Origin of the sequence: Pigmentiphaga litoralis, from assembly GCF_013408655.1 — a bacterium.
Lineage (GTDB): Bacteria > Pseudomonadota > Gammaproteobacteria > Burkholderiales > Burkholderiaceae_B > Pigmentiphaga > Pigmentiphaga litoralis_A.
This window is the reverse complement of sequence record NZ_JACCBP010000001.1, coordinates 2,170,658-2,284,866: the sequence shown is the minus strand read 5'-3', so window position 1 is coordinate 2,284,866 and position 114,209 is coordinate 2,170,658. Positions and strand designations below refer to the sequence as shown.

Genomic DNA, 114,209 nt, shown 5'->3' with positions numbered 1-114,209 from the left:
CGTCACCTTGCGCCACACCATCCGCAATGCGGCAGGCGTCGCGGTGATCGAAGAGCAGGACGTGGTGTACCGCACGGCGGCGTCCGCCGTGGGCAAGGAAGGCGCGCCGGCGGCTGCGGCCAAGGCGTCTGCACCGGCCTTCACTGCCGACAAGACGTCGCCGGTCATTACCGCCGATCCGGTCATGATCTTTCGCTACAGCGCGTTGTGCTTCAACGGTCATCGCATCCATTACGACCAGCCGTATGCCACCGGCGTGGAAGGCTACCCCGGGCTCGTGGTCAACGGCGGCCTGTCGACCCTGTGCGCGATCGAACACCTGCACGACGCCTGGGGCATGCCGTTCGCAACCCTCAGTACACGGAACACCTCGCCCCTGTTCGAAGGCCAGCCCTTCCATATCGAAAGTGCGCAGGAAGGGGATGGCGCGATCGGCTTTCGGGTCGTGAGCGAAGCCGGCAAGACCATTGTGATGGGTCAGGCCACGCTGGCTGACGGGAGCAAGGCATGAGCACCGACACGAGCACCAACATGAACATTGCCGCAGCGCCTGGGAACGGTCAGCGCGCGCCGCTGGAAGGCATGCGGATTGTCGACCTGACGCAAGTCGTGGTCGGCCCCCTGGCCACGCAGATCCTGGCCGACTTTGGCGCCGAAGTGATCAAGATCGAACACCCGACGGGCGACCTGTCGCGCTGGATTGGCGGCCGTTCGCCCACCACGCCGGGCATGTCGGGCAAGTATCTGCACCTGAACCGCAACAAGAAAAGCCTGGCGCTGGACCTGAAGAAACCCGGCGCGCTGGATTCGTTGAAAAAGCTGATCGCCACCGCCGATGCCGTCGTGCACAACATGCGTCCGCAAGCCGCGGCACGCCTGGGCCTGGCGCCGGAAGACCTGCAGAAGCTGAAGCCCGACCTGATCTATTGCAGCGTGGTCGGCTTCGGCCAGGAAGGCCGCTACAAAGACAAGCCTGCCTACGATTCCATCATCCAGGGCGCATCGGGCCTGGCGTCGATCAACGATGGCACCGACGGCGTGCCGCGCTATGTGCCCATGGTGATTGCCGACCGTACGGTCGGCGTCATGCTGGCCAACTGCCTGCTGCTGGCCGTGGTGCAACGCCTGCGCTACGGCGGCCCGCAAACGGTCGAGCTGCCCATGTTCGAAAGCATGGCCGCCTTTGTGCTGGCCGAGCACATGTTCCTGAAGACGTTTGATCCGCCATTGGGGGGCGCGGGCGACAGCCGTCTGCTCAATCCGAACTCGCGCCCGATCAAGACGCTGGATGGCTACATCTGCATGACGGCCAACACCGACCCGCAGGTGCACGCCATGTTCCGAGCGATCGGCCGGCCGGAACTGAGCGTGGATCCGCGCTTTGCCGACAAGAAGGATCGCTTCGAAAACATTGGCGAAATGTTCCGCATCCGCAACGAGATCTTTGCGACCAGGACAACGGCCGAATGGCTGGCCATTCTGGAAGCCGAAGACCTGCCCGCCATGCCCATGCACACCCTGGACTCGGTGCTGGAAGATCCGCACCTGGCGGACACCGGCCTGTTTCAGAAGGTCGAGCATCCGACCGAAGGGACGCTGACCAACCTGCGCAACCCGGTGCGCTTCGCGACCTACACGCCGGCCCTGCGGAACATCGCGCCGCACATCGGCGAGAACAGCCGCGAGGTATTGCAAGAGGTGGGCTACACCGATGCGCAGATCGAAGACATGATTGCAGCGGGCGCGGTGGCGCAATACGCGCCCAAGGCGAAAAAGACCGCGGCGGCCGAACCCGCAAAGGCGCAGGCATGAACGCACACATCGTGAAGCGCGAACTGCCTGTGTGGCGGTCCTTGCTCTATGTGCCGGCCAACGTGACCAAGTTCGTCGACAAGGCCCATACCCGCGGCGCCGACGCCATCATCCTGGACCTGGAAGACAGCGTGCCCGTGTCCGAAAAGGCCACGGCCCGCCTTGGCTTGCAAGCCGCTGCGCAGACCGTGCGCCAGGGCGGCGCGGATGTCGTTGTGCGGATCAACCGTCCACTGTCGCTGGCCGTGCGCGACATCGAAGCCTGCGTGCTGCCCGAGGTCGATGGCATTGCCATCACCAAGGTCGACGGCGCATCGCATGTGCGCCTGATCGACGAACTTGTCAGTGAACTGGAGATTCGCCAGGGGCTGCCGCTGGGCCATACGCGGCTGATGGCCATGATCGAAACACCCGATGCCTTCGAGGTCATGACCGAGATCGCGCGCGCGTCCGCACGCATGGTGGCCATCAACATCGGCGGCGAAGACTTCGCGCTGAATGGCGGCTTCGAGCCCACCGATGAAGCCCTGTTGATGCCCAAACAACGCATGATCCTGGCGGCCCGCGCGGCCGGTGTCATGCCCCTGGGTTTCATTGCGTCGGTGGCCGACTTTTCGGACATGGAACATTTTCGCGCCATGGTGCGCCGCTCACGCCAATTCGGGTTTGATGGCGCGAGCTGCGTGCATCCCGGACAAGTTGCGGTCGTCAACGAAGAATATGGTCCCAATGCCGACGCGGTCGCGTATGCGCGCCGCCTGCTGGATGCGAACACCCAGGCCGAAGCCGAGGGCAGGGCATCCTTCCAGATCGACGGCAAGATGATCGACGTGCCGGTAGTCGAACGCGCGCGGCGGCTGCTGGCAAGGCATGCCAGCATCGAAGCCCGCCACCGCAGCCAGGCCAGATAAGTTTTTGTTGTGTTGAAAGGCGGCGCGCGAACCGCCTCATTCCGAGTATCAGAACGACGAGGAGACGTCATGTTCAAGAAGCACCCCGTAGCAGTTTCAATGTTGGCCGCCCTGTGCATCGTGGGCTCCGCCCAGGCCGCCGACAGCTACCCGACCCGCCCGATCACGCTGATCGTGCCCTTCACCCCCGGTGGCAGCACCGACATCATCGCGCGCGTGATGAGCAAGCAGCTGGGCGCCGCGCTGAACCAGACGATCATCGTCGAAAACAAGCCAGGCGCGGGCGGCATCATCGGCACGCAAGCCGCCAAGGCTGCCGCCCCCGATGGCTACACCATCATCATGGGCGCCATCGGCACCTTTGGCGCCAACGCCACCATGTACCGCAAGCTGCCCTACGACCCGGTCAAGGACTTTGCACCGTTGTCGCTGGTGGCCGCCGTGCCGAACGTGCTCGCCGTGAACCCGTCGCGCCTTGACGTCAAGAATGTGGACGAACTGGTCAAGGCCGCCAAGGCCAAGCCCAACGGCTACGACTACGCGTCGGGCGGCAACGGCAGCGCGGCCCACCTGGCCATGGAGTACTTCAAGCTCAAGGCCGGCATCCAGCTGCAACACGTGCCCTACAAAGGCACCGCGCCTGCACTGAACGACCTGATCGGAGGCGTGACGTCAGTGGTGCTGACGGGCTTGCCGCCGCTCTACCCGCACATCCAGGGCGGCCGTCTGCGCGCCATTGCCGTTGCGACCCCCAAGCGCCTGCCCCTGCTGCCCGACGTTCCAACCATTGCCGAAACCAAGGGCATGGAAGGTTTCGAAGCCAGCCAGTGGTATGGCCTGCTGACTGTGGCCGGCACCCCCAAGCCCATCGTGGATCGCCTGAACCGCGAGATCATCAAGGTGCTGAACAGCCCCGAAACGATCGAGATCTTCAAGAAGGAAGGGCTGGAACCGATGCACAACACGCCTGAAGAATTCGCCAAGTACATCAAGGACCAGATCGCCCTGTGGCGTCCGGTGATCCAGCAGGCGAACATCATCATCGACTGATCGCTTATTGCGCTGTGGTTATCCATGAACCGCGTCCCTTGGGGCGCGGTTTTTCCATTCAGCGTGCGTCGCTGGACGGCCCGCCGATCGTGATGACCACCTTGCCGAACGCACCGCGCGCCAGGTGCTCGTACGCTTCGCGCGCCTGGTCAAACGTATACACGTGGTCAATGACCGGCCGGATCCGGTTCTGGCCAAGGAACGCATTCATGCGGTCGAACGACGACCGAGGCGCGACCGCAATACCGCGGATCGTTGTCTGGCGGAAGATCAATGGCATCAGATTCAATGACGTCGTCTGACCTGTCAGGAAACCGATCTGGGCAATGCGGCCCGCCGCCCGGGTGGCTGCCACGGATTGATTGATCCCGTCGCCGCCTGCCACGTCGAGCAGCAGGTCCACGCCGTGTCCGCCGGTCAGCTTCAGCACTTCGGTTGCCCACTCCGGATGGGTGCGATAGTTGACACCTGCAACGGCGCCGAGCGCCTTCAAGGCATCGATATTGGCATCCCGGCTGGACGTCACGATCACCTTTGCGCCGAGTGCCGTAGCGATCTGCGCAGCGAATACCGACACGCCGCCCGACCCTTGCACCAGCACCGTCTGCCCCGGCTGGATCTGGCCGAAATCGACCAGCGCGTACCAGGCCGTCAAGGCCGCGATGGGCAGCGTGGATGCCTCTTCATCCGTCATGTTCTCGGGCGCGCCGACCGCACTGTCTTCATGGATGATCATGTACTCGGCCAAGCCGCCGGGCAGCGGTGACCCGAAGCAATATTCCGGTTCATCCGGGCCCGGTGCGCCGTCCAGCCAGTGCGAATACAGATGGGAATTGACGCGGTCACCCACCGCAAACCGGGTGACGCCTTCGCCCAACGGAGCGACATGGAACTGCTGCAATCCCTGCAGGTGTTTGCGCGGCTTGCCGAGCTGGGCAGCTTCACCAAAGTGGCCGAGGCCATGCAGCTCGGCCGTCCTTTTGTCACGCGATGCATTCAGGACCTGGAAGCATCGGTGGGCGTCAGGCTCGTCCATCGGACGACACGCACCGTAAAGTTGACCGTGGAGGGGGAACGTTTCTATGAACGGGTGAAGGACATCCTGGGTGACATCGCGCGCACCACGTCGATGTTCGATCCGCGCCGTTCGACGCTTCAAGGCCGCTTGCGGGTCGATATTCCCTCGGCATTCGCGCAACGCAGCCTGATGGAAAGTCTGAAAGCGTTTACCGAAACGTTTCCCGATATCGAGCTTGTGGTCGGGGTCACGGATCGGACCGTGGATCTCATTGCTGAGGGGGTCGACTGCGTGCTCCGGCTTGGCGAGCTGCCCGATTCCAGCATGGTGGCGCGACCCATCGGGTCCGTGGTCATGGTGACCTGCGCGTCGCCGCAGTACCTGGCGACGTGGGGCGAACCGCGATCGTTGAGCGATCTGGCCCGGCACCAGGGCGTCAATTTTCTGTCGGGGGAAAGCCATCGTCCGATGCCGTGGCTGTTTTCGGAAGACGGGCAGGACCGTGCCTTTCCCAGCCGCGGCGCCATCACGGTCAACGAGTCGCATGCCTATGTGCAGTGCGGACTGGCCGGGTTCGGCATCATCCAGGCGCCAGGCATCACGTTGGACGCCCACCTTGCCAGCGGCGACCTGATCGAGGTGCTGCCCTTTGCGCGGCCCAGCCTGCGGCGCGTCTCCGTGCTGTATCCGAGCCGCACGCATCTGGCACCGCAAGTACACGCCTTTGCGGACTGGCTGGCGGAGCACATCCCGCCCATGCATCCGGCGTGGTTCAAGGCGAGCTGAGCCGCAGCGCCGGACCTCCTGCACCTTTCACTTCGCGTCTTTCGACTCAGGGAAAACACGCCCCGAGCGACGCGTCACGCCCATTGACGCCCCAGTTCGCCATCCGTATGATGTTTCTATCAAAGAAAAGACGTTCTACTGAAAGAAACGATATAAGCATTGAGCCGGAGGCAAGACATGACGCAAGCCCATCTCTACAACTGGAATTCCCTGCCCAGGGAAACGGTCCGCAAGGGCGTTGAACGGGTCGGGTTCCGGGGTGACGACACGATCTGTGTCATGAACTGGCTTACGCCAGGCATGGACACCAACCCCCATCAGCATGACTTCGAACAACTGGTGGTGATTGTGCAAGGACGCGTGCGATTCCACGTGGGGGACGACGTCGTTGAAGGCGGGCCGGGCAGCATGATCCGCATCCCGCCACACGTCATGCATTACGCCGAACCGGTGGGCGACGAAGTGGTGCTGAACCTCGATATCTTTTCGCCCTTGCGTGCGGACTATCAGCATCTGGTCGCGCATCAGGCACACGAATTCCCATGACCTCGCCCTTCAGGCAGCGGCTGCGCGATCGCGACGTCCTGAGCGCGTGCTTCATCAAGACGCCGGCGTTTCAGCATGTCGAAATCGCGGGCACGAGCGGGCTGGATGCGGTCGTGCTGGACACCGAGCATGCGTCGTTCGATCCCTCACAACTGGACGTCTGCCTGCTGTCGGCGCGGGCGGCAGGCACGGCAGGCCTGGTGCGGCTGGCCGATCAGCGTCCCGAAACAGCGTTGCATGCGCTGGATCTGGGTGCTGCGGGCGTGGTGGTGCCGCATGTCAAAGACGCTGCAACGGCGCGTGCGGTGGTGGCCATGTGCCGCTATCGCAATGGCGAACGGGGCTTCAGCAACTCGCCGCGTGCTGGCGGTTATGGCGCCATCGGCATGGCTGACCACGTCACGGCGTCCGATAACGCGATCAGCGTGATTTGCCAGATCGAAGACGCTTCGGCGATCGACCACGTGGCCGACATCGCCGCCGTGCCCGGCGTGGACTGCCTGTTCATCGGCCGCGCGGATCTGGCCCTGTCATATGGCGTGACACAACTCGATCACCCGCGGGTCGATGCCGCGATCGCCACCATCATCGACGCCGGGCAGGCAAGGGGGACCGCGGTCGGCATCTTCCTGGCCGACGCCACGGCCGTCGACAGTTACGCACAACGCGGGGTCAGCTTCTTTGTGATCGGGTCCGATCAAAGCTGGCTGCGCAGCGCGGCCACGCAACTGGCCGCGTCCATGAACCCCCGGAGACAACCAACATGAATGCCGTTCCCAAACCCGTTCCAGCCCCCATCGGCCGCGATCGTGACGCGACCATCGACCAGCTTGTGAAGGGTGCCATTGACCTGCACTGTCACAGCGGACCGTCGGTCATGGCGCGCTACCTCGACCATATCGAAGCGATGAAGGAAGCGTCCGAAGCGGGCCTGCGCGCCTTGCTGCTGAAGGACCACTACTACTCGGCCACGCCGGTGACCGCGCTGCTGAACAAACACTTCAGTGAGCTGGGTGTGCTGATGCTGTCGGGCGTGCCGCTCAACAACGCGGTCGGCGGACTCAATGTGCATGCGGTGGAGCATGGCATCAAGCTGGGCGCGCGCCTGGTGTGGATGCCGACCTTTTCGTCAAAGAACCACATCGATCATCACAAGGCGGATGCGCACTTCACCGATAAATTTCCGCAGACCAAACGCAAGATGATCGAGCCCGAGCCCCTGACGGTACTGGATGCGCAGGGTCGCCTCAAGCCCGAGGTCAAAGACATCCTGGACCTGATTGCGGAAGCGGACGTGGTGCTATCGGGCGGCCATCTTCACATCAGCGAGATGTGGCCCTTGTTCGATGAAGCGCGCGCGCGCGGCGTAAAGCGCATCCTGGTGAACCATCCGACCTATGTGGTGGACGCGACGCTGGACGACATGCGGGAACTGGCGCGGCAGGGCGTGTACATGGAGCACTCCATGTGCATGTGGGTGCCGGGTTCCAAGTTCAAGTTCTATGACCCGGAATTCCTGCAGCAGGTGATCGATGCCGGCACGGTCGACCTGACCATTCTCGGCTCGGATCTGGGGCAGGTCGGCAACCCGCGCATCGTTGACGGATTCCGCAGCGTGATCGGCACCTGCCTGGACCTGGGGCACAGCGAAGAGGACATCCGTAAAATGACCTCGACCAATGCCGCCACCCTGATGGGACTCGAGGACTGACCGTGACACCACGCAATGACGATACGCTGCCGACCCTGCCTGCCGGCTTGCCTGCCGACCCGCCGGATGAACCGGCGAAGGCCGGGCCGGCGCTGCTTGAATCGGTAGCGATCGTCTTCGCGCTGCTCGACCAGCTGACCCTGGCCCGCCGGCCGATGGGCGTGACCGAACTGGCCGCGGCCATGGACGAGCCCAAGCCGCGCGTGTATCGGCATCTGGCGTCGCTGCGGCAACTGGGCATCGTCGAACAGGACCCGGCCAGCGAGAAGTATCGCCTGGGCGCCAAACTGGTGGGCTACGGCATCGCGGCAGGGGAACAGTTCGACCTGCGGCTGATTGCCGATCCCTACCTGACGCGCCTGCGCGACCAGACCGGGCAGACCGCGTTGTTGTCGGCGGCCACGCACGATTCGGCGCTGGTGATTTCCGCGGTGGACTCGACGCGGCAGGTCTGCATCACGGTCAAGCCAGGCAACCGCGTGCCGGCGCATTGTTCGGCGCAGGGGCGCATCGTGCTGGCCTGGTGCGACGAACTGACCCAGCGCAAGTTGTTGAAGCGGCAGTTCGAAGCCTTCACGCCCGCGTCGATGGTCGATCCGGTGCGCCTGGCCGAACGCCTGCAGAAGATCCGCCGCGACCTGTACGAGGACGCGTGCGGCGAAGTGCTGGAAGGCGTGAATGTGCTGGCCGCGCCAATCTTTCGCGGCACCGATAAAGGCGATGAACTGGTCGGCACCATTGGCGTGATCGGCCCGACAAAAGACGTTCCGTCGCCTCCGCAGGCCGGCCTGATTGCCCAGGTGCAGGAAGCGGCGGCCGAAGTCAGCGCGCGCCTGAATAGCGGCGCGTACGAACACCTATTTGCGGCGCTGTCGCGCCATCGCGGCTGACGGTGTCGGCGCGCGAACAAGGAAGACCATGACACGATCCAGCACCACGGTTGGCACCCTCAGACTCAAGAACCCCGTGATCTGCGGGTCAGGCGAACACACCATGACGGGCGACGCGATCCATGCGGCGCTGGCGTGCGGCGCGGGCGCCGTCGTGGCCAAGTCGATCAACGAATCCGTGGCGGCCAAACGCCAGCTGGATCGCACGGACTACCAGTTGCTGGACGGCCAGTGGAACCGCCTGCCGTGGGACTTTGCCCCGCCTGCCGATGCGCAGGTGTTTTGCCGCTCGGGCCTCATCCAGCAGCCGTTTGCGCAATGGATGGAAACCTTGATCCGTGCCGACCGGCATGCGGCCACGCTGGATGCCTATGTGATCCCGAGCCTGATCCTGAGCGACCTGGCGCAATGCGCGGCATACGCCACCGCGATCCAGGACATGGGGTTTCGGGTGCTTGAAGTGAACATCGGCGCGCCCCATGGCGATGAAGCCGCGAAGGGCGCCATCGTCCTTGAACGTGACGCCGCCCGTATCGAGACCATCGTGTCCACACTGCGCCGCGCGACCACCCTGCCGTTGTGGATCAAGCTGACGGGGCAGAGCGAAGACGTCACCGGCCTGGCCGATGCCGCCCGCCGCGGCGGGGCCGATGCCGTGGTGATGATGGGGCGCTTCATGGGATTCCTGCCGGATCTGGAAACCGAAAAGCCGATGCTCGACACGTCGGCTGCGTTGGGCGGCGGGTGGGCCTTGCCGCTGACCGCACGGTGGATTGCGTTGACCCGCCGCCGGCTGGGCAAGGATTTCCCGCTGGTCGCCACCAATGGCGCGCGGTCCGGCCTGGATGTGGCGCGCTTTCTTCTGGCGGGCGCCTCGGCCACCGAGATGACGTCGGCCGTCATGGCGGGCGGCTATCAGGTGCTGACCGACAGTGTGGCGGAACTGGATCGTTACCTGCATCGGCGCGGCCGCACGGCCGAGGCCCTGATTGGCGCCGCGGCCGACCGCCTGCAGTCGTATGGCGAGCAGCCTGAACGGCCGGGGTACTGGCAGTCATTCGTGCCCGCGGCGGCATCCACCGAGCCCATGGCCGCACGAACGTGACCCAGTTTCCGCAGTAACTGCGATGCCTGTGTGGCCCAGGCACCGGTCTGTCGCCGTACCCGGCTGGCGGCGCCCGCCACGCATGACCCGCTAAGCCCCCTTTTTTGAGCACCACCCAAAAAAACAATGCCTTGACCGGCAGGGGCGACCTTTGCCCGCGATAACCACGGAGACACCCATGACCCTTGCTTCTTCACCCGCAGCGCGCACCCGGCGCCGCACGCTGCTTGCCCTGTCTGCCGCCCTTGGCCTGACCACGGTGGCCGCGCTCGTATCGACTGCCCATGGGGCAGACGCCTACCCGGCCAAACCGGTACGGCTGATCGTGCCATTCGCGCCGGGTGGCGCTGTCGATATCGTGGGCCGCCTGATGGCCCAGTCCCTGACCGAAAGCCTGGGCCAGGCCTTCATCGTCGAAAATCGCCCCGGCGCCGGGGGGCTGCTGGCCATGGAAGAAGTCGCCCGCGCCGCGCCCGACGGCTACACCCTGGCCGTGGGAGGCGCCGGCCCGCTCACCGTCAGCCCGTCGCTGTACCGCGATCGCAAGTTCGACCCGATCGCGCGCTTCGATCCGGTCATCTGGTACGCCAGCACCCCGGGGCTGCTGGTGACGAATCTGTCGCTCAAGGCCGACTCGGTCAAGGCCCTGGTCGCGCTGTCGGGCACGGTCGCGCAGCCCCTGGCGATGGGGTCGGCCGGCAGCGGCAGCATCAACCACCTCATGGGCGAATACTTCCAGCAAGTGGCGGGCGTGCGCTGGATGCACGTGCCGTATCGCGGCAGTTCGCCCGCACTGACCGACCTGATCGCTGGCAACGTGCAAGTCATGATGGACATCGTTCCCACCGCGGCGCCCCTGGTCAAAGCCGGCAAGCTGCGCGCCCTGGCCGTGACCACGCCCCAGCGGTCCGCCACCTTGCCCGACGTGCCAACCCTGGCCGAGCTGGGCTATACCGGCTTCGACGTCAGTTCCTGGCTGTCGCTCAACGCGCCCAAAGGCACCCCGCCGGCGGTCATCGCGCGGCTCAACCAGGCCTTGAACGAGGGCCTCAAGCAGCCCGAGGTCCGCAAGCGCATCACCGACATCGGCGCCGAACCCGAAGGCGGGCCACCCGACCGCGTCGCCGCCCGCCTCAAGCTCGACCTGCCACGGTGGAGCCAGCTCATCGACAAGGCGAAGATCGCCGTGGAGTAGGGCGCCGGATGGTGACCGCTGAATGGCGGCCACTGTGTCGCCAGCATTGTCACCGGTTCGACTTCCACGATAAGCTGACCCTTGCCTCACGCCTGGAGGCGAAACGCATGCATTCGTCTATCGGGGAAACTATGAACTACGCTGTGGTGCTATGCCGTGTGGCAACAATCGCCGCCACCGGCCTGCTGTTGGCCCAACCTGCCTTTGCCGATGAACGCAAAGACGAGGCATTCAGGATCATCGATCGCAACGCCGACACCGTCGCGCAGATCGGTGACGCCGTCTACGCCTATGCTGAACTCGGCATGCAGGAAGTCAAGAGCACCCAGCTGCTCAAAGACACGCTGGAAGCCGCCGGCTTTTCGGTCGAGATGGGCGGGGCAGGCATGCCGACCAACCTGTGGGCCAAGTGGGGAAGCGGCAAGCCGGTCATCGCGATCAGCACCGAGATCGACGCCTTGCCCGAAGGGTCGCAAACGCCCGGGTCCATCGCGCGCAAGCCGGTGGTGCCAGGCGCGCCTGGCCACATGGAAGGCCACAACACACATGCCGGCGTGGCCACCGCGGCCGCCTTCGCGGTCAAGACCATCATGGAACGGGACAAACTTCCGGGCACGCTCATCATCTCGTTCGGACCGGCCGAAGAGCAACTGATCAGCCGTCCCTTCCTGGTCCGCGCAGGCTACTTCAAGGACGTCGACGCGGCCTTCATCCTGCACATCGGCGACAACCTGTCCACGGGATACGGCCTGCAGAATTATGCGGCGATCAGCGCCAAGTTCACCTTCCACGGCAAGACCGCGCATGGCGCGAACAACCCCTGGGACGGCCGCGATGCGGTCGACGCCGTCGAACTGATGGACATCGGATTCGACAAGCTGCGCGAACACATGCGGCCCACCTACCGCGCCCATCGCACCATCACCATGGGCGGCATCCAGCCCAACATCATTGCCGACCTCGGACAGATCTGGTGGTACGTGCGCGACGCCAACGCCCCCGCCGCCAAGGAAAACTTCGACAGGTTGGTCAACGTCGGCAAAGGCGCCGCGATGATGACCGGCACCACCATGGACCCGCCCGAATTTGTGGCGTCGGCATGGCCCCAGCTCGGCAACAAGGTGCTGAGCGAACAGATCCGCAAGAACATGGAAATGGTCGGCCTGCCCACCTGGAGCGCCGAAGAAGTCGCGTTTGCGAAAGAACTTCAGAAGGCCAACAACAAGCCCGAGGTCGGCCTGGCCACGGCACTGCCCACCGTCACGGCACGGCCGCAAGGCACCGCGTCCAACGACAACGGCGACGTCACGTGGGTCGTGCCCACGGGCATGATGAACTTCCCGTCGAGCGTGCCGGGCATCGGCTACCACGCCTGGCCCGCGGCCATCACGCCCACCAGCACGATGGCGCACAAGGGCATGGTGACCGGCGCGAAGGTGCTGGCCGCCTCGTTGCTGGACGCCGTGACCACGCCCGCCCTGTTGCAGAACGCGCGCAAGGAGTTCACGGAGGCCACCAAGGAATCGCCTTACTTCACGCTGCTGCCCGCCGAAGCCAAGCCCCCGGTCGACATGAACAAGGCAACGATGGACCAGTTCGCGCCTGCGCTGAGCAAGACCTATCTGAGCGTGTCGCCGCGGTTCAAGTGAGGCGGGAAGGGAGGGCGGCGCCGTGCACAGCATCAGCCGCTTTCCAAAATGCGTCTGCAGGTGTAGCGTCTGGACGGTCGGACTTCAGCGATTCCGCGTGACGGCCGATTCGCCTTTGCCGGAGGCCGACGCCATGCGCATCTTCAAGCAATTGCTCATCGCCCTGACCGCACTGTTCGCATCGACTGCGATGGCGCAGATGCCGCAGGGCGAATACCTTGACGGGAAGAACGCCAAGGTCGCCGTGGTTCTGGCGCATGGCCAGGGCCTGGATGCCGATTCGCATGTGGTCGGTCCATTGCGTAAGGCCATACATAGCGAACTTGGGTATCACACCCTGTCGTTGCAGATGCCAACCCTCGCGGGCAACCGGTCGCCTGACACTTTCCAGCAGTACGCGTCGACCTTTCCAGATGCGTACACACGCATCCAGGCCGCGCTGGATTTCCTCAAGAACGAGAAAGGCGTGGAACGCATTTACCTGATGGGCTACAGCATGGGCGGGCGGATGACGTCGGCCTTCCTGGCGAACCATCCGGACTCGGGGGTGGTGGGATACCTCGGTGTCGGCCTTCTGGCCGGTGGCCCGGAGCCGCTGAACACCAACCTCAATTTGCGCAAGATCCGGATGCCCGTGCTCGATATTTATGCCGAGAACGATCGCGATGCCCAGTTTGCTGAGAACCGCAAGGCGATGGTGTCCGATCGGTTCGTTCAGGTTCCAATCGTTGGCGCGAAGCATGACTATCGCGGGTACGACCAGCAGATCGCCCAGGCCGTAAATACTTGGCTGACGAAACAGGAAACGAAATAACGTTGACCAGCGTCAGCCCGGCGCCCTGTGTGATCCCCCATTCATTACCTGACGTATCCCTCCTTGCCCCGCACTCGCCCGGGCACGACACTTGCGCTATCTCTCGTGATTTACCGAAGCAACTGGTTGACGATCCATGATCTTCCAACGCGCCGTTTCATTCGTGCTCGTACCCGCTGGTGTCGTCGTGGCCGCCTTTGCGCTGGCCCATTGGGACGCTGGCCGTACCCGCGACGTGGCGAATGACGACGACGCACGGCGGTCAGCTGGCCCATCCGTGGTGACCGTCAGGCCACCGCGGACAGACGCCCAGGACAGGGATCGCCGTGATCGGTCGCACAGCCAGTTGTCCCGGAATCGGGATCGGTCGGACCCTCCGAAGGTGGAGGACTGACCGCATCCCATTTTTACAAAACCACGAAGAACCACGGGAGCTATCTACCATGCTGACCAAGAAAGATGTCGATGCCATCGACGATATCCAGGCAGGCCGTAAAGAGGTTGACGACACCCATCTGGCCGACGCGGCCGAGCCGACGCCGGAAGAGCGACGGGCCGCGCAAGAGGTTGCTGCCGGCGACGACGGCAAGATGCATTTGGGGAAGAACTTCGGGGAAGCGCTGGTGGACATTCTGGTGCCGGGAGCAGGTAGCCATACAGGCGATTTCGCGCGTCCGACGGATCCGGCGGCGCCGACCGTGGTGACGCCGATCACGAGCGACACGGACAAGAAGTAAGGGCAGGGGGCCGGCCGTCAGGTTGGCGAATTCACGTGTGTAGTCTGGCGGGTCGGTCTCAAGCGGGCCCGTCGCGGGGGAAATTATGGTGTTACGTCAGATTGGCCGTTTCAAGTCGATCGCCCAGTTTGTCGGGGGGCGTGTCGGCCCTTACGGCGAGCTGCTCAAACTGGAACTGGCCTTGTATCGCCAGTCGTTGATCACCACCATCCTGGGTTATGTCGGGTTGGTGCTGTGTGCGCTGTTTGCCGCCACGTTCATTTCAGTCGCCATTCTGGTCACCTACTGGGACAGTACGTCCCGCACGGCGGTGGCCTGGTACCTGGCCGGTGGCTGGGTGCTGCTGGGGCTGGCGTCCTATCTGGTGGGCCGCATGACCTCGCCCAAGGGTGAGCCTTTCAACGAACTGCTCGAGCAGGTCCGCCTCGACGTAGATGCAATCCGGAGTTCCGATGAGCAAAATCAAGACCGAATCACGAAAAAATGAGCTCCTGCGGGAGATGAACGTCGAACGCACCCGCTTTGTTCGTGCGGGCGTGGTGAGGACGGAACATAGCCATCGGGCGCGCGGCGTCAGCTCGGCTGAAGGGGCGTTGCTCAACGCCTTGTTCTCGGTGGCGACGGGTGGCCGGTTTCCGGCCTTCCTGCGCAAACCGGTGCAGGGCTTTGCGCTGGCCTGGCTGAAGGGCCGCTTCGACAAGATCGTAGCGGGCAGCCTGCATCCGGCGCCGGCTCGTCCAAAGGCCGCGCTGTTCGGGGAAGCTCCGCCGCAGCCGGATGCTTCTGGCGCGCCCGTGCCGACGCAGGTGCAGTCCGTCAATGAATTGCGCAAGGCCAGCAATGCGCTGAACCTTGCCATTCAGGAAGGCACGACGGAAGAGATCCAGAAGTGCTCGGACGCCCTGAAGGCGCAGATCGCCATGACGCGCATCGCGCTCGACAACGCGAACGCCGGTATGACGACGCCGCCTGACCGGGCCGTCAGCTGGATGCTGCGGGCCGCGAATCAGCAGCCCTGGCTGGCCATTGGCGTGAGCCTGGTAGCGGGCTTTGGCGCTGCCACGGCGTGGTCGCAACTGAGCCGCTGGCAGAACGCTCAGCAGGCCAAGAAGGCTGAAGTGGCCTACCTGGAACTGGAGCGCGCGCACGCCAAGGTGCTGGAACAGCAACGCCGTTACCGCGGCAAGCTGCGTCGGCCCTTGTATTCCTGATGTGACCTGACCTGACGTGACCTGACCCGGTCACTATGGCCATAATGGCCCCGATCGTTGCACCGTGCTGGTGCCCCGATCGGGGCCGTTGCGCTATGATCGTCGGCTGCCAGTGCCATCTGGCGCCTGAATGTCGATCACCGTCCCATGCCGCACTCGTCTGCTTCCGGTTCGTCCGGCGCGTCATCCACCACCTCCCTTGTTCTGTGTGCCTCGCTGGTGCTGTTGCTGGCGATGGGCGTTCGCGCGACCTTCGGCCTCTTCATGCAGCCGATGGGGCTGGCGCATGGCTGGGGGCGCGACGTGTTTTCGCTGGCCTTTGCCATCCAGAACCTGATGTGGGGCGTGGCGGCGATCGGGGTCGGCATGGCGGCCGACAAATATGGCGCCGGCCGCACGATCGCGCTGTCGGCTGCCTTGTACTTCCTGGGTCTGCTCGGCACCCGCTATGCCGGCACCGAGCTGTCGCTGTATGCCAGCGCCGGGATATTGATGGGTCTTGGACAGGCGGGCACCACCTTTGCCGTGCTGTTGCCGGTGGTGGGGCGCGCCGTGCCGGCGTCCCAGCGCAGCGCGGCGCTCGGCCTGGTCAGTGCCGGCGGGTCGATGGGGCAGTTCGTCCTGGTGCCCGCCGGGCAATGGCTGATCGACACCCTGGACTGGACAGGCGCCTTATGGGTGATGGCGGCGTTGATGCTGCTTGCGATTCCGCTGGCGACGCGGCTGACCGGCCGGCCCGAGGCCACCGCGTCCGGCTTGTCGCTCGGCGGCGCCATCCGGCAGGCCGTCCGCCACCCATCCTTTCATCTGCTGTTCTGGAGCTACGCCGTGTGCGGGTTCCATACGGCGTTCCTGACGCTGCACTTGCCTGCCTACGCGGTCGACAGCGGCCTCAAGGCGTCGGATGGGGCGATGGCCCTGGCGCTGATCGGTCTGTTCAACATTCTGGGTTCCTACGGCGCGGGACGGCTGGGCGGCCACTTCAGCAAGAAGACCTTGCTGGCCGGCATGTACGGCGTCCGCGCGGCAGCCATTGCCTTGCTGCTCATCTTCCCGCTGACGCCGTGGCTGCTGGCGGTGTTCTCGTCGGTGATCGGCCTGGTCTGGCTGGGCACGGTGCCCTTGACGGTCGGGCTGGTCGGCCACATCTACGGCATGCGTTATGCCGCCACACTGAGCGGCATCGTGTTCCTGGGCCACCAGATCGGCAGTTTCGTCGGGGTGTGGCTGGGCGGCAAACTGTATGTCGCCACCGGCAGTTATGATGTCGTCTGGTGGATGGCGCTCGGGCTGGGTGTCATGGCTGCAGCGCTGTCCCTGCCCATCCGCGAACGCCCCCTGGCGGCCGCATGAGCACGGGGCGCATCCTTGCCTGGATGCTGCTGGCCGCCGTGCTGGCCCTGGCGTTCGCGGGCTATCAGCGCGCCGGACTCGTCATGAATTGGGAAACCCTGATGGCCCTGTGTGGGGTCCGGTAGTCCCGCGGCGTGTCCGTCTTGCCAGGACCGATTTGTCAAGCCGAATATGCGCCTTTTGGGCTGCCTAAAAACTGGGCGTCCCAGCAAGAGCCGCGTAAATAGGCGCTTCATCCTTAAAATAAACCGCATTTTCCACAGTAGCTGGGGATAACTTGGCGACTCGCTATAACGAAGCTTCAATCCGGGTGCTGAAGGGTCTTGAACCCGTCAAGCAGCGTCCGGGGATGTACACCCGAACCGAAAATCCCCTGCACATCGTGCAGGAGGTGATCGACAACTCCGCCGACGAAGCCCTGGGGGGCAACGGCAAACATATCCAGGTCACGGTCCACACCGATGGCAGCGTCACCGTCGAGGACGACGGCCGCGGCATTCCGGTCGGCATGCACCCCGACGAGGGCGCCCCGGTGGTCGAGATCGTGTTCACACGCCTGCACGCCGGCGGCAAGTTCGACAAGGCCGCGGGCGGCGCGTACGCGTTCTCGGGCGGCCTGCACGGCGTGGGCGTGTCCGTCACGAACGCCTTGTCCACCCGGCTCGAAGTGCTGGTGTGGCGCGATGGTGGCGCGCACCAATTGGTCTTCAGCGGCGGCGACGTGGTCGAACCGCTCGCCAAGATTCCCGATACCCGCAAAAAGACGGGCACGCGGGTGCGCTGCTGGCCGGATCCCAAGTACTTCGACAGCGCGGCCATTCCGATGGGCGAGCTGTCGCGTCTGCTGCGCAGCAAGGCCGTTCTGCTGCCGGGCGTCAAGGTCACGCTCAAGATCGAAAAGACCGGCGAATCGCAGACCTGGCTGTACGAGCAGGGCCTGCGCGGCTACCTGACCGAAACGCTGGGCGGCGCCGAATTGCTGATCCCGCTGTTCGAAGGCCAGCAGTACGCCAACCGCGACCACGAAACCTTTGCCGAAGGCGAGGGCGCGCAGTGGGTGGTGGCCTGGTCCGAAGATGGCAACGTGGTGCGCGAATCGTATGTGAACCTGATCCCGACGTCGGCCGGCGGCACGCACGAAGCCGGCCTGCGTGAAGGCCTGTTCACCGCGGTCAAGAGCTTTGTCGAGCTGCACAACCTGAGCCCGAAGGGCGTCAAGCTGTTGCCTGAAGACGTGTTCGCCCGCGCCAGCTTCGTGCTGTCGGCCAAGGTGCTGGACCCGCAGTTCCAGGGGCAGATCAAGGAACGGCTGAACAGCCGCGATGCGGTGCGTCTGGTGGCGGGCTTCTGCCGTCCGGCGCTCGAGCTTTGGCTGAACTCGCATGTCGACTACGGCAAGAAGCTGGCCGAACTGGTGATCCGCCAGGCTCAGACCCGCGTGAAGTCGGCGCAGAAGGTGGAAAAGCGCAAGAGCTCGGGCGTGGCGGTGTTGCCGGGCAAATTGACCGACTGCGAAAGCAGCGACGTCAGCCGCACCGAAGTCTTCCTGGTCGAGGGCGACTCCGCCGGTGGGTCGGCCAAGATGGGCCGCGACAAGGAATTCCAGGCGATCCTGCCCTTGCGCGGCAAGGTGCTGAACGCCTGGGAAGTGGACCGCGATCGTCTGTTCGCCAACAACGAAATTCACGACATTGCCGTGGCGATCGGTGTCGATCCGCATGGCGTGAATGACGATCCCGATGTATCGGGCCTGCGCTACGGCCGCATCTGCATCCTGTCGGACGCCGATGTGGACGGCTCGCACATCCAGGTGCTGCTGCTGACGCTGTTCTTCCGTCACTTTCCGAAGCTGGTCGAACGCGGCAACGTGTACATCGCGCGGCCGCCGCTGTTCCGGGTCGATGTGCCCGCCGCGGGCAAACGCCCCGCGCGCAAGATCTATTGCCTGGACGCGGGCGAGCTGACCGCGACCGAAGACAAGCTGCGCAAGGAAGGCGTGCGTGAAAACGCGTGGAGCATCAGCCGCTTCAAGGGCCTGGGCGAAATGAATCCCGAGCAGCTTTGGGAGACCACCATGAACCCCGACACGCGGCGCCTGTTGCCGGTCAGTGTCGGATCATCGGGCATGGAGGCCACGATCCAGATGTTCGATATGTTGATGGGCAAGACCGAAGCCGCGCAGCGTCGCTCCTGGCTGGAAGAAAAAGGCGATCTGGCCGAGGTGGATATTTAAGAATGACGGACACTCAGTTACCCCTGATCCCGACCCCGGGCGAGCCCGAGGTGCCGGGCGGTGAACATATTTCCCTGGCCTTGTATGCCGAGCAGGCTTACCTGGACTACGCGGTATCGGTCGTCAAAGGGCGCGCTCTGCCCGACGTCAGCGATGGCCAGAAGCCCGTGCAGCGGCGCATTCTGTACGCGATGGACGCGATGGGCCTCGGCCCGACGGCCAAGCCCGTCAAGTCGGCCCGCGTGGTCGGCGACGTGCTGGGCAAGTACCATCCGCATGGCGACCAGGCCGCGTACGACGCCATGGTCCGCATGGCGCAGGGCTTTTCGCTGCGCTATCCGCTGATCGATGGCCAGGGCAACTTCGGGTCACGCGACGGCGACGGCGCGGCGGCCATGCGATACACCGAAGCGCGGCTGACGCCGATCGCGCGTCTGCTGCTCGATGAACTCGACGAAGGCACGGTCGACTTCATTCCGAACTACGACGGGTCCTATCAGGAACCGAAGAACCTGCCGGCGCGGCTGCCGATGGTGCTGCTCAATGGCGCCTCGGGCATCGCGGTGGGCATGGCGACCGAAGTCCCGCCGCACAACCTGCGCGAGGTCGCGGCGGCTGCCGTTGCGCTGCTGAAAGATCCGAAGCTGTCCGACGAGGCGCTGTATACGCTGTTGCCGGGCCCCGATTTTCCCGGTGGCGGGCAGATCATCACGCCCGCGGCCGACATTGCGCAGATCTTCCGCACGGGCCGCGGCTCGCTGAAGGTGCGCGCACGCTGGACATTTGAAGAGATGGCGCGCGGCCAGTGGCAATTGGTCGTGACCGAATTGCCGCCGTCCACGTCGGGTCAGAAGGTATTGGAAGAGATCGAAGAACTCACCAATCCCAAGATCAAGGCCGGCAAGAAAACGCTGAGCCCCGAACAGCAGCAGACCAAGGCCACGATGCTGGGCCTGCTCGACGCCGTGCGCGACGAGTCGGGCAAGGAAGCCTCGGTGCGGCTGGTGTTCGAACCCAAGACGTCCAAGGTGGACCGCGACGACTTCGTGAACACGCTGCTGGCGAACACGTCGATGGAAAGCGGATCGTCGGTCAACCTGGTCATGGTCGGATCCGACGGACGGCCCCGCCAGAAGTCGATGCGCGAGATCCTGACCGAGTGGCTGGCGTTCCGCACGCATACGGTCACGCGGCGCACGCGCCATCGCCTCGACAAGGTGAAGGACCGCATCCATGTGCTCGAAGGGCGCATGGTGGTCTACCTGAACGTGGACGAAGTGATCCGCACGATCCGCGAATCCGATGAACCGCGTCCGGCGCTGATGGCGGCGTTTTCGCTGTCGGAACGCCAGGCCGAAGACATCCTGGAAATGCGCTTGCGTCAGCTGGCGCGCCTGGAAGGCTTCAAGATCGAACAGGAACTGAAGACGCTCAAGACCGATCAGGTCAAGCTCGAAGACCTGCTCGAAAACGCCGGCGCCATGAAGCGCCTGATCGTCAAGGAAATCGAAGCCGACGCGAAGCAGTATGGCGATGATCGCCGCACGCTGATCGAAGCCGCCGAACGTGCATCGGTTGAAGCGCGGGTGGTGGATGAACCCGTGACGGTGATCGTGTCGCAAAAGGGCTGGCTGCGGTCCCGCCAGGGCCATGGCCATGATTCGAGCCTGTACACCTTCAAGGCAGGTGACGCCTTGTATGGCGCCTTCGAATGCCGCACCACCGATTCGTTGATCGCGATTTCCAGCAGTGGCCGCGTGTATTCGGTGCCCGTGCTGGGCTTGCCGTCGGCACGTGGCGACGGCGTGCCGGTCACGACCATGATCGACCTGGAACCCGGGTCGCGCATCCTGCACATGATCGCGTCGGCGCCGTCCAGCCGCTGGCTGCTGGCGACCCGCAACGGCCTGGGCTTCATGACGCGCCTGTCTGATATGTCGACGCGTCAACGCGGCGGCAAGCAGTTCATGTCGCTGGACGAAGGCGACGAGCCGCAGCGTCCGGTGCCGGTGTTCGACGGCGCCACCCATGTCGCGTTGTTGACGGCCAAGGAACGCTTCCTGGTGTTTGGCCTGGAAGAAGTCAAGGTGCTGTCGTCGGGCGGTCGGGGCACGACCCTGATGGATCTGGACGCCAAGGATCCGCTGGCGCAGGTGGTGCCGATCGGTCCCGCCGGCCTGCGTATCGCGGGCGTCTACCGCAACAAGCCGTTCGAAGAAATCCTTAACGGAGCCGCCTTGGCGATCTACATCGGTAAACGTGCCCGCAAGGGCAAGGCGCTGTCGGGCCGCGCCAAGCAACCCGTGCTGTCACCGGTGCTGTAAGCCATGGCGTCCTTCCGATGGTGGGTGGTGGGCGCGGCGATCCTTGCGATCGCCGGATGTGCCAGGGACAATCCGTACTACGACGCGAACCTTGCGCATCACACGCCGTCGGGCTTCAAGAACAACTACCCGCATCGCACGCCCGGCACCACGGACCTGTGGCGCTGGCGCTTCGATCAGTGGCGCGACAATCTGCCGGCCGAGCCGAACGATCCCGCGTCGCTGGCCACCGTGCCGACGGATCCCGCCTGGATACGGCAGGCGTCCGACGACGTGCGTGCGACGTGGGTAGGCCATTCGACACTGCTGGTGCAGATCGGGCGGTTCAACCTGCTGACCGACCCGCAGTTTTCGGAACGTGCGTCGCCGGTGTCGTTTGCCGGCCCCAAACGCTTCCAGCTGCCCGGCGTCGCGCTGGCCGACCTGCCGCATATCGACGCGGTGGTGATCTCGCACAGCCATTACGATCACCTGGACCTGCCGACCGTGCGCGCGCTCGCCTTGCAGCCTGGCGGATCGCCCGTGTTCATGGTGCCGCTGGGCATTGATCTCTGGTTCCGCGACAACGTGCCGGCCGCCACCGACGTGCGGCCGCTGGACTGGTGGGGCAAGACCACCCTGGGTGACAAGACACTGACGCTGCTGCCCGTGCAGCACTGGGGCGCGCGGACCTTGTCCGATCGCAACCAGACGCTGTGGGGGGCGTGGTCCATCGACAGCGCGGCGCCGAAGTTCCGCTTCCTGTTCGGGGGCGACTTCGGTTATTCACGCGACCTGGCCGACATCGGACAGCGCGAAGCGCCGTTCGATCTGGCGGCGATTCCGGTCGGTGCGTATGCGCCGCGGTGGTTCATGACGCCGCAGCACGTCAATCCGGCCGAGGCAGTACAGGCGGCCCGCGACGTGCATGCACGCTCGTCCGTCGCGATCCATTGGGGTACGTTCAGCCTGACCGACGAACCGCTGGACCAGCCGCCCAAGGATCTTGCGCTGGCGCGTGATGCGGCGGGCATGCCGGCCGATGACTTCTTTGTGATGCGGCATGGCGAGTCGCGCGTGTGGAAGGATGGCAAGTGGGTGGTGCGCGCGCCGGGGTCCTGACCACACCCCTGTCATCCCTTACAGGCTGGCCGGTTTACGCCTCAAGTCGCGCAGGGCAACACCGTTACGAAGGCCATCGCTTCCGATGTCCTTCGAGACCTTATGCCCCCCTCGCGCCCGCCTGCCGGCACTGCCCGTTCTGCTCACGTTCATCGTCACGCTTCTGCTCACGTTCACCCTCACGTTTGTGCCCACGCTGACCTCGCCACGCCGGACCGGCCGGCATGACCCGAGCCGCCGGCGACGCCGAGCGCATCCAGATCGTTGGCGACCTGACGCTGGCCAACGCCATCGACTGGGTGGCCCGCCTTCAGCATGCGATGCATCGTGTCAACGTACTGACGGTCGACCTGTCCGGCATCACCTGCATCGATGCGGCCGGCATCCAGGTGCTGGCCGTGGCGCGGCGTGAAGCCACGGCGCGGGGGCGCAGCCTGATTTTCGATGCGCACAGCCCGGCAGTGCTTGAAGCATTCCGGCTGCTTGGCGTGGACCCGCAGCTGCAGGGCGCCGTGTTCGCCCGGGTGCGCCGGGACGCCGGATAAGCGGCAGCCCGCGCTGTGCCTTTCCCGCCACCCGTGCTGTCTTGTTTCCGTCACGAATGTGCTGTATAAAAATCCAGTGACGTCGCGCGATTACGGCCGGCCCATGCGATCCCGTGCCTCTGGCCCACGCCCGCCTGCCGCCCCAGCGCTGCGCCATGTGTTCCGTACGTTGCTTTGCCGTGCGCCGGATCCCCGCCACGCCAAGTTCGCTCAGGAGACATCTCGTGGCTCACCTCGTCCTCGCGCTCGATATCGCCGGTACCCCGGTGCGCTGGATAGACATCGAAAAGGCCATCTGCCTTCACGTCGCAGGCCGCGTGGCCTGGGAACTGGGCGCCACCAGCGTCACGTTCCGGGGCGGCACGAACCGCTGCACCGGCCTGCCGTCGGTCGCCAGCACCACCAGCATCATTGCCGTGCGCGGCCGCGAATTCCGCGGCGACCGCAGTGCGTCCATCAGCCTGAGCCGCGACCGCCTGTTCTCCCGTGACCACAATGTGTGCGCCTACTGCGGCGGCCACTTCGTGGATACCGACCTGACCATCGAACACGTCACGCCAGAATCGCGCGGCGGCGGCAACCAGTGGGAAAACATCGTCACCGCCTGCCGGTCGTGCAATCAGCGCAAGGCCAACCGCACGCCCGAAGAAGCCAACATGCCGCTGCTGTACCTGCCTTACCGGCCCAACCGGTGGGAAGGCATGATCCTGCGCAATCGCCGCATCCTGGCCGACCAGATGGACTTCCTGCTCACGGGCGTCCCGAAAACCAGCCGGCTGGTGGGGTTGTAAGCCGGCATCCGCCGTATCATGTCGGGCGTCGCGCCTGAACAGATCAGGCTGCGCCGCGTCCCATTCTGCGTCCGCTCCGGTCGACGTCCTGCCTGCGCTTGAATTCGCGGCAGGCGTCCCCATCTCCGAGCGAACCCATTTTTTCCACCCGTCGACACGACACCACTCCCCGTTTTACAGAAGGGAAAAGTTGCCATGAGTCAAACCGCAAACACGACCGAAACGCTGGGCTTTCAGACCGAAGTCAAGCAACTGCTGCAGCTGATGATCCACTCGCTGTACAGCAACAAGGAAATCTTCCTCCGCGAATTGGTATCGAATGCGTCAGACGCCTGCGACAAGTTGCGCTTCGAGGCGATCGATCATCCTGAACTGCTGGAAGGCGCCGGTGAACTGGCCATCCGCATCGGCTTCGACAAGGAAGCCCGCACCATCACGATCGCCGACAACGGCATCGGCATGAGCCGCGACGAAGCCATTGCCAACCTGGGCACGATCGCCCGGTCGGGCACGCGCGAGTTCTTCCAGAACCTGACCGGCGACAAGCAGAAAGACGCCCAGTTGATCGGCCAGTTCGGCGTCGGCTTCTATTCGTCGTTCATCGTGGCCGACCGCGTGTCGGTGGTCAGCCGCCGTGCGGGCGCCGCGGCCGACGAAGCCATCCGCTGGGAATCGGCGGGCGATGGCGAGTTCACGATTTCGCCGGCCGAGAAGGCCCAGCGCGGTACCGAGATCACGCTGCACCTGCGCGACGATGCCGACGAATTCCTGTCGTCGTGGAAGCTGCGCGAAGTGCTGCGCCGCTATTCGGACCACATCTCGCTTCCGATCATCATGAAGAAGGAAGAGTGGGACGCCGAAAAGTCCGAGACCGTGCAGAAGGACGAGGACGAGACGGTGAACCAGGCCAGTGCGCTCTGGACCCGCAGCAAGTCGGACATTACCGACGAGCAGTACACCGAGTTCTACAAGCACGTGGCGCACGACTTTGAAGGCCCGCTGGCCTGGACGCATAACCGTGTCGAAGGCCGCAGCGAATACACGCAACTGCTGTTCGTGCCGAAGCGCGCTCCGTTCGACATGTGGGACCGCAATAAAAAGCATGGCGTGAACCTGTACGTGAAGCGCGTCTTCATCATGGAAGATGCCGAGCAATTGCTGCCGGGCTACCTGCGCTTCGTGCGCGGGATCATCGATTCGGCCGACCTGCCGCTGAACGTGTCGCGCGAAATCCTGCAGGAAAGCCGCGATGTGAAGGCCATCCGCGAAGGCAGCACCAAACGGGTGTTGAGCCTGCTCGAAGACCTGGCTGAAAACAAGCCGGAAGACTACGCCACCTTCTGGACCGCCTTTGGCCAGGTGCTGAAGGAAGGCGTGGGCGAAGACGCGGCGAACATCGAACGTGTCGTCAAGCTGCTGCGCTTTGCATCCACGCATGGCGGGTCCGACGCGCAGACCGTGTCGCTGGCCGACTACGTGGGCCGCTTCAAGGAAGGCCAGGACAAGATCTACTACGTGACGGCCGAAACCTATGCCGCCGCGGCCAACAGCCCGCACCTTGAAATCTTCCGCAAGAAGGGCATCGAAGTGCTGCTGCTGACGGACCGCGTCGACGAATGGATGGTGTCGTTCGTGCGCGAATTCGAAGGCAAGCAACTGGTGTCGATCGCCAAGGGCGGCTTGGACCTGGGCGCGTTGGCCGACGAAGACGACAAGAAGCGCCAGGACGACGTGTCGGAAGAATTCAAGCCGGTGGTCGAACGCCTGAAGACGGCGCTGGGCGAGCAGGTCAAGGACGTGCGCGTCACCTTCCGTTTGGTGGATTCGCCAGCGTGCGTGGTGGTCGATGACCAGGACATGAGCCAGCACCTGCAGCGGCTGCTCAAGGCCGCCGGCCAGCCCGCGCCCGAGTCGCGCCCCATCCTTGAAATCAACCCGGAGCACGCGTTGATCGCGCGCATCCAGAACGCGGCCGACGGCCAGTTCGATGAGTGGGCGCATGTGCTGCTCGATCAGGCCCTGCTTGCCGAAGGCGCATCGCTGGAAGACCCGGCAGCGTTCGTCCGGCGTCTGAACGGTCTGTTGCTGGGCCAGGCTTGAGCCGCGACCGCGCGCCTGCTGCAAGCCGGACGCTCGCCGCCCGACCGGGGCGTCTGGACGTCCCGAACTTTTCGGAAGAAGGCGGCGTGCGCTTCCTTCACTTCGGCACGCCCTGGGTCCAGGGCGCCATGAAAGTGCAGAAGCCGGCGGACCTGGTCCTGGAATACACCCGGCAGATGATGGCCTGGCTGCTGTTCCTGGAACCGCCGGTGGGCGCCGATTCGATCGGCACACTGGGCCTGGGCGCGGGGTCGCTGGTGCGGTACTGCCTGAAGCACACGCCCAGCTCGGTTCACGCCGTTGAATGGAACCCGCAAGTGACCGCGGCATGCCGCGCGTACTTTCGCCTGCCGGCGGAAGGTGACCGTTTCCGGATCACGCATGCCGATGCGGGCGCCTGGGTGGAAGACATCGCCAACCGGGGCACCTGCCCGGTGCTGATGGTGGACTTGTACGACGCCGAGGCGCGCGGCCCGGTCCGGGATTCGGTGGCCTTTTACCAGGCCTGCCGGCGCGTGATCAGCGGGCATAGCCACCAGGCAGGCGTGATGACCGTCAACCTGTTCGGGGCGCATGAAAGCTTTTCGCGCAATCTCGACAACCTGTATGAGGCCTTTGAAGGCCGCATCGTGGTGCTGCCCGAGATGGATGCGGGCAACCGCGTGATGGTGGCGTTTGCCGGGCCGCCCCTCGAAATCACGACCGAAATGCTGCTGGCCCGGGCCGACGTGGTCGAAGCGCAGTACGGCTTGCCGGCCCGCAAGTGGGCGCGGTTCCTGTTGCCGGTGCTGTGCTGACGTCAGGAATGTGATGGTGTCCCTGACCGGCGGCCTTCCTCCGATCATTCCTTCGACGACCCGATTGCTGCTGCTAGGCAGCTTTCCGGGCGTCATCTCTCTCGATCATGCGCGCTACTACGCGCATCCGCGCAACCAGTTCTGGCGGCTGGTCGGCGCCTGCATCGACCAACCCTTGCATGACATGCCGTATGCCGATCGCCTGGCCACGCTGGCCCGGCACGACATCGGCCTGTGGGACATGATTGCGCAGTGCCGCCGCGTCGGCAGCCTGGACGCCGCCGTGAAGGATGCCAGCCTGCATCCGCTGGCTGACTACCTGAAAACGGCTGCGCCGCACTTGCAGAAGATCGGGTTTAACGGCGCCTTGTCGTGGAAGTTGGGGCACCCTTTGGCCGACCATGGCTATGCGGTGTTCAAGCTGCCGTCGTCGTCACCTGCCGCGGCGTCGGTCCGGTTCGACGACAAGCTTGCCGTCTGGAAAGCGATGTTCGCGTCCTGATCCGGCGCGCCCTTCCTTGACGCCCTCGTCGCTGCCGCGCAACGCCAGTCGTCCCACAATCGCGTAAAAGTAAGTCAAAGTGTTGCAAAGCTCGCCTACACTTGCTCGCGGCGCAAAGGCGCGCCTGTCACCGGCGGTCTGATCGCAACGAAGCGAGGGAGGGCAATGGATAGCAAACTGACGTTCAGCGTCCCACGCTGGCGATTGACACGATGGCTTGTGGGCGTCGGCCATGACGTCCCGCACGACGTGCGCGTGGCGTTGATCGGCAGCCTGTTCGGCACCTTGCCGATCTTTGCCGGCGGGGTGCTCAACACGTTGATCGTCTCGACGCTCGGCATGCTGCGGCATCCGTCGCCCTGGTTCGTCGGGTGGCTGGTCCTTGAAATCCTCATTTGCGGAACGCGGCTGGTGGTCTTGCTCCGGGCGCACCGCGCCGCGGCGCAGGGCAAGCCGACGCCCACCGACTTCTACCTGGTGCTGGCCCTGGCCTGGGCGTTCAGCGTCGGGTACGGCGTCTTCATGAGCATGACCAGCGGCGACTGGGTGATCGCCACCATGGCCTGCCTGTCATCGGCCGCCATGGTGGGTGGCATCTGCTTTCGCAACTTCGCGGCGCCCCGGCTGGTCGGCGTCATGATTTTTCTGAGTCTGGGACCGTGCTGCCTGGCGGCCCTGTTCGCGGGCGAGCCGCTGATCCTGGTGACCCTGCTGCAAATTCCCTTCTACCTGTTCAGCATGACCACGGCGTCATACCGGCTCAATTCCATGCTGGTGTCCACCATGCGGGCGGAACGCGAGAATAGCTACCAGGCGCGGCATGACGAACTGACGGGGGTATCGAACCGCGCCGGGCTGCTGGCCGTCATGGCGCACCGCGTGTCGAGCCACGAGCATCATGCTGTCTTCTATCTGGATCTGGATGGCTTCAAGCAGGTGAACGACAGCCGCGGCCACGCCGCCGGTGACCGCCTGCTGCGGATGGTGGCGGATCGGCTGAAGGGGCTGCTCAAGCCCGAAGAGGTGGTCGCCCGGATCGGTGGCGACGAATTCGTGGTAATGACGCGCAGCCCCGATCGTAAAAGCAGTGTGCACTTTGGCGACAGCATCATCGCCGCGGTGTCCTTGCCCTATGACCTGGGCGATGGCGTGCCCGTGGCCATCAGCGGCAGCGTGGGGATCGCGCTGATCCCGGAACATGGCACCGCGACGGAAGAGGTGCTGGCCGCCGCCGACGCCGCGCTGTATGTCGCGAAGTCGCTGGGGAAGGGGCGGTGCGCCGTGGCGGTCGAGAAAGTCGATGCCGGCACGCGGTGGGCGTTGCGCAGCGCGTGAGGCGGCGCGACGGGCGCGGCAGGGCCGATCGAAGCACGGTGTAGCGCGCAGGGGGATGCCGGTGGGCGCTGCGCGTTGCGCAGCGCGTGAGGCGGAGCGACGGGCGCGGCAGGGCCAATCGACGCACGGTGTAGCGCGCAGGGCGCTGTTCCGTGGCGGGCGGCGCCGCCGGGCTGGTCAACGCGCTGCTATTTCGCCTTCGCCGCCAATTGCTTGTCCAGCGCTTCCCGGGTGCGTCGCGCCGGGTCATCACCCACCCGGTCCTGCAGCACGCCGGCCAGCTGGGTCAGCTGCGCGGCGGTGATCCCCACATTCATGCTGATCGCCAGATGCGACTGCAATTGCGATTCCGCGCCTGGCAGGGCGGATAGCATGCCCACGGTCGCCAGTTCCCGGCTCTGCCAGTCCAGGTTGTCCCGGGCGAAGATGTCGCCGAACAGATGGGTTTTCAAGTACTGGTCGATGGCGGGGGCAAAGTCGAACAGCGGACCTTTGACCGGCTGGCCGACCAGGGAGGTCTGGTTCGCCGTGCCTGCCGCGAGCAACGCGTCGCCGGTCGGAATCGGCGCACCCGGCGAGTGGCCCGGCGCGTCGTGGATGCCCCGTTTCTGGCGGCCGTCGACCACCTTCATCAATTCGCCCAACGCATTCAGGCTGCGCGGAAAGCCTGCATAGGCATACACCTGCACCAGGATTTCCTTGGCGTCGCTGATCGTCAGGCCGGCATCCAGCCCCTGGTTCAACGCGTCGTTAAGCCGGGCAATGTCGCCGGCCGCGGCAAATGCGCCGATCGGGACGATGGCCTGCTGGCGGGCGGACAGCGTGTCGGACGGGTCGGGACGGGTGGCCGGGCGGGAGGGGGAGGGGGCGTGGGACGCTGGGGCGGACGTAGCGGGCGTGGACATGGCGTGTGGCGCCGGTTGGGTGGCGTGGGCGGCGGCCAGCGTTGCCAGGGTCAGGCCAAGGCTGACCGCGGCGCGTGTTACGGCGGTGCGGTTTACGGCGGTGCGGACAGCGCTGGGGCGGGGGGTGGGCGGGCACATCGCAGGGGCGCGTAGCGAGCTGCTGCCTGTAGATTCCGTGTCCCCTGCCGCCGCAAGGTCGGTGCTTGTGTCACGCCAGGCGGCGGCAGGGCGGATCGAGGGGGCACGCGTCGCATCCCAGCCGCCCCCGCCCAGGCCGGGCCGGCCGGGCAGGCGTCGTTCAATGGCCATGGTATTGGGCATCGCTGACCTTCTCCATCCAGTTCACATTCTTGCCGTCCCGCGTGCCGGTGACCGCAATGTGGGTCATGCCCGTCGTCGGCGCGGCGCCGTGCCAATGCCGGACGCCCGGCGGGCACCAGACGACGTCGCCGGCGCGGATTTCCTGCACGGGCTTGCCTTCCTCCTGGGTGCGTCCCACCCCCGCCGTCACGACCAGATATTGCCCGGCAGGGTGCGTATGCCAGGCCGAGCGCGCGCCGGGCTCGAACGTGACGTAGCCGCCGCTGGTGTTGATGTCCGCATTGGCGGTCCACTTCGGGTCATAACGCGACCGGCCGGTAAAGAAGTCGGCGGAACCCGGAACGGACGCCTGTGCGCCCGCCCGTGTGATGGTCTGGCCGGTGGACCCTGCCGGGGCGGCGGCAGTGGAAGCACCGGAGCCCCCGATAGCAGCGGAGCCCGTCCGGGCCGCCGGCGCGTTTTCCGCGGGGGTTGCCAGGGCGGCGGGCAGGGCAAGGGTGCAGGCGGCGAGTCGCCAGCCGGCCGTCGTTAACAATGGGAATCGCACGATTAGGCTCCCCTTGCCGAGTCCGCGTTCCGCGGCGGGTTGGACAGATACTGTTCGTCGGTCACCTGTTCCATCCACTCGACATTCTTGCCGTCCAGCGCTTCCTGGATCGCGATATGCGTCATGGCGGTGGTGGGGGATGCGCCATGCCAATGCCGATGCCCGGGCGGGCACCAGATCACGTCGCCCGCGCGGATTTCCACCGTGGCTTCGCCTTCGCATTGCGTCCAGCCGCAGCCGGACGTGACGATCAACGTCTGGCCGAGCGGATGGGTGTGCCAGGCCGACCGGGCGCCCGGCTCGAAGGTGACTGCGGCGCACGACGCGCGAGCCGGCTCGGGCGGACTGTTCAAGGGATCGATGCGGACGGTGCCAGTGAACCACTCGGCCGGCCCCTTCATCGAGGGCTGCGAGCCTGCGCGTTTGAGTTCCATGACTGCTCCTTGCTTGGGGATGCAGTCACTGTATGTGCGCAGGCATTGGTTGATAAGATGGCAAAATCCGCATGCGCTGGTGCATGGCATTCACCAATGCCGCCGGCAAGGATGCCCCTGCACCACCAACCACCACCACTTTCCTCACCCAAGGCCCGCGCCATGAAAGAAAACCTGAACGACCTGCAGGCCTTTGTCATGGTGGCGCGCGAACGCAGCTTTACGCGCGCCGCCGCGCAGCTCGGCATGTCGCGATCCGCGCTTAGCCATGCCATGCTCGCGCTGGAAGCCCGCCTGGGCGTGCGCCTGCTGACGCGCACCACCCGCAGCGTGTCGACGACCGAGGCCGGCGCGCGGCTGCTGGCAACGCTGGTGCCGCGCCTGGATGACATTGAACAGGCGCTGGGGTCGCTCAGCGCGCTGCGCGACAAGCCGGCGGGTACCGTACGCATCACCGCGCATGACCACGCGATCGTCAATTTCCTGTGGCCGCGTTTGCGGCCGCTGCTGCGTCAGTACCCCGACATCCAGATCGAGTTCAGTGTGGACTACGCGTTTACCGACATTGCCGCGGAGCGCTTCGACGCGGGCGTGCGGGTGGGCGACCGGGTGGACAAGGACATGATCGCAGTCCGCATTGCGCCGGAACTGCGCATGGCGGTAGCCGGGTCACCGGGCTATCTGGAGGGCAGGGCGCATCCCACCCTGCCGCAAGACCTGACCGACCACTGCTGCATCAACTTGCGGCTGCCAACCCATGGCGGCCTGTATGCCTGGGACTTTGAAAAAGACGGCCAGGAACTGAATGTACGGGTGACCGGGCAGACCGTGTTCAACAACACCTTCCTGATGTTGCAGGCGGCGCTGGACGGCATGGGCCTGGCCTTCGTGCCCTACGACCTGGTGCGGCCGCACGTGGAAACGGGCCGCCTGGTGTCCTTGCTGGAAGATTGGTGCCCGGTGTTTCCGGGCTATCACCTGTACTACGCCAACCGGCGGCAGATCTCGCCGGCGCTGGCGCTGGTGATCGACGCATTGCGATATCAAGAAGGGCAGGACAAGGAGCGCACGTCCGGGTCGCCCTACGCGGTGCCGTAAGCGCCCGCATGGGCCGGCAAGCCCCGTCTGCAATGCGATCAGATCGCCTCGACGTCCTGCGCGGCGCACTGCCGCAGCAAACTCGCCACGTCGCCTTGCGGCAGACGCAAGGCCGGATCCAGATCGGTTAAGGGGGCCAAGACGAAGGCACGTTCATGCATGCGCGGATGCGGGATCACCAGCCGTGGCGTGTCCAGGACGACGTCATCGAACAGCAGCAGGTCCAGGTCCAGCGTGCGGGGCGCGTTGCGATAGGGACGTTCGCGGCCGTGGGTGTTCTCGATGCGTTGCAGGGTATCCAGCAAAGCCAGCGGCGACAGCGTGGTGATCACGCGAGCCGCGGCATTGATGTACGGCGGCCCGCTGGAGTCGATCGGTGCGGTGCGAAAAAAGCGTGACACCGTCACCGCCGACACGCCGTCGGCCTGGGTCAGGTCCCGCACGGCGGCCTGCAAGGTGGCGATGGCATCGCCCAGGTTCGCCCCAAGGCCTATCCAGGCCATGTGCGCACCCTCGGGTGTCTGCTGGCCGCCAGCCGCGATCGCTTCATCCAGGCCGGGGTCGCCAGGCGTTTTGGCTTGGCCTGCCTGGCCAGCCGGGCCAGCCTCGTCAGCCATCGACTTGCCTTACTCCGCAGCCGGTGCGGCGCCGCCCGAGTCCGGGCCGGCCGATTCGGCGCGGGGCTTGTTGTTGCTGCGGCGCTTGCGGCGCGGCTTGGTCGACGCTTCGCCAGCCGGGCGCGGCTGGCGGGCGGCGTCGTCCAGCATGGCCGCGCGGGTCGAATCATCGGCGTCGGCCAGGTCCATCCACCACTGCGCCAGGTCGCTGTCGACTTCGCCGGCGGCGGCGCGCAGGTGCAGGAAATCACACGCGGCGCGAAAGCGCGGTTGTTCGATCATGCGCCAGGCGGTCTTGCCCAGGCGCCGTTCGAAGCGCGGCTGCATGAACCAGATCTCGCGCATGTCGGACACGAAGCGCCGCTGGATCGCCAGCTTTTCGGTCTGGTCATCCAGCACGGAATCCACGGCCAGGCCCAGTGCCTGCATCGGCACTTCACCCTGTTCGCGGAACTGCATCCAGCGCACATGCACCTGCTGCCAGAGCAAGGCGGCAAACAGGAAGCTGGGGCTGACGGACTTGCCGGCGCGCACGCGCTGGTCGGTGCGTTCCAGCGCCAGCTCGACAAACCGCTCGCCGCCCGGCTGGTCCAGCACGACGTCCAGCAGCGGCAGCATGCCCTTGTGCAGGCCTTGCTTTTGCAGCTGGCGCAGACAGTTCATGGCATGACCGCAGGTCAGCATCTTCAGCATTTCGTCGAACAGACGCGATGCCGGCACGTTTTCGATCAGGCCCGCCATCTCGCGGATCGGCGCCAGCGTGGCCGGTGCGATCGTGCATTCAAGCTTGGCGGCGAAGCGCATGCCGCGCAGCATGCGGACCGGGTCTTCGCGATAGCGCTTGGCCGCGTCGCCAATGATGCTGACGGTGCGGTTCTTCAGATCCGCCACGCCGTTGTGGTAGTCGATGACGATCTCGGTGGCCGGATCGTAGTACAGCGCGTTCAACGTGAAGTCGCGCCGCGCGGCATCTTCTTCCAGCGTGCCGAACACGTTGTCACGCAGGATGCGGCCGTGTTCGTCGGTGGTCTGTTCCACGGAGCTGGCCGCGCGGAAGGTCGACGTTTCGATGATTTCCTGGCCGAACACCACGTGGACCAGCCTGAAGCGGCGGCCGATGATGCGAGCGCGGCGAAACAGCGGCTGGATCTGTTCGGGCGTCGCGTTGGTCGCGATGTCGAAGTCCTTGGGCTGCGCGCCGGCGATCAGGTCACGCACCGCGCCGCCGACGATATAGGCTTCGAAGCCGGCTTCGTGCAACGTGTCGCAGACCTTGATGGCGTGGCGCGACACCAGGCGGCGGTCGATGCCGTGCTGGCTTTGCGGGACACGCAAGGGGGCGTGCCGCTTGACGCCCAGGATCGGACGCGCGGCGCGCGGCGAAAACAGCTTGCTGATGAGTTTTCTGATCATGCGAACAAATCCGTGATGCGCCAGTTCCGTTCTTGCGCCAGCGCGCGCAGGGTGGCCGAGGGGTTGGTGGCGACCGGGGTGGTCACGACCTCAAGCAGCGGGACGTCGTTCATGGAATCGCTGTAGAAGATCGACTCGTCGAACGAGGCGAGGTCTCGACCCAGGGTCTTCAGCCAGGCGTCGACCCGGGTGACCTTGCCCTCGCGGAAGCAGGCGGTGCCGACGAAACGTCCAGTGTAGCGGCCGTTCACATATTCGGGGTCGGTGGCGAGCAGATGTGTGATGCCAAACGCACGCACGATGGGGCCGACCACGAAGGAATTGGTCGACGTGGCCACCACGCACAGGTCGCCGGCTTCAAGGTGACTGCGCACCAGGTCGATCGCCTGCGGTGTGATCGCCGGACGAATCACCTCGGCCATGAACGTTTCATGCCACTTCGCCAGGTCATAAGGGGTGTTGCGCGCCAGCATCCCGAGCATGAACTCGGCCGACTCGGTGGCGGACAGCTTGCCTTCGTCATACCGCTGCATGATGGCGTCGTTGGTGGCGCGGGCCGTGGCGGGGTCGCCATTGTGACCATTGCGGGCCAGGAAATCAGCCCAGTGATAGTCGCTGTCCAGCGGCAACAGGGTGTGGTCCAGATCGAACAGCGCGAGCCGGGTGGGCGCTTGGGTAGGAGTCATGACAACGTCGGTGGAGGAGAATCGGGGTTGGAGGGTTCGGGCTGCTCTGCCAGCATGGCGCGCAGCAGCGGAACGGTGATGGGGCGCTTGGCCGCCAGGGAATAGCGATCGAGCGCGTCGACCAATGCCGACAGCCGCCGCATGTCGCGATCGACGTGGGTGATGACCCAGTTCAGCACATCCGGGGCCAGCTGCATGCCCCGGCTGGCGGCCTGCCGGCCCAGCGCCGCCATCTTGTCGGCGTCCGACAGGGCATCGAGGCGGAACACCAGGTCCCAGCCCAGTCGCGTGCGCAGGTCTTCGCGCAACTGCATCTGGTGGGGCGCCGTATCGCCGGCCACGACCAGCGACAGGGCATGTTCGGTGGCGGCCGATTCGCGCCACCGGTTGTACAGCGCGAACACGCAGGCCTGGCGGGCGTCGTCCATGGCGTGCAGATCGTCGATCGCCACGCGCCGCAGCAGGGCATGGCCGGCATCGCCATCGGCCACCGCCTGGAAGGTGTTGATGGGCGCGTCGTTGTCCAGATAGATGGCGTCGGCCGAGTCCGCCACCATGGCGCGCAGCAGATGCGTGCGCCCCGACGCCGCCGGTCCCCACAGGTACACCGCCCGCCCCGACGGCAGCGCGCGCAGCGCCGCCAGCGCCTCGGCATTCGGGCCGGGCACGTAGTTCTCGAGCGATGGCGCCTGCGCGGGCAGGACGTCGAGTAAGAGCTGCTTCATCGGGCTCTGCAAGGGGGACGTCGGGAAAAGCAAGGCAGCGTCATGGCGTCAGGGCGTCTGCCGGTAGAAATCGCTGCTCAGGTAGCTGCGACGCACGCGCCGCAACGCCACCAGCAAGATCGCGCTGGCCGGCAGCGCCAGCAGCACGCCAAAGAATCCAAAGACTTCACCAAACACCAGCAAGGCCAGCAACACGGCCAGCGGATGCAGGCCGATCCGCTCGCCCACCAGGCGCGGTGTCAGGTAGAAACTTTCCACGGTCTGGCCAATGCCATAGACCACGGCCACCGCCACCACACCGTAGGCGCCGTCGAACTGCAGCATGGCGGACACCATGGCAAGGAACAGGCCCAGCGCGAACCCCAGATAGGGAATGAACACCAGCAGGCCGGTCAGCGTGCCGACCGGCAGGGCGCTGTCGAAGCCGGCAATGGCCAGCCCGGCGCTGTACAGCACGGCCAGGATCAGCATAACCAGCAACTGGCCGCGCAGGAACTGCGACATCAGTTCATCGATTTCGGCCACCATGACGCGGATGCGCAGGTGCCAGCGGCGGGGCACGACGCGGTCCAGGCGGTCCAGCAGCTGATGCCAGTCCAGCAGCAGGTAGAACAGCACGAAGGGCGTCAGGAACATGTTGGTGACGAAGTTCAGCATCGCGCCGCCGCCCAGCTTGACATAACTGAGGGCCACCGCGGCCATGTCCTGATGGCCGGCCAGCACGTCCTGCGTCAGCTTGCCCAGGCTGTTGGCCGTGACCTTGAGTTCCAGGCCGAACCAGCGCTTGAGCTGCGGTCCGTACGATTCGCGCAGGCGATCCAGCCAGACCGGCAATTGCGCAATGACCTGGGTGACCTCGTGCTGAACGAGCGGCACCAGAATCAGCACTAGAATGATCACGGTCAGGAACAGGCCGGTCATCATGACCAGCACCGCCGCCCAGCGCGGAAAACGGTGCTGTTCCAGCAAATCGACACCCGGCGCCAGCAGATAGCCAAGAATCCCGGCCAGCAGGAAGGGGGTAAGCACCGGCGACAGGAAGTACATCATCAGCAAAAGGGCCAGACCCAACAAAGTCCAGCCCAATGCCTGCAAACGCCGCGTCGGAGTATCGATCATCGTAAAATTATAGCTTTGGGGCGCGTAATAACCGGTATTTTTCGTTTTTCACGCCCCCGGTCGCCACTCCCGCTTAAACTCGCAGGCGTTCCTTTTCACTTCTTCTGGTTATTCCATGTCCGAACAGCAACCTAGCGCTTCTTCCTTAACCTACCGCGACGCCGGAGTCGATATCGATGCCGGCGACGCCCTGGTCGAGCGCATCAAGCCACTGGCCAAGCGCACGATGCGCGAAGGCGTGCTGGCGGGCATTGGCGGTTTCGGCGCCCTGTTCGAAGTCCCGAAGAAGTATCGCGAACCCGTGCTGGTGTCCGGCACCGACGGCGTGGGTACCAAGCTGCGCCTGGCGTTTTCGTGGAACAAGCACGACACGGTCGGCATCGATCTGGTCGCCATGAGCGTGAACGACATTCTGGTGCAAGGCGCCGAACCGTTGTTTTTCCTCGACTATTTTGCGTGCGGCCGCCTGTCGGTCGACACGGCCGCCACCGTGATCGGCGGTATTGCCCAAGGTTGCGAGCTGGCCGGTTGCGCCCTGATCGGCGGTGAAACGGCCGAAATGCCCGGCATGTACCCCGACGGCGAATACGACCTGGCCGGCTTTGCCGTTGGCGCGGTCGAAAAGTCGCTGGCCATCGACGGCAGCAAGATCCAGCCCGGCGACGTGGTGCTGGGCCTGGCTTCCAGCGGCGCGCATTCGAACGGCTATTCGCTGGTCCGCAAGATCATCGACCGTGCGGGCGCCACGCCCGATACCGACTTCCACGGCCAGGCGCTGCGTGACGTCGTGATGGCGCCGACCCGCATTTACGTCAAGCCGGTGCTGCAGGCGATCGCCAAGCACGAGATCAAGGGCCTGGCCCACATTACCGGCGGCGGCCTGCTGGACAACGTGCCGCGCATTCTGCGCCCCGGCCTGAGCGCCACCCTGCACCGCGACGCCTGGAAGATGCCCGACCTGTTCACCTGGCTGCAGGCCCAGGGCGGCGTGGCCGACAACGAAATGCACCGCGTCTTCAACTGCGGCATCGGCATGGTGATCGTGGTCGGCGCGCAAGAAGCCGACGCCGTGATCGCTACGCTGCGCGCGGCCGGTGAAACCGTGGACCGGATTGGCGAGATCGTTGATCAAGCTGCCGACGCGCCGCAGACGACCGTGGTGTAAAGGCCCCGGCCTGTCGGCCATGTAGACAAAAACCCGCCACCTGAATCAGGGGCGGGTTTTTTGTTGTTGGCGCGCCTCGGGAATGCTGTCCAGATGCGCGTGCAGCGCATCCGCCAGCGGCGATCTTGGCGACCCCCGCACCCACACCATGCCCACCTGGCGCGACGGGCAGGGCGCGGGCAGTGGCCACCGGCGCACCCGGGGATCGGGCGACCCCAGTCCCGGCCAATCCGGCAACACGGACACGCCGAAGCCTTCCGCCACCAACTGGGCGATGTGCTCGATGCCATCCAGCTCGAACTGCACTTTGGTGCGGATGCCCTGGCGCCGCAGATAGTCATCCGCCATCTTGCCCGCCACGACCTTGCGGTCGTACTGGATGAAGGGGTGGCGCGCGATCGTCAGCAGAGGGTCGGTAACGCGCATCCGGGCTGGCGTCAGCAGGATCAGCGGTTCGTCACGGATCGGTGTCCAGCCGCAAGTCTTGGGCAACTCGAAAGCCGGATGCACCAGGATCGCCGCATCCAGACTGCCGTCCTGCACCCGTCCCAGCAGCAGCGACGACGTGCCCGGCTCGACATAAATCTGGATGTCCGGGTAGACGTGCATCCATCGCCGCATCAACGGCGGCAGCAATCCCGTCAATGCGGTCGGCGTCGCGCCCAGCCGGAGCGGACCCGCGGGCAGTCCCGTGTCGGACGCGGCGGACCGCAGGGTCTGCACGCCTTCCAGCAACTGCTTTGCGTGATCCACGATCCGCGCACCGGCTACGGTGGGCTTGACCGTTCGCCCTGCCCGCATCAACAGCCGCGAGCCCAGGTCGGCTTCCAGCGCACGGATCTGCTGGGCCACCGTCGTGGGGGCCAGATCCAGCCGGCGCGCCGCGTCCGCAATCGAACCCGACTCGACCACCGTCACGAAGCTTTCAAGAAAACGCATGTCCATGAACACGGATTTTACGTGTTCTGAAACCGCGATCGAGAGGTTTTTTTGCGGGGTGAAGCGTCGCATAGTGGCGTCATTGCAGGCATTCATCCACAGGAGACCCCATGGCGATTATCCAATCCATCGACGTATGCGTGGCGCGCGTCCCGCTCGACAAAGTGACCTATCTGGCCAACCGGACCGTGACGGACCGCCACTATGGCCTGGTCAAGGTGCGCAGTTCCGACGGCGTGGAAGGCATCGGCTTCTGCTACGTGGGCAACCAGGCGGGCGAGATCTTTCGTGTCGCCGTCGAACAGTTGCTGGCCCCCGTCCTGATAGGCCGTGATTCATTGGCCGTGGAAGGGCTGTGGAAGGACATGTACCAGGAATCCCTGCTGCAAGGGCGGATGGGCACCGTCATGCGGGCACTCAGCGCACTCGACATTGCGCTATGGGACCTGAACGCCCGCACCGCCAACCTGCCCCTGCACAAGTACCTGGGCGCCGTCGAACTCGACACCGTGCCGGCCTACGCGAGCGGCGGCTATTACGTCGATGGCAAGACCGCGGAACAGCTCGGTGAAGAGATGGCCGGCTTCGTGGAACTCGGCTTCAAGGCCGTCAAGATGAAGACGGGGCGTTTGTCACCCTCGGGCGAAGAAGCACGCGTGCGGGCAGCACGCGACGCCGTGGGGGACGATGTCGAACTGATGCTCGATTGCAATAACGGCTGGGTCGACACGGTGCAAGCCATGGAATACCTGCGCCGCATGGAGCCGTTCAATCCGTACTTCATAGAAGAACCCTTCAGCCCCGACGACGTGGAAAGCCACGCCCGCCTGGCCAAGCTGACCCGCATCCCGGTTGCCACCGCCGAGATCGGCTACGGCCGCTGGTATCACAAGCAACTGCTGGACATGGGCGCCGCCGCGATCCTGCAGACGGATGCGGCAGTGTGCGGCGGGATCACCGAATTCAAGCGCATCGCCGCCATGGCCGCGGGGTATGGCGTCCAGATGTGCCCGCACTGGTTCCACGACATCCACGCGCCCCTGGTGGCCGCGACGCCCAACGCCCGTTATGTCGAGTTCTTCTGGGACGACCAGGTGCTGAATTTCCGCCGCCTGGTCGATCGCCAGCTGGAACACAAGGACGGCCGCGTGATCCTGCACCAGACGCCAGGCCTGGGCTTCAACTTTGACGACACGCAGATCGGGAAATACGGCCGCTGGACGACGGTGGCGTGACGGCCGCGGCTTGAGGTCGGCGGCTTGAGGTCGGCGGCTTGAAGCCGCCTGCCGGAAACGGTCTACAGGATCTGCTTCAACGCCGCGATCAACGCGCCGCATTCTTCATCCGTACCCACCGTGATGCGCAGGTATTTGTCGATACGCGGATGCTTGAAGTGGCGCACGATCACCTTGTGTTCGCGCAGGGCGGCCAGCAGGTCGGCGCCGGCGTGGGCCGGGTGCTTGGCGAAGACGAAATTCGCTGCGGACGGCACGACCTCGAAGCCCAGCGTCTGCAGGTCTTTCGTCAACTGGTCGCGCGTCGTGATGATGGCCTGGCAGGTCTGGTCGAAGTAGGCCTTGTCGTCCATCGCCGCACTCGCGCCAGCAATGGCCAGGCGGTCCAGCGGGTAGGAATTGAAGCTGCTCTTGACGCGTTCCAGGCCGGCAATCAGATGTGCCTGGCCGATCGCATAACCGACGCGCAGGCCGGCCAGCGAACGGGATTTGGACAGGGTCTGCACCACCAGCAGATTCGGGAATTCGGCCACCAGCGGAATCGCGGTCTCGCCACCAAAGTCGACGTAGGCTTCGTCGACCACAACCACCTGGTCCGGGTGAGCCGCAAGCAGTGTGCGAATCGCGTCCAGACCCAGCGCAAGACCGGTCGGGGCGTTCGGGTTGGGGAAGATGATGGCCCCGGCGTCCTGCCCGTAGTCTTCGACGCGGATGGCAAAGTCGTCGGCCAGCGGAATGGTCCGGTAGTCGATGCCATACAGGCCGCAATAGACCGGGTAGAAACTGTAGGTGATGTCCGGGAAGAACAGGGGCCTGTCGTGCTTGAGCAAGCCGACGAAGGTATGCGCCAGGACTTCATCCGAACTGTTGCCCACGAAGACCTGGTCCACCGGCACGCCATGGAACCGGCCGACGGCGGCCTTCAGGTCGGTCGCGTCGGGGTCGGGATAGCGGCGCAGCGCGCCATCTGCCGCGGCGCGGATGGCCTCGATCGCGCGCGGTGACGGCGGGTAGGGGTTCTCGTTGGTATTGAGCTTGACCAGCCCGTCGATGCGCGGCTGTTCGCCCGGCACATAGGGGGTCAGTTGACGGGTGACGTCGCTCCAGAATTTGTCCATGGTGTCTTGGCGGTGTGGCTTGAGTGTGTTCGGGTGTTCAGGTGTTCGTGATCGGGCGGCGTCTGGCGTCCGGTATGCGGCATCCGGCATCCGGCATCCGGCATCCAGCATCCGGCATCCGGCATCCGGCGTACTCGCGTGCCCATCAAGGAGCATAGCAGGCGGAAGGAGCGCACAAGGCAGGCTGGACGCAGCCGAGGTGGCTGCCATGCGGTCGCGTCCAGGCAGAGCCGTCGCGTCCATGCAGGCGCGGTCGCGTTCAGGCAAAAGGAGTCACGTTGACGCAAACACACGTGCCTGCCGCCGTTGTGATCAAGGCGTCTTCATCCACGGGGCCGCCAGGTCGATCACGCGATCCACGGCATCGGGCGCCAGGCAGTCCACGATATGCCGGTCGGGCAGGGCGCGCAGCCAGGTGATCTGGCGCTTGGCCAGTTGCCGGGTGGCGGCAATCGACTGGCCGCGCATCTCGGCGCCGTGGATCGCGCCTTCCAGGTAGGACCACACCTGCCGGTAGCCCACGCAGCGGATCGACGGCAGGTCGGGGTGCAATTCCGGCCGCGCGCGCAGCTTGCGCACTTCGTCAACCAGGCCCTGTTCCAGCATCGCATCAAAGCGTTGTTCGATCCGGGCGTGCAGGCCGGCGCGGTCGGCGGGCTCCAGGCTCAGGTTCACATAACGCCAGGGCGCCGGGTCCGCCTGCGCCTTGCCCTGGGTCAGCAGCGACGACATGGGCTGCCCGGTCAATGCGTGGATTTCCAGCGCACGCTGCACGCGCTGGCTATCGTTGGGCGACAGGCGCGCCGCGGTGATCGGATCAATGTCGGCCAGTTCAGCGTGCATCGCCGGCCAGCCGATCTGTGCGGCTCGGGCGTCCAGTTGGGCGCGGACGACGGCATCACCTTGCGGCAAGGTGTCCAGGCCGTCGCGCAGCGCCTTGAAGTACATCATGGTGCCGCCCGCCAGCAGCGGAATGCGCCCACGCGCGCGGATAGCGTCGATCAGCGCCAGCGTATCGCTGCGGAATTGGCCGGCCGAATAACTGTCCGACGGGTCGCGGATATCCAGCAGATGCTGGGGTACCTGGGCGCGTTCGTCCGGGCTGGGCTTGGCTGTTCCGATGTCCATGCCGCGATAGATCGTGGCCGAATCGACGTTGATGATCTCGATCGGCCAGCGCGCGGCCAGCGCCAGGGTCGCCGCGCTTTTGCCAGCGGCGGTCGGGCCCATCAGGCAGAGGATGGCGGGCATCGCGTGCGCCGCATCGGGGTCCATGACCTTCGTGTTGTCCACCCGATCACCGCCCACGCAAGAACAGCCTGTCCAGATCCGCCACGCTCAGTTGCACCCAGGTCGGCCGGCCGTGATTGCACTGGTCGGCGCGTTCAGTGGCTTCCATCTGGCGCAGCAGGGCGTTCATCTCGTCGTGGGTCAAACGGCGGTTGGCCCGGACGGCGCCGTGGCAGGCCATGGTCGCCAGCAGTTCGTTGCGCTGTTCGGTCAGCAGGCGGGACGCGCCGACGTCGGCAAAGTCACGCAGCACGTCCCGCGCCAACGTTTCGATATCGGCCTGCGCCAGCACGGCGGGCACGGCGCGCACGGCGATCGATGCCGGGCCGGCGGGACGCAGTTCGAAGCCCAGCGCGGCCAGCGGCTCGGCATGTTCTTCGACGATCGCCACGTCTTTTTCCGACGCCCGGAACACGACCGGCACCAGCAACTGCTGCTGCGGAATCATCTGGCCATCCAGGGCGTTCTTGAGCTGTTCATACACGATGCGTTCGTGCGCGGCGTGCATGTCCACGACCACCATGCCGCGATCGTTCTGCGCCAGCACGTAGATGCCGTGCAATTGCGCCACGGCCATGCCCAGCGGATGCTCGACGCCTTCGGGCAAGGTGCGCGACTGCGCGGCGATGCGGTCCAGCGCCGACGTGGCTGCGGGCACGCCCAGGGGCATGGCATACGGGGCAACCGGGCCGCCGGCCAGCGCGGCATCATTGCCGTACGCCACCGGCCCCGCCAGGTCTTGCCTGCCGTCGAACGCCTGCGCGCCATCGGCCGGCTGCCCGCCGTCGCCGTAGCCAGGACCGGTTGGGGCGCCGGTCAACGGCTCATGCAGGGCCATCAGGCGGTCGCCTAGGGCGGAAGGGTAGCCAGGGGCACGATAGGCAGGGCGAAAGCCCGCCGCGGCGCCATCATGCAGACGGAAAGGCAGTTGAGATGCCGTGGCGGCGGGGGCCGGCACGGTCGTTCCCGACAGCGCGAAGCCGGCCGCATCACGGCCTCCCGATACCGCCCCATCACTACCCCCCGTGCCGCCCCCGGCCGCGCCCTGCAGGCTGCCGCTACCCGACGTTGCCGCAGCACCCCCAGCATCGGAAGCCACCGCCGACCCCGCCGCATGCGCCAGCGTCTGCCCGATCGCATGCGAGACGAAGCGGTAGACCGCGCCACTTTCGCGGAACCGCACTTCATGCTTGGCCGGGTGCACGTTCACATCCACCGCCGATGGCTCGATATCCAGGAACAGCACATAGGCGGGCTGCCGGTCGCCATGCAGCACGTCGGCATAGGCGGTGCGCAGCGCGTGGCTGACCGTGCGATCCCGGACGAAACGCCCGTTCACATACAGGTATTGCTTGTCGGCCCGCGCCCGCGACGCGGTGGGCCGGCAGATCACGCCGTGCAGCTGGATCGCGCCCGATTCCACGCTGACTGGCAACCCGGTCTGGGCAAATTCAGGCCCAAGCACGTCGTACACACGCGTCACCGGCCGCGCCGGCAGCCGCTGCTGGTGCGCCCGATCGTGGTGGAACAGCCGGAAGGCAATACCGCTGTGCGCCAGCGCAATCCGTTCAAAGGCCTCCACACAATGGCCGAACTCGGTGCCTTCGGACTTCAGGAACTTGCGGCGCGCCGGGACCGAATCGAACAGCTGGCGCACGTCGATCGTGGTGCCCGGGGGGCCGGACGCGGGCGACACCTCGCCGTCCTCCCACTGCCAGGCATGCGGGCTGTCTGGCGTACGCGAAATCAAGGACAGCCGCGATACCGACGCAATCGACGCCAGCGCCTCGCCGCGAAATCCCATTGACGCCACCGACTCGAGCTCGTGCAGCGACGCGACCTTGCTGGTGGCGTGCCGCGCGACCGCCAGGGGCAGTTCGTCGGGCGGGATCCCGCTGCCGTCATCCGTGACCGCGATCCGGCGGATGCCGCCGCCTTCCAGCCGCACGTCAATCGCCCGCGCGCCGGCGTCGATGGCGTTCTCCATCAGCTCTTTCAGGACGGAGGCGGGACGCTCGATCACCTCGCCGGCGGCGATCTGGCTGACGAGGAGGTCGGGGAGGGGGGCGATGGCGCGGCGGAGAGACATAAGGCGGATTATAAGTGGTCGTACTGTCGGCTATAGTGCCCTGTTCCTGCGTGGTCCCTCCCGTATCTGCGCGCCGTCCCACCGTTCGTTCTTACCTGCCGAGACCTATGCTTGAATTTTTGAACATGCTGCTCCACATCGACAAGTCCCTGGGCATCTGGATCGCCGAGTACGGCGCCTGGATCTACCTGGTGCTCTTCCTGATCATTTTCGGGGAGACGGGCTTCGTGGTGCTGCCCTTCCTGCCAGGCGACTCGCTGCTGTTCATTGCCGGGGCGTTTGCCGCCACGGGCGCGATGGACTTGTGGCTGTTGATCGCGCTGCTGCTGGTGGCCGCCATCGGGGGCAACACGCTCAACTACATGATCGGGCGGATGATCGGGCCCAAGGTGTTCTCTCAGAACATACGTTTCCTGGACCGCAAGGCGCTGACCAAGACCCACGCCTTCTACGAGAAACACGGCGGCAAGACGCTGGTCCTGGCGCGCTTCCTGCCAGTGGTGCGCACCTTCGCCCCCTTCGTGGCGGGCGTCGGCTACATGAACTTTGCGCGCTTCCAGTTCTTTAACGTCGTCGGCGCGCTGACCTGGGTGCTGCTGCTGGTGTTCGGTGGCTACTTCTTCGGCAACCTGCCCCTGGTGCGTGAACACCTGAACACCATCGTGCTGATCGGCATGGCCGCCGCCATCGTGCCGGTCGTGCTGGGTGGCATCTGGAAGCTGACGTCGGGCATGCGCAACAAGGGCGACGCGCCCACGCCGTGATCCCGTGCAGGCCGCCTCCGGGCAGTCTGTGCCGGCAATAAAAAAGCCCCTCGGCCTAGGCCAGAGGGGCTTTTTTTCGGGCATCGCCCGCCGCATGGACCCGATCAGGTCAGCTTGTTCTTTGCCAGCGGAGGATTCTTGGCAAAGTAGCGCTGGATCCCCTGCATGATGGCCGTGGCCATCGTGTCCTGGTAGTCGCCGTCCTTCAGCCGTTTTTCCTCTTCCGGATTGCTGATAAAGGCGGTCTCGATCAAGATGGACGGGATATCCGGCGCCTTCAGCACCGCAAACCCCGCCTGTTCGACCTTGGCTTTGTGCAGCTTGTTGATGTTGGACAGTTCGTCCAGCACCGCGCTGCCCAGCTTGAGCGAGTCGTTGATCTGCGCCGTGGTCGACAGGTCCAGCAGCACGCGGGCGATCTGCTTGTCTTGCGTGCCGATGTTGATCCCGCCGATCAGGTCGGCAGAGTTTTCCTTGTTGGCCAGCCACCGCGCCGCGCTGCTGCTGGCGCCGCCTTCCGACAGCGCAAACACCGATGATCCGCGGGCATCGGGCTTGATCCACGCGTCGGCATGCACCGAGACGAACAGGTCGGCCTGGACCCGGCGCGCCTTTTCAACCCGCACATGCAGCGGCACGAAAAAGTCGCCGTCACGGGTCAGCATGGCGCGCATATTGGGTTGCTGGTCGATGCGGGCCTTGAGCATGCGCGCGATCTTCAACACGACATCTTTTTCGCGCGTGCCGCCCGCGCCCACGGCGCCCGGATCTTCACCGCCATGGCCGGGGTCCAGCGCCACGGTGATCATGCGGGACACGTTGGGCGAGTACGGCCGCGTGTTGCGCCCACCTTGCGAGCGCGAAGGCAGCGTCGCCGTCGGCATGTTGTCGGCCGCCTGCGGGGGATTGACCACGGGGCCATTGGCCATGGCGCTGCCGGACCTGCCGGATCCGCCATCGCCCATGCCGCCTGGCGCATTGGCCATGGCGTTGCCACTGGCGCCGCCGCCCGTGCCCGGGGCCTGGATGCCGTCGTCGCCGGGTACCCTGACACCATCGCTGCCCGGCACTTTCATGCCGTCGCCGTCGGGGTCCTTGCCAATGTTCTTCAGGATCCGGGCCATCGGATCGTCGGTTTCCTTGTCGGCCAGGGCCAGCAAGGGGTCGCGTTCAATCTTGGGGTACAGGTCCAGCACCAGCCGATGGTGATAATCACCCACGGGCTTGAGCGTGAACACCTGCGGCGCGGTTTCCTGCTTCAGGTCCATGACCAGTCGCACGACGTTCGGCCGGTTCTGGCCGGCGCGCAAGGCCGAGATGAACGGATCATCCGGACGCACCTTGGACACCAGTTCCCGCAGGGTGGCGTTCATGCCGACGCCTTCGATATCCACCACCAGCCGATGCGGGTTGGCGAGCACGAAGTGTTCGGTCTTGAGTTCGGTGTCGAGTTCGAGCGTGACGCGCGTGTAGTCAGGCGCGGGCCACAGCCGGACGGCCAGCAGCGTCGCGGCGCGCGCCGCCGTCGGAATCAGGGGCACGAACAAGGTGGCCGCCAGACCGGCGACCAGCCGCCGCCGCGACATGCCGCGGGTCGGAATCGCCTGCGCATCGTCGTAGCACGGCACATCGCCGCCCGAAAGCGGCACGGTGTCATCCGCGATGCTCAAGGCGCCGCGGCGTCGGGAAATAGGTGTCTCAGCCATGCCTGCCCTCGTGCGGTGTACGCCGTCAGCGTCACACCGCGTCCTGCGCCTTCATACGCCAACGCGACATTCAGGTCCGGGACCGGAAGTGCGTTGCCCGCACGCTCTGCCCATTCGATGAGCACTAGGGCGTCATCGCGCAGGGCATCGCGGAATCCGGCGTCGAGCCACTCGCGTGGGTCGGTAAATCGATAAAAATCAAAGTGATAGCAGTATAAGTTCGAAACTTTGTAAGGTTCAACTAGCGTGAAGGTGGGACTTTTGATTCGACCTGTAACGCCCACTTTGCGCAACAGTGCCCGGGCAAACGCCGTCTTGCCCGCCCCCAGGTCGCCTTCCAGGTGAATCCGGCCGCCGGTCATGACCTGTGGGGCCAGCGTTTCGGCCAGCGTGTCGGTGTCGGTTTCGTCGGGCAGATAGCCCGTGTGAACGAGCGGCGTCATGGTGCGCCGTCCCGCTCGGGCCGCGCTCGGCTACCATCGCAATATGTCATCGTTTTCTCCTTCTACCCCGGCGTCCACCGGGCCGCTCGATCCGGCCGCGCTGGTCGAACAGGTCCGCACATGGGGGCGGGAACTGGGTTTTGGCGCCGTCGGCATCGCGGATCTGGACCTGCAGGATGCCGGTGCCCGGCTGCGCCAGTGGGTCGAAGCCGGCATGCACGGCGAAATGGATTATATGGAGCGCCACCTGCCCGTGCGGCTGGCGCCCCAGGAACTCGTCCCCGGCGCCCGGTCGGCCATCATGGTCAGGCTGGACTATGCGCCGGCCCCGGGCGCCGACCTGGCGCGCCGTCAGCAGCAAGCGCTTGCTGACGGCGAAACCGCTGTCATGGCCAGTTACGCGCTGGGGCGGGATTACCACAAGGTGTTGCGTCAAAAGCTACAGAAACTGGCCGACCGCATCACCGACGCCATTGGGCCGTTCGGGTATCGGGCGTTTACGGACTCGGCCCCGCTGATGGAAGTCGAACTGGCCCGCAAGGCCGGCATCGGGTGGCGAGGCAAGCACACCCTGCTGTTGTCGCGCGAAGGCAGCTGGTTCTTTCTGGGGGAAATCCTGACGGATCTTCCCCTGCCTGCCGATGACGCCCGCGAGCCCCATTGCGGCAGTTGCCGGCGCTGCATCACCGCCTGTCCGACGCAGGCCATCGTGGCGCCGTATGTGCTGGACGCGCGGCGCTGCATTTCCTACCTGACCATCGAACTGAAGGGCAGCATTCCCGAAGACCTGCGGCCGCTGATCGGCACCCGGGTCTATGGCTGCGATGACTGCCAGACCGCCTGTCCGTGGAACAAGTACGCGCAAGTGTCGGCCGAACCGGACTTTGCGCCTCGTCACGGGCTGGAGGCCTCGTCGTTGATCGACCTGTTTGCGTGGACCGAAGCCGAGTTCGACCAGCGCACGCAAGGCAGCGCGATCCGGCGTGTCGGGCACGAACGGTGGCTACGTAATATTGCGGTCGGGCTGGGGAACGCACGGCCGTCGCCCAAAGTGCGCGAGGCACTGTTGACCCGCACGGATCACCCCAGCGCATTGGTGCGCGAACACGTGCAGTGGGCGCTTGCTGCGCTGGACCGGCGCGAACGGGCGGATAAGCCAGTGCTTGCTACAGCAGCACCTGCATCCACAGCGGAATAGTCACGACAGACAGCACCGTGCTGGCGGAAATCAGCAACGCCACGATTTCGCCCTGGCCGCCCATTCTTGCGGCCAGCACGTAGGCACTGGACGCCGTCGGCAGGGCGCCGAACAGCAGCAGCATCTGGCGTTCGACCAGCGTCAGCGGTAGCAGCAATCCCAAGGCCAACGCGACCAGCGGCAGCAGCAGCAGGCGCACCACCAATATCCAGTTGATCAGCTTGAGGTTGTCGCGCGCGCCGCCCAGCGCCAGCGCCGCGCCCACACACAGAATGCCCAGCGTGATGGCCGTCGATCCCAGGCGCGACATCAGCGCATCCAGCGGCCCGGGCAGCGTAAAGCCCGCCAGGTTGTACAGCACCCCCGCCACGGTCGACAGCAGCAGCGGGTTGCGGATCAGTTCGCCGAACAGATTGGTCTTGGCGTGCCGCGCCAAGGCGTACACCGCCATCGCGTTGGCCAATGGCACCGAAAAGCCGATCAGCAGCGCCATGGCGCTCAGGCCCGCCTCGCCGGCCAACCGTGTGGCCAGCGCCAGCGCAATATAGGAATTGAACCGGAAGCCGCACTGCACCGCCGATGCAAAGGCCTGGCCATCGGGCTTGAGCACCGGCCAGGCCAGCCACGAGAGCAGGGCGCCGATCAGCATCATGGCGGCCGCCGCCCAGATCATGGTCGCCGCCGTTTCCAGCTGGATCGGCGTGCGCACGATCGACTGGAACAGCAGCGCCGGGAATAGCACGTAGTAAACGAGGCGTTCGGTCCCGGCAAAGAATTCGGCACTGAAATGTAGCTTTCTACGCAGTAACCAGCCGATCGCAATCAGGAGAAAGTCCGGGAAAACCAGAAGGGCAATGTGCACAGCGGGGGCAACCTGTTTGTTATTCTCGACCGCATCCCCCCGGAGTCAAAAGCTCAGCATCATCCGGTGTCGTGATTACCGGAGCTGCCGGACGGGGAAATCTCGCAGGGGACGTCCGTATGCCATATCCGCGCATGTCGGCACCAACTATCCATAATAAACAGGAGAGTGCATGAAAACCAATTTGTTCAAGCTTGGCCTTGGCACAGCCGCTGCGGCGGTGATGGCCGTGACGCTTGCCCCGGGCCTGGCCCAGGCACAGGCGAATTTCCCGAACAAACCGGTGCGCGTGATTGTTCCGTTTGCACCGGGTGGCACGACCGATATCGTTGCGCGCCTGGTCAGTGACAAGATGGGCCGCGAGCTGGGCCAGCCCTTCGTGGTGGAAAACCGCGGCGGTGGCGGCGGTGCCATTGGCGCCAGCGAAGCCGCGCGCGCCACGGCCGACGGCTACACGCTCAGCATTGCCACGGTGTCCACCATGGCCATCAACCCGGCGTGCAACCCCAAGCTGGGCTACGACCCGATCAAAGACTTCCAGCCCATTACCAACCTGGCATACACCGCAAACGTCGTGGCCGTGAACCCGAAGTTTCCGGCGCAGGACTACAAGGGCTTTCTTGAAGAACTGAAGAAGAATCCGGGCAAGTATTCGTACGGCAGCTCGGGCACCTGCGGCATTCTCCATTTCCTGGGCGAGCTGTTCCAGGTCGAGACCGGCGCCCAGATCGTGCATATTCCTTACCGCGGATCGGGTCCGGCCATTGCCGACGCCATGGGCGGCCAGGTGCAGATCCTGTTCGACAACCTGCCGTCGTCGATGCCGCACATCCAGAGCGGCAAGCTGCGCGCGATCGCCGTGTCGTGGAAGGACCGCGTCGATGGCCTGCCGAATGTGCCGACTTTCAAGGAACTGGGCCTGACGGCCATGAACGATCCGGCCTGGTATGGTCTGCTCGCCCCGGCCGGCACGCCGGCGGATGTCGTCAAGAAGCTGCGTGACGCCGCCGTCAAGGTGCTGAACGATCCGGCCGTGAAGGAAACGCTGGCCAAGCAGGGTGCGGCCCCCGCCGGCAACACGCCTGAAGAATTCCGCGGCGAAATCCAGAAGGAATTCGACAAGGCCAAGAACATCGTGAAGGCCCGCAACATCAAGCTGGAATGATGAGGCAGGTGGCGGGCTAAGGCCTGGCCGCTGGCAGAAGTCGGAAACCCGCAAGCCCGCTTGCGGGTTTTTTATCTGCGAGGCAGGCCAGGATGTTTTCGTCCACGGGCCGCGTTGACAAGGCGCGGCCGCATCGCCACCATCGCTGAATGCCTGCTGCTCCTTCCCTGAATGACGCTTCGGCGCTCGCGTCGGCCGACGTGGCGTCCGACGCCCCGTCCGCCGATCCCACGACTGTTGCGGCATCTGCTGATGCATCCGCTGCTGCGTCCGCTGATGCTTCCGCCCCGGTCCCGACTGGCCGCTACGACCCCGTTATCGACGTATTCATCGACGCCCTGTGGCTTGAAGACGGCCTGTCGGCCAACACCTTGGCGGCCTATCGCCGGGACATGCAGGCCTTCGACGGCTGGCTGCGCCAGGCGCGCAAAGGCAACCTGGGCGAGGCCAGCGCCGGCGATATCGAATCCTGGTTTGCCGCCGTGCATGCCGACACCAAAGCCACCACCGCCAATCGCCGGCTGGCCACGCTGCGGCGCTTCTACCAATGGGCGCTGCGCACGCACCACGCGGCAGCGGACCCCTGCCTGACGCTGCGGTCGGCCAAGCAGGCGCCACGCATGCCCAAGACCCTGTCCGAAGCGCAGGTCGAAGCGCTGCTGACCGCGCCGCAGACGGCCACGGCGCTGGGCCAGCGCGATCGCGCCATGCTTGAAACCTTGTACGCAACAGGCCTGCGCGTGTCCGAACTGGTGGGCTTGAAGTCGCTGGATGTCGGCCTGAACGACGGTGTGGTGCGCGTGGTGCTGGGCAAGGGTGGCAAGGACCGGCTGGTGCCCCTGGGGGCCGAAGCCGCGCACTGGATCACCCTGTACCTGGCCGACGCACGGCCGGCCTTGCTGAACGGGCAGGTCAGCGACGCCCTGTTCGTGACGGCACGGGGCGGGCCCATGACCCGCCAGGGCTTCTGGCTGATCGTGAAGAAATACGCCCGCGCGGCCGGCATTGCGGCGGCCTTGTCGCCCCACGTGCTGCGCCACGCGTTCGCCACCCACCTGCTGAACCACGGCGCCGATTTGCGGGTCGTGCAGATGCTGCTGGGGCACGCCGACATATCCACCACCCAGATCTATACCCACGTTGCGCGGGAGCGGCTCAAGTCGCTGCACGCCCAACATCACCCGCGCGGCTGATGCGGCCGTCTTGCCCGCCCATCCAGTCCACGCCGCCTGTCCCCGTCATGAGCAAAGCCAAACACGTTTCCGAAACCCTTGCGACCCAGTTCCTGCGCCAGCACAAGGTCGCGTTTACCGAACACCCCTACGATTACGTCGATCACGGCGGCACGTCAGAATCGTCGCGCCAGATCGGTGTGGATGAGCACATCGTCATCAAGACGCTGATCATGGAAGACGAGAACGCCAAGCCGTTGATCGTGCTGCAGCATGGCGACCGCGAAGTGTCGACCAAGAACCTGGCTCGCCAGATCAACGTCAAGAAAGTCGCGCCCTGCAAGCCTGATGTGGCCCAGCGTCATTCGGGATACCTGGTGGGCGGCACGTCGCCGTTCGGCACCCGCAAGGCCATGCCGGTGTATGTGGAAGCGTCCGTGCTCGACCTGCCCAACATCCTGATCAACGGCGGCAAACGGGGGTATCTGGTCGGCATCGATCCGCAGGAACTGGTGCGCCTGCTGAAGGCGACGCCGGTGTCGGCGGCGCTGGAGTAGGCGCAAGCCAAAAAAAAAGCGCCAGCCTTGCCGGCGGGCCTGTCCCGGGATGGGTAGAATTCCCGCCTGTCGTTGCAGCCCGTCGCTGCCCAAGGATTTCTTCGCATGCTTACCGTCGCCGCCGTCGTGCTTGCCTACCTGATCGGGTCGATCTCTTTCGCGGTGGTCGTCAGCCGCGTCATGGGCCTGACCGATCCCCGCACCTACGGGTCGAAAAACCCCGGTGCGACCAATGTGCTGCGATCGGGCAACAAGGCCGCCGCCATCCTGACCCTGCTGGGCGATGGCGCGAAGGGCTACGTGGCGGTCTGGCTGGTGCAGAAGTTCGGTCCGGCCTACAACGTCGGCAACGGCGCCGTCGCCCTGGCGGCGCTGGCCGTCTTCATCGGCCACCTGTATCCGGTGTTCTTCCGTTTCAAGGGCGGCAAGGGCGTGGCCACGGCGCTGGGCGTGCTGCTGGCGATCGAACCGGGATTGGGCCTGGCGGTGCTGGCCAGCTGGCTGCTGGTGGCCGTGTTCTTCCGCTACTCGTCGCTGGCGGCGCTGGTCGCCGCCATCGTGGCGCCGTTGTTCTATGTGTTCGGCCATGACGTGGCCTGGGACGCCGACCCCCGCATCGGCACGGCCATCGCGCTGATGAGCCTGCTGCTGATCTACCGCCACCGCGAAAACATCGCCAAGCTGATGGCCGGCAAGGAAAGCAAGATCGGGTCGAAAAAGAAGGCCTGACAGCGGGCGACCGGCGACGGCCAACAGCAAGGTCGATGCGTCGGCCGCGGCGTGTGGGCCTGTGCCTGTGCCTGTGCCTGTGCCGCGTCAGGCCGTTTCAGCGTCTGGGCGTTTCAGCGTCTGGGCGTTTCAGCGTCAGGCCATCTCAGCGTCAGTCCCGTCCCAAGTCAGTCCCGTCCCAAGTCAGTCCCGGTCCGCATAGAACAAGTTGCGCGTCAGGCCACTTCCGGCCGCTTGCCGGCGTCTTCCAGGTTCCACCTGGGCTTGACCGTGAACGCCGTATTGCGGCTGTCCACATCCACCATGCCGGCCTTCAGGCGCATGGCGGCGGCAAAGGCGATCATTGCGCCGTTGTCCGTGCACAACTCCAGCGGCGGAAAGTAGGCTTGGCCGCGCAGCCTGGTCAGGCGCTCCGCCAGCCGCTCGCGCAGCAGCCGGTTGGCCCCCACGCCGCCGGCGATCACCAGGCGTTTCAGCCCGGTCTGCTGCAGCGCCTTGACCGACTTGGCCACCAGCACTTCCACGATTGCGTTCTGCGTCGCCGCGGCCAGATCTGCTTTGGCCTGCTCATCGCCTTCCGGCAGCGATTTCATTTTGATCAGCACCGCCGTCTTCAAGCCGCTGAAGCTGAAGTCCAGGTCGGGGCTGTGCAGCTTGGGGCGGGGCAGGTCAAAGCGACTGGCGTCGCCTTGTTCGGCCAGGCGCGAGAGCGCCGGTCCGCCCGGGTAGCCCAGTCCCATCAGCTTGGCGGATTTGTCGAACGCTTCGCCCGCCGCGTCATCCAGCGTTTCGCCCAGCAAGGTGTAATCACCCACGCCGTCTACTCGCATCAACTGGGTGTGTCCGCCGGATACCAGCAGCGCTACGAATGGAAAATCGGGGCGGGGCGTGGCCAGCAGGGGGGAAAGCAGGTGCCCTTCAAGGTGGTGGATGGCGATGGACGGCAGGTCGCGCGACCAGGCGATGGCCTGGGCCACGCTGGCCCCCACCAACAGCGCGCCAGCCAGCCCGGGACCCGCCGTGTAGGCCACCGCGCCCACGTCGTCGAGCGTCAGTCCGGCGTCCGTCAGGGCCTGCCGGGTCAAAGGCAGAATGCGCCGCACGTGGTCGCGAGACGCCAGTTCGGGCACGACCCCGCCGTATTCCTGATGCATCTCGATCTGGGAGTACAGGGCATGAGCCAGCAGGCCGCGGTCGGCATCGACAACGGCAACGCCGGTCTCGTCGCAGGAGCTTTCGAATCCGAGAACAATCATGATGAGGCCACAAGTAGACAGGGCGGGTGCAGGAACGGCGCGCGACACCGTGTGGCCGTTTGCAGGGCAGGGCTTACCCTGAGCAGACAGAAAGTGTAGCACTGGGCCGCGAGTGGGCTGGCATTCCTCGTCCAGACCTGCTATATTGGCAGGCTAATTCATCCAACCCCAAGGCAATTGCTACATGCCCACGATTCGCGTTAAAGAAAATGAGCCGTTTGAGGTCGCACTGCGTCGTTTCAAGCGCACCATCGAAAAGACGGGACTGCTGACCGAACTGCGCTCGCGCGAGTTCTATGAAAAGCCCACCGCAGAGCGCAAGCGCAAGCACGCTGCTGCCGTCAAGCGTCACTACAAGCGTATTCGCAGCCAGCAGCTGCCCAAGCGCCTGTTCTGATTGGCTTGCGGCAAACTGATGTCGCTTGTGCGGCATTGGTTTGCAGCGCCAGGAATTCGCTGTCGACATTAGCCGCTATGGTGCAAGCCTGGCGGCTTTTGTTGTTGGCATTCTTTTGTTGTTGCCATTGTATCCGCCGGATCGCCGGCCTGCGGCATAGGCCCACGGTTTCCCCCTGTCTGTTCGACTTCTAGCGCTGAGTATTCCATGAGCGACGCCTCTCTCAAGACCCGCCTGTCCGACGAAATGAAAAACGCCATGCGCGCAAAGGCTGCCGAACGTCTGGGCACCGTGCGTTTCCTGCTGGCCGCCATCAAGCAGAAGGAAGTGGATGAGCGTCGCGAATTGTCCGACGCCGAAATCACCGCCATCATCGAAAAGCAGGTCAAGCAGCGTCGTGAGTCGATCCTGGCGTACGACCAGGCTGGCCGTACCGAAACGGCGGACGCCGAACGGGCCGAGATCGCCGTGCTGCAGGAATTCCTGCCCCAGGCCGCAAGCGAAGACGAAGTCAACGCCGTCGTGGCCGAAGCCGTGGCTGCCGTTGCAGCCCAGGGCGTGACGGGTGCTCCCGCCATGGGCAAGGTCATGGGTCTGGTCAAGCCGAAGCTGGCGGGCCGCGCCGACATGTCGGAAGTCTCGAAGCTGATCAAGGCGCAACTGGGCTGAGCCCACGCGCTTTTCCTGAAGGCCGACCCTTGCGGGGCCACCACGCATGATCCCGGATTCATTCATTCAGGATTTGCTTGCCCGCGTCGACATTGTCGACGTGGTGGGTCAGTACGTGCCCCTGCGCAAGGGCGGCGCCAATCTGCTCGGGCTGTGCCCGTTCCACAACGAAAAGTCGCCGTCGTTCACGGTCAGCCCCACCAAGCAGTTCTATCACTGCTTCGGCTGCGGCGCCCACGGCACGGCGATCCGGTTCCTGATGGAGCACACCGGCGCGAGCTTTCCCGATGCCGTGCGCAGCCTGGCTGGCAACGCCGGCATGAAGGTGCCGGAAGAGGAACGCAGCCCCCGGCAGCGCGCCGCACGCGCGCAGCGTGAAGCGGTTGTCTCGCGGCACAGCGAAGTCCTTGAAACCGCAAATACTCACTACCGCCAACAGCTGCGTACGGCGCGGCCAGCGATCGAATACCTGAAGTCGCGGGGCCTGTCGGGCGAAATTGCCGCCCGGTTCGGCCTGGGCTGGGCTGGCAACGACCGCCAGGGCCTGAAAGCGGTCCTGCCCAATTACGACGATCCGCTGCTGGTCGAATCCGGCCTGGTCATCCTGAACGAGGAAGGCCGCCGCTACGACCGGTTCCGCGAACGCGTGACCTTCCCGATCCGCAATGCGCGGGGCCACCTGATCGGCTTTGGCGGACGGATCATCGGCAAGGGCGAGCCCAAGTATCTGAATTCGCCCGAGACGCCCATTTTTTCCAAGGGCTCCGAGCTGTACGGCATGTGGGAAGGACGCACCGCGATCCGCAGCAATGGCATGGTGATCGTGGTCGAAGGCTACATGGACGTGGTTGCGCTGGCGCAGCTGGGGATCGAGTGCGCCGTGGCGACCCTCGGCACTGCGACCACGCCGGTGCATGTGCAAAAGCTGCTGCGCGCCAGCGACCTGGTGATCTTCAGCTTCGACGGTGACAAAGCCGGGCGCAAGGCCGCCTGGCGGGCCCTGGAAGCCTGTCTGCCCTTGTTGCGCGACGATGCCAGCATCCGCTTCCTGTTTTTGCCCGAAGGGCATGACCCGGATTCGTATGTCCGCGAATTCGGCCCGGACGGCTTTCGCACGGCACTGAAAGAAGCGATGTCGCTGTCGCAATTCATGCTGAGCGAGCTGGTGGGCCGCCATCCGATGGAAGAAGCCGAAGGCCGCGCGCGCTGCATTCATGACGCACGGCCGCTGCTGCAGGCGATGCCGGCGGGTGCGCTGCGGATGCAGGTGCAGCGTGAACTGGCCCAACTGACGCGCCTGACACCCGAAGAATTGACGCAGCTGATTCATCTGGAAGACGTACCCAGTGGCCCGCTTGTGCACGCTGCGTCGGGTCAGCGGGGAACTGTCATGCCGGTTGTACGCTCTGAGTCTAATAGTGGTCAGGCAGGTGGTGCGCATGCCCCGGGCGGGCAAGGCGACGGTCCGCAGGATGATGGCCACTTTCCGGACTACGAGCCCGACATGGACGGGCAGTACGAACCGTATTACGACGACGCCGCGGGTGGCTACGACCCCAGCGGTGGCCAAGGCGGCCAGGGCCAGCAGGGCGGCTACGGGCAAGGTGGCTACGGCCAGGGCGGTGGAAAATATGGCGGCCAGGGTGGCGGCAACGGCGGTGGCAACGGAAATTGGAAAGGCGGCTCCGGCAAATCGTGGGGCAAGTTCGACAAGAATTTCCGCGGCCAGCGTGAAGTGCCTGGAGCGCCCCCACCCGCAAGGCGGGTGGTGACGCCCATTGCCCAGCGCCTGCTGCAACTGCTGCTGACGCACCCGGCGTCGGTCAATGAGCTCGACGACGCGTCCGAAACCATGCTGGCAAGCACGGCGGGGTTTGAAACCGTACGCGAACTGGTGGCCCTGGTGCGCACCACCGGGGCGTCCCATACCGGGGCGCTCATCCAGGCAGCCGAGGGAACTTCGCTGGCGCAACCCCTTGTAATGGCCGCCACAGCAACCATCTATGAAGACGAACTGCCTGATCCCGCAGGAGAATTGTTCGATGCGCTCAGGACGATCGAATTCGACGCCGCGGCGCGCGAACAGCAGGCGTTGATCGCCGGTGGACTGACCGGCGATGACGCAAAAGCGCGATATTTGGCGTTGAAAGAAAGAATGGCCGAGCTAAAAAAGCCCAGAGTGATAGAATAGAGGGTTACCTCGTACACTCTGCATCGCTTTTACCGGCTGGACGTTATTTGCTGGACGCTTGCATTGGCAGGCTGAGTGAACACCGGACGGCGAAAAACGTCTGACGATAGCGACGACAGAACACCGAACGCAAAACAGCACGACCCAAGCAGCACCCAATTTCACGCCCCGATCCCGAACGCCAGACCGACTCCGCATCCAGCACGCAACCGCACGGCACGCCCGCCGATTTGCAACCGCAAGCACTCGTCGCGCTGTCAGGTCATCGTTCCATCGGGGCGCAGTACCCGCACTACACGCACTATCCGCACTACCAGAACGCGCAGCAGCACTAGAGGAAACGTGACCGCATTCGCAGCAGGCGCAACGCAAAAAGCGTACACCCTGATTATTGAATACGGTCCACGAAAACCGCAACACGCAGACTGAAACACATTACCCGTGCCGTTGAAACAGCGGCTACCGCAATGCCAGCCCCGAGAGGGGCCGTCGTTGCACGCGGCGTGCGACGCATGCACAACCGCACAGGTACACGGGTGGCGGACCTGCTCAAGGCAGGTCGAACGACAATAGGAGTGGTTGACCGACCATGGCGAAGACGACTGGCAAGACGCTGACTGTAAACAAATCCAAAGCCGAAGGGCAAGACATGGCAAAGGACACGGCGATTGCGTCGACGACGATGGCGAAGCCCGCAGTGACCGCGGTTTTGCCCAAGGACGGCCCGAAGGGCGTGACCGTGACGGTCAAGTCCGCGGGAAGGGCCACGACGAAGATCCTGACCACAACCAAAGCCGCCGCTATGGCTGGCGAACTGGTGGATATGCCTTTGGAACCTATCGATAAACCCGCCGCCGTGGCCAAGCCTGTACTCAAGGCCGCCGCCGCCACCAAGACCACCACCGCCAAGGCATCGACCAAGGCCCCCAAGGCCGATGCCAAGACGGCAACGGCCAAGGTGGCGCCTGCGAAAGCGCTGACCGCCGCGGAAAAGAAAACGGCTGAAAAGAAGCTGGCCGAACTGCTGGCCAAGCCGGCCGGCCGCCGTCCGGGCCGTCCGCCAAAGGACGCCAAGCCTGCCGAAGGCACGCCGGGCGCCGACTTTGACGACGTGGTCGACGGTGATGCCGAGCCGATTCCCGAAATCAAGATCCCGAAGGGTCGTGGCAAGCGCGGCAAGGCCGATCCCAAAGACCTGATCGCCCGTGGCCCCGTGTCGCCCGAAGAATACGAAGCGCGCCGCAACCGCCTGAAGCTGCTGATCAAGCTCGGCAAGGACCGCGGCTACCTGACGTACGGCGAAATCAACGACCACCTGCCCGATGACCTCGTCGACGCCGAAGCGATCGACGGCATCATCAGCACGTTCAACGACATGGGCATCTCGGTCTACGACCAGGCGCCCGATGCCGAAACGCTGCTGCTGAACGAGAACGCGCCGGTGGCTTCGTCCGACGACGACGCCGAAGAAGAAGCCGAAGCCGCGCTGTCCACGGTGGATTCGGACTTTGGCCGTACGACTGACCCGGTCCGCATGTACATGCGTGAAATGGGTTCGGTCGAACTGCTGACGCGCGAAGGCGAAATCGAGATCGCGAAGCGGATCGAAGACGGCCTGAAGCACATGGTCATGGCGATTTCGGCCTGCCCGTCGACGATCAACGAGATCCTGGCCCACGCCGAACGCGTGCGCTCGGCCGAAGCGCAGATCGACGAAGTGGTGGACGGACTGATCGACCCGAATGACGGCGAAGAGTACGCCGGCTCGGGCGTGACCGCGGCCGACGACGAAGACGACGAAAGCGAAGACGCACCGGCTGGCGGCATGAGCAGCAAGCAGGTCGAAGAGCTGCGCGTCAAGTCGCTGGAAAAGTTCACCAGCGTCAAGACGTGGTTCGAGAAGATGCGCCACGCGTACGAGCACGACGGCTACAAGTCGGCGGCGTATACCGAAGCGCAGGAGACCATCCTGAATGAACTGATGGGCATCCGCTTCACGGCCAAGATGGTGGAACGCCTGGCGGACACGCTGCGCGCCCAGGTCGAAGAAGTGCGCAAGCTCGAACGCGCCGTCATGCAGACGTGTATCGACCGTGCCGGCATGCCGCGCACGCACTTCATCAAGACCTTCCCGGGTCATGAAACCGACCTGAACTGGGTGCTGGCCGAAGTCGACGCCAACCATTCGTATTCGGAAACGCTCAAGCGCCAGATCCCGGCCATCCAGGAACTGCAGCAAAAGCTGATCGACCTGCAGTCCCGTGTCGTGCTGCCTTTGAAGGACCTGAAGGACGTCAACAAGCAAATGGCCACCGGCGAGGCGAAAGCCCGCAAGGCCAAGCGCGAAATGACCGAGGCCAACCTGCGTCTGGTGATCTCGATCGCCAAGAAGTACACGAACCGTGGCCTGCAGTTCCTGGATCTGATCCAGGAAGGCAACATCGGCCTGATGAAGGCGGTGGACAAGTTCGAATATCGTCGCGGCTACAAGTTTTCGACGTACGCCACGTGGTGGATCCGTCAGGCCATCACGCGGTCGATCGCCGACCAGGCACGTACCATCCGGATTCCGGTCCACATGATCGAAACGATCAACAAGATGAACCGGATCAGCCGTCAGATCCTGCAGGAAACGGGTGCCGAACCCGATCCCGCAACGCTGGCGCAAAAGATGGACATGCCGGAAGACAAGATCCGCAAGATCCTGAAGATCGCGAAAGAGCCGATCTCGATGGAAACGCCGATCGGCGACGACGACGATTCGCATCTGGGCGACTTCATCGAAGATACGACGACGCTGGCGCCGTCCGACGCCGCGCTGCATGGTTCCATGCGCAACGTGGTCAAGGAAGTGCTGGATTCGCTGACGCCGCGTGAAGCCAAGGTGCTGCGCATGCGTTTCGGTATCGAAATGAGCACCGACCAGACGCTGGAAGAAGTCGGCAAGCAGTTCGACGTGACCCGCGAGCGCATTCGACAAATAGAAGCCAAGGCATTGCGCAAGCTGCGTCACCCCAGCCGCGCAGACAAGCTGAAGAGCTTCCTCGAAGGGCAGTAATCACTGGCGTTGCTTCTGACGCCGGGCAGAAACCGGACTCCATGGAGTCCGGTTTTTTTTCGTGTGAAGGAAGCGTTTGATCGTTTGCTATCCCGGGTCGGGGCAGGCCCAGTGCACTGCGGTTCCGCTGCGACCCCGGCTTGTCAGCTTCAGATCTCAATAAGCTGCTCGTTCCGATAGGGCTCGGCCTCTTCCCGCAGCCATTCCGCAAAGGTCCGCAGCAGCGGGTTTTCGGCCTTCCATTCCGGCAGGACCAGGTAGTAGCTCTTGTCCACGCCCGACGCCAGCGGCGACGCGGCGATCAGCTTGCCCGACGCCAGCTCTTCTTCGACCAGCAGCGCCGGGACCAGGGCAATACCCAATCCGTGCACGGCGGCCTGGATCAACATGGAAAACAGTTCGTAGCGGGGGCCCGCCACGTCGTGGTCATGCCGGACGCCCTGAATATCGAACCAGGCGCGCCATGCGTAGGGGCGGGTAGTCTGCTGCAGCAGCCGGTAGCGGCGGAACTGGCCGGGGGTCAGCGCGCCGTGCGGGGCGATCAAGGACGGCGCGCAGACGGGCACCAGGCGCTCGGGCATCAGCGCAATGGCTTCCGTGCCGGGCCAGTGGCCGTCGCCCGCGTAGATGGCCGCGTCGAAGGGGGTGCCTTCAAACAGGAACGGCCGGCTCTGCGGCATGATGTTGACGATGACCCGGGGTGCGCGAGCCTCGAAACGCTTCAAGCGCGGCAGCAGCCACCGGGTGGCGAAGGTCGGCACCGCGGCCAGTTCCAGCACGCCGCCTTCGCCCCGGGTTGCCATCAGATCGAGGGTGTCACGTTCCATTTCCTCAAGCCTGCCCGCCACGGCGACGCTATAGCTGGCGCCTGCCTGGGTGAGCGTGACCCCCCGGCGAGACCGCCGGAACAGTTTCAACCCGACAAAGGTTTCCAGGTTGGCGATCTGGCGACATACTGCGCTTTGCGTCAGCGCCAGTTCTTCTGCGGCCTTGGTAAAGCTCTGGTGCCGCGCGGCGGCATCGAAGGCCGCCAAGGCGGCCGTGCTGGGAAGTTTGCGACGCATGACACGGGGGCCGTAAGAAGAAGAGGGGCGTGTGCGGCTGCGGCGAACGCGCCGCCGATGCCTTCACGTGTCGCCCAGCATACTCCGGCCGGAGTGCAAGAAACGCACAGGTCGGTGCAAAGAACTCGTTTGGCGGTTCACCGCCCATCCGGTATCGTGCTTGTCATCCGACCGCGTGTCGTAGGCAAGCGCAGTCGTCGGGCGCATCACACGACGCCTGGCACCTAAAACATCGAGACATGACACTTATGCACAAACCCGCACAATTTCACTGGAACGATCCCCTCTTGCTGGACCAGCAGCTGACCGACGACGAGCGGATGATCCGCGACGCGGCCGCCGCCTACTGCCAGGACAAGCTGATGCCGCGTGTGCTGGAATCGTTCCGCCACGAACGCACTGATCCGGAAATCTTCCGCGAGATGGGCGAACTGGGCCTGCTCGGACCGACGATCCCGGAACAATACGGTGGATCGGGCCTGAACTACGTCAGCTACGGCCTGATCGCGCGTGAAGTCGAACGCGTGGATTCGGGATACCGGTCGATGATGAGCGTGCAGTCGTCGCTGGTCATGGTGCCGATCAACGAATTTGGCAGCGAAGAGCAAAAGCAGAAGTACCTGCCCAAGCTGGCCAGCGGGGAGTGGATTGGCTGCTTCGGCCTGACCGAACCCAATCACGGCTCGGATCCGGGTTCGATGGAAACGCGCGCCAAGCCGGTGGACGGCGGCTACTCGCTGTCGGGTTCCAAGATGTGGATCACGAATTCGCCCATCGCCGACGTATTCGTGGTGTGGGGCAAGCTCAAGGGTGAGGATGGCAAGGACGCGATTCGCGGTTTCATCCTGGAAAAGGGCTGGAAGGGCCTGACCGCGCCGGCCGTGCATGGCAAGGTGGGCTTGCGTACGTCGGTCACCGGCGAAATCGTGATGGACGAAGTGTTCGTGCCGCAGGAAAACCTGCTGCCGAACGTGTCGGGCCTGAAGGGTCCGTTCACCTGCCTGAACTCGGCGCGTTTCGGTATTGCCTGGGGCGCCCTGGGCGCGGCCGAGTACTGCTGGCACACCGCCCGCCAGTACACGCTGGACCGCAAGCAGTTTGGCCGTCCGCTTGCCGCCAATCAGCTGGTGCAGAAAAAGCTGGCCGACATGCAGACCGAAATCACGATGGCCCTGCAAGGCTGCCTGCAACTGGGCCGCATGAAAGACAACGGCACGGCCGCGGTCGAAATCACGTCGATGATGAAGCGCAATTCCTGCGGCAAGTCGCTGGATATCGCACGCGTCGCACGCGACATGCTGGGCGGCAACGGGATCTCGGACGAATTCGGCGTGATCCGCCACGTGGTCAACCTGGAAGTCGTGAACACCTATGAAGGCACGCATGACATCCACGCGTTGATTCTGGGCCGCGCCCAGACGGGCATCCAGGCGTTCAGCTGATCGCCTGATCTCCTGATCGCCTGCGGGCACGCAGCAATAAAAAACCCGGCCTGTGCCGGGTTTTTTATGGATCGCCGCCTGATGACGGTATCAGAGCTGCTTGCGGAACAGCACACGGTGCTGCCCGGGGCCGGCGTAGTCGAGCTTGACCGGAATGCCGTCCACGGCATCGCCGGTGTCGACGATTTCAAAGCCGAGCTGGGTATGGAAGGCGATCGACCCGGCATTGACCGGTGTGGTGATGCAATGCACTTCCGAGCAGCCATGCACGGCCGCCAGATCAAAGAAACGTTCGTAGAGCAGACCGCCGTAGCCCTGCTTGCGCTTGTCGGGCGACACGCCGACCAGATGGATGTACGCGATGGTCGGCAGGGATTGCGACACGAAGCCCACCAGGAAGCCCTTGATCGCGCCGTCTTCTTCGAGCACGCAGCTGGTCGACCCGAAATGCTCGAAGAATAGGCGCGGCAGCAGCCCGCCAACGGGGCGGCCGCCCCACCAATCATCAAGGACCGGAGACAGCAAGGCGTAGTCGGAGGGGTGCAGCGCGCGAATGTGCATAGGGCGAATCTTTGCGAATACCTGAACGGGGTGCGGATGCGTACGCGGCGCCTGACGCTCTGCGTTGCGCGAACCTTGATGGGCCTGCGGCCCTGCAACTGTTTAGCATCTTTTCAAAAAGATGACGCGGATTTTAGCGTGCATGCGGTGGGCCCGCCCGAGCCTGAGCCCACGGGTCGAGCCCAAGGGTCGAGCCCTAGCCCGGAGACGGCGCCGGCATGGCGTCCGCCTCCAGGCGTCCGGTGCGCACGGACGCCTCGCCGCCCCGCCTGGTGTCATAGCGCAGATAGCGGTCGTGCCAGCGCGCCACCGTGCTGCGATGGGCGATGCTGATCAGCGCGGCATCCGGCAGGCGTTCGCGGATCAAGCTGTACATCGCGGCTTCGGTTTCTTCATCCAGGGCGGAGGTCGCCTCGTCCAGGAACAGGAAATCGGGGGCCTGCAACAGCGCGCGTGCAAACGCCATGCGCTGCTGCTCGCCGGGCGACAGGGTGGTCGACCAGTTGGCGACTTCGTCCAGGCGCTCGATCAGTCCATCCAGCCGACAGGCCCGCAGCACCTCCCGCAGCGCGGTGGCTTCGTAGGCGTCGGAACGGGAGGGATAGCACAGCGCGTCGGCCGGGGTGCCGGCGGGCAGATAGCTTTTCTGCGGCAGGAACAGCACGCGGGCGTCGCCAGGGCGGTCCACCGTGCCCCGGCCATAGGGCCAGATGCCGGCCATGGCCCGGAAAAAGACGCTCTTGCCGCTGCCGGAAGGCCCGGTCACCAGCCAGCGTTGACCACGCTCGATAGAAAGCGAGAACGGCAACGTCAGCTCGCGGATATGCTGGGCGGCGGTGGGCACCGCCAGGACCAGACCGTCGGCGGCGATAGCGGGCACGGCTGGCGCACCGCCGCGAGCCATTGCCCCGATAGGGCTGCGTGGCGCCCCCGCCTCGCCCCCGAGTGGCAGCCCTTGCGTGACGCGAATGCCATGCTCGCCATCCGCATTGGCGGCATCCCTGTTGGTGGCGCGGATGGCGGCTTCAAAATCCAGAACCCGGTTGGACGCCGCCTGCCAGCTGACCAGCGACGCGTAGCTGTCCACCAGCCACGACAGCGCGCCCTGCACCTGGCCGAATGCCGAGCTGATCTGCATCAGGCCACCCAGCGTCAGTTCCCTGGCGAAATAGCGGGGCGCCGCGACGATCAACGGAAAGACGATGGCGATCTGCCCATAGCCCGCGCTGACCAGCACCAGCCGGCGCGAATAGCGCATGAGCCACCCCCAGTTGTCGCGGATATTGCCGAAGCGCGCCAGCAGGCCCGCGCGTTCGGTGTTCTCGCCGCGATACAGGGCGACACCCTCGGCGTTTTCGCGCAGGCGCATCAGTGCATAGCGGAAGTCGGCTTCACGCTGTTCCTGCTGGAAGCTCAAGCCGATCAGCGGCTTGCCGACCTTGTGCGTGAGCCACGAGCCGGCCACGGCATACAGCACGGCAAACCACACCATGTAGCCGGGAATGGTGATGGGTGTTCCGCCAAGGTGAAAGGTCAGGGCGCCTGACACCGACCACAGAATGGTGATGAACGACGCCAGGGTCACGACGGAATTCAGCAGGCCCAATGACAGGGTCAGGCTGTCGCTGGCCAGGGTGCGCAGGTCGTCGGCGATCCGTTGGTCAGGGTTGTCGGTCGCGTGCGCCTGCTCGATCCGGTAGTAGGCCTGGCCATCCAGCCATCGTGACAGGAAGTCAGTCGTGAGCCAGGTGCGCCAGCGCATCTGCAGCATCATCGTGTAGTACTGCTTGAAAATGCTGACGACGATGAAGACGGCGGCGATGGCACAGAAGGCCAGCAACTGCTGCTTGAAGGCAGGAAAGTCGTGGGCTTCCAGGGCGTTGTAGAACACGCGGTTCCAGTTGGTCAGCCAGACGTTCACGCCGACCAGGGCCAGGTTCAGGGCAATGACCCCTGCAAGCAGGGCCAGGCCCGCCCGGCCGTCGCGCGACACCCAGTAGGGCTTGAGCAATCGCCACGTGTCGGCCAGCCGCAGCCGGCTGCGCGCATCGTCTCGGGTCACCCTGGCCGCAGGGTCGGGCGTGGAAGAAAATTCAGGGGCGGGGCTGTCGGGAACAGGATTGCGGGAGGTCATGGCGCCTCGGGTCATCGTCAGTCGGATGCGTCAGGTGGATGAATCCATCAGACGCGTCGGAATGCGCGAGGAACCGGTTCAGCCCGATGTCAGCAAAAACCACCGGCCCGCCCGGATATGACTGCGGAAACGACCCAGGGTTTCATGACAGGCATGCGGCTTGCGTTGATGTGAATATTCACAATCGCCGGAGACCCCTATGCCACGCACACCATCCCCGCTCAAGCCCTTGTTCAGTGCCTTCCTGCTGGGCGCCGCCACCGTAGGCATCCTGAAACTGCTGGCCCGCACGCCAGAGACGGGATCGTCGTCCCCTGCAAATCCTGCCGATGCCGGTAATCGCCGCTCCAGTCTGCGCTCGCGGCCGGGCAGCCGCGGTGCGGCACGCGGCGCCAAGGCGCCGTACGCGCAGGCCCTGTCCGACACCGGCAACGGCCCAGACGAGCGTCCGGCAGGCACCCCGGCGCCACCGGAAGAGGCCAAGCGCACCTCCGCCATTGGCGATACGTTCAGCGCGGGCACGGCTGGAGAAGTCACGCCCAGCGCCGACACCAAGGGCGGCCTGGGGCAGGGCGGCCGCTAAGTAACAGATCGATCGGCAGGCGCCAGGCGCCGACCGTCAGGACGCCGCCTGCTCGGGCAGCCGGTTCGAACAGTGCTTGCAGAAGGTGGCGTCTGCGTCGTGATCCGACGTGTTGCAGACGCCACATTTGCGTTCGGACTTGAGCTTGCGCGCATGCTGCGCGTGCGCCATCGACATTTCCACCGTGAAGATGCCGGTCGGCACGGCCAGCACGCCCCATCCCAGCAGCATCATCAACGAGGCAATCAGGCGGCCCAGGGGCGTTTGCGGGGTAATGTCGCCGAACCCGACCGTCGTGATCGTGCTGATCGCCCAGTAGATGGCGGTAGGGATGCTGGTGAAACCATGTTCGGGGCCTTCCACCACGTACATGATCGTTCCCATGCTCAAGACGATCAGCGATACCACGGACAGGAACACCATGATCTTGCGGAAGCTCGCCTTCAGGGCGCGCCCGAGCATCAGGTATTCGTCCATGAAGCGCGGCAGCTTGAACACCCGGAAAATGCGCAGCAGACGCAGCACGCGCACACCCGTCAGAAAGTGCAGGCCGGGCACGAACAAGGACAGATAGCTGGGAAGGATCGCGAGCAGATCGACGATGCCGAAGAAGCTGGTGGCGTAGCGCAGCGGCCGCTGCACGCTTAGCAGCCGCCCGACATATTCGATCGTGAAGATCACCGTGAAGATCCATTCCAGGACCTGCAGGATGGGGCCATAGCGGTTGACGATGGACTCGACACTGTCGGCCATGACGACCAGCACACTGAGCAGGATCGTCCAGATCAGGGCCTGGTCGAAGCGCCGTCCGCCGGGCGTGTCGGCTTCGAAGATGACGGTGTAGACACTGCGGCGCCAACCGCTGTCGGGCTTGCCATGCAGCGGGGCATCGGCGGAAGATTTGGGCGATGCGGGGGCCACGGCAGGTCCTTTCAAGTGCGACCCATGATGCTAACGCACCTGCGCGGCTTCGCGCCTGGATCGCATCCGCATCGAACCCGCATGGCATCGCAACTGCAGTCGTGATGCGCATGCACGAGTCCGCTAAACTTGTGCCTCCGTCCCCTCCCAACGTATCCCCCTGCAATGACACTTTCAGCCCTGCTGTCCGGCGTGATGGCCGCCATCGGTATCCTGGCCACGGCCGGCGCGCTGGCGCAGTCGCCGTCGATGAACGACGTGCAACAGCGTGACGCGCAGCAGCGCGATCAGGCGCTGGCCAGCACGCGGCAGCACTATGCCGACCGCAAGGCCGGCTTTGCGCAGGACATGGCCCGCCGCGACGTGGTCATGCTGGGCGACAGCCTGACCGAAGGGGGCGACTGGAACGCGTTCTTTCCGGGCGTTGGCATTGCCAACCGCGGGATCGGCGGTGACAGCACGGAAGGCATGGTGCAGCGGCTGGACTCGGTGCTGGGCGTGTCCCCGCGCAAGGTGTTTGTCATGGCCGGCATCAACGACATTGCCGTCTACAAGAAGCCCGTGACCGAGGTGTTCGAGCACTACAAGCGCATCATCGATACGCTTACGCGCGCCAAGATCCAGGTCATCGTGCAATCCACGCTGTTCACGGGGCCGGCGTTTCCACCTGCAGTGAATGCGTCGGTCAAGGACCTGAACGGCCGTCTGCATGCACTGTGCGCACGCGGCCCCTGCGTGTACGTCAACGTGAATCCGGCTCTGGCGCCGACCGGCACGCTGGACCTGCGCTATACCAGCGATCACCTGCACCTGAACGCAGCCGGCTATCAGGCCTGGGTGCAGGCGATCACGCCGGCCATGCGCCGCCGCTAAGCCACGCGGTCAGTGCCGGGCCAGGCGGACTTCAAAGTAGGCTTCCTGCGCTTCGCCCAGGCCATTGAAGCCTTCCTGCTGCGCGCGCGCCGCGGCCTTTTGCCAGCGCACGGCCAAGGCCTTTTCATGGTCGGACAGATCGCCTTCAGACGAATCTTCGGCGGTCATCCACGCCTTGAGCGCCGGGCCGATTTCGTCCACGCCACCCATGGCGCGTTCCAGGGTCTTGGCATACCGCCGTTCGGCCTGTTCGCGAACGTTGGCGGGAATGTCGGGAAAGTCTTGCAGGGTGACGGTGTACGACATGAGCGAAACTCCGGAAAGAATACTGGTTATTTATACAGTATCTTCCGTTGCCGGCGCAATCGCAAGCAAGGCAATCGAGATCAGACTTTTGGCAGGTCCGCCGCGCGCTTGCTGCGCTTGTGCTCGTACATCTCCTTGTCGGCCACGGCCAGCAGATCCTGGATGGTGCTGTGGCGGCTCGGGTCCAGCTCGACCGCGCCCACGCTGAACGCGAGGGTGTAGCCACGCTGGGTAGCCTGGTTATAGGCGTCGACGGCGTCCTGCAGACGGCGCTGCGTGGCGGCCAGCATGCCGGGTTCGATCGACGTCACCATCACCACGAATTCGTCGCCGCCCAGCCGGCCCACCACGTCGGACTCGTGGAATACCTCGAGCAGCAGGCGCGCGAAGCTCACCAGCGCCCGGTCGCCTTCCGCGTGGCCGTATGTGTCATTGATCTGCTTGAAGCTGTCCAGGTCGAAGAACAGCAGCGTCGCGGGCAATTCCATCCGGGTGCACAGGCCGATGGCGTGCTGCGCCAGCGCTTCAAAGCCGCGACGGTTCGACACCATGGTCAGTTCGTCCATGGTCGCCAGCTGAATGGCGGCGATTTCCTGTTCGGCCATGCGCGCCAGGTCGCGCAGCAGGGCCTTGTCCTCTTCGCCGAATTCGCGTTCGTTCTTGTCGATCAGGCACAGCGTGCCCAGCTTGCTGCCGTTCGACACCCGCAGCGGGCAACCGGCGTAGAAGCGGATGTGCGGCTCGCCGATCACCAGCGGATTGTCGGAAAACCGGTCGTCCAGCGCGGCATCGGGGATCAGCAGAATGTCGTCTTCGAGAATGGCATGACCGCAGAACGACATGTCTCGCGGGGTCTCGGCCACCTCCAGGCCCTGCCGGGACTTGAACCATTGGCGGTTCGTGTCGATCAGGCTGACCAGCGCGATCGGCACGCCGAACAGGCGTTTGGCAAGGCGGGTCAGGCGGTCAAACCGCTCTTCGGGGGCGGTGTCCAGAATATTGAGCGCCCGTAAGGTGTCGACTCGGGTCGGCTCGTCTGTCGGGGTAAGTGGCGCTTTCATCGAAATCCTTGTTCTTGACACCTGGAGCGGGGCCGGCCAATGGCTGGCGGTGTCCCAGGGTCATCACTACGCAGTATTGCCTATATCGACATTATTGACTACCGTGCGGGCGCCGCAGGATCTGCCGCGGCACCGTTCCCGGCGCTGCCTGTCGGGCCGGTCAACATGGCGCCGGCCGATCGCGCCGTATCGACATCCCCTTGCAATGACTGTTCCGTCAGGCTTTCCCGCCGCCCTGTCCCTCGCGTTCCATCGCACCTATGCCGCGTTCAACACCAGCCTGCAGATCGTGTTGCGGGAGCATGGCCTGACGCTGACGCATTGGCGCGTGCTGGCCTTTCTTGCCGAGCATGGTGAACGCAGCGTGTCGGCGCTGGCTGCCGAGACCGGTCACGACCAGACAACACTGTCGCGCGCACTGACGGTCATGGAAGCCGCCTTGTGGGTGGAACGGCGCGCCACGGTGCGGGACCATCGTGTGGTCGCAATCCATCTGCTCAAGGACGGGCGAAAGCTGTTTCGCAAGGCCATGCCCCTGGTCGCGGATTTGGAGGCGGCCGCGTTTGAAGGACTGACGGCGCGCGATCAGTCACTGCTCGACAAGGCCATGGCGCAGGTCCAGCGCAACCTCGGCGCGCTCTGAGCAGGCCAATGGCGCTGCGCAGCGCTCATCCGTAACACTTCTATGCAAGTTCGGCACACCCGTCTGCTCATCCAGGGCCGGCGCGTACGCTACGATCCAGAGTCGCCCCCAGCGGACAGAGGTCATGCGCACGGTCATCCTGATCGAAGAACATCCGATTCAATTCCACGGCCTGGAACAGCTCATCTCCGATATGGACGGTGACTGGCAGACGACCGGATGCACGGCAGCCGAACTGAAGGATCCCGCAAAGATCGCCGCGGCGGATCTGGTTCTGTATTCGATCCCTCGCTTCGACATGGGGCTGCAGACGGCCATGCCCATTGTCCGCGCCATGCGGACCGACAAACCCACCTTGCTCATGTGCGAAGACCCGGCCGACATCACGGCATGGGAACCGCTGCCGCCCCATGTGCGTGGGTCGATTCCAACGGCGTCCAGTGTGGCGCTGATCCGGGCCGCCATGAAGCTGGTCATCTCGGGCGGGCAGTGTTTTCCGCAGCACCGGCCCGACCTCGTCGAACATGCGCCTGCCGAGCAGACTCGGGACGAGCTGGGTCCGGTCGAGCACGAACGTGCCTTGCTGGGACTTACCAAACGACAGTACGACGTGCTCGTCCACTTCTCGCGTGGCGCCACGATTGAAGACGTGGGCGCGGCCATGAACATCTCGCTGGCCACGGCGCGGTCGCACGCGCACTCGCTGTACAAGGCCATGCAGGTGTCGGGCAAGACCGAAGCGGTGTTTGCCGCGGTGGCGCTGGGCGCCACGCTCTCGTGGTTCCCGACGGCCCAGAGCCTGCCCCGCGCCCCGGCCAGCCGGCCGCACTATGTGGATCACGCGCCGGCGACCGGGCACGGCTATCAGCAGCTCTCGCTGTTCTAGCCGGCCAACGGTTGCACCAGCCTGGCGACAGGCACGTGATTTGCATGAGGAATCGGATTCCGACGCGCCGGCGTCGGGCCGTATCACCCGGCGACAGTGAATGGTCCGATGCCCGCCGCGCTCTTCAGGAGCCGACATGCTTGCACCCGTTCGCCACGATGCCATTTGCCTTTCCGATCTCAACGTGCATTGCCTGGACTATGGCGGTGACGGCCCGCCTGTGCTCCTGCTGCATTCCCTGTCTGGCAACACCCGTCTGTTCGATGGGCTGATCGGCGCCGGGCTGGCTCAGGCCTGCCGGGTGCTGGTGCCCGACCTGCGCGGCCGCGGCCGGTCCGACATGCCGCTGACCGGCTACTCGCTTGACGCGGGCTGCAGCGACATCCTGTCTTTGCTCGACTATTTCGGACTGGACCGCATCGCCTTGTGCGGGCATTCGTTCGGCGGCCTGCTGGCGCTGTACTTCGCGGCGCATTACCCCGAAAGGGTGACCCATCTGGCGATGCTCGACGCAGCGGTCCAGATGCATCCGGCCACGCCGCTCATGACGGCGGCGGTCGCGGCGCGCCTGGACCAGGTGTATCCCACGGCCGAGTTCTATCAGGCCGCGATGCGATCCGCGCCTTTCGTTGCGCCGTGGGATGACGCCATGCAGGGTTTCTTTGACGAAGAGATGCTGCCGCTGGGAATAGGGGCCGTCACCACCCGCACGCGTGCCTATGCGGCAAGCCTGGCGGCGTTGCACATCTTCGGGGAAAGCACGCGTGACTGGCGCCGGCATGCGCGGTCCGTGCAGGCGCCGACGCTGCTCGTGCAGGCAACGCAGCCGTTCCTGATGGGCATGCCGATGGTGCTGGACCACGACGCCGACGAGACGGTCAGGAACCTGCCGCGGGCAACCCATCGGCGTGCCGTCGGCAATCACTTCACGATGTTGTACGGGCAGGGCGCCCAGGCGATCGTTGAGGGTGTCATCGATCTGCTGGCATCGCCGCCGGCGCCTGCGCTGGACCCGGGCATCGCCCTGCTCTCCTGCGATCCGTCCGTCAATGACGCCGATGATGCAGTTCAAGAAGAGGAGGGCGCAGCCACCCCGCGTTGAGACACAATCCGCCAAAGGGAGCGCGCAAGGCGCCGCGCGTCCCGGCGAAGACCGCTCGGGCGACAACCGAGCCACAAAGCAGCAAGGAGACACCATGACAACGCGCTTCATTGGCGGACCATTGCACGGTCAATCAACCGCCGACTATTTCAAGCCGGAGCTCGACACCTTCAGCGCCACGCAAGACGCCGACGCCCGCTATCGGCGCGTCATTGTCGAAACGCGGGAAGCCGGCGCATCGGCGCCCGACCTGCACACGTTCTACGTTCACGAAGGCATGGATGCCGCCGAGGCGCAGCGTCTGATGGCGGCCCTGGCGGAAGAAGAAAGCGCCGCGACCGTGAAGTAGCGCGGCAAGGACGGGGCTAGTCGAAGCGTTCGATGAAGGCGACCACCAGCTGCGCGAAACGGTCCGCGTGCAGGTCTTCATCGAACGCCGAAAAGCTGGCCTCCAATGACAACTCGCCGCTTTCGCCCACGCCGTGGCAGATATCGAAGATCACATCGATATGGGCGCCCTGCGTCAGGTAGATCTTGAGGGTGTGATAGATCGGCGCCTCGGGAACAGGCGGATGTTGGCGTCCTACGCGCAGCTGGATCTTTTTGCGCGTGGCGCCACGTTCGCTGGCGGCGCGCAGCTCGCAGGCATAACCGTCATCGGTCAGGCTTTGCGAGGCGATGTCGAGCACGCCCTTTACATAGCCGAGCGCGGGTTCGAACCGCCCGACACTGCGAGCAAGCCGGCCCTTGCCGATGTCGCTTGCGCGACTGCGGCGGCGGATGACCAAGGCGCGCATTTTTGCGGTTTCGGCGTCAAGGTCCATGGCATTCAACCTTCGATGTCAGGCTTCCAGTGTATCCCTCCGGCGTCGTCCTGCCGTCGTGCCACATGCAACAAAACCCCGGCGCCACGGCACGCGGCTTGCTCGCCTGGAAGTCACACCAAAGATGTCACTTCAAGGAGACTGCCATGCCCAGTGTCATTCCGGATCTGCGTGCCTTGCGCCGTACGTGCGTCACCGGCGCCACCGTCGCCTGCCTTGCCGTGTCCAGCCTTGCCCTGTCAGGCTGCGACCGGGGCAAGGACACCTCACTGCCTGGCGCCATGGACCCCGCCGTGCGGCCTTCCGGCCAGAGCGGGCCGGGTGCCGCCGGCGACAACCTGCCCAGCGCAGCCAGCCAGTCGGGCATGCCGTCCAATCCGCCGACCGGTGGCGATCCGGTGCCCGGCTCGGCCAGCCCGACGCAGCGTTAAGGGCCGGCCACAGCAGGCGTCATTCGACCAGGGTGCCGTTCTGGCAATGCCGGTCGTAGTCACCTCGCGCCAGCATCGTGGCACGAAAACCGGCGCCCTCGGGCCAGGTCAGCCGCACGTGATCGCCCGCATCTTCCAGCAGGCAGCACCCGGCAGCCACGATCGCGCCCTGCGCGTCCGGGAAGGCACGGGTGGCCACGCCGCCGCGCGGGTTGCTCGACACATTGCCGCTGCGCGCGCCCCACAGGCCTTGCAGCGGCAGACGCGGCTCGCTGCGCGCCGGCGCCGCGCTGCATCGGGCGAACTGGGCCTGCGCCGCGTCGAAGCGCTCCACGGCCTGCCGCGCGCGTGTCAGCACGCCCGTGCCATGGCGCACGCTGGCGGCGTCGCTGCCGCCGTCTGCAAGCGCGCTGCGCCGATCAAAAGCAGGGGTGTTCGTGGTAGCAGCCGTCTTGCTCGGTTCGCCGGGGTGGTCGTCACCGGAAGATGTGGGGTCGGTCATCGAGGCCTCATGCCAGTCGTCGCGCGGACGTGCCCGGACGCATAGGGCTTAAAGCATGACGCGGCGTAGATACGTTGATGAGCAGACTTTCAATCCGTTGCACGATAACCGGATGGATCAGTGCACGGAAAATGCGAGCATTCACTGCGGAGTCACGTCATACTTGGCCGGCACAGGGCGGGCCGACCCCCCACCCGCGCGAGATGCATCCGCCGCGACGCGTGATGCCTGAAGAACCCATCTCAAGGTGGACGAGCGATGAATATGCTGGTCGACGAATTGGCTGCACTGAGTTCCGGACAACGGCCTTCGGAATTTCCGCTGTGGCATCGCTCGCGGTACGCCGGTCTGGAACGCATTCGCGGATGCTTGCGGACCCTGGCGATGGGCGGCCATCACGATGCCTTGCTCGGCTTCGTGGCCGGCCCGGATCAGGCCGAATACGCCGCGCAGCTGCTGTCCGCCGAAGGCCTTGCCTTCACGCTCATGCCCAATGGCGCAACGGGGCTGCTGCACGTGCGCTGGGGCGAGCCCACCGCCCGCAGCCGCGCGCCGGTCACGCCAACCTCCCTGCAGCAACGCCAGCCCGATGTGATGGTCGATGTTTTCTGGAACCTGAAGACATCGCGGGCGGCATCGGGCGGGTAGGCATCGGTTATCCCCTGATCGGGGAAACCCGACCGCGCCCTGATGTAATGCGCGTGATCAAAAACCGTGATTGGCCGATGGCGCATTAAGTCCATAACCTTGGGCCGCATTGTGACCACCCACGGAGACAACAATGCGCATCCACCCCTTGGCAGCGGCTCTTGCCCTGACGCTCTCGGGACTGGCCCAGGCCGGCACCGTGACGATCGTGACCTCGTTCCCCAAAGAGCTGACCGACACCTATCGGAAGGCCTTCGAAGCCAGACATCCGGGCATCAAGCTCGAAGTCCTGAATAAGAACACCAAGGCCGGCATCTCGTATCTGCGCGAGACGCCCGCGGGTCAACGCCCCGATGTCTTCTGGGTGTCTGACCCCAGCGCATTCGAAGTGCTGGGGCGCGACAAGCTGTTGCAGAAGGCGCCCGATGCGCGCAATCCGAAGGTGCCTGCCAAGGTCGGCAACTACCCGATCAATGATCCGGATGGCCTGTACTACGGCCAGGCTTTATCCGGCTACGGCATCATGACCAACACCCGCTACATGCAGGCCAACAAGCTGCCGGCGCCCAAGGAATGGGCCGACCTGACCAAGGCGGTGTACTTCGGGCATGTGGCCATCTCGTCGCCATCCCGTTCGGGCACCACCCACCTGACGGTCGAGACCATCCTGCAAGGCGAAGGTTGGGACAAGGGCTGGCGGCAACTGCTGCAGATCGGCAGCAACTGCGCCGCCGTCACCGACCGCAGTTTCAGCGTTCCCGACGGCGTCAACAATGGCCAGTACGGCATCGGCATGGTGATCGATTTCTTTGGTCTTGCCAGCCGGTCGTCGGGCTTTCCGGTGGACTTCGTGTACCCGTCCGTGACGGCCGTGGTGCCGGCCAACATCGGCTTGATCACCGGGGCGAAGAACCCGGATGAAGCGACACGCTTCATCGCTTACACGCTGTCGCTGGAAGGGCAGCAGTTGCTGTTTGATCCGAAGGTCAGCCGCATGCCTGTCCTGCCTTATGCCGACTCCGGCCTGAAGGTGCCGGCGGGCTATCCGGATATCTTCGAGATCGCACGATCCGCCAAGGTCCAGTTCAATGCCGAAGTGTCCGAAGAACGGTATGCGCTGGTCACCGGCATGTTTGATCAGATGATCACGTTCCGGCTCAAGGAACTGCAAGCCGCGTCACGCGCGATCTACGACGCCGAACGCAAGCTGGCAGGCAAGCTCAATGCGCAGGGCAACGACCTGCTCAAACAGGCGCGTGACCTGGCCTACACCCCTCTGGTGAGCGAAGCCGACATCAAGGACCCCAAGTTCCTGGCCCTGTTCCGCGCCAACAAGCAGGACGTTGCCGTGGCCAAGCAATTGACGGGCATGGAAGAGGCCTGGAACTCCAAGGCCAAGGCCAACTACGCGCAGGCCGAAGGGTTGGCCAGGCAAGCCGCCGCGTTGGCACGCTGACAGGCCGTCGCCATGAACTCGTTGACAACGACACTGCCCGCGCCGCCGCGCGTCAGCCGGGGCTTCGGACGGGACGTGGGGAAGGGCGTGTGGCTGGTGGCCGGCCTGATCGCCGCCTTCCTTCTGCTGTTCCTGCTCCTGCCGGTCGGCACCGTCATCTACTCCGCCTTCGTGACCGAACTCGGGCAACCGACCTTCGGCCACTTCCTCAATTTCTTTGGCCAGACGCTGTTCCGCGAGTCCTTCGTCAACAGCCTGCAGGTGTCGGTGCTGTCGGTCTTCTTCGCGTCGGTCATTGCGATACCGCTGGCCTATCTGACCGTGCGCTTCGACTTTAGGGGCGCAACGGTCATCCAGACGTTGGGCGTGTTGCCGCTGATCATGCCGCCGTTCGTGGGCGCCGTGGCATTGCAGCTGATCTTCGGTCGCAGTGGATCCCTGAACCTGGTGCTGAACGACTGGTTCGGCATCACCTTGCCTATCATGGACGGCCTGACCGGGGTGGTGTTCGTTGAAAGTCTCCATTACTTCCCGTTCATTCTGCTGAACCTGGTGGCGTCGCTGCGCAACATCGACGGGGCCATGGAAGAATCGGCGCTGAGCTTCGGCTGCACGGGCTTTCGTCTGTTCCGCCGGGTGATCTTCCCGCTGGCCATGCCGGGCTACCTTGCGGGTGCGTCGCTGGTATTCGTCAAGGTCTTCGACGACCTTGGCACACCGCTGGTGCTCGGGGTCACAAACATGCTGGCGCCGCAGGCCTATCTTCGGATCACGTCGGTGGGCGTGGACGATCCCCTGGGTTACGTCATCAGCGTGATCATGATCTGCTTTTCGATCCTGGCATTGTGGCTGGCGGCGCGGGTGATGAAAGGCCGCGATTACTCCACGCTGCAAAAGGGCGGCAACAGTCTGCAGCGGCGCACATTGACGCCCGGCATGTCGCTGCTGGCCTACGGCTGGATCCTTGCCGTGCTGCTGGTGGTGCTATCGCCGCACATCGGCATTTTGCTGATGAGCATTGCCAAGGTGTGGAGCTTTTCGGTCCTGCCGGAAGCCTGGACGCTGCAGCACTACAGCACTGCGTTCAACGAGGCGGGCGGCATGATAGGCAATACGTTGCTGTATTGCGGGTTGGCCGCGGGGCTCGACGTGATCCTGGGAACGGCCATTGCCTACCTGATCCTGCGCACGCGCCTGCCGGCACGCCAGTGGCTGGACTGGGCGGCATCGGCGGGGCTGGCGATCCCGGGGCTGGTGCTGGCCATCGGCTATCTGCGGCTGTTCAAGGGGCTGGAGATCCCCTTTACCGGCACCCTGGTGACGGCATCCTGGGTGATGCTGATGCTGGCTTACGCGGTCAGGCGCCTGCCGTATGCGCTGCGGTCCTGCTACGCCGCGCTTCAACAGGTGCACATCTCGCTTGAAGAGTCCGCGCAAAGCCTGGGTGCCAGCCGACTGTCGACCATCCGCCGCATCGTCGTGCCGCTGATGGCGGGCGGCATCCTGGCCGGTTTCGTGACGAGCTTCATCACAGCCGCGGTCGAACTATCGGCCACCATCCTGCTGACGAGCAGCGAGTCCAATGCGCCCATGAGCTATGGCATCTACCTGTTCATGCAGAGCCCGGCTGGCCGTGGCCCGGGCGCCGCGATGGGCGTGATCGCCGTTGCGGTCGTTGCATTGGGTACCTATCTGTCGCACTGGGTCGTCGAACGCAACGCGTCGCGGGCGTCCGCGCGCCATGCCCAACCCTGATCAAGGACATCTCGTGACTCCATTGAAAAAAGTCGGCGTCAGTTGCCGTCATCTGTCCCTGTCCTACGGTCCGGTGCAGGTCCTGAAGGACATCGATCTTGATATCCAGCCCGGCGAATTCTTTGCCTTGCTGGGTCCAAGCGGGTCGGGCAAGTCGACGCTGCTGCGCGCCATTGCCGGGTTCAACCGGCACCAGGGCGGCCAGCTGCTGATTGACGGGCGGGATGTCGGCGGAGTTCCGCCCCATCAACGCAACGTGGGGATGGTGTTCCAGAACTATGCGTTATGGCCGCATATGACGGTATGGGATAACGTGGCCTTCGGCCTGGTCGAGCGCAAGGTGTCGCGCGCGGAGATCAAGCGGCGGGTACAGGAAGTGCTTGAAATGGTCGGCCTTGCGCAATACGCCAAGCGGCGGCCGTCGATGCTGTCGGGCGGACAGCAGCAGCGCGTGGCCCTGGCGCGCACGGTCGTGGTCGAACCGCAGGTGCTGCTGCTCGATGAACCCCTGTCCAACCTCGACAAGAACCTGCGTGTGCAGATGCGCGAAGAACTGAAAAGCCTGCAACGCCGCCTGGGCATCACGACCATCTTCGTCACGCACGACCAGGAAGAAGCCATGACGACGGCCGACCGCATGGCCGTGCTGGACAAGGGGGTGTTGCAGCAGGTCGGCACGGCCACCACGCTGTTCGACTTTCCGGCCAACACCTTCGTTGCCGGGTTCGTGGGCACGGCCAATCTGCTGGCAGGCCGCATCGTGTCGGTCAATGGCGATACCCTGCGGTTCGAGGCCGGCGGGCTTGGCGAATTGGCATTTCCGTCTGGCGCCATGGCGCCACGGGTGGGCGACGCGGCCATGGCCTTCCGTCCGCACCAGGTCGTGATCCAGCCGGGCAGCGCCACCGTCGACGCCACGCGCGTGTGGGTGGACGGCCAGGTCGAAAGTTCGGAATTCCTGGGTGAGTTCGCCAGGTACCGTGTCCGCGTCGGCAACGTGGCGATGCTGGCTGACCAGACGCACTTTTCAGGCCATCCGCTCTTTGCCCCGGGGGCGGTCGTCAAGCTCGGCATCGAGCCCAATCAGGTGCGCTTCCTGGCTTCGTAGTCATGGCACCGCAACTTGCCCTGGCGGCCCGCAACATCTACCTCCGCTACGGCGACACTGCAGTCCTGCGCGACCTCAGCCTGGACATCCAGCAGGGCGAATTCTTCGCCCTGCTGGGCCCGAGCGGTTCGGGCAAGTCGTCGCTGCTTCGCATCCTGGCCGGCTTTCTGCGTCCGGACAGCGGCCAGGTCATCATCGATGATGCCGACGTCACCCACCTGCCGGCCCACCGGCGCGGGGTCGGGATGGTGTTCCAGAACTACGCGTTATGGCCCCATCTCAACGTTTTCCATAATGTCGCGTTTGGACTGGTCGAGAATAAGGTGCCGCGTGACGAGCGGATTCGCCGGGTCCAGGCAATCCTGGCCGTGGTCGGGTTGACCGGCTTCGAGCAGCGGCGGCCATCGACTCTGTCGGGGGGCCAGCAGCAACGGGTAGCCCTGGCGCGTTCGCTGGTCATGCAACCGCGCGTCCTGCTGCTGGACGAGCCTTTTTCCAATCTGGACAGACAACTCAGGGTGCACATGCGTCAGGATTTGCGGACCTTGCTCCGATCGTTCGATGTCACGACGATCCTGGTCACGCACGACCAGGAAGAAGCGTTGACGATTGCCGATCGTGTGGCCGTTCTCGACAACGGCGCGCTGGCGCAGGTCGGCACCCCCGCCACGCTGTTCGATTGTCCGGCCAATCGTTTCGTCGCCAGCTTCGTTGGCACGATCAACCCGCTGCCGGGGGCGATCGCCACGGTGTCGGACGACATGGTCGGCTTCGATTGCGAGAGCCTGGGCATCCTTGCCGTCCCCCGCCAGCCAGGTGCAATCCTGCCTGCCGGGCCGGCGGTCATGACCTTCCGGCCTCACCATGTCGATCTGCGCGTGGGGGACGAACACGTGGATCCGGGCCGCATCTGGATCGACGGACAGATCGTGGCGGGTGACTTCATCGGGGAGTTCTGCCGCTACCGAGTGCAGTGCGGTACGCGGATGCTCATTGCCGATCACCCGCATGCCAGCGGCATTCCGCTGTTTCCGGTGGGCATGCCAGTGCGACTTGGCATCGACCCGGCGCAGGTCCGGTTCCTGGACGCCTGACCCGCATGGAAATCTATCAACTGCGCTCCTTCGTCACCGTGGCCCGGCTGGGCAACCTGACCCGCGCAGCCGAAGCCCTGCACGTCACGCAACCGGCGGTCACCGCACAGATCAAGGCGCTGGAAGAAGAACTGGGCGTAACCCTGTTCGACCGCCGGCCGGGCCGCATCGTGCTGACCCGGATCGGCGAAATGCTTGTGCCCGACGCCGATCAGATCCTGGCCGGGATCGGCGGCCTGCTCTCAAAGGCCCGGGCACTGCAGGGCAGTGTGACCGGCACCTTCCTGATCGGCACCCTGGGCGACCCCGATGCCCTGCGGCTCGGTTCATTGTTGAGCGCGCTGGTCCAGGCCATGCCGGTGCTCGAAATCAAGACCCGGCAAGGCCATTCGGAAGCCCTGCGCGAACTGGTGGCGACCGGCGCCCTGAACGCGGCGTTTTACATCGGGCCGAACACGCCGCGCGACGTGCTGGCCTTGCCCCTGCAGACCATTCACTATCGGGTGGTCGGTCCGCCGTCGTTCAAGGACCGGCTGCTGCATGCCGGGTGGCGCGAACTGGCCGACCTGCCCTGGATCGGATGTTCGCCCCAGCACCATTCCCAGGTGCTGCTGCGCGACATGTTCGCCCGCCAGGGGCTGTCGCCCAATGTGGTGGTCGACATTGATGAGTCCGCCTCGCCGCACAGTTTGGTCAGGGCAGGGGTCGGACTGGCTTTGCTGCGGGAAGACATTGCCGTGCCCGCCAGCGCCCGCGACGACATGGCCATCTGGCCACACGCTCGCGTGTCGGCGTTGCTCAGTTTCATCCATGGGACGACGACCGCATGTGACCCCGCCACGGTCGAAACACTGGCGCAGTTGCGGTCGGTCTGGAAACTGGGTAGTTGACATCGTCAACAGATTGGCGGAATCTGCGAGTCGGGCCCACGCCTGAAATCTTCACCCCCCGATCACCCACCCCAGCACCCATACGTTCGGTATCCGCTCCACCAATGAGAGCGGGCCGGGAGGAGACTGCATGACCACCCCCCACCCCATCAAGCCATTGGCACGTCACGTGTCCATGGCGATCGCGCTCGCCATTACCGTTGCAGGTTGCGGCGGCGATGACAATGACGACACGCCCGTGCCCCCCGTGCAGCCCACGGCGGCGCAAAGCTGTACGTCCTTGCAGACAATGAAGACCGCCGAATTCGAGGTGACCGGGGTGACTACCACCCTGGTCAACGCCAGCACCACCGCACCGTTCACCGTGCCCACCACGACCGGCACCGTCACCACGCCGTTCTGCCGGGTCGAAGGCACGGCCAAGTCCAACGCCGCGTCGAACATCAAGTTCGAACTGTGGCTGCCGGTCAAGGAACGCTGGAACGGCAAGTTCGCGGGTACGGCGTCGGGCGGGTCGGCGGGCAGCATCAGCTATGGCACGCTGGCCGCGCACTACCGGCTGGATTACGCCAGCATCGCCCATGACAACGGCCACGTCAGCACCGGTTTCGACCAGACCTGGGCGTACGATCCGGCCACCAAGAGCCTGAAGATGGAACAGATCGTGGACTGGGCGTCGCGCGCGCAGCACGTCGTGACCGTGGTGGGCAAGCAGATGACGGCGGCCTTCTATGCCAGCGCGCCCAAGTACGCGTACTACAACGGCTGCTCGCAAAGCGGTCACCACGGCATGATGGAAGTGCAGCGCTATCCCGATGATTACGATGGCGTGATTGCCGGCGCACATACCAGCGACTGGACGACCAACATGGCGTCGCAGGCCTGGGTGGCCTACAAGCAGTTCGAGAACAATGGCGCGGGCGCGATCACCAAGGCGCAGTACGCCGAGGTGAACAAGGCCGTGCTGGCCAAGTGCGATGGCAAACCGGGCATCGATCACCTGGTGGATGGCGTGCTGGATGATCCGCGCCTGTGCACCTTCGATCCGGCCGAAGTGCAATGCACGGGCGCGGTGGGAGAGGCGGCCACCTGCCTGAAGCCGACCCAGGTAACGGCGCTGCGCGCGATGTACCAGGGCCACAAGACGCCATCGGGCGACACCGTGGCGGTGCCCTATCCGGTCGGTCTGGAAACGGGCACGTTCTGGCCGACCAACCTGACGACGCCGACCGCGCCGCAAGGCAGCTGGGCCGACTACATCCGCTATCCGCTGTTCGTGAACCCGAACTACGACTTTGCCACCTTCAACTTCGATCTGGACCCGCTGACCGCGCGCACCAAACTGCGCCCGATCTATGACGCGTTCGAAACGAATCTGAAGCCCTTCCAGAACCGCAACGGAAAGCTGCTGATGTATCACGGCTGGGCCGATTCCTTGATCAGCCCGGTCCTGAGCATCGACTACTGGAACGCCATCCGCACCAGGATGGGCGCCGGCGAAGTCGACAAGTTCGCGCGGATGTACATGATCCCGGGCGTGGACCATTGCACGGGCGGCACCGGCACCGGCAACTTCAGCATGATGGACGCGTTGGCCAACTGGGTGGAGAAGGGCGTGGCGCCTGACGGCACCACTGCGGCCAACACCGTGGTGGCCAGCGCCAACGACGGCCGCACGCGGCCCCTGTGCCCATACCCCCAGATCGCGAAGTACAAGGGCACGGGCGATGTGAAGGTGGCGGCCAACTTCAGCTGCCAGGCGCCATGATGCCGTGATTCGGTATCCGGTGATGCCTGGGCGTGCCGGCGGTCGCGGCAGTGCCCGGGCGTGCCGGTCGTGCAGGGATGTCAGGAACAGGATGCCGGAGGGATCGGCGTCCTGTTTTTTTGCGCGTGAACCTGCGCACCGGTGCGGTGGCTTGACACGATCATGATTCGGCGTAGACTTAATCGTAATTCGCAACTAACACATAACGAACGGCGCATGACGGGCAGCGGATTCGTTGCAGCTCGCCGCAGCCCACCCCCACCGGAAGCACGACATGACCGACTTTTCCCGCATTTCGCTCAGGTACCGCGACGCCGCCAACGCCCCGGTTGCCATTCCCATGCGTTTCCTGACGTTCCCGGGCGGGGAACAGCATGTCTGGCTGGACGGCGACATCGCCGGGGAAGGGCGCACCTATTCCATCGACGCCCGCATCTATTCGTCGGCGGCGGTGATGAACCTGCTGTTGGTGAACGATGCGCTGCGCCGCCTGGTCGGGCCGCGTGCGGGGGTGGAACTGGTGCTGCCGTATCTGCCGTATGCAAGGCAGGATCGGGTCACCACCGCGGGCGAACCGCTGTCCGTCAAGGTGTTCAGTGCGCTGATCAATGCCATGAAGCTGGACCGGGTGGTGATCTGCGATCCGCACAGCCTGGCCGGGCCGGCGCTGCTGGACAACGTCCAGGTGATGGAGGTTGGCAACTATGTGCAGGCCGTGATCGGCCGCATGGTCGCCCGGGGTCCCATCGCGTTGGTGGCCCCGGATGCAGGCGCGCACAAACGGGTCGAAGCGCTGGGCCAGGCCTTCAGCCTGCCGGTGGTGTTCTGCGGCAAGACGCGGGACGCGCGGACCGGACGGCTTTCCCGTCCTTATGTGGAGGGCGACGTGCCTGCCCTTCCGCTGCTGGTGGTCGACGACATCTGTGATGGGGGAGGCACCTTCGCCGCCCTGGCACCGGTGCTTCGTCAGTACACGGATCAACCGATCAGCCTGTACGTGACGCATGGATTGCTGACCAAGGGTCTGGCGCCGCTCAGGGACTATGCCCGGATCTATACCGCCTTTCCGCGGGATGAGGCGCAATGGTCGGAAAGCGGCGGCCTGTATTGCGCGGATCCTGCGCAGGCGCGGGACGTATCGATTCCTGAACCTGGACGCTCCCACATTTGCACTACTAAGTCGTAAATCGTAACTAACAACTATATAGCGAGGCTGCCATGAGCCGTATCAATCCCTTGACCCAGATCGACTTCTATAAAAGCGGGCACATCTTCCAGTATCCGGAGGGCACGGAAAGCGTGTACTCCAACTTCACGGCGCGGTCGGACCGGCTGGCTCCGGTGCTGCGTTCGGGACTTGCCCCCTTTGAAGGCAAGGTAGTCTTCGTCGGCCTGCAAGGCTTCATCAAGGAATTCCTGATCGAAACCTTTGACGAAGGCTTCTTCAACATCCCGAAAGATAGGGCGGTGCGGCAATACCAGCGCCGCATGGACACCGCCCTGGGCGTGGGTGCGGTGCCCGTCGATCACATTGCGGCGCTGCATGACCTGGGCTATCTGCCGATCCGCGTCAAGGCCTTGCCCGAAGGATCGCGCGTGAACATCAAGGTGCCGCTGTTTACCGTTCGCGAGACCCGCAAGGAATTCGCGTGGCTGACCAACTACCTGGAAACCGTGTTCTCAAGCTTCAACTGGAAGCCGATCACGGTGGCGACCATCGCCTATGAATACCGCCGCCTGCTTGAAGCCTATGCCGAGGTGACCGGCGCCGACGCGTCGTTTGTCGACTGGCAAGCCCATGACTTTTCGGCGCGGGGCCTGTCGGGACCGGAAGATTCGATGCGCGCCAGCTTTGCCCACCTTGTGTCGTTCACGGGTACCGATACCGTGGCGGCAATCGACTATGCCGAGGCCTATTACGGCGCCGATGCCGACAAGGAACTGATAGGCGGGAGCGTGCCCGCCACGGAACACAGCGTGATGAGCATGGGCGGTCGGCTGGATGAACTGTCGACCTTCCGCCGGCTGGTGACCGAGGTCTATCCCGCGGGCATCGTGTCCATCGTGTCGGACACCTGGGACTTCTGGCAGGTCATTACCGAGTATGCGCGGGTGTTGAAGCGCGAGATCCTGGAACGCCGCCCGAACGCGCTGGGTCAGGCCAAGGTGGTGTTCCGTCCGGACTCGGGCGACCCCGTCAAGATCCTGACCGGCTACACGGATGACGAACTGGTGTGCGGGGCGGATGGGCAGCCTGTGCGCCTGAACGACGGCGGATATACGGTGCGAAGCGATGACGGTGCGCCGCAAAATCGCGACGCCTTGCGGATTACCGAGGCCGAACGCAAAGGTGCGGTCGAATGCCTGTGGGACATCTTTGGCGGCACCCTGACCCGTAAAGGCTTTCGTGTCCTGAACGAAAGGGTTGGTCTGATCTATGGCGATTCGATCACCCTGAAAAGGGCCGAACTGATCCTGGAACGGTTGCGGAACAAAGGGTTTGCGTCCACCAATTGCGTGTTCGGTGTGGGATCCTACAGCTACCAATATCTGACACGCGACAGTTTCGGCATGGCCATGAAGGCCACGTGGGGCAGGGTCAAGGGGGAAGCGCGCGAACTGTCCAAGGATCCCAAGACCGACAACGGGATCAAGAAGTCGGCGGTGGGGCTGCTGCGGGTGGAACGCCAGGGCGGCAACTATGTGCTGTTCGACCGGCAGACCGAAGCGCAGGAAACCCAGGGCTTGCTGCAGGACGTGTTCATCGATGGCAAGCTGGTGCGGGAGCAGACGCTGGCGCAGATCCGGGAGCGCGTACGCAACGGCGGATAGGCGTGCACCAGAAGATTACGGCGGCCGGTCGCCTTCCTGGCGCCGCGCCGCCACCGCGGGCCTGCCTTAATCGCGGTTTGCAAGTAAGGTCGCTATACTCGCCGTTTTTCCTGGTAGCGACGATGACGACCGCCTCGTTCGAACGCCCCATCCTGACCGTCGATGTCGTGCTGCTGGCCCTGCTCGAGCAGGGCCGTCTGCATGTCGCGCTGTCGCCGCGTCCCAGCGATCCCTTCAAGGGCAAGCTGGCGCTGCCTGGTGGCTTCGTCCATACCGACAAGGACAGGAACACCGTGGATTCGGCCCGGCGCATTCTGGCCGACAAGCTGGGCTTTGCGCCGTCGCATCTTGAACAGGCGTTTACCGAGTCGGGGCCAAAACGCGATCCCCGCGGCTGGTCGGCGTCGGTCGTCTATCTGGCGCTGCATCCGGCGGCGCAACTCGCACCCTTGCAGGCCGATGGGCGCGTGCAGCTGTTCGACATCGACAGCCTGCCGCGGCTCGCGTTTGATCACCTTCTGCTGGTCGAACAGGCCGTCAAGCGCCTGCGCGCCAAGGCGGCCTACACGTCCATTGCCGCGCACCTGCTGCCCAGGGAATTCACCATCCCGCAGATGCAGACCGCCTTCGAGCAGGTCACCGGCCAGCAGGTCAACGCCGCCAATTTCCGCCGCAAGATTCTGGAGACCGGGGCGCTGAAGGAAACACGGATGGTGCCGGCGGCCTACCGGCCGGCGCAGGCCTATCGCCTGGTCGAGCCCCTGACCGACTTTGGGTACAACCTGTTCTAGGCGGCCCTGCCAGCGGCCGAATCAGCGCGGCACGCCACCGCCCACGGCAGGCCGCCACCGTCAGGCGGGCGGCTGCCCGCTGGTCGGCAAGGCCCGCCACTCCGCTGCTTTGGCCACCACGAAATCAATCAGGGTTCGCGCCGCTTGTGTCTGATAGCGGTCGGGCATGCGCAGCAGGAACATGCGGGTGCCGAACACGCTGAAGCGCCAGGGGTCCAGCACGTTGACCACGCGGCCATCCAGAATGTCCTGCGCGATCGTATAGTCCGGCAGCAGTCCCAGGCCCAGGCCTGCCAGCACGGCTTCGCGCAGGAACACGAAATTTTCCGAAGCCAGGCTGGGGGACAGCGTCAGTTCGCGGCGCTCGGTGCCCAGATAGGCCGACACCTTCAGGCTGCGGCCCGTGACGGCCGATGTGATGACCGGCGCGGCCTGCAAGGCCTCCAGCGTGTCAGGCAGGCCATGTTCCGCGGCATAGGCCACCGACGCGCACACCACATGACGCATCTGCGCCAGTTCGATGGCCACCATCTGCTGCGGCGGGTCCGACATCACCCGTACCGCGATATCGACTTCGTCGCGCAGCAGGTCATCGATCTTGTTGTCGAACACCAGGTCCAGCGTGATGTTGGGATAGCTGCGCTTGAACTCGATCAGCCAGCCGGACATGACCATGTAGCCAAAGCCCGTCGGCATGCTCATGCGGACCGACCCGTGCAGCCCCTTGCCCAGCGTCGCGACCGACTCCTGCGCCGCCCGTAATTCATCACGGATCACGCGTCCATGCTGATAGAGTTTCAGGCCCATCTCGGTCGGTTCGATGCGCCGGGTGGTACGGCGGATCAGCTGCACGCCGGTCTGCTTTTCCAGCTGCGCCAGGTGATAGCTGACGTTGGCGCGGCTGATCTTCAGGCGGCGGGCCGCCAGGCTCAGATTGCCCGCTTCGATGATGTCCACCAGCAGGGCCAGGGCATGCGCGTCCATTGCCGCACCATTGTTCAAAGTTATTTGACAGTATGTTAAACGGCGTCCGGATTGTCCAGCCGGATTGAAGAATCCATAATGACGACAGCGGAGGCCGGAAAACCCGGCAGCATGCGGGGCGTGCCTGACACCAGCTGCCTGACACCGCCCGCCCGACAACAACAATCCCGGAGATCCTTGTCCATGTTCACGAATCGCGGCGGCGTCGCCGTCATCACCCTTGATCATCCCCCCGTCAACAGCCTGGGCGCCGACCTGCGGCGCGCCATCGTGGACGCGCTGGATGCCGCCCAGAATGACGCCGACATCGTTGGCGTCGTGCTCACCGGTAACGCCAAGGTCTTTAGCGCCGGGGCCGATGTGACGGAATTCGGCACGCCCCGCCAGCTGCAGGAACCCATCCTGCCGACCGTGATCGCCCGCATCGAAAGCAGCAGCAAGCCCGTGGTCGCCGCGATCGGCGGCCTGGCGCTGGGTGGCGGCTTCGAGCTGGCCCTGGCCTGCCACGGCCGCGCGGCGCTGGCCACGGCGCGCGTCGGCCTGCCGGAAATCACCCTGGGACTGATTCCCGGCGCCGGCGGCACGCAGCGCCTGCCGCGCCTGACCAGCCTGGAACAGGCCGCCGCCATGATGCTGGACGGCCGCCCGCGCACCGCCGCGGAACTGGCCCGCGGCACGCTGTTCAACGCCGTGGTCGAACACGACGAAGTCGGCGCTGCCTGCCGCATTGCCCAGGAACTGGCCGCATCCGGAACCGCCTTGCCCAAGGCCGGCGACCGCACGCTGGACGCCGCCAGCGTCAATGAATTTGTCGACGCGCAGCGTGCGGCGTTGTCTTCCAAGCAGAAACTGCAGCCTGCCTACGGCGCCTTGCTCGACGCCATCGCGGCTACGTCCGGTCCGCTTGAAGAAGGCCTCAAGACCGAACGCGCGTGCTTCCTGTCGCTGGTGTCCACGCCCGCCGCGCAGGCCCTGCGCTACCAATTCAAGGTCGAGCGCGAAGCGTCCCGCCTGCCGGACGCCGGGCCCGACGCCGCCCAGCAGACGCCCCGCGCCTTGACGACCATTGCAGTGATCGGGGCCGGCACGATGGGCTCCGGCATCGCCATCGCGCTGCTGGACGCCAGGCTCGACGTGATCCTGCTCGAACAGGATCCCGATGCCCTGGCCCGCGGCCAGGCCCGCATCCTGGATCACTACGCCTCGCGCGCCAAGTCCGGCAAGATGTCTGAAGCGGATGCCCGCACGCGCAGCGAACGCCTGACGACGACCCTGGATTGGGCTGCTTTGAAAGACGCCGACCTCGTCATCGAAGCCGTCTTTGAAGAAATCGGCGTCAAGCAGGAGGTGTTCAAGAAGATCGACGCCCACGCCCGCCCCGGCGCCGTGCTGGCCACCAACACGTCCTACCTGGATGTCGACGCCATTGCCGCCGCCACCTCGCGCCCGCAAGACGTCCTGGGTCTGCACTTCTTCAGCCCCGCCAACATCATGAAGCTGCTTGAAGTCGTCCGCGGCGCGCACACCGCCCCCGACGTCATGGCCGCCGGCATGGCCCTCGGCAAGAAGCTGGGCAAAGTCGCCGTGCCCACCGGTAACGCCTTCGGCTTTATCGGCAACCGCGTCTACAACGCCTACCGCCGCGAATGTGAATTCATGCTTGAAGACGGCGCCTGGCCCGAAGACGTCGACAAGGCGCTCACCTCCATGGGCTTCGCCATGGGCCCCTTCGCCGTCGCCGACCTGTCCGGCCTCGACATCGCCTGGCGCATGCGCAAGGCCCAGGCCCCCAACCGCGACCCACGCACCCGCTATGTCGACATCCTCGACAAGCTCTGCGAGGCCGGCCGCCTCGGCCGCAAGGCCGACGCCGGCTACTACACCTATACCGACGGCAAACCGTCCCGCCAGACCGATGACGTCGTCCGCGCCCTGATCACCGACGCGCGCGAGCGCCGCGGCAACCCGGTGCGCTCGCTGTCCGCCGAGGAAATCCGCCGCCGCGCGCTGCTCGCCATGGTGAACGAAGCCGCGCTGCTGGTCGCCGAAGGCGTCGCCAGCCGTCCGAGCGACGTCGATGTGGTGATGGTGCAGGGCTACGGCTTCCCGCGCTGGGAAGGCGGCCCGGTGCATTGGGCGAAGCAGCAGGATCGCGCGCAACTGCTGAAGGATCTTGAGCAGCAGGTGAGTGCGGCGGGGTTCGGCAGTGCGGTAGGGGATGTGGGGCGGTTGCTGGGGGAGTGAGGGGCGGGGAGGATGACAGGGTCATAGACTGAGTCGTTCACCCTGCCAGTGTGTGTCCAGCAAGCGGCCTTTGAACGGCCGCTTTTTTCATGTCTGCGCAGTCGCCCATGTCGCGTGCGCGGCATGCCAAGACTGCGCGGCGTCGCCGATCAAGAATGGGCCTTCATTCAAAGGCTGATCGAGCGATGCTGACCCATTTTTCCGAAGCGCAACTGGCGGACCCGAATGTGGCGGAGGCGGACCGGATCCTCAAGTCCTGCCAGCACTACGGCTTCTGCACCTCGGGTTGCCCGACCTATGTGCTGCTTCATGACGAGAACGACTCGCCGCGGGGCCGGATCGACCTGATCAAGGAGATGCTCGAAAGCGACGCGCCGCCCAAGGCAAGCACCGTCGCGCATCTGGACAAGTGCCTGTCCTGCATGTCGTGCATGACCACGTGCGCGGTCAACGTCGATTACCTGCACCTGGCGGATGTGGCGCGGGTCCACATCGACACGCACTATCGCCGCCCGCTGGCCGACCGGCTGCTGCGCAACGCGCTGGCCTTCGTGCTGCCCCGTCCTAAGGTGTTTGCGCTTGCCCTGCGGCTGGCGCGCGGGGCGGCCCCATTTCGCCGCGCACTGCCCGGGAAGCTGCAATCGGCCGTCGACCTGCTTCCCGCGTCCGTGCCTGCAGCGCCGCCCACGGCGCAGCGCTACCCCGCCATCGGCGCGCGCCGCGCACGCGTGGCCTTGCTGGCGGGCTGCGTGCAGCCGGTGTTGGCGCCGTGGATCAACGCGTCGACCATCGGGTTGTTGACGCGTCTGGGGTGCGAGGTCGTTGTGCCGCCGGCGGCCGGGTGCTGCGGCTCGCTTACGCTGCATATGGGCAAGGAGGCTCTGGCCCAGGCGTCGGCGCGGGCCAATGTGGATGCGTGGATTGCCGAGATGGACGGCGAGGGCCTGGACGCCATCGTGGTCAATGCCTCGGGCTGTGGTTCCACGGTCAAGGACTATGCCCATCTGCTGGCCCGCGACGCTGAACGCGCCGACGCAGCGAAGCGAGTGGCGTCGATCGCGCTGGACATTTCCGAATGGCTGGTGAAGCTGGATCCGCCGGCGCCGCCCGAGCCGCTGCGCTATCGCGTTGCCTATCACGATGCCTGTTCGCTCAGGAATGTCCAGCGCGTTACCGCGCAGCCCCGAACCCTGCTGCGCCGCGCGGGCTTTCTGGTGAATGATGTGCCGGAGGCCCATTTCTGTTGCGGGTCGGCAGGCACCTACAACCTGCTGCAACCGGAGATCGCCCGCGACCTCGGCATGCGCAAGGCAGGGCACATTGCCAGCACGGCGCCGCAGATCGTTGCGGCCGGCAACATTGGCTGTCTGACCCAGATCGCCCAGTACTGCGACACGCCGATCGTACACACCGTCGAGCTTCTTGACTGGGCCTACGGCGGACCCCGGCCGCACGCGCTGGCCGGCATCGAATTGACGCGCATGCCTGACGACGCCACGCCGACCCCGGCCCCTGACGCGTCTGCCCCGTCGAACCCCCACGAGTATCCCGTCACGTTTCAACGATCCGTCTCGCCCCCTCCCGCGCCCGCCGATATCGGGCTTTGGTAACTTTTCTGGAGCCGCCCATGAGCGCGCCATTGAACGCCTTCGTCAAACAGGTCCAACTCGCCCTTGGCGACAAATGGGTCGACCAGCGCCCGGAAACGCTGGCGCGGTATGGCGAACACACCTTGCCCGCCACGCCGCGATTGCCGTCAGCCGTGGTGTTTCCAGGCAGCACTGCCGATGTCCAGGCCATCGTGGCAGCGGCGAACGATCATGCCGTGCCGCTGTATCCGATCAGCACCGGCAACAACATCGGCCTGGGGTCGCGCGCACCCACGGCGGCGGGGCAGGTCGTGGTCGATCTGGGCTACCGGATGAATCGCATTCTTGAGATCAACGACGAGTATTGCTATGCCGAGGTCGAGCCGGGCGTCAGCTTCCAGATGCTGCACGACGAACTGAGCCGGCGCGGCGACAAGCTGATGATCTCGGCCACGTCGGGGCCGCCGCACGGTGGCATTCTGGGCAATGCGCTGGACCGGGGCGCGGGCTACGGGCCGTACTTCGACCACTTCGGCATGCTGTGCGGGATGGAAGTGGTGCTGGGTTCGGGGCAGGTGCTGCGCACCGGAGACGGCAGCCTGGATACCGACAATCTGTTGAACTGGCACGTCTCGAAATATTCGTTCGGGCCGGCGCTCGACGGGCTTTTTACACAGTCCAACTTCGGCATCGTGACGCGATCCGGCGTCTGGCTGATGCCACGCCCCCCGGCCGCGCGGTCCTTCCATTTCATCTTTGAGAACGACGACGATCTGGCGGAGATCATCGATCTGTGCCGGCCGCTGAAGCTGTCGAATTTCGTGCCGACGCTGTTCCGGGTCACCAATGATCTGTATGCCCTCGGGACGGAAGCGCGCAACCCCGAGTACCTGGCCGGGAGCAGATCAGCGATCTCGGACACGGCCCGCCGCGACCTGCAGAAGGCCCATGGACTGGGCGCGTGGCAGGTATCGGGCATGTTCTACGGCGCCTCGGATGCCGCGATCGAACCGCAGATCCAGCGTGTGCGCGCCCATTTCGAACGGTCGGGCAACGCACGGTTTGTCGATCATGACCAGGCGATGGACATGCCGCCGCTGCGGGTCGGCATCGACGCCATGACGGGCCGGCCGGGCATCCTGGAACTGGGCATGCTCCAGTGGCGCCCTGGCAGCGGCAATTCGTGGTTCCTGCCTGGCACGCCCATGTCGGGCCGGCACGCGATCGAACTGGATCACCTGGGCAGGCAGATCTTTGCAAGGCACGGCATGGACTACATCGTGATGCATGTGGCCAGCGCACGTTTTGCGCGGGGCTTGCATGTGCTGGTGTGGAACAAAGACGACGCCGACGAGAACGCCCGGGCCGATGCGTGCTACCGCGAACTGACGGTCGAATTCGCCAAGCGCGGGGTCGGCGTGGGCCGGGCGCCTGTCGACTACCAGGCCATGCACATGGAACAGATGATGCCCGCGCTTCAAGACGTGTGCCGGGGCATCAAGCGGGCGCTTGATCCCAACAACATCATTGCCCCCGGAAAGTACGGGATCCTTTGACCTTTCATCTTGCGAGAACATCGTGCCGCTTGCTCGTCCACTCCTCCTGGTTTCCCTCATGACGCTTGCGTCTCCCGCGGCGCTTGCCGCCGACCCCATCAAGGTAGGCATCGCTCTTGATATTTCCGGACCTTTCGCGGCGATCGGCACCGAAGCGCGCGACGGCTTCAACCTTGCCATCGACCAGCTCAACGGCATGCTGGGCGGTCAGAAAGCCGACTTCATCCAGAAGGATTTTGCGGGGGTGCCCGACCAGGCGTTGCAGGTGCTTGACCGCTTCATCAAGCAGGACAAGATCACCTTCTTTACCGGGCCGATCGGATCGAACAGCGCGCTGGCCGTTGGCCCGGTCCTGTTCGCGGCCAAGATTCCTTATCTCTCGAACAATCCGGGACCAAGCCAGTTCGCGGGTGCGCAGTGCAACCCCTTTTTTTTTGGGGCCTATCAGAACGACGCGTTCGATGAGGTGGCCGGACTGGTTGCCAACAAGCGCGGCTACAAGAACATGGTCTTGCTGGCGCCCAACTACCCAGCGGGCAAGGATCATCTGGCGGGTTTCAAACGCACCTACCAGGCCAAGGTATCGGATGAGATCTACACCAAGGTCGGGCAGGTCGACTACTCGCCCGAGATCGCGCAGATCCGGACGCAAAAACCCGACGCCGTCTTCATCTTCCTGCCAGGCGGGATGGGCATCAACTTCATCAAGCAATACGTGGCCAGCGGTCTCAAGGCGATCCCCATTCTGGCGCCGGCGTTCTCGGCGGACCAGGACGTGATCCAGGCGGTTGGCGAACCGATGCTGGGGCTGCAGAACACCACGCACTGGGCGCATGATCTGCCCGTGCCGGCGAACCAGAAGTTCGTGGCGGCGTTCAAGGCCAGATACGGCGGGCGCTACCCGACCTTGTATGCGGCGCAGGCGTATGACGTCATCTACGCCATGGATGCCGCGGTACGCGGCGTGGGCGGCAACGTGGCTGACAAGCCCGCACTGGTTCAGGCGCTGGAACGTTCGGACTACGCGTCGGTGCGCGGCAAGATCACCCTGGGCAAGAACCACTACCCGGATCAGGCGTACTACCTGCGCGTGGTCGATCGCGACAAGAATGGAACGATCACAAACCGGCTGGTGGAAAAGATCGTTGATACGCAAGTCGACAGCTACGTCGGAAACTGCAAAATGTGAGGGACCGGGCGCCCACTGCCGTGTGGCGCCCTGGGTCGTGCACGGCAGCCGCTACGGTTCGACGGACGGGCGTTGCGCGGCCAGCCGCAGCTGCCTTGGCGACGCCCCGAATTTCTTCTTGAACACGTGATTGAAGTGCGAGATGTCGCCAAAGCCGCAGGCATAGGCGATGTCAGTCACGGCGCCGTGCGGCGACGCCATCAACGATGCCCTGGCCCGTTGCAGGCGTTCGTCATTCAGCAGGTCGGTATAGGTCGTGCCGGCCTCTTTCAACAGTTGCTGCGCAAGCCGGCGGGACAGGTGCAGGTGCGCGCTGACAGCGTCCAGCGTCAGGCCGGCGTCGGCGGCGTGAGACCGGATGTGCTTGAGGATGGCATCGCGCTGAAGCGTGCGCGCATCCAGACCCGCCAGCGTGCTTCGCCCGGCACAAAGCGCCAGCAGGTTGCCGATGTTGTCCGCGACCAGGCTGGCTTCGCCATCGTCCAGATCGGTTTCCTGGCTTGCCAGTTCCGTCAGCAGGGCCAGCAGCATCGACGCAAACGTTCCGGCCGGCTTCAGATGCCAGCTGTGCCGCCGCGCCAGCGCGGGCATCATCCGTTCGACGGTGGTGGCCGGCAGTTTGGCCACCATGCGCCTGACCGTGCCGGGAAAACGGACCGACATGTCGCGCCGCCCGTCGATGATCGCAATTTCGCCCGGCCGGAGCACGAACCGCTCGTCGCCCTGGGTGATGTGCGATTCACCTTCCAATTGATAGCTGATCAGATATCCCGCCAGACCAGTGTCGCCCAGGGTTTCGCGCGCGGACCGGACCTGATGCGCCTTTGACCAGAAGCTGGCGCAACTGGCGTTGCGATAACTGCGAGCCAGGATCTCGGCGGCAAAATCCGACTCCGACAGGTCGTCGACGGACACGCGATGAATCTGGCTGGAAATGAATTCGCGCCATGAATCGGCGCGATCGCGACGATCCAGGACATCGGTGAACAGACTGACGGTTTGCATCTCGGTGCCTCTTGCGGCAGGACAAGGTTCAGGCAGTTGCCCACGGCCGGGCAGCGGGCGGCGTTGCACCGTGCTTGTGCGGAATTCCTGGCTAGCATACGACGATGCAAATTCGATGCCAACCACTCGGATATGATGACCTTCCCCCATCCTGACCACGACCCCGGAGACCTTCGATGACTTCTTCCCGACGCGTAACCCTTGAAGCCTTTGGCGGCCCCAATGTCATGCAGCTGCAGACGGTCGACCTGCCGCCGCCCGGCCCGGGCGAAGTGGGGATCCGCAATACGGTTGTCGGTTTCAACTATATCGATGTCTACCAGCGCAAGGGCGTGTACCCGTTGCCCTTGCCGACGGGGCTGGGTCACGAAGCCGCCGCGGTCGTTGAAGCCGTCGGCGAGGGTGTCTCGGACTTTGCGCCCGGTGACCGTGTCGTCTACATGAACGCCGGCGTGGGCGCGTATGCGGATCGCCGTAATGTGCCGGCCAACCGGCTGGTGGTGATCCCGCCGGCCGTGACTGACGAACAGGCTGCGTCCTTGTTCTTCAAGGGATTGACGGCGCAGTACCTGGTCAAGAAAACGTATCCGATCCAGGCGGGCGACATCGTGTTGGTGCACGCAGCGGCCGGCGGCGTCGGGCAGATCCTGTGCCGGTGGGCCAAGGCGCTGGGTGCCTTTGTGATCGGCACGGCGGGGTCGCCGGAAAAATGCGAGCAGGCGCGTGCGGCGGGTTGTGACGTGGCCATCGATTACACGAACGACGATTGGCCGGCGCAGGTGGTGGCGGCGTCGGGCGGCAAGAAGGCGAGGGTGGTGTACGACTCGGTAGGCAAGGACACGTTCCTGAAATCGCTGGACTGCGCCGCGCCGTTCGGCATGGTGGTGGTGTTCGGGGCGGCATCCGGGCCGATCGGCCCGTTCGATTCCGAGTTGTTGAACAAGAAGGGCTGCCTGTTCCTGACCCGGCCGTCGGTGTTTCCGCACAATGCCGACGTCGCGACGTTCAGAGCCAATGCGAAGGACTTGTTCGATGCGATTGCCGCGGGTCATGTCGACGTGACGATCGGCGCGCGCTTCGCGCTGAATGACGTGGCCAAGGCGCATGCCGCTGCCGAGGCGCGGTCGGTCAAGGGTGCAATCCTGATCGTGCCCTGACGGACCTCGACGCGGCGCAGAGCGGTGCAGTGCAGTGCACTGCATGCCCGCCTGCTGCGTTACCCCTGCCTGCGCGCAGCCGGGTCGTTGATCCGATGCACGCGACTCGTCTCGCCCGCGGGCTTCGCATCGAATGCCCTGCGTGCCGCGCGAAACACGTCCGCGTTATCGATCACCCACGTCCATAGGGGCATCATGCCCATCAGCAATCCGCGGCCGGCCTGCGTCAACGTGTAGTCCACGCGCGGCGGCAGGGCCTTGTGGTCGTGACGCGCGATCAGGCCGTCGCGCTCCAGCTGCCGCAACGTGCGCGTCAGCATGCGCTGTGTGACGCCATCCAGCTGCCGCGCCAGCTCGGTGTGGCGCAGCGTGCCTGCCACGCCCAGGGCATGCACCACCGCCAGCGACCACCGGTTGCCGGCCTGCGCCAGCACCTCGCGCTTCAGGCCATCCTCTTCATCCGTCAGCGCATCGCAGGCCGCCTGCGATCGGGCCATCACCTCGTCAAACTGGGTGTCGTCAGTCGGTATCACGTGTGTGCCTTATTTCGTTCCGAAGGTGGCGGGCCTATCCTCCTCGTCCTTTCAAGGAGCCAACATGCCCGACACAAGATCCAAGAGTAACGCCACGCTGGTCATCGGCGCGGGCGAACTCGGCCTGTCCATGCTGCACGCGCTGACCGCGCACCCCGCTGTGCAAAACGGGTCCGTCAGCGTACTGCTTCGTCCTGGCAGCACCGCGCCTGACACCCTGCGCAAGATGGGTGTCCACATCGTGCATGCCGACCTGGCTGGCGACACCGAAGACGCGCTCGCCTCGGTCTTTGCAAACTTCGCCACCGTGATCTGCTGCACCGGCTTTGTCGCAGGCCCCGGCACCCAACGCAAGATCACGTCGGCCGTACTGAAGGCCGGCGTCGACCGTTATGTGCCCTGGCAGTTCGGCGTCGACTACGACGTGGTCGGGCGTGGCAGCGGGCAAGAGGTGTTCGACGAACAGTCCGACGTGCGCGACCTGCTGCGCGCCCAGTCCCGCACGCACTGGGTCATCGTCTCCACCGGCATGTTCACCAGCTTCCTGTTCGAACCTGCGTTCGGCGTGGTCGATCTGCAAAACGGGCGTGTGCACGCGCTTGGGAGCTGGGACCACAGGGTGACCGTGACGACGCCGGAAGACATCGGCCGGCTGACGGTCGCGATCCTGATGCATGCACCGCGCATCGACAACCAGGTGGTGTTTGTGGCCGGGGACACCGTGACCTATCGCGAACTGGCGGACAAGGTCGACCAGCATCTGGGTAAGCCCGTTGAACGCGTGCTGTGGGGCATGGACACCCTGCGCGCAGAAGTGGCACGCCATCCGGACGACGGCATGCGCAAGTACCACCTGGCCTTCGCGCGGCCGACAGGCGTGGCCTGGGATACATCGAGCACGTTCAATGTTGAGCAGGGTCTGGAAGTGACCGATGTGGCGGCGTGGCTGGCACGGCAGCGGGGCATTGCGCCGGACTGATCCGCTCGTATACGCCCCCTTGTTTTCCAAAAATATTTGAGTGAAACTATTCACTAATGGTGAAATTAACGGATCGGTGCCGGCGTCAGGGCGATCGATCGACGTGACTGCAACGTGCCAGATCTGTCCGCGGCCTCCGCGCCGTGGGCCTTCCGTCGACTGCAATTTTTTTGAAGATCGCGATGAGTCCACCTGTTTCTTCCCGCGCCGGACGTCCGTCCGCCGATGCGGCAACGCTGCGGATTGCCGTCGATATCGGCGGGACCTTTACCGACCTGGCGGCATTCAACGAGGCGGGCGATCGCCTGTCGTTCGGCAAGGCGCTGTCCACGTACGACGACCTGGTGCGGGGCATCCAGGACACGGTCGAAGGAGCAGGCGTCGACTTCAAGGACGCCTTTCTGTTCCTGCATGGGTCCACGGTGGTGATCAACACCTTGCTGGAGCGCACGGGTGCGCAGACGGCGCTGCTGATCACGGAAGGCTTTCGCGACATTTACGAGATCGGCCGGATCAACCGGCCCGATGCCTACAACCTGTACTTCGACAAGCACGTGCCGCTGGTGTCGCGGTCGCTGCGTTACGAAGTGCCGGAACGTCTGCTGGCGACGGGGGGCACGTACAAGGAATTGGACGAAGACGTAGTGCGCGATCTGGCGGCCACGCTGAATGACCGTGGCATTGATGCGGTGGCCATTCTGCTGCTGCATTCCTATCGCAATCCGGCGCACGAAAAGCGGGTGAAGGACATCGTGCAGGAATATCTGCCGCATGCCTTCGTGACGGCATCGCACGAACTGACGCAGGAGTATCGCGAGTTCGAACGGGCATCGACCGTGGCGGCCAACGCCTATGTCGGGCCGCGCGTGCAGACCTATCTGGATGCGCTGGATGGGCATCTGGAACGCAAGGGTTTCCCGGGCGATTTCTTTGCCGTGCAGTCCACGGGTGGCCTGTTTCCGGTCGAGGACGCCCGGCGCGACTGCGTGCGGATGCTGGAATCCGGGCCGGCGGCGGGGGTCATCGGCACGCAGGCGATCTGCGCGCAGATCGGATTGAGCAACGCGATCGCGTTCGACATGGGCGGCACGACCGCCAAGGCCGGTGTGATCCTGGACGGCCAGCCGCTGACCACGGGCAGCGCGTTGATCGGCAGCTATGAACGCGCCTTGCCGATCCAGATTCCCATGATCGATATCTTTGAAGTGGGCACGGGCGGCGGCAGTATCGCGCAGGTGGCCAAGGGCAGTGGCCTGCGCGTCGGACCTCGCAGCGCCGGGTCGTTTCCCGGGCCGGTGGCGTATGGACGGGGCGGCACGGAGCCGACCGTGACCGACGCCAACCTGGTGCTTGGCCGGCTCGATCCCGATCACTTCCTGGGTGGGCAGATGAAGCTTGACCAGCCTGCGGCCGAAGCCGCGATGCAGGCCCGGATCGGGGACCCTCTGGGCCTGGACGCGGTGGAAGCGGCGGACGGCATTTTACGGATTGCGGCAACCGCCATGTCGTATGCCGTCAAGGGCGTGACCACCGAACGGGGGCTGGACGCCGGCAGTTTTGCCATGGTGGTGTATGGCGGCGCGGGGCCGCTGCACGCGTCGGCCATCGCCCGCGAGATCGGCATCCGCAAGGTCATCATTCCGTTTTCTCCCGGACACTTTTCGGCGTACGGCATGCTGTTTGGCGATCTGCGCTACGACTACGTCCGTTCATGTTTTCAGCGGCTGCAGGACATGCCTTTCGACCACCTGGAAAATCTGTATCGCGAGCTGGAAGAGCAGGGCCGCGTCGCGGTGGCCGCATCGGCCGTGCGGCCCGAGGCCATCGTGATCCAGCGTTACGCCGACATGCGCTATGTCGGGCAGGAACATGCGGTGACGGTGGAACTGGCGCCGTCGATCTTCCAGTCCAATGACCGCGCGGCGATCAAGAAGGCGTTCGACGTGGTGCACCAGCAGCGCTACGGCACATCGGCGCCGAACGAACCGGCGGAACTGGTCAGCGTCCGCGCCACCGTGGTGGGGGCGATGCGCAAGCCGCCCCGGCAGACGGTCGAGGAGGGCGGCGCCGCGCCGGCCGGTGATGCGCTTGTCAGGACCAAGCAGGTGTATTTCCGCGACACGCATTTCGTGTCGACCCCGGTGTACGACCGCAACCGCCTGCGTGCCGGCAACCGCATCAGCGGTCCGGCATTGATCGAAGAGCACGCGTCGACCACGGTGCTATGGCCGGACGACGACCTGGTCGTCGATGCGTTCGGCAATCTCGACATCACGATCGGAGCCGCAGCATGAGCCCGCACCCAGAAAGCCCGCATAACGAAAGCCCCCATAACGAAAGCCCCCAGCACCCCATTCCCCAACGCACCGCGGCGTCCGTCGATGCGGTCACCGTGGAAATCGTGCGCAACGGCTTGATCTCTGTCACCGAAGAGATGAAGACCAACCTGATGCGCACCGCCTACAACATGATCATCTACGAGGCGCTGGATTTCACGGTGGGGCTGTTCACGGCCGAAGGCGAAACCGTGTCGATCGGGCTGGGCCTGCCGATGTTCATCCGCGGCATGTCGGAAACGGTCAAGGCCAAGATTCGGCACTTTGGCCGCGACGGGATCGAGCCCGGCGACATCTACATCACCAACGACGCCTACCTGACCGGCAGTCACCTCAACCACATCACCCTGACCCAGCCGATCTTTCATGAAGGCGAGTTGATCGGCTTTACCTGCTGCATGGCGCACTGGCTCGACATTGGCGGGTCGATGGGTCACGTGACGACCGACATCTATTCGGAAGGGCTGCAGATTCCCATCCTGAAGTACCGCAGCGCCGGGGTGGTCAATCAAGGTCTCGTCGATCTGATCGCCATGAATGTGCGTCTGCCCAGTCTGGCGATGGGCGATCTGCGCGCGCAGGTGACGGCGGTCACGACGGGCGAGCGGCGCTTTCTTGAACTGGTCCGCCGCTATGGCTTGCAGGCCGTGCAACAGTCCATCGCCGTCGTCATGGACAACACCGATGACGCGGCGCGGCTGGCGGTCAGCCGTATCCCCGATGGCGTGTATGAAGCAGAGTCCTTCATGGACGACGACGGCATCCAGATCGGCGTGCGCGTGCCGATCCGCGTCAAGGTCGAGGTCAAGGACGGCCGCATGAAGATCGATCTGTCGGATGTGAGCGAGCAGGTCAGCGGCTTCTACAACTCGGGCATCACCACGGGCATTTCGTGCGCGCAGGTGGCGTACAAGTGCCTGACGACGCCGCACGAATATCCAGTTAACGATGGCAGCTTCCGGTCGCTGGAAGTCGTGATGCCCGCGGGCCGGGTCATCAGCGCGACGCGGCCCGCGCCCATGCGGTGGTGGATGACGTTTCCCATGACGGTCATCGACACCATCTTCAAGGCACTGAGCCCGGCGATCCCCGACAGTGTGATTGCGGGCCACCATGCCGACCTGGTCACCGCCTTGCTGCATGGGCTGATGCCCGAGACGGGCCAGTTCTATATCGCCAACGTGGGCCCGCTGGGCGGCGGCTGGGGCGCGAAGTCGACGGAAGACGGCGTGTCGGTCACGGTCTGCATCAACGATGGCGACACGCACAACAGCCCGACCGAACAGATCGAAAGCAAATACCCGATCCTGGTGGAACGCTACGAGTTGCGCCAGGACAGCGCCGGCGCAGGCAAGCAGCGCGGCGGCCTGGGCGCGAACATCGTGGTGACGGCGCTGGCGCCCATGTCGGTCAACACCACGATCGAACGCGCGCACTGCAAGCCGTGGGGGCTGGAACAGGGCCTGGCGGCGGCGGGCAACTCGGTGGCCACCCGGGCGCAAGGGGTCTGGAAAGACGACTACCCGAACGCCAAGCTGGCGAATCATCGGCTGCGTAAGGGCGACGCCTTCAGCATGCGGTCGGGCGGGGGCGGCGGCTTCGGGTCTCCCTTGCTGCGGGATGCGGCGTCGGTGGCGCATGACGTGCGCGAAGGGTATGTCAGCGTCGAGGCGGCCGAGCAAGACTACGGCGTGATCATCGGCGCGGATGGCCTGCCCGACACGGCCGCCACCGCAGCACGCCGGCGCGCGGCCGCAGGATGAGCACGGTGGGCTTGCCGGTACGATGGGAGCTTCTGGACAGCTTCTTCGACGGACCTTCTATGACATCGGCACCCCCTTCCAAGGCAGCCAAACCGGCTGTGCCCGCCGCCGCCGACGCGGCCAAGGCCAGCCGCGGCCGGCCACGCAAGGCAGACAGCGACCCCATGGGGATACAGGCAGTGGACATTGCACTGGACATCATCGCGGCATTGGTGGCAAGGCAGGAAGCCATGAGCCTGAGCGAACTGTCGCGGGCCAGCGACCTGCAGCCCAGCAAGCTGCATCGCTATCTGGTCAGCTTCACCCGCAAGGGGTTGCTGCGCCAATCGTCGGTCACCGGCCACTACGACTTCGGCCCCTTCGCGCGTCGCATTGGCGCGGCAGCCTTCAATCGGCATCACGGCATGAACGTCGTCCACGAGGCCGTTTCCACCCTCGTTGCCGAGGCTGGCTGCACCGTCTACCTGTACATCTGGACCGAGCTGGGACCGACCCTGGTCCGAAGCGAAATGGGCCGCAGCCCCATGGCCGTCAACCTGCGCGAAGGGTCCGCATTGCCGATCAGCGGATCGGCGGTCGGACGGACCTTCATGGCGTATTCACCCGCGTCAATGACCGAAGACCTGCTGCGGGTCGAACGCGAACACCGCAAGGAAGAGGGCGGACGCATCTGGTCCGACAAGGAACTGGAGCGCGAATTCAAGCGCATCCGCTCATCCCGGATGTTCTGGACGAGCGAGGGCATTCTGCCCGACCTGCTGGCGGTGGCCCCGGTGTTCGATGCGCAGGGCCAGCTGCATTCCGTGATCGCGGCCGTGCCGCGCCGGGAGCAGCGCAGCCAGATCGAGCAGGACCGGCTCAAGGCCTTGCTCGAAAGCCACCTTGACCGGCTTGCGGTCGAACTGTCCTGAAGGCGCATGACCATGCCCACCCCATCGCAGAGCCCGCTGCATTCGTTGTGGAGGATGGCGCTGTCCCGGCCTATCCATAACCCGACTTGCGGCTGTTCCGTGCCGGCGGGCGTGCGGCTGGATCCGGTCACGATGGAACTGGATCTGTGCGACTTCCTGGAAGACAAGTTTGGCCTGTCGGGCCTCGGGCCATGGGTGGACGCACGGGCGCGTCGCGACGCCCTGCGCACCGGCAGCTTTGCCGAATGGATGGAATCGTTGGCGCAAGCGGGCGTGCCGCCCGCCTTGCATGCCGAATTGCTGGACGCGGCAACGGGCGTCTTGCGCGGCATGGCGGAACACGCATCGGGTCGACTCGTGCCGGCCGGCGCCCTGGCAAGCGGGTGGCTGTCGGGCGCCGACGCGTCCTCGCTGGAACACTGAAAAACGAACGGCATGCATTTGTCCGGTTCCGGACGCGCGGCCCTTACAGGAAGATCGCCATGAAGCTTGTGACCATCAACAATGTGCCCGGCGGATCCGCCGGCGCCTTGCTGGGTTCCGGAGAGATCGTCAATCTTGCGCTGGCCGCCCGGCCCGGCACGCTGGAAACGTGGATGCCCACCACCGTTCGCGGAATCCTGGAAGCGGGCCGCGCCGGCATGGATCTGGTGCGCGGCATCGTGTCGCGTCACGAGGCCCTGGCCCCCGCCGATCGGGAAGGGCTGCTTGCACAAGGCATCCTGATGCCACCGGGCACGCCCTTGCTGGCGCCGGTGCCGCAACCGCGGCTGCTGATCGCCGCCGGCCTGGCCTTTCATCAGCATCTGAAGGAAATGTCGGGAACGCCCGTACCGTCCAAGCCGACGGCGTTCATGAAAAGCGTCAATTCGATCACCGGGCCGGGCGCCGCGGTCGCCATTCCGAAGCAGGCACCGTCCCACGTGGATTTCGAAGGCGAATTGGCCGTGGTGTTTGGCGAGCACTGCTATCAGGCCACGCCTGACGAAGCGCAGCGGTGTATTGCCGGCTACACGGCCGCCAACGACATTTCCGCGCGGGATTGGGTGTTCGACGTGTTCGGCGCAAAGGAAGTGTGGGAAGCGCGCCAGACCTGGGAAGTCAACATCATGGGCAAGCAGCTTCCGGGCTTTACGCCCCTGGGGCCGGCGCTGGTGACCGCGGACGAGTTTGCGGACATCACCACCGCGCGCCTGCAGACCCGGCTGAACGGGCAAACGATGCAGTCCGTCACGTTCGACGATCTGATCTTCACGATCAACCAGACCATCTCCTACCTGTCGCAGTGGTATGCCTTTGCGCCGGGGGATGTGTTGCTGACCGGAACGCCGGCCGGCGTGGGCGTGGGCCGCAAGCCCGCCGTGTACATGCAGGCAGGCGACGTCGTCGAAGTCGAGATCGATGGCATCGGCATCCTCAGAAACGTATTGGTAGACGCCTGATTCCAGCAGGACAGGTGAACTGGCAAGTGAACTTCGGACGCCGGTCGTAACCGCAGCGGTTGCCCCCAGTCGACTCCGAAGCATTAAAAAATCAAATGGAGACTGACATGTTGGCAATCCGGGCGTACTTCGCCGCACTTGTTGCGGCCACTGCATTCGCGTCGACCGCTGTTCACGCCGAGACGGCTTACCCCAGCAAGCCGGTACGCCTGATTGTTCCGTTCCCGCCAGGGGGGTCCGCGGATCTGATCGCGCGGGCCGTGGCGCAGCAGTTCTATGAAAACACCAAACAGGTCATGGTGATCGAAAACCGCGGGGGCGCGGACACGATCATCGGTATGCAGGCGGTCAAGAATGCGGCGCCCGATGGCTACACGGTGGGCTATGTGCTGGGCTCGGCGTTGACGATGAACCCGACGCTTTACAGCAAGCTGCCCTACGATCCGGCAACGGATTTTGTGCCCGTCATGGTGTTGGCGAATCCGGGCTTTGCACTGGCGGTCCACCCGTCCGTGCCCGCCAAGTCCGCACGCGAGCTGGGCGCGTTGATCAAGGCAAAACCGCAGGAATATTTTTACGGACACGGCAACGTCGTCTCGAAGATTGCCGCCGTCGAATTTGAAAATGCCGTGGGCGGCAAGATGACCGAGGTCGCCTACAAGGGCAGCGCTGCGAGCCTGCAGGCGCTGCTGGCGGGCGACGTCAAGGTGTTGATCAGCCCGATCGACACGGTCGCGCCCTACATCGACACCAATCGGCTGCGCGTGCTGGCCGTCACGGGCGCCCAGCGCTCGGCGGCGTTTCCCGACATCCCGACGATTGCCGAAGGCGGCACCGCGATGATCCCCTACGACATCTGGCACGGCATCGTCCTGCCCGCGCACACGCCGCCCGACATCGTGCGCAAGCTGAATCAGGAACTGGCCAAGGCCGCGCGGCATCCCAATGTACGCAGCCGGGTCGAACCGCTGGGCGTGGACATGGTGGCGGGATCGCCCGAAGACATGGCTAGGAAGGTCAGCGACGAACGCACGTATTGGAACAAACGCATCAAGGAAATGGGTATCCAGGTGGACTGACCTGGCCGACCGGGCGGGGGGATCACGCAGGCAGGATTACAGCGCGTGTTACTGCATAAATACGACAGTGGGCTTCGGCATTGGGCCCTGTCTGGCAGAACGTCGTTGTAGAACTAGTCCTCCCCGAGTAATACTCGCCCGGGCGAGCGAATTCGTGAGTTTCGAAGCGCGACGCTGCATTCGTGCCTTTCGAATTCTCAGGGGTTTCGCTGTTGTTCAAAGCCATTTATCAGACGCATCCACCGCGGCTGCGGTTCTTGTTGTTCATGCTGGTGGCCGCTGGTCTGTTGCCACTGGCCCTGCTAGGGGTCTGGAGCGTCAACGCAGTCTACGAACAACAGCAAAGCGATCTGCGCCGTGGCACCCTGGACCTGTCCCGGGCGTTGTCGTCCGCCGTCAACGCCGAAATCGACAGCAGCGTGGCAGCGCTGGAAACCCTGTCCTTTCATCCTGCGCTGGCGGCCGGCAACCACGAAGAGTTCTATGCGATCGTGCGCAACGCCGTCGCCGCGCGGCCCTATTGGGTATCCGTGCTGTTGTCCGACGCGACCGGCAAGGTGGTGTTCCGATCCAGCCGTCCGTTTGGCGCCGTCGACCTCAATGTCTATGATCCCGACAGCCTGAAGCGGGTGCTGGCCGAAAAACGTCCGCTGCTGGGCGCGGTCAGAGAAGGCGGTTCCGGCACGGCAGCCATCCCGGTGCGCGTCCCGGTCATGGTGGGCGGCGACGTGCGCTACGTGCTTACCGCAGCGTTGAAACCCGATCGTATCGATGACATCCTGGCGCGCCAGAACGTGCCGTCCGGGTGGGCAATCTCGGTTTCAGATTCGAGTTTCCAACGCATGTCGCGATCGCACGATCGCGACCAGTTCGTTGGCCAGCGCCTGTCCACTTCCTTCCAGCAAGAGCTCAACGCGGTCGACACCGAAGGCATCACCGTCACCGCCAACGCTGCGGGCGTCGAATCGATCGTCGGGTTCACCAAATTGCCGCGCTGGGGAATGTCCGTCATCGTCGGCGCGCCCGTGTCGTCCTTGAACCAGGTCGTGTCCACCGCGCTGTTCGTCTACGCGGCCACCCTGGCGCTGTCACTGCTGGTGTGCCTGCTGGTCGCCAAGACCATCGCACGGCGCATCGTCGGCGGCATCGCCACCCTGCAGATGCATGCCCGCGATCTGGGCCAGGGCCGCGCCGTCAAGGCGCAGGCTTGCGGCATTGCCGAATTCGACCAGCTGTCCAAATCGCTGGAAACCGCATCGATGGAACGGCTGGCGGTGGAAGGCCATCGCCGGGTGCTGGTCGACAACCTGGACCGGTCGCTGCGATCGATCCGGGCCGCCATGGAACAAGCGCGCGAGGCGTCGGCGGCCAAGGACCATTTCCTGGCCGTGCTGGGACACGAACTGCGCAACCCCTTGGCGCCTATCGTATCGACCCTGGACCTGATGGACATCCAGGGCAAGGACGTCTATCGGCGCGAACGCACCATCCTGCGCCGGCAGGCCACGCACCTGCATCACCTGGTCGACGATCTGCTGGACGTCTCCCGCATCGTGCAGGGCAAGATGACCGTGGAAAAGCAGCCCGTCTTGCTCAATGCCGTCGTGGCGCGCGCGCACGAAGCCATCGCGTCCACCGTGCCAAAGCGCGAAGCGCCGTTTTCCCTGGTGCTGCCCCATGATCCGGTCTGGGTGCATGGCGACGAAGAACGCCTGACCCAGCTCGTCGTCAACCTGCTGATCAACGCCGTACGCAATTCCGCTGAGACGCCGATCTCGGTCAGCCTGTCGGCCACCGCATCGGCCGCCATGATCACCGTGACCGACGCGGGTGTCGGCATGGCCCCCGACACCCTGACCAAGATCTTTACGCTGTTCTACCAGGCGCCACAGTCAATCGCGCGGTCCGCGGGCGGACTGGGGCTGGGCCTGTCGATCGCCCGCAGCATCGTCCACCTGCACGAAGGCCACATTTCGGCCAGCAGCGACGGCCTGGGCCTGGGATCGAAGTTCCGCATCGACCTGCCGCTGCTGGCCCGGCACAACGTCCCGCCGCAGCCCGAATCGACCCGGCACCTGTACTTGAATCCGTACACCACCGTGCAACCGCACAGCGAACAGGCGGCCGATCGCTACACGCCCCCGGTCACGCCCGCCCGCATCCTGGTGATCGACGACAACGTCGACGCCGCCACCACCATCGCCGAAGCCCTGACCGCCTCCGGCCACGAGGTCCGCATTCGCCACACCGCCAGCGAATGCCTGTCGATCCTCCCGGCCTACCAGCCGGACGTCGCGCTGCTGGACATCGGCCTGCCCGACATGGACGGCCTGAACCTCGCGCAGCTAATCCGCGCCAGCGGCCAGTTTCCGAACCTGGTGCTGATCGCGATCACGGGCTACGGCCAGAAGGAAGACGTCGAACGCGCCATGCACGCCGGCTTTGATCAGCACATGACGAAGCCCGTGCCGATCGGGGAATTGCTGGCGAGGGTGGATGTGCTGCAGCAACTGCGCGGGCGGTCCGAGCAGGCCGTGCCCGCGGATGACTGGCTGCCGCCGGGGTGAATCGCTGCGGGGCGACAGCGCTTGCCGCGGGATGCGCCGGGCAATAAAAAAGGGGCTGCGCCAATGCGCAGCCCCTTCTGTTTTTGGTGGGCCCTCTGTGAGTCGAACACAGCACCAACGGATTATGAGTCCGCTGCTCTAACCAAGCATGAGCTAAGGGCCCGAGGGCGAGATTCTACACCGAGGCTGCGGGGCGCCGGCGACCTTCATCGCGGCTTGCGCACACCCGCCCGCGCACGCAAGAGTTGACGTAACGACATTGTCATTACGCGTGGTAAGCTGTGTGCTGAATTCTTGCAAGGCGACATCATGCCCACAGCCATCCCCACCAAGCCCCGCGACACGCTCAACCTTCGGATCGCTGCGGCCGAACGCAATTTGATCGATCGTGCGGCGGAGGCTGCCGGCAAGACGCGAACGGACTTCATTCTTGAGGCTGCCCGCCGCGCGGCGGAAGAGACGCTGCTGGATCGCGCGCTGATGGTGGTCAGCCCGGAAGCCTATTCCAACTTCTTGGAGCGCTTGGATCAGCCTGCCAAGCCTAACGACCGGCTTCGGAAGACGATGCAGGCCAAGGCACCCTGGAAGGCGGCTTGACGCATGCTGGTCGCACCGGAGCCGTTTGGCCCGAACCACGACATTGACGATTTCGATTGCGGCGTGCCGTCGCTGAACGTCTGGTTGGCCCGCCGCGCGGCGCCGAATCAGGTCAGTGGTGCATCGCGCACGTTTGTCCTGTGTGAACAAAAGAAGGTCATCGGCTATTACGCATTGGCGTCTAGCGCCGTGGTGCCTGCCGCCGCGCCGGGCCGGTTTCGCCGCAACATGCCCGACCCTGTACCGGTGGTTGTCCTTGGGCGCTTGACCATCGCGGTCAGTCATCACGGGCAGGGGCTGGGCCGGGCGTTGTTCCAGGACGCCGCTCAGCGTGTCGTGCATGCTGCCGATGCGATCGGCATCCGAGGCCTGGTCGTCCATGCCTTGTCGGACGAGGCGAAGGCTTTTTATGTCAACCTTGGCCTAGATGAATCGCCGCTGGATCCGATGACCTTGATGGTCACCGTGACCGATTTGCGGGCGGCGATGGCGCGGTGATGCTTCACCACTCCGTCATCCATGCGCCACCGCATACTCCCGCGCCTTCTCCGCATTCAAGGCCGGCGCAAAGCACCAGCCCTGCACCGCATCCACCCCCAGGCTCTTGGCCAGCGCGAACTGCGCCTCGGTCTCGACCCCCTCGGCAATCAGCTCGAACTCCAGTTCCTTGCACAGCGCGCAGATCGCGCGGTAGATCGCGTAGCCGCGGTCGGTATGCACGATGTCGATCAGGCTCTTGTCCAGTTTGATGGTGTCGGCGTCCAGGTGGTAGAGGCTGTGCAGGCTGGAATAGCCGGTGCCGAAATCGTCGATCGAGATGCGCAGGCCGCTGGCGCGCAGGCGGCGGATGCCTTCGGCCATGGCGGGGCTGGTCGCGAAGGCGCGTTCGATGATTTCGAATTCGACGTTGCGGCCGGACAGCGTCGCCAGGATGCGATCAATACAGTGCGGGTCGCCCAGGGTGTCGGGGTGCAGGTTGATGGCCACGCGCGGATGGAAGCCGGTGGCGTCCCACGAATTCAGCGTGCGGCGGGCTTCGTTGCATACCCACAGGTCGATCACGGACGCCAGGCCGGCCAGTTCCAGGGTCTCCAGAAAGTAGGGACCAACCACGCGGCCATCGGCAAATTCCAGCCGCAACAGCGCTTCGAAGCCCAGGCAGCGTTGATCGCTCGCCCGGATCTTGGGCTGGTAATACAGGGTCAGCCGGTTGGCGGTGATCAGTTCGATCACGCGTTGGGTTTCGATGTTGGACCGCAGAATGAAGCTTTGCGCGTGCTGGAAGCCCGCGCCTTGCCGCACCTGCAGGTCGCCTTCGATGCCAAGTCGGCTGGCCAGGCTTTCGCGCAGCATGCGGGTGCTTTGAGAAGCCGAAAAGCGCCGCACGAAGGGCATGTAGACGAGCACGCTCAGGATCAGCAGGGCGGCCTGGAGCAGGGCGGCGCGCAGGCCGCCAGTCATCAGGTAGCTGTCGAGAAAGATCGGGGTGATCCACGACGCGCTGCTGCCGTTGAAGGTGATCCAGCCTTGCGCCAGCACAAGGTAAGCGATGCCCATGTTGAGCAGCGGTACGCACACGAAGGGCACGAGCAGCCGCCGGTTGAAGACGATGGGCAGGCCGTAGATCAGGACTTCGGTGACGTTACAGACCAGGAAGGGCGCGGCGGTGCGGGCGATGATGCGGGAGTGCCGGTCGCGCGCGACGATCAGGATGGCGATCATGAGCGACAGGCCGGCGCCCGCGCCGCCAAAGCCGGCGAACAGATCCAGGAACTTGTAGTAGGTCAGGTTGGGGAAGATGAACTGTTCGAGGCTGCGGCCGTCCACCAGCAGGTCGAACACGTTGTTGCCATGCAGGCCGACAAACCAGAGCAGATGGCTGATGACGCTGTTGGCGATCAGCAGCGCACCGTTGGACAACTGCAGGCCGCCGACCATCGACGTGACGCCAGCCGCGCCCTTGCCGAGGCCGAAGTGAATGACCATCATGGCCGCCGTGGCCAGCACGAACACCAGGGTGAAGGGCAGGCCATGGTTCAGGGCGGCGGCCACGTGATGGTTCATGCTGCGGTAGCGGACCACCCGGGTGAACGGCAGTTTCATGACGGCGCGCAGCAGGCCCACCGTGACCAGCGGCGTCACCAGGGCGCTCAGGGGCAGGTGGGATGGCGGCTGCGAGGTGATGCCCCGCAGGGCGTCCTGCCCCAGGTAGACGACGATGGACAGCAGCACGGTAATGGCGGTGTCCATCGCGTGCGCGCGCGCCAGGTGGTAGGCGATGGAGATGACCAGCAGCAGCGGGAAGAGGCCACGCAGCACGTAGGCGGTGGACACGACGGTGTCGGCGTGCAGCGGGCCGAGCGACCATTGGTAGGTGACGAAGCCCTGCGCCAGCACGCTGGTGGCGGCCGATAGCAGCAGGTAGGGCAGCAATGCCACGAACGCTTCCTGCAGCGTGAACAGCAGGTTGCCGATCGACGGATAGCGCTTGGCGCTGGCGGCTGGGCTGGTGTCCATCGTCCACGGGTGGGTAAGTGGGAGGGGGGGCTGGAGGCAGGTCGGCCCGAGCCGGATAAGACGTCACGATGCCGCCCGAAACACTATCACACGCGAGGCTTTCGCATGGATGAGTTCGTCGCGAATCCTGAAGGATGTGGCCGAATCCGCGACAGCGCGCACCGGGCCTGAGCACTTTCCAGTACGTGGAATTTCCAGGGCGGGCCGCAATGGCCGGCCGCTGTGCTAGCAAGCCGCCGCCATGCCTGGAGTCAGTGCTGGTACAGTGAGGCTGTCCTCTAGCTCGCACCCTCCAAGACTAATGACGTCACCTGTTTTCTCTGCCCGACTTGTTGCCCGCTGGCTGCTGGTCCTGGTGCTCGCCGCGGGCGTCTATTTTTTCAGTGGTTTCCTGGTGCCTGGCCTGGCCGCGCTGATCATCGGATTCGCCAGCTGGCCCTTGTACAAGAAGTTGCTGCGCTCGCTTGGGGGCCGCAACACGGCGGCTGCGGCCGTCGCGCTGATCGTGATCCTGGTCGGGCTGGTCGTGCCCCTGTCGTTGGCAGCGTCCTACGGTATCCACGAAGCGAGCAATTTCGTGGGCTGGCTGCTGGCAGGCAACCGCTACGGCATGCCGGTGCCGAACTGGCTGGTGGGCCTGCCTCTGGTCGGTGACCGGCTGTCGGGCTATTGGCAGGAACACCTCAGCCAGCCGCAGGCGCTGGGGTCCTGGGTGCAGCTGATCAGCGGAGAACACCTGGGCAACATCTACCGCGTGGTGCTGTCCACGACGGGCAATGCCTTCCACTTTGCGCTGACGATCGTGTTCATGCTGATCATCCTGTTCTTTGTCTACAAGGACGGCGACCGCATCGTGGCGCAGCTGGACATCGTGGGCGAACGGATCCTGCCCGCACGCTGGGTGCAGTTTTCGCGCGTGGTGCCGGCAACGGTCAGCGCCACAGTCACCGGCATGGGGCTGATCGCGGTGGGCGAAGCGGTGGTGCTGGGCACCGCCTACTGGATCGCGGGCGTGCCGTCGCCGGTGCTGCTGGGTCTGGTGACCGGTTTCATGGCGCTGATCCCCGGGGGCGCGCCGCTGGCGTTCTCGCTGGTGTCCTTGTACCTGGTCGGCTCGGGCAACCTGGTGGCCGGCCTGTCCTTGTTTGCCTGGGGCACGATCGAACTGTTCATTGTCGACAAGACCCTGCGCCCGCGTCTGGTGGGCGGCCCGGTCAAGCTGCCGTTCCTGCCGACCTTCATGGGATTGGTGGGGGGTGTGCAGACCATGGGTCTGGTGGGTCTGTTCGTTGGCCCGGTGCTGATGGCGTTGCTGGTGGCCGTGTGGCGCGAATGGCTCAAGGCCGTGCAGGAAGAGCGCGACGTGGCCAGCCGGGCGGTGATCCATGTGCTGCCGTCCGTATCGCCCGCCAAGCCGGTGGACAAATCCTGACGGCAGGGTGCCCGGCGTGACTGCCGGGCGCCTTTTGCCTGCAAGGCGTTCCCGCTATCTTCCTGACAGTTTTCGCAGCAACCTGAGCAGCTCGGCAAGTTCCTTGTCGCTCAGGACTGCCGTGGCCTCGCGCTCCAGCGTCGCCACCGTGGCGGCCGCCCGCCGGTACAACAAGGTTCCGGCCGACGTCAGCGCCAGCACCTGCGTGCGCTGATCGGCGGCATCGCGCTGGCGCTGCACCAGTCCCCGTTCCACCAACCTTGCCAGCACCGACGCCATGTTCGGCGGCGACACGTTGATGGCGTCGGCCAGACGGCGCTGGCTGATGCCGGGGTTGGCCTGCAGCAAGGACAGCACCGCGAATTCGGCCTGCCGCAAATCGTATTGCGCCATCCGTTCGACAAACAGCGGCCGGATGCTGGACGATGCCAGGCGCGCGCTGTGACCGACCAGTCCGAGCAGGAAGTCTTCATTCAGCGCGTCGCTGGAGGAGGCATCGCGGAGGGTGTCGCGCGCCAGGGCGCGCGAGGGGTCGTGAGCGGTCGCAGAGGTCAAAGGAAGGGGGTACGTAGTTATTCGATGCGGATGTTTGCCTGCTTGATAATCCTACCCCATTTGTTCCGTTCGGCCGCCGCGAAGCTGGCGAACTCTTGCGGGGTGTTGCCCGCAGGCCGTATCCCCATGCCATCGAAACGTTTCTTGACATCATCCAAGGCCAGGGCTTGCCGCACTTCCTTGTTGATGCGTTCGATCACCTGGGGCGGGGTGGCGGCGGGCGCGACCAGCGCGAACCAGGTCAGAACCTGCAGATCGGGCATGCCCGCCTCCGCCGTGGTCGGCACGTCGGGCAACTGCTCCAGGCGGTTGGGGCCGGCGACTGCCAGCGCACGCACCTTGCCGGTGCGGATATGCGGCAGCAAGGACGGCGGCGTGTCGATGGCGCCGGTCACCATGCCGGTCAGCACGGCCCGCGCCGATTCCGACCCGCCCTTGTACGGAACGTGCGTGACCTTGGTGTTGGCCGTCGTGTTCAAGAGCGCGGTGGCGGCATGGCCTGTGGTCCCATTGCCCGGCGAGCTGAAAAAGGTCTCGCGCTTTTCGGCGTAGCTCACGAATTCCTTCAGGGTCCTGGCCGGCACGTCGGTGTGGATGGCGACGATCAGGGGCATGTCACCCACCACGGTGATCGGCGCCAGGTCTTTTGACGGGCTGAAGTTCAGTGTCGGGTAGATGGCCTCGTTCATGGTCAGGATGCTGCCCGATGCCAGCAGCAAGGTGTGCCCATCCGCTGCTGCGCGGGCGACATATTCCGCGCCCACGTTGCCGCCCGCGCCGGGCCGGTTTTCGACGATGACGGTCGTGCCCATCGACGTCGACAGCTTCTCGGACAGGATCCGCGCCATGATGTCGACCGGGCCGCCCGGCACGAACGGCGCCACGATGTGGATGGGCCGGGTGGGAAAGGTCTGGGCAGCCAGGGGCAGGCTGGCGGTCAGTGTCAGGGCCGCCACCAGCAAGGGGGTGCAGGACAGGGAAAAGGTGCGCATCGTGTCTCCGTTTTTTATCGATGTCATGAGCAGACGAACAGACCGTCAGGCAAAGCCCAGCAAGGCTGAAGCGTTGTCTTTCAGGATCAGGGGGTGGACCTCTGGGCGAAAGCCGGCGGCTTCGAAATCGCTCATCCAGCGCTCGGGGGTGATGAGCGGGAAGTCGGACCCGAACAGCATCCGGTGCTTGAGCTGGGTATTGGCCTGGTGGATCAGTTCTTTCGGGAAGTACTTGGGCGACCAGCCCGACAGGTCGATCCACACATTCGGTTTGTGAAGACAGACCGACAGCGCTTCGTCCTGCCAGGGCCACGACGGGTGCGCGATGATGATCTTCATGTCGGGGAAATCGGCTGCGACGTCGTCCAGATGGATAGGGTTGGAGTACTTGAGCTTGAGCCCGCCGCCGCCGCGCATGCCCGACCCGATGCCCGAATGACCGCTGTGGAAGATGGCTGGCAGGCCGGCTTCGGCAATCACTTCATACAGCGGATAGGCCATCTCGTCGTTCGGGAAAAATCCCTGCACGGTGGGATGGAACTTGAAGCCGGCCACCTTGTATTCGTCGATCAGCCGGCGGGCTTCGCGGGCGCCCATCTTGCCCTTGTGCGGATCGATGCTGGCAAAGGCCCGCATCATGTCCTGGTTCTCGAGCGCGGCTTCGGCGATCTCTTCGTTCGGAATGCGCCGCCGGCCCAGATTCGATTCCGCATCGACCGTGAA

General features: G+C 64.9%; 106 protein-coding genes and 1 tRNA gene (2 of these 107 running past the window's edge). 74 read left to right on the top strand and 33 right to left on the bottom strand.

Annotated elements, in window-relative coordinates; genetic code table 11:
• The 4 genes from HD883_RS10210 to HD883_RS10195 all read left to right on the top strand — a co-directional run.
• Positions 1-511, top strand: the 3' portion of a protein-coding gene (locus tag HD883_RS10210; RefSeq protein ID WP_179585869.1) for an FAS1-like dehydratase domain-containing protein. It extends 413 nt beyond the left edge of the window; 511 of the gene's 924 nt are visible here — the last part of the coding sequence; its start codon lies off the left edge, out of view; it ends in the stop codon at positions 509-511.
• On the top strand, positions 508-1,812 hold the full coding sequence (locus HD883_RS10205; RefSeq protein ID WP_257022124.1) for a CaiB/BaiF CoA transferase family protein: 1,305 nt from the start codon (positions 508-510) through the stop codon (positions 1,810-1,812). The genes HD883_RS10210 and HD883_RS10205 overlap by 4 nt, the downstream gene beginning before the upstream one ends.
• Positions 1,809-2,723, top strand: a complete 915-nt coding sequence (locus HD883_RS10200) for an HpcH/HpaI aldolase/citrate lyase family protein (RefSeq protein ID WP_179585871.1) — start codon at positions 1,809-1,811, stop codon at positions 2,721-2,723. Before HD883_RS10205 ends, HD883_RS10200 begins: the two co-directional genes overlap by 4 nt.
• Positions 2,724-2,792: 69 nt before the next feature.
• Entirely contained in the window at positions 2,793-3,773 is a 981-nt protein-coding gene (locus HD883_RS10195) for a Bug family tripartite tricarboxylate transporter substrate binding protein (protein ID WP_179617608.1), read from the top strand.
• Between the two features lie 58 nt (positions 3,774-3,831).
• Here the strand turns inward: HD883_RS10195 and HD883_RS10190 are convergent, their stop codons facing one another.
• Positions 3,832-4,674, bottom strand: coding sequence for a zinc-dependent alcohol dehydrogenase family protein (locus HD883_RS10190; protein WP_257022123.1), 843 nt, complete (start codon positions 4,672-4,674; stop codon positions 3,832-3,834).
• On the opposite strand from HD883_RS10190, the gene HD883_RS10185 reads away from it, so the two are divergent.
• The 23 genes from HD883_RS10185 to HD883_RS10080 all read left to right on the top strand — a co-directional run bounded on the left by HD883_RS10185 (position 4,660) and on the right by HD883_RS10080 (position 28,516).
• On the top strand, positions 4,660-5,577 hold the full coding sequence (locus HD883_RS10185; RefSeq protein WP_218863172.1) for a LysR family transcriptional regulator: 918 nt from the start codon (positions 4,660-4,662) through the stop codon (positions 5,575-5,577). The two genes, HD883_RS10190 and HD883_RS10185, sit on opposite strands and share 15 nt — an antisense overlap.
• 177 nt (positions 5,578-5,754) lie before the next feature.
• A complete protein-coding gene (locus HD883_RS10180) occupies positions 5,755-6,123 on the top strand; it encodes an AraC family ligand binding domain-containing protein (protein ID WP_179585875.1) in 369 nt (122 codons plus the stop codon).
• A complete protein-coding gene (locus tag HD883_RS10175; RefSeq protein WP_179585877.1) occupies positions 6,120-6,890 on the top strand; it encodes an HpcH/HpaI aldolase family protein in 771 nt (256 codons plus the stop codon). Before HD883_RS10180 ends, HD883_RS10175 begins: the two co-directional genes overlap by 4 nt.
• The gene (locus tag HD883_RS10170) at positions 6,887-7,834 is read left to right on the top strand and encodes a DUF6282 family protein (protein WP_179585879.1); all 948 of its coding nucleotides are present in this window, start codon (positions 6,887-6,889) and stop codon (positions 7,832-7,834) included. The genes HD883_RS10175 and HD883_RS10170 overlap by 4 nt, the downstream gene beginning before the upstream one ends.
• A 2-nt stretch (positions 7,835-7,836) precedes the next feature.
• Complete coding sequence (locus HD883_RS10165; RefSeq protein WP_218863174.1) at positions 7,837-8,724, top strand: IclR family transcriptional regulator; 888 nt, start codon at positions 7,837-7,839, stop codon at positions 8,722-8,724.
• 28 nt (positions 8,725-8,752) lie between these two features.
• Positions 8,753-9,829, top strand: coding sequence for a dihydroorotate dehydrogenase (locus tag HD883_RS10160; RefSeq protein WP_179585881.1), 1,077 nt, complete (start codon positions 8,753-8,755; stop codon positions 9,827-9,829).
• A 178-nt stretch (positions 9,830-10,007) separates the two neighbouring features.
• Positions 10,008-11,024, top strand: a complete 1,017-nt coding sequence (locus HD883_RS10155; protein ID WP_179585883.1) for a Bug family tripartite tricarboxylate transporter substrate binding protein — start codon at positions 10,008-10,010, stop codon at positions 11,022-11,024.
• Positions 11,025-11,155: 131 nt separating this feature from the next.
• A complete protein-coding gene (locus tag HD883_RS10150) occupies positions 11,156-12,673 on the top strand; it encodes an amidohydrolase (protein ID WP_179585885.1) in 1,518 nt (505 codons plus the stop codon).
• 133 nt (positions 12,674-12,806) lie between these two features.
• Positions 12,807-13,487 (top strand): dienelactone hydrolase family protein, encoded by a 681-nt coding sequence (locus HD883_RS10145; RefSeq protein ID WP_179585887.1) that lies wholly within the window; start codon positions 12,807-12,809, stop codon positions 13,485-13,487.
• A 443-nt stretch (positions 13,488-13,930) separates the two neighbouring features.
• Positions 13,931-14,224 carry a hypothetical protein gene (locus tag HD883_RS10140; protein WP_179585889.1) on the top strand — a complete coding sequence of 98 codons (294 nt, stop codon included), beginning with the start codon at positions 13,931-13,933 and terminating at the stop codon, positions 14,222-14,224.
• 85 nt (positions 14,225-14,309) lie between these two features.
• Complete coding sequence (locus HD883_RS10135; RefSeq protein WP_179585891.1) at positions 14,310-14,711, top strand: phage holin family protein; 402 nt, start codon at positions 14,310-14,312, stop codon at positions 14,709-14,711.
• A complete protein-coding gene (locus HD883_RS10130; RefSeq protein ID WP_179585893.1) occupies positions 14,677-15,435 on the top strand; it encodes a hypothetical protein in 759 nt (252 codons plus the stop codon). The genes HD883_RS10135 and HD883_RS10130 overlap by 35 nt, the downstream gene beginning before the upstream one ends.
• A gap of 147 nt (positions 15,436-15,582) precedes the next feature.
• Positions 15,583-16,788: an MFS transporter gene (locus HD883_RS10125; RefSeq protein ID WP_179585895.1), complete on the top strand. Its 1,206-nt coding sequence runs from the start codon at positions 15,583-15,585 to the stop codon at positions 16,786-16,788.
• Entirely contained in the window at positions 16,785-16,913 is a 129-nt protein-coding gene (locus tag HD883_RS27685) for a hypothetical protein (protein ID WP_257022122.1), read from the top strand. The genes HD883_RS10125 and HD883_RS27685 overlap by 4 nt, the downstream gene beginning before the upstream one ends.
• Positions 16,914-17,065: 152 nt before the next feature.
• Positions 17,066-19,021 (top strand): DNA topoisomerase IV subunit B, encoded by a 1,956-nt coding sequence (locus tag HD883_RS10120; RefSeq protein WP_179585897.1) that lies wholly within the window; start codon positions 17,066-17,068, stop codon positions 19,019-19,021.
• Positions 19,022-19,023: 2 nt separating this feature from the next.
• Positions 19,024-21,345 (top strand): DNA topoisomerase IV subunit A, encoded by a 2,322-nt coding sequence (parC, locus tag HD883_RS10115; RefSeq protein WP_179585899.1) that lies wholly within the window; start codon positions 19,024-19,026, stop codon positions 21,343-21,345.
• A gap of 3 nt (positions 21,346-21,348) precedes the next feature.
• On the top strand, positions 21,349-22,446 hold the full coding sequence (locus HD883_RS10110; protein WP_179585901.1) for an MBL fold metallo-hydrolase: 1,098 nt from the start codon (positions 21,349-21,351) through the stop codon (positions 22,444-22,446).
• Positions 22,447-22,670: 224 nt separating this feature from the next.
• Positions 22,671-22,991 carry an STAS domain-containing protein gene (locus tag HD883_RS10105; RefSeq protein WP_179585903.1) on the top strand — a complete coding sequence of 107 codons (321 nt, stop codon included), beginning with the start codon at positions 22,671-22,673 and terminating at the stop codon, positions 22,989-22,991.
• Positions 22,992-23,215: 224 nt separating this feature from the next.
• The gene (locus HD883_RS10100) at positions 23,216-23,782 is read left to right on the top strand and encodes an HNH endonuclease (RefSeq protein ID WP_373563340.1); all 567 of its coding nucleotides are present in this window, start codon (positions 23,216-23,218) and stop codon (positions 23,780-23,782) included.
• A 195-nt stretch (positions 23,783-23,977) separates the two neighbouring features.
• Positions 23,978-25,882, top strand: a complete 1,905-nt coding sequence (gene htpG / locus HD883_RS10095; RefSeq protein ID WP_179585905.1) for a molecular chaperone HtpG — start codon at positions 23,978-23,980, stop codon at positions 25,880-25,882.
• Positions 25,879-26,679 (top strand): spermidine synthase, encoded by an 801-nt coding sequence (locus tag HD883_RS10090; protein WP_257022121.1) that lies wholly within the window; start codon positions 25,879-25,881, stop codon positions 26,677-26,679. The genes htpG and HD883_RS10090 overlap by 4 nt, the downstream gene beginning before the upstream one ends.
• Positions 26,680-26,692: 13 nt before the next feature.
• Positions 26,693-27,181, top strand: coding sequence for a DNA-deoxyinosine glycosylase (locus HD883_RS10085; RefSeq protein WP_179585907.1), 489 nt, complete (start codon positions 26,693-26,695; stop codon positions 27,179-27,181).
• A gap of 165 nt (positions 27,182-27,346) precedes the next feature.
• A complete protein-coding gene (locus tag HD883_RS10080) occupies positions 27,347-28,516 on the top strand; it encodes a GGDEF domain-containing protein (protein WP_179585909.1) in 1,170 nt (389 codons plus the stop codon).
• Between the two features lie 188 nt (positions 28,517-28,704).
• Here HD883_RS10080 and HD883_RS10075 read toward each other — a convergent pair whose 3' ends face one another.
• From HD883_RS10075 to HD883_RS10065, 3 genes are all read right to left on the bottom strand, one after another.
• Positions 28,705-29,421, bottom strand: a complete 717-nt coding sequence (locus HD883_RS10075) for a carboxymuconolactone decarboxylase family protein (RefSeq protein ID WP_179588631.1) — start codon at positions 29,419-29,421, stop codon at positions 28,705-28,707.
• A 298-nt stretch (positions 29,422-29,719) separates the two neighbouring features.
• The gene (locus tag HD883_RS10070) at positions 29,720-30,169 is read right to left on the bottom strand and encodes a (R)-mandelonitrile lyase (RefSeq protein ID WP_179588632.1); all 450 of its coding nucleotides are present in this window, start codon (positions 30,167-30,169) and stop codon (positions 29,720-29,722) included.
• Positions 30,170-30,291: 122 nt separating this feature from the next.
• Positions 30,292-30,723, bottom strand: coding sequence for a (R)-mandelonitrile lyase (locus tag HD883_RS10065; RefSeq protein ID WP_179585911.1), 432 nt, complete (start codon positions 30,721-30,723; stop codon positions 30,292-30,294).
• A gap of 162 nt (positions 30,724-30,885) precedes the next feature.
• Here HD883_RS10065 and HD883_RS10060 point away from each other — a divergent pair, with 162 nt between their 5' ends.
• Complete coding sequence (locus tag HD883_RS10060; protein WP_179585913.1) at positions 30,886-31,821, top strand: LysR family transcriptional regulator; 936 nt, start codon at positions 30,886-30,888, stop codon at positions 31,819-31,821.
• Positions 31,822-31,859: 38 nt separating this feature from the next.
• On the opposite strand, the gene folK is transcribed toward HD883_RS10060, so the two are convergent.
• The 5 genes from folK to HD883_RS10035 all read right to left on the bottom strand — a co-directional run bounded on the left by folK (position 31,860) and on the right by HD883_RS10035 (position 36,381).
• A complete protein-coding gene (gene folK, locus HD883_RS10055) occupies positions 31,860-32,324 on the bottom strand; it encodes a 2-amino-4-hydroxy-6-hydroxymethyldihydropteridine diphosphokinase (protein WP_179588633.1) in 465 nt (154 codons plus the stop codon).
• Positions 32,325-32,447: 123 nt separating this feature from the next.
• A complete protein-coding gene (pcnB, locus tag HD883_RS10050) occupies positions 32,448-33,851 on the bottom strand; it encodes a polynucleotide adenylyltransferase PcnB (protein WP_179585915.1) in 1,404 nt (467 codons plus the stop codon).
• Positions 33,848-34,537, bottom strand: coding sequence for an HAD family hydrolase (locus HD883_RS10045; RefSeq protein ID WP_179585917.1), 690 nt, complete (start codon positions 34,535-34,537; stop codon positions 33,848-33,850). The genes pcnB and HD883_RS10045 overlap by 4 nt, the downstream gene beginning before the upstream one ends.
• Positions 34,534-35,262, bottom strand: a complete 729-nt coding sequence (hda, locus tag HD883_RS10040) for a DnaA regulatory inactivator Hda (RefSeq protein WP_179585919.1) — start codon at positions 35,260-35,262, stop codon at positions 34,534-34,536. The genes HD883_RS10045 and hda overlap by 4 nt, the downstream gene beginning before the upstream one ends.
• A 48-nt stretch (positions 35,263-35,310) precedes the next feature.
• The gene (locus HD883_RS10035; protein ID WP_179585921.1) at positions 35,311-36,381 is read right to left on the bottom strand and encodes an AI-2E family transporter; all 1,071 of its coding nucleotides are present in this window, start codon (positions 36,379-36,381) and stop codon (positions 35,311-35,313) included.
• A 115-nt stretch (positions 36,382-36,496) separates the two neighbouring features.
• Here HD883_RS10035 and purM point away from each other — a divergent pair, with 115 nt between their 5' ends.
• A complete protein-coding gene (purM, locus tag HD883_RS10030; RefSeq protein WP_179585924.1) occupies positions 36,497-37,546 on the top strand; it encodes a phosphoribosylformylglycinamidine cyclo-ligase in 1,050 nt (349 codons plus the stop codon).
• Between the two features lie 45 nt (positions 37,547-37,591).
• Here the strand turns inward: purM and HD883_RS10025 are convergent, their stop codons facing one another.
• Positions 37,592-38,491, bottom strand: coding sequence for a LysR family transcriptional regulator (locus HD883_RS10025; RefSeq protein WP_179585926.1), 900 nt, complete (start codon positions 38,489-38,491; stop codon positions 37,592-37,594).
• 104 nt (positions 38,492-38,595) lie between these two features.
• Between HD883_RS10025 and HD883_RS10020 the strand changes: the two genes are divergently transcribed.
• A complete protein-coding gene (locus HD883_RS10020; RefSeq protein WP_179585928.1) occupies positions 38,596-39,720 on the top strand; it encodes a mandelate racemase/muconate lactonizing enzyme family protein in 1,125 nt (374 codons plus the stop codon).
• A gap of 62 nt (positions 39,721-39,782) precedes the next feature.
• On the opposite strand, the gene hisC is transcribed toward HD883_RS10020, so the two are convergent.
• From hisC to mutL, 3 genes are all read right to left on the bottom strand, one after another.
• Positions 39,783-40,838: a histidinol-phosphate transaminase gene (hisC, locus tag HD883_RS10015; RefSeq protein WP_179585930.1), complete on the bottom strand. Its 1,056-nt coding sequence runs from the start codon at positions 40,836-40,838 to the stop codon at positions 39,783-39,785.
• Between the two features lie 312 nt (positions 40,839-41,150).
• Positions 41,151-42,113 carry a tRNA (adenosine(37)-N6)-dimethylallyltransferase MiaA gene (gene miaA / locus HD883_RS10010; protein WP_179588634.1) on the bottom strand — a complete coding sequence of 321 codons (963 nt, stop codon included), beginning with the start codon at positions 42,111-42,113 and terminating at the stop codon, positions 41,151-41,153.
• A gap of 22 nt (positions 42,114-42,135) precedes the next feature.
• On the bottom strand, positions 42,136-44,217 hold the full coding sequence (gene mutL / locus HD883_RS10005) for a DNA mismatch repair endonuclease MutL (protein ID WP_179585932.1): 2,082 nt from the start codon (positions 44,215-44,217) through the stop codon (positions 42,136-42,138).
• Positions 44,218-44,324: 107 nt separating this feature from the next.
• Here mutL and HD883_RS10000 point away from each other — a divergent pair, with 107 nt between their 5' ends.
• Entirely contained in the window at positions 44,325-44,981 is a 657-nt protein-coding gene (locus HD883_RS10000) for a VTT domain-containing protein (RefSeq protein WP_179585934.1), read from the top strand.
• A 104-nt stretch (positions 44,982-45,085) separates the two neighbouring features.
• Here the strand turns inward: HD883_RS10000 and HD883_RS09995 are convergent, their stop codons facing one another.
• On the bottom strand, positions 45,086-46,567 hold the full coding sequence (locus HD883_RS09995; RefSeq protein ID WP_179588635.1) for an N-acetylmuramoyl-L-alanine amidase: 1,482 nt from the start codon (positions 46,565-46,567) through the stop codon (positions 45,086-45,088).
• A gap of 80 nt (positions 46,568-46,647) precedes the next feature.
• Positions 46,648-47,130 (bottom strand): tRNA (adenosine(37)-N6)-threonylcarbamoyltransferase complex ATPase subunit type 1 TsaE, encoded by a 483-nt coding sequence (gene tsaE / locus HD883_RS09990; protein ID WP_179585936.1) that lies wholly within the window; start codon positions 47,128-47,130, stop codon positions 46,648-46,650.
• Between tsaE and queG the strand changes: the two genes are divergently transcribed.
• On the top strand, positions 47,129-48,328 hold the full coding sequence (gene queG, locus HD883_RS09985; RefSeq protein WP_373563339.1) for a tRNA epoxyqueuosine(34) reductase QueG: 1,200 nt from the start codon (positions 47,129-47,131) through the stop codon (positions 48,326-48,328). The two genes, tsaE and queG, sit on opposite strands and share 2 nt — an antisense overlap.
• Here the strand turns inward: queG and HD883_RS09980 are convergent.
• Complete coding sequence (locus HD883_RS09980; protein ID WP_179585939.1) at positions 48,297-49,190, bottom strand: AEC family transporter; 894 nt, start codon at positions 49,188-49,190, stop codon at positions 48,297-48,299. The two genes, queG and HD883_RS09980, sit on opposite strands and share 32 nt — an antisense overlap.
• Before the next feature lie 172 nt (positions 49,191-49,362).
• Here HD883_RS09980 and HD883_RS09975 point away from each other — a divergent pair, with 172 nt between their 5' ends.
• The 4 genes from HD883_RS09975 to plsY all read left to right on the top strand — a co-directional run bounded on the left by HD883_RS09975 (position 49,363) and on the right by plsY (position 52,813).
• Positions 49,363-50,355 carry a tripartite tricarboxylate transporter substrate binding protein BugE gene (locus tag HD883_RS09975; protein ID WP_179585941.1) on the top strand — a complete coding sequence of 331 codons (993 nt, stop codon included), beginning with the start codon at positions 49,363-49,365 and terminating at the stop codon, positions 50,353-50,355.
• A gap of 149 nt (positions 50,356-50,504) precedes the next feature.
• The gene (xerD, locus tag HD883_RS09970; RefSeq protein WP_179585943.1) at positions 50,505-51,548 is read left to right on the top strand and encodes a site-specific tyrosine recombinase XerD; all 1,044 of its coding nucleotides are present in this window, start codon (positions 50,505-50,507) and stop codon (positions 51,546-51,548) included.
• Positions 51,549-51,595: 47 nt separating this feature from the next.
• Positions 51,596-52,084, top strand: a complete 489-nt coding sequence (ybaK, locus tag HD883_RS09965; RefSeq protein WP_179585945.1) for a Cys-tRNA(Pro) deacylase — start codon at positions 51,596-51,598, stop codon at positions 52,082-52,084.
• 105 nt (positions 52,085-52,189) lie between these two features.
• A complete protein-coding gene (plsY, locus tag HD883_RS09960) occupies positions 52,190-52,813 on the top strand; it encodes a glycerol-3-phosphate 1-O-acyltransferase PlsY (protein ID WP_179585947.1) in 624 nt (207 codons plus the stop codon).
• Between the two features lie 215 nt (positions 52,814-53,028).
• Here the strand turns inward: plsY and tsaD are convergent, their stop codons facing one another.
• Positions 53,029-54,069: a tRNA (adenosine(37)-N6)-threonylcarbamoyltransferase complex transferase subunit TsaD gene (tsaD, locus tag HD883_RS09955; RefSeq protein WP_179585949.1), complete on the bottom strand. Its 1,041-nt coding sequence runs from the start codon at positions 54,067-54,069 to the stop codon at positions 53,029-53,031.
• Between the two features lie 184 nt (positions 54,070-54,253).
• On the opposite strand from tsaD, the gene rpsU reads away from it, so the two are divergent.
• The 4 genes from rpsU to rpoD all read left to right on the top strand — a co-directional run bounded on the left by rpsU (position 54,254) and on the right by rpoD (position 60,384).
• Complete coding sequence (rpsU, locus tag HD883_RS09950) at positions 54,254-54,466, top strand: 30S ribosomal protein S21 (protein ID WP_179585951.1); 213 nt, start codon at positions 54,254-54,256, stop codon at positions 54,464-54,466.
• Between the two features lie 207 nt (positions 54,467-54,673).
• Positions 54,674-55,135, top strand: a complete 462-nt coding sequence (locus HD883_RS09945; protein ID WP_179585954.1) for a GatB/YqeY domain-containing protein — start codon at positions 54,674-54,676, stop codon at positions 55,133-55,135.
• 46 nt (positions 55,136-55,181) lie between these two features.
• Positions 55,182-57,326: a DNA primase gene (gene dnaG, locus HD883_RS09940; RefSeq protein ID WP_179585956.1), complete on the top strand. Its 2,145-nt coding sequence runs from the start codon at positions 55,182-55,184 to the stop codon at positions 57,324-57,326.
• 802 nt (positions 57,327-58,128) lie between these two features.
• On the top strand, positions 58,129-60,384 hold the full coding sequence (gene rpoD / locus HD883_RS09935; RefSeq protein WP_179588637.1) for an RNA polymerase sigma factor RpoD: 2,256 nt from the start codon (positions 58,129-58,131) through the stop codon (positions 60,382-60,384).
• 149 nt (positions 60,385-60,533) lie between these two features.
• Here rpoD and HD883_RS09930 read toward each other — a convergent pair whose 3' ends face one another.
• Positions 60,534-61,448, bottom strand: coding sequence for a LysR family transcriptional regulator (locus HD883_RS09930; protein ID WP_179585958.1), 915 nt, complete (start codon positions 61,446-61,448; stop codon positions 60,534-60,536).
• Positions 61,449-61,696: 248 nt separating this feature from the next.
• On the opposite strand from HD883_RS09930, the gene HD883_RS09925 reads away from it, so the two are divergent.
• Positions 61,697-62,890, top strand: a complete 1,194-nt coding sequence (locus tag HD883_RS09925; RefSeq protein WP_179585960.1) for an acyl-CoA dehydrogenase — start codon at positions 61,697-61,699, stop codon at positions 62,888-62,890.
• A gap of 90 nt (positions 62,891-62,980) precedes the next feature.
• Here HD883_RS09925 and HD883_RS09920 read toward each other — a convergent pair whose 3' ends face one another.
• A complete protein-coding gene (locus HD883_RS09920; RefSeq protein WP_179585962.1) occupies positions 62,981-63,451 on the bottom strand; it encodes a GNAT family N-acetyltransferase in 471 nt (156 codons plus the stop codon).
• A gap of 196 nt (positions 63,452-63,647) precedes the next feature.
• Positions 63,648-65,585: an ABC transporter ATP-binding protein/permease gene (locus HD883_RS09915; RefSeq protein WP_179585964.1), complete on the bottom strand. Its 1,938-nt coding sequence runs from the start codon at positions 65,583-65,585 to the stop codon at positions 63,648-63,650.
• 199 nt (positions 65,586-65,784) lie between these two features.
• On the opposite strand from HD883_RS09915, the gene HD883_RS09910 reads away from it, so the two are divergent.
• Positions 65,785-66,168: a hypothetical protein gene (locus tag HD883_RS09910; protein ID WP_179585966.1), complete on the top strand. Its 384-nt coding sequence runs from the start codon at positions 65,785-65,787 to the stop codon at positions 66,166-66,168.
• Positions 66,169-66,204: 36 nt separating this feature from the next.
• On the opposite strand, the gene HD883_RS09905 is transcribed toward HD883_RS09910, so the two are convergent.
• A complete protein-coding gene (locus tag HD883_RS09905) occupies positions 66,205-67,089 on the bottom strand; it encodes an ion transporter (RefSeq protein ID WP_179585968.1) in 885 nt (294 codons plus the stop codon).
• Between the two features lie 165 nt (positions 67,090-67,254).
• On the opposite strand from HD883_RS09905, the gene HD883_RS09900 reads away from it, so the two are divergent.
• Positions 67,255-67,962 (top strand): GDSL-type esterase/lipase family protein, encoded by a 708-nt coding sequence (locus tag HD883_RS09900; RefSeq protein WP_179585970.1) that lies wholly within the window; start codon positions 67,255-67,257, stop codon positions 67,960-67,962.
• A 9-nt stretch (positions 67,963-67,971) separates the two neighbouring features.
• On the opposite strand, the gene HD883_RS09895 is transcribed toward HD883_RS09900, so the two are convergent.
• Both HD883_RS09895 and HD883_RS09890 read right to left on the bottom strand, forming a co-directional pair.
• Positions 67,972-68,268: a hypothetical protein gene (locus tag HD883_RS09895; RefSeq protein ID WP_179585972.1), complete on the bottom strand. Its 297-nt coding sequence runs from the start codon at positions 68,266-68,268 to the stop codon at positions 67,972-67,974.
• 80 nt (positions 68,269-68,348) lie between these two features.
• Entirely contained in the window at positions 68,349-69,329 is a 981-nt protein-coding gene (locus HD883_RS09890; RefSeq protein WP_179585974.1) for a GGDEF domain-containing protein, read from the bottom strand.
• 205 nt (positions 69,330-69,534) lie between these two features.
• Here HD883_RS09890 and HD883_RS09885 point away from each other — a divergent pair, with 205 nt between their 5' ends.
• The 4 genes from HD883_RS09885 to HD883_RS09870 all read left to right on the top strand — a co-directional run bounded on the left by HD883_RS09885 (position 69,535) and on the right by HD883_RS09870 (position 72,309).
• A complete protein-coding gene (locus HD883_RS09885) occupies positions 69,535-69,972 on the top strand; it encodes a MarR family winged helix-turn-helix transcriptional regulator (protein WP_179585976.1) in 438 nt (145 codons plus the stop codon).
• A 124-nt stretch (positions 69,973-70,096) separates the two neighbouring features.
• The gene (locus tag HD883_RS09880) at positions 70,097-70,858 is read left to right on the top strand and encodes a helix-turn-helix transcriptional regulator (RefSeq protein WP_179585978.1); all 762 of its coding nucleotides are present in this window, start codon (positions 70,097-70,099) and stop codon (positions 70,856-70,858) included.
• 136 nt (positions 70,859-70,994) lie between these two features.
• Complete coding sequence (locus HD883_RS09875; protein WP_179585980.1) at positions 70,995-71,960, top strand: alpha/beta fold hydrolase; 966 nt, start codon at positions 70,995-70,997, stop codon at positions 71,958-71,960.
• Positions 71,961-72,054: 94 nt separating this feature from the next.
• Entirely contained in the window at positions 72,055-72,309 is a 255-nt protein-coding gene (locus HD883_RS09870) for a hypothetical protein (RefSeq protein WP_179585982.1), read from the top strand.
• A gap of 16 nt (positions 72,310-72,325) precedes the next feature.
• Here the strand turns inward: HD883_RS09870 and HD883_RS09865 are convergent, their stop codons facing one another.
• Entirely contained in the window at positions 72,326-72,784 is a 459-nt protein-coding gene (locus tag HD883_RS09865; RefSeq protein ID WP_179585984.1) for a hypothetical protein, read from the bottom strand.
• A 146-nt stretch (positions 72,785-72,930) separates the two neighbouring features.
• Between HD883_RS09865 and HD883_RS09860 the strand changes: the two genes are divergently transcribed.
• A complete protein-coding gene (locus HD883_RS09860) occupies positions 72,931-73,215 on the top strand; it encodes a hypothetical protein (protein WP_179585986.1) in 285 nt (94 codons plus the stop codon).
• A 19-nt stretch (positions 73,216-73,234) separates the two neighbouring features.
• Here the strand turns inward: HD883_RS09860 and HD883_RS09855 are convergent, their stop codons facing one another.
• Entirely contained in the window at positions 73,235-73,717 is a 483-nt protein-coding gene (locus tag HD883_RS09855; protein WP_179585988.1) for a hypothetical protein, read from the bottom strand.
• A gap of 258 nt (positions 73,718-73,975) precedes the next feature.
• On the opposite strand from HD883_RS09855, the gene HD883_RS09850 reads away from it, so the two are divergent.
• The 10 genes from HD883_RS09850 to HD883_RS09805 all read left to right on the top strand — a co-directional run bounded on the left by HD883_RS09850 (position 73,976) and on the right by HD883_RS09805 (position 86,059).
• On the top strand, positions 73,976-74,365 hold the full coding sequence (locus HD883_RS09850) for a hypothetical protein (RefSeq protein ID WP_179585990.1): 390 nt from the start codon (positions 73,976-73,978) through the stop codon (positions 74,363-74,365).
• A gap of 133 nt (positions 74,366-74,498) precedes the next feature.
• Positions 74,499-75,821 (top strand): ABC transporter substrate-binding protein, encoded by a 1,323-nt coding sequence (locus HD883_RS09845; RefSeq protein WP_179585992.1) that lies wholly within the window; start codon positions 74,499-74,501, stop codon positions 75,819-75,821.
• A gap of 12 nt (positions 75,822-75,833) precedes the next feature.
• Positions 75,834-77,576, top strand: coding sequence for an ABC transporter permease (locus HD883_RS09840; RefSeq protein WP_179585994.1), 1,743 nt, complete (start codon positions 75,834-75,836; stop codon positions 77,574-77,576).
• A 22-nt stretch (positions 77,577-77,598) separates the two neighbouring features.
• Positions 77,599-78,684, top strand: coding sequence for an ABC transporter ATP-binding protein (locus HD883_RS09835; RefSeq protein ID WP_179588638.1), 1,086 nt, complete (start codon positions 77,599-77,601; stop codon positions 78,682-78,684).
• 2 nt (positions 78,685-78,686) lie between these two features.
• Positions 78,687-79,778 carry an ABC transporter ATP-binding protein gene (locus HD883_RS09830; RefSeq protein WP_179585996.1) on the top strand — a complete coding sequence of 364 codons (1,092 nt, stop codon included), beginning with the start codon at positions 78,687-78,689 and terminating at the stop codon, positions 79,776-79,778.
• A gap of 5 nt (positions 79,779-79,783) precedes the next feature.
• Complete coding sequence (locus HD883_RS09825; RefSeq protein WP_179585998.1) at positions 79,784-80,668, top strand: LysR family transcriptional regulator; 885 nt, start codon at positions 79,784-79,786, stop codon at positions 80,666-80,668.
• 130 nt (positions 80,669-80,798) lie between these two features.
• Positions 80,799-82,436, top strand: a complete 1,638-nt coding sequence (locus tag HD883_RS09820) for a tannase/feruloyl esterase family alpha/beta hydrolase (protein ID WP_179586000.1) — start codon at positions 80,799-80,801, stop codon at positions 82,434-82,436.
• Between the two features lie 274 nt (positions 82,437-82,710).
• Positions 82,711-83,622, top strand: a complete 912-nt coding sequence (gene prs / locus HD883_RS09815; protein WP_179586002.1) for a ribose-phosphate diphosphokinase — start codon at positions 82,711-82,713, stop codon at positions 83,620-83,622.
• Positions 83,623-83,654: 32 nt separating this feature from the next.
• A complete protein-coding gene (locus tag HD883_RS09810) occupies positions 83,655-85,268 on the top strand; it encodes a nicotinate phosphoribosyltransferase (protein WP_179586004.1) in 1,614 nt (537 codons plus the stop codon).
• 122 nt (positions 85,269-85,390) lie between these two features.
• Positions 85,391-86,059, top strand: a complete 669-nt coding sequence (locus HD883_RS09805) for an NUDIX hydrolase (RefSeq protein WP_179586006.1) — start codon at positions 85,391-85,393, stop codon at positions 86,057-86,059.
• A gap of 60 nt (positions 86,060-86,119) precedes the next feature.
• Here the strand turns inward: HD883_RS09805 and HD883_RS09800 are convergent, their stop codons facing one another.
• The gene (locus HD883_RS09800) at positions 86,120-87,043 is read right to left on the bottom strand and encodes a LysR family transcriptional regulator (protein ID WP_179586008.1); all 924 of its coding nucleotides are present in this window, start codon (positions 87,041-87,043) and stop codon (positions 86,120-86,122) included.
• A gap of 183 nt (positions 87,044-87,226) precedes the next feature.
• Here HD883_RS09800 and HD883_RS09795 point away from each other — a divergent pair, with 183 nt between their 5' ends.
• The 4 genes from HD883_RS09795 (at position 87,227) to HD883_RS09780 (ending at position 93,621) form a co-directional block, all read left to right on the top strand.
• Complete coding sequence (locus tag HD883_RS09795; protein WP_179586010.1) at positions 87,227-89,287, top strand: 3-hydroxyacyl-CoA dehydrogenase NAD-binding domain-containing protein; 2,061 nt, start codon at positions 87,227-87,229, stop codon at positions 89,285-89,287.
• A 185-nt stretch (positions 89,288-89,472) separates the two neighbouring features.
• Entirely contained in the window at positions 89,473-90,897 is a 1,425-nt protein-coding gene (glcF, locus tag HD883_RS09790; RefSeq protein ID WP_179586012.1) for a glycolate oxidase subunit GlcF, read from the top strand.
• Between the two features lie 17 nt (positions 90,898-90,914).
• Positions 90,915-92,432, top strand: coding sequence for an FAD-binding oxidoreductase (locus HD883_RS09785; protein ID WP_179586014.1), 1,518 nt, complete (start codon positions 90,915-90,917; stop codon positions 92,430-92,432).
• A gap of 58 nt (positions 92,433-92,490) precedes the next feature.
• A complete protein-coding gene (locus HD883_RS09780; RefSeq protein ID WP_179586016.1) occupies positions 92,491-93,621 on the top strand; it encodes an ABC transporter substrate-binding protein in 1,131 nt (376 codons plus the stop codon).
• A gap of 51 nt (positions 93,622-93,672) precedes the next feature.
• Here the strand turns inward: HD883_RS09780 and HD883_RS09775 are convergent, their stop codons facing one another.
• Entirely contained in the window at positions 93,673-94,626 is a 954-nt protein-coding gene (locus tag HD883_RS09775; protein WP_179586018.1) for an AraC family transcriptional regulator, read from the bottom strand.
• A 176-nt stretch (positions 94,627-94,802) separates the two neighbouring features.
• Here HD883_RS09775 and HD883_RS09770 point away from each other — a divergent pair, with 176 nt between their 5' ends.
• Entirely contained in the window at positions 94,803-95,783 is a 981-nt protein-coding gene (locus HD883_RS09770; protein WP_179586020.1) for a quinone oxidoreductase family protein, read from the top strand.
• A 59-nt stretch (positions 95,784-95,842) separates the two neighbouring features.
• Here HD883_RS09770 and HD883_RS09765 read toward each other — a convergent pair whose 3' ends face one another.
• A complete protein-coding gene (locus tag HD883_RS09765; RefSeq protein WP_444964351.1) occupies positions 95,843-96,316 on the bottom strand; it encodes a winged helix-turn-helix transcriptional regulator in 474 nt (157 codons plus the stop codon).
• Between the two features lie 64 nt (positions 96,317-96,380).
• On the opposite strand from HD883_RS09765, the gene HD883_RS09760 reads away from it, so the two are divergent.
• The 8 genes from HD883_RS09760 (at position 96,381) to HD883_RS09725 (ending at position 107,393) form a co-directional block, all read left to right on the top strand.
• Positions 96,381-97,295 (top strand): aromatic alcohol reductase, encoded by a 915-nt coding sequence (locus tag HD883_RS09760; protein ID WP_179586022.1) that lies wholly within the window; start codon positions 96,381-96,383, stop codon positions 97,293-97,295.
• Positions 97,296-97,477: 182 nt separating this feature from the next.
• The gene (locus HD883_RS09755; protein ID WP_179586024.1) at positions 97,478-99,589 is read left to right on the top strand and encodes a hydantoinase/oxoprolinase family protein; all 2,112 of its coding nucleotides are present in this window, start codon (positions 97,478-97,480) and stop codon (positions 99,587-99,589) included.
• Entirely contained in the window at positions 99,586-101,394 is a 1,809-nt protein-coding gene (locus tag HD883_RS09750) for a hydantoinase B/oxoprolinase family protein (protein WP_179586026.1), read from the top strand. Before HD883_RS09755 ends, HD883_RS09750 begins: the two co-directional genes overlap by 4 nt.
• A 59-nt stretch (positions 101,395-101,453) precedes the next feature.
• Positions 101,454-102,305 carry an IclR family transcriptional regulator gene (locus HD883_RS09745; RefSeq protein WP_179586028.1) on the top strand — a complete coding sequence of 284 codons (852 nt, stop codon included), beginning with the start codon at positions 101,454-101,456 and terminating at the stop codon, positions 102,303-102,305.
• Positions 102,306-102,317: 12 nt separating this feature from the next.
• Positions 102,318-102,728: a hypothetical protein gene (locus HD883_RS09740; RefSeq protein ID WP_179586030.1), complete on the top strand. Its 411-nt coding sequence runs from the start codon at positions 102,318-102,320 to the stop codon at positions 102,726-102,728.
• Between the two features lie 59 nt (positions 102,729-102,787).
• Complete coding sequence (locus HD883_RS09735) at positions 102,788-103,747, top strand: fumarylacetoacetate hydrolase family protein (protein WP_179586032.1); 960 nt, start codon at positions 102,788-102,790, stop codon at positions 103,745-103,747.
• Between the two features lie 107 nt (positions 103,748-103,854).
• Positions 103,855-104,826 (top strand): Bug family tripartite tricarboxylate transporter substrate binding protein, encoded by a 972-nt coding sequence (locus tag HD883_RS09730; protein ID WP_179586034.1) that lies wholly within the window; start codon positions 103,855-103,857, stop codon positions 104,824-104,826.
• A gap of 266 nt (positions 104,827-105,092) precedes the next feature.
• Entirely contained in the window at positions 105,093-107,393 is a 2,301-nt protein-coding gene (locus HD883_RS09725; RefSeq protein ID WP_257022462.1) for a hybrid sensor histidine kinase/response regulator, read from the top strand.
• 84 nt (positions 107,394-107,477) lie between these two features.
• Here HD883_RS09725 and HD883_RS09720 read toward each other — a convergent pair.
• A tRNA-Ile gene (locus HD883_RS09720) sits at positions 107,478-107,556 on the bottom strand.
• A gap of 146 nt (positions 107,557-107,702) precedes the next feature.
• Between HD883_RS09720 and HD883_RS09715 the strand changes: the two genes are divergently transcribed.
• Together HD883_RS09715 and HD883_RS09710 are read left to right on the top strand one after the other, a co-directional pair.
• Positions 107,703-107,990, top strand: a complete 288-nt coding sequence (locus tag HD883_RS09715) for a type II toxin-antitoxin system TacA family antitoxin (RefSeq protein ID WP_179586038.1) — start codon at positions 107,703-107,705, stop codon at positions 107,988-107,990.
• Between the two features lie 63 nt (positions 107,991-108,053).
• Positions 108,054-108,488, top strand: a complete 435-nt coding sequence (locus tag HD883_RS09710; RefSeq protein ID WP_373563338.1) for a GNAT family N-acetyltransferase — start codon at positions 108,054-108,056, stop codon at positions 108,486-108,488.
• Between the two features lie 15 nt (positions 108,489-108,503).
• Here HD883_RS09710 and HD883_RS09705 read toward each other — a convergent pair whose 3' ends face one another.
• Positions 108,504-110,507: an EAL domain-containing protein gene (locus HD883_RS09705; RefSeq protein WP_179586042.1), complete on the bottom strand. Its 2,004-nt coding sequence runs from the start codon at positions 110,505-110,507 to the stop codon at positions 108,504-108,506.
• A gap of 301 nt (positions 110,508-110,808) precedes the next feature.
• On the opposite strand from HD883_RS09705, the gene HD883_RS09700 reads away from it, so the two are divergent.
• Complete coding sequence (locus HD883_RS09700; protein WP_179586044.1) at positions 110,809-111,939, top strand: AI-2E family transporter; 1,131 nt, start codon at positions 110,809-110,811, stop codon at positions 111,937-111,939.
• A gap of 54 nt (positions 111,940-111,993) precedes the next feature.
• Here the strand turns inward: HD883_RS09700 and HD883_RS09695 are convergent, their stop codons facing one another.
• The 3 genes in view from HD883_RS09695 to HD883_RS09685 are tightly spaced (at most 45 nt apart) and all read right to left on the bottom strand, a layout consistent with a single transcriptional unit that may run on beyond the window.
• A complete protein-coding gene (locus HD883_RS09695; protein WP_257022113.1) occupies positions 111,994-112,494 on the bottom strand; it encodes a MarR family winged helix-turn-helix transcriptional regulator in 501 nt (166 codons plus the stop codon).
• A 17-nt stretch (positions 112,495-112,511) separates the two neighbouring features.
• Positions 112,512-113,486, bottom strand: a complete 975-nt coding sequence (locus HD883_RS09690; RefSeq protein WP_179586046.1) for a Bug family tripartite tricarboxylate transporter substrate binding protein — start codon at positions 113,484-113,486, stop codon at positions 112,512-112,514.
• 45 nt (positions 113,487-113,531) lie between these two features.
• On the bottom strand, positions 113,532-114,209 hold the 3' portion of the coding sequence (locus HD883_RS09685; protein ID WP_179586048.1) for an amidohydrolase family protein. Its footprint extends 186 nt past the window's final position; only the last 678 of its 864 coding nucleotides appear in the window; its start codon lies off the right edge, out of view; it ends in the stop codon at positions 113,532-113,534.

Excerpts from the sequence above, each read along its gene's own strand:
- HD883_RS10205 (WP_257022124.1), top strand. The coding sequence starts at position 508 with ATGAGCACCGACACGAGCACCAACATGAACATTGCCGCAGCGCCTGGG.
- HD883_RS10200 (WP_179585871.1), top strand. The coding sequence starts at position 1,809 with ATGAACGCACACATCGTGAAGCGCGAACTGCCTGTGTGGCGGTCCTTG.
- HD883_RS10195 (WP_179617608.1), top strand. The coding sequence starts at position 2,793 with ATGTTCAAGAAGCACCCCGTAGCAGTTTCAATGTTGGCCGCCCTGTGC.
- HD883_RS10185 (WP_218863172.1), top strand. The coding sequence starts at position 4,660 with ATGGAACTGCTGCAATCCCTGCAGGTGTTTGCGCGGCTTGCCGAGCTG.
- HD883_RS10180 (WP_179585875.1), top strand. The coding sequence starts at position 5,755 with ATGACGCAAGCCCATCTCTACAACTGGAATTCCCTGCCCAGGGAAACG.
- HD883_RS10175 (WP_179585877.1), top strand. The coding sequence starts at position 6,120 with ATGACCTCGCCCTTCAGGCAGCGGCTGCGCGATCGCGACGTCCTGAGC.
- HD883_RS10170 (WP_179585879.1), top strand. The coding sequence starts at position 6,887 with ATGAATGCCGTTCCCAAACCCGTTCCAGCCCCCATCGGCCGCGATCGT.
- HD883_RS10160 (WP_179585881.1), top strand. The coding sequence starts at position 8,753 with ATGACACGATCCAGCACCACGGTTGGCACCCTCAGACTCAAGAACCCC.
- HD883_RS10155 (WP_179585883.1), top strand. The coding sequence starts at position 10,008 with ATGACCCTTGCTTCTTCACCCGCAGCGCGCACCCGGCGCCGCACGCTG.
- HD883_RS10150 (WP_179585885.1), top strand. The coding sequence starts at position 11,156 with ATGAACTACGCTGTGGTGCTATGCCGTGTGGCAACAATCGCCGCCACC.
- HD883_RS10145 (WP_179585887.1), top strand. The coding sequence starts at position 12,807 with ATGCGCATCTTCAAGCAATTGCTCATCGCCCTGACCGCACTGTTCGCA.
- HD883_RS10140 (WP_179585889.1), top strand. The coding sequence starts at position 13,931 with ATGCTGACCAAGAAAGATGTCGATGCCATCGACGATATCCAGGCAGGC.
- HD883_RS10135 (WP_179585891.1), top strand. The coding sequence starts at position 14,310 with ATGGTGTTACGTCAGATTGGCCGTTTCAAGTCGATCGCCCAGTTTGTC.
- HD883_RS10130 (WP_179585893.1), top strand. The coding sequence starts at position 14,677 with ATGAGCAAAATCAAGACCGAATCACGAAAAAATGAGCTCCTGCGGGAG.
- HD883_RS10125 (WP_179585895.1), top strand. The coding sequence starts at position 15,583 with ATGCCGCACTCGTCTGCTTCCGGTTCGTCCGGCGCGTCATCCACCACC.
- HD883_RS27685 (WP_257022122.1), top strand. The coding sequence starts at position 16,785 with ATGAGCACGGGGCGCATCCTTGCCTGGATGCTGCTGGCCGCCGTGCTG.
- parC (WP_179585899.1), top strand. The coding sequence starts at position 19,024 with ATGACGGACACTCAGTTACCCCTGATCCCGACCCCGGGCGAGCCCGAG.
- HD883_RS10110 (WP_179585901.1), top strand. The coding sequence starts at position 21,349 with ATGGCGTCCTTCCGATGGTGGGTGGTGGGCGCGGCGATCCTTGCGATC.
- HD883_RS10105 (WP_179585903.1), top strand. The coding sequence starts at position 22,671 with ATGACCCGAGCCGCCGGCGACGCCGAGCGCATCCAGATCGTTGGCGAC.
- htpG (WP_179585905.1), top strand. The coding sequence starts at position 23,978 with ATGAGTCAAACCGCAAACACGACCGAAACGCTGGGCTTTCAGACCGAA.
- HD883_RS10085 (WP_179585907.1), top strand. The coding sequence starts at position 26,693 with ATGGTGTCCCTGACCGGCGGCCTTCCTCCGATCATTCCTTCGACGACC.
- HD883_RS10080 (WP_179585909.1), top strand. The coding sequence starts at position 27,347 with ATGGATAGCAAACTGACGTTCAGCGTCCCACGCTGGCGATTGACACGA.
- HD883_RS10075 (WP_179588631.1), bottom strand. The coding sequence starts at position 29,421 with ATGTCCACGCCCGCTACGTCCGCCCCAGCGTCCCACGCCCCCTCCCCC.
- HD883_RS10065 (WP_179585911.1), bottom strand. The coding sequence starts at position 30,723 with ATGGAACTCAAACGCGCAGGCTCGCAGCCCTCGATGAAGGGGCCGGCC.
- HD883_RS10060 (WP_179585913.1), top strand. The coding sequence starts at position 30,886 with ATGAAAGAAAACCTGAACGACCTGCAGGCCTTTGTCATGGTGGCGCGC.
- folK (WP_179588633.1), bottom strand. The coding sequence starts at position 32,324 with ATGGCCTGGATAGGCCTTGGGGCGAACCTGGGCGATGCCATCGCCACC.
- pcnB (WP_179585915.1), bottom strand. The coding sequence starts at position 33,851 with ATGATCAGAAAACTCATCAGCAAGCTGTTTTCGCCGCGCGCCGCGCGT.
- HD883_RS10045 (WP_179585917.1), bottom strand. The coding sequence starts at position 34,537 with ATGACTCCTACCCAAGCGCCCACCCGGCTCGCGCTGTTCGATCTGGAC.
- hda (WP_179585919.1), bottom strand. The coding sequence starts at position 35,262 with ATGAAGCAGCTCTTACTCGACGTCCTGCCCGCGCAGGCGCCATCGCTC.
- HD883_RS10035 (WP_179585921.1), bottom strand. The coding sequence starts at position 36,381 with ATGATCGATACTCCGACGCGGCGTTTGCAGGCATTGGGCTGGACTTTG.
- purM (WP_179585924.1), top strand. The coding sequence starts at position 36,497 with ATGTCCGAACAGCAACCTAGCGCTTCTTCCTTAACCTACCGCGACGCC.
- HD883_RS10025 (WP_179585926.1), bottom strand. The coding sequence starts at position 38,491 with ATGGACATGCGTTTTCTTGAAAGCTTCGTGACGGTGGTCGAGTCGGGT.
- HD883_RS10020 (WP_179585928.1), top strand. The coding sequence starts at position 38,596 with ATGGCGATTATCCAATCCATCGACGTATGCGTGGCGCGCGTCCCGCTC.
- hisC (WP_179585930.1), bottom strand. The coding sequence starts at position 40,838 with ATGGACAAATTCTGGAGCGACGTCACCCGTCAACTGACCCCCTATGTG.
- miaA (WP_179588634.1), bottom strand. The coding sequence starts at position 42,113 with ATGGACCCCGATGCGGCGCACGCGATGCCCGCCATCCTCTGCCTGATG.
- mutL (WP_179585932.1), bottom strand. The coding sequence starts at position 44,217 with ATGTCTCTCCGCCGCGCCATCGCCCCCCTCCCCGACCTCCTCGTCAGC.
- HD883_RS10000 (WP_179585934.1), top strand. The coding sequence starts at position 44,325 with ATGCTTGAATTTTTGAACATGCTGCTCCACATCGACAAGTCCCTGGGC.
- HD883_RS09995 (WP_179588635.1), bottom strand. The coding sequence starts at position 46,567 with ATGTCGCGGCGGCGGCTGGTCGCCGGTCTGGCGGCCACCTTGTTCGTG.
- queG (WP_373563339.1), top strand. The coding sequence starts at position 47,129 with ATGGTGCGCCGTCCCGCTCGGGCCGCGCTCGGCTACCATCGCAATATG.
- tsaE (WP_179585936.1), bottom strand. The coding sequence starts at position 47,130 with ATGACGCCGCTCGTTCACACGGGCTATCTGCCCGACGAAACCGACACC.
- HD883_RS09975 (WP_179585941.1), top strand. The coding sequence starts at position 49,363 with ATGAAAACCAATTTGTTCAAGCTTGGCCTTGGCACAGCCGCTGCGGCG.
- xerD (WP_179585943.1), top strand. The coding sequence starts at position 50,505 with ATGCCTGCTGCTCCTTCCCTGAATGACGCTTCGGCGCTCGCGTCGGCC.
- ybaK (WP_179585945.1), top strand. The coding sequence starts at position 51,596 with ATGAGCAAAGCCAAACACGTTTCCGAAACCCTTGCGACCCAGTTCCTG.
- plsY (WP_179585947.1), top strand. The coding sequence starts at position 52,190 with ATGCTTACCGTCGCCGCCGTCGTGCTTGCCTACCTGATCGGGTCGATC.
- tsaD (WP_179585949.1), bottom strand. The coding sequence starts at position 54,069 with ATGATTGTTCTCGGATTCGAAAGCTCCTGCGACGAGACCGGCGTTGCC.
- rpsU (WP_179585951.1), top strand. The coding sequence starts at position 54,254 with ATGCCCACGATTCGCGTTAAAGAAAATGAGCCGTTTGAGGTCGCACTG.
- HD883_RS09945 (WP_179585954.1), top strand. The coding sequence starts at position 54,674 with ATGAGCGACGCCTCTCTCAAGACCCGCCTGTCCGACGAAATGAAAAAC.
- dnaG (WP_179585956.1), top strand. The coding sequence starts at position 55,182 with ATGATCCCGGATTCATTCATTCAGGATTTGCTTGCCCGCGTCGACATT.
- rpoD (WP_179588637.1), top strand. The coding sequence starts at position 58,129 with ATGGCTGGCGAACTGGTGGATATGCCTTTGGAACCTATCGATAAACCC.
- HD883_RS09930 (WP_179585958.1), bottom strand. The coding sequence starts at position 61,448 with ATGCGTCGCAAACTTCCCAGCACGGCCGCCTTGGCGGCCTTCGATGCC.
- HD883_RS09925 (WP_179585960.1), top strand. The coding sequence starts at position 61,697 with ATGCACAAACCCGCACAATTTCACTGGAACGATCCCCTCTTGCTGGAC.
- HD883_RS09920 (WP_179585962.1), bottom strand. The coding sequence starts at position 63,451 with ATGCACATTCGCGCGCTGCACCCCTCCGACTACGCCTTGCTGTCTCCG.
- HD883_RS09915 (WP_179585964.1), bottom strand. The coding sequence starts at position 65,585 with ATGACCTCCCGCAATCCTGTTCCCGACAGCCCCGCCCCTGAATTTTCT.
- HD883_RS09910 (WP_179585966.1), top strand. The coding sequence starts at position 65,785 with ATGCCACGCACACCATCCCCGCTCAAGCCCTTGTTCAGTGCCTTCCTG.
- HD883_RS09900 (WP_179585970.1), top strand. The coding sequence starts at position 67,255 with ATGACACTTTCAGCCCTGCTGTCCGGCGTGATGGCCGCCATCGGTATC.
- HD883_RS09895 (WP_179585972.1), bottom strand. The coding sequence starts at position 68,268 with ATGTCGTACACCGTCACCCTGCAAGACTTTCCCGACATTCCCGCCAAC.
- HD883_RS09890 (WP_179585974.1), bottom strand. The coding sequence starts at position 69,329 with ATGAAAGCGCCACTTACCCCGACAGACGAGCCGACCCGAGTCGACACC.
- HD883_RS09885 (WP_179585976.1), top strand. The coding sequence starts at position 69,535 with ATGACTGTTCCGTCAGGCTTTCCCGCCGCCCTGTCCCTCGCGTTCCAT.
- HD883_RS09880 (WP_179585978.1), top strand. The coding sequence starts at position 70,097 with ATGCGCACGGTCATCCTGATCGAAGAACATCCGATTCAATTCCACGGC.
- HD883_RS09875 (WP_179585980.1), top strand. The coding sequence starts at position 70,995 with ATGCTTGCACCCGTTCGCCACGATGCCATTTGCCTTTCCGATCTCAAC.
- HD883_RS09870 (WP_179585982.1), top strand. The coding sequence starts at position 72,055 with ATGACAACGCGCTTCATTGGCGGACCATTGCACGGTCAATCAACCGCC.
- HD883_RS09865 (WP_179585984.1), bottom strand. The coding sequence starts at position 72,784 with ATGGACCTTGACGCCGAAACCGCAAAAATGCGCGCCTTGGTCATCCGC.
- HD883_RS09860 (WP_179585986.1), top strand. The coding sequence starts at position 72,931 with ATGCCCAGTGTCATTCCGGATCTGCGTGCCTTGCGCCGTACGTGCGTC.
- HD883_RS09855 (WP_179585988.1), bottom strand. The coding sequence starts at position 73,717 with ATGACCGACCCCACATCTTCCGGTGACGACCACCCCGGCGAACCGAGC.
- HD883_RS09850 (WP_179585990.1), top strand. The coding sequence starts at position 73,976 with ATGAATATGCTGGTCGACGAATTGGCTGCACTGAGTTCCGGACAACGG.
- HD883_RS09845 (WP_179585992.1), top strand. The coding sequence starts at position 74,499 with ATGCGCATCCACCCCTTGGCAGCGGCTCTTGCCCTGACGCTCTCGGGA.
- HD883_RS09840 (WP_179585994.1), top strand. The coding sequence starts at position 75,834 with ATGAACTCGTTGACAACGACACTGCCCGCGCCGCCGCGCGTCAGCCGG.
- HD883_RS09830 (WP_179585996.1), top strand. The coding sequence starts at position 78,687 with ATGGCACCGCAACTTGCCCTGGCGGCCCGCAACATCTACCTCCGCTAC.
- HD883_RS09825 (WP_179585998.1), top strand. The coding sequence starts at position 79,784 with ATGGAAATCTATCAACTGCGCTCCTTCGTCACCGTGGCCCGGCTGGGC.
- HD883_RS09820 (WP_179586000.1), top strand. The coding sequence starts at position 80,799 with ATGACCACCCCCCACCCCATCAAGCCATTGGCACGTCACGTGTCCATG.
- prs (WP_179586002.1), top strand. The coding sequence starts at position 82,711 with ATGACCGACTTTTCCCGCATTTCGCTCAGGTACCGCGACGCCGCCAAC.
- HD883_RS09810 (WP_179586004.1), top strand. The coding sequence starts at position 83,655 with ATGAGCCGTATCAATCCCTTGACCCAGATCGACTTCTATAAAAGCGGG.
- HD883_RS09805 (WP_179586006.1), top strand. The coding sequence starts at position 85,391 with ATGACGACCGCCTCGTTCGAACGCCCCATCCTGACCGTCGATGTCGTG.
- HD883_RS09800 (WP_179586008.1), bottom strand. The coding sequence starts at position 87,043 with ATGGACGCGCATGCCCTGGCCCTGCTGGTGGACATCATCGAAGCGGGC.
- HD883_RS09795 (WP_179586010.1), top strand. The coding sequence starts at position 87,227 with ATGTTCACGAATCGCGGCGGCGTCGCCGTCATCACCCTTGATCATCCC.
- glcF (WP_179586012.1), top strand. The coding sequence starts at position 89,473 with ATGCTGACCCATTTTTCCGAAGCGCAACTGGCGGACCCGAATGTGGCG.
- HD883_RS09785 (WP_179586014.1), top strand. The coding sequence starts at position 90,915 with ATGAGCGCGCCATTGAACGCCTTCGTCAAACAGGTCCAACTCGCCCTT.
- HD883_RS09780 (WP_179586016.1), top strand. The coding sequence starts at position 92,491 with ATGACGCTTGCGTCTCCCGCGGCGCTTGCCGCCGACCCCATCAAGGTA.
- HD883_RS09775 (WP_179586018.1), bottom strand. The coding sequence starts at position 94,626 with ATGCAAACCGTCAGTCTGTTCACCGATGTCCTGGATCGTCGCGATCGC.
- HD883_RS09770 (WP_179586020.1), top strand. The coding sequence starts at position 94,803 with ATGACTTCTTCCCGACGCGTAACCCTTGAAGCCTTTGGCGGCCCCAAT.
- HD883_RS09760 (WP_179586022.1), top strand. The coding sequence starts at position 96,381 with ATGCCCGACACAAGATCCAAGAGTAACGCCACGCTGGTCATCGGCGCG.
- HD883_RS09755 (WP_179586024.1), top strand. The coding sequence starts at position 97,478 with ATGAGTCCACCTGTTTCTTCCCGCGCCGGACGTCCGTCCGCCGATGCG.
- HD883_RS09750 (WP_179586026.1), top strand. The coding sequence starts at position 99,586 with ATGAGCCCGCACCCAGAAAGCCCGCATAACGAAAGCCCCCATAACGAA.
- HD883_RS09745 (WP_179586028.1), top strand. The coding sequence starts at position 101,454 with ATGACATCGGCACCCCCTTCCAAGGCAGCCAAACCGGCTGTGCCCGCC.
- HD883_RS09740 (WP_179586030.1), top strand. The coding sequence starts at position 102,318 with ATGCCCACCCCATCGCAGAGCCCGCTGCATTCGTTGTGGAGGATGGCG.
- HD883_RS09735 (WP_179586032.1), top strand. The coding sequence starts at position 102,788 with ATGAAGCTTGTGACCATCAACAATGTGCCCGGCGGATCCGCCGGCGCC.
- HD883_RS09730 (WP_179586034.1), top strand. The coding sequence starts at position 103,855 with ATGTTGGCAATCCGGGCGTACTTCGCCGCACTTGTTGCGGCCACTGCA.
- HD883_RS09725 (WP_257022462.1), top strand. The coding sequence starts at position 105,093 with ATGCTGGTGGCCGCTGGTCTGTTGCCACTGGCCCTGCTAGGGGTCTGG.
- HD883_RS09715 (WP_179586038.1), top strand. The coding sequence starts at position 107,703 with ATGCCCACAGCCATCCCCACCAAGCCCCGCGACACGCTCAACCTTCGG.
- HD883_RS09705 (WP_179586042.1), bottom strand. The coding sequence starts at position 110,507 with ATGGACACCAGCCCAGCCGCCAGCGCCAAGCGCTATCCGTCGATCGGC.
- HD883_RS09700 (WP_179586044.1), top strand. The coding sequence starts at position 110,809 with ATGACGTCACCTGTTTTCTCTGCCCGACTTGTTGCCCGCTGGCTGCTG.
- HD883_RS09690 (WP_179586046.1), bottom strand. The coding sequence starts at position 113,486 with ATGCGCACCTTTTCCCTGTCCTGCACCCCCTTGCTGGTGGCGGCCCTG.